Raw genomic sequence first — 113,289 nt, forward strand, 5'->3', positions numbered from 1 at the left:
CGTACTTCACGGGGCTGAGCCTCGACAGCAGGGCGCGCGCGCCGTTGTTCTCGAAGAACGGGTCCGTCGCGGCCTCCTTCTCCAGGCCGAGGGACAGGGCCCGGGAGAACTCCAGGATCCGTTCGGTGAACCGGGCGATGGTGTCCTGGGTGTGCTCGTAGGAGCCCAGCGCGACGATCTCCCGCATCTGGAAGCTCAGCAGCCGGCGCAGTCCGCCGTAGTGCTCCTCGTTGCGGAAGCACCGGTTGACCAGGGTGATCAAAGTCCCGTCGGGGACGTGGGTGTTCTCGTGGAACAGGTAGGCGCCGTAGCAGGTGGCGTGCGGGAGTCCGAGCCGCGCCCCGAGCAGGCTCTCGGGGGCGAACCCGCCGTCCGAGGGCTTGCCGGAGCCCGTGTCGAGGTCGAGGCCGGCCCCTACCAGGGCGAGGTGGGGGAAGTTCGTGTAGACATCGAACTTCTCCAGGTCCCGGACCGGGTAGACCGGTGGCGGGAGGATCTCACGGGCGCCCGCCGCGCGCCCCCAGCCGGAGAAGACGGCGTCCAGTTCCCTGAGGAGTTCCGTCTGGTCCGGCGGGAGGATGACCAGCGCGTCGCCGGTGCCCAGGTCGAACCGTGCGGTGGGCGGCATCAGAGGATTCCCGCCTTCTGGAGGAACTTGGTGGTCTTGCGGAAGACGCTCTGCTCGAACTTCTCCCGGGTCGGCGCCTGGAGCAGTTCCCGGCGCAGCTCCTGCGGCTTCTCCACGCCCGCGTCCCGGTACACCTGCGGGTTGAAGAGCGACTCGAAGCTGTACGTCATGTACCGCTTGATGTAGGCGGACACATCGGCCAGTTCCCGCTCGGTCGAGTTCTTCTTGACCTCGGTGAACAGGGCCGAGACCAGTTCCCGGCCGAAGGCGATGTGCCGGGACTCGTCCTGGTGGTGGATCCGGTTGATGGCCCGGATCGTCTCGTGCAGGCGGGTGTCCAGGGCCATCTTGGAGTTGAAGTGGTCGACCAGCTCCTCGAAGATGAGGATGCGGGCGAACACCAGCAGGCTCTCCACGTCCGAGCGGGGTATCTCCACGCTCGCGCCCGCGGGCTGGCGGTAGATCTTCTTGCCGTAGCGCAGGCAGAACTCGGCGAAGAACCACATGTGCTCGTTCTCCTCACCGATGAAGTGGTGGAAGAACTCGGACGGGGTCTCGAACCCCGAGGTGTGGATCCTCTTGGTCACTTCGATGAGAAGTTCACGGATTCCGTGGACGTTGAGGCTGTAGAAGTTGATGCTCTCGTAGCGGGACAGCGCGTAGAGCTGTTCCTGCGTCAGCCTTTCGGCCGCGGCCGTTCCGTACGTGGTGGTGAGCTCGGGGCTCATCCACCACATGTTCTCGGGAAGTTGGTCCGGCCACTCGAAGAGCTTGTACGGATTGTAGTAATCCTCGACCGACTTCGAGCTCAGCCGCTCCAGAATATCCAGGAAACGCTCATTCTGATCTATCAGAACGCTGACCACGCCGCTTGTCCTCCGAGTCCGTCCGAAGCAAGTGCCCGCTGACAGGAGACTTCTTGGCATGTACCGAATTTCCGGTGCCGCCCAAGACCATATGTACGATGCATGGCCCGTGCAATGACCGAAAGCGGACTGTCCTCTACCGGTCACCTCGACCCTGCCCGTCATCGGGGCGTAACCGCGCTCTTACCCGGCGTGCGCGGTCGCCACCGGCAGCCGGGACACTCGCAGGTGACCGGCCCCAGAGGACTGCTCGGGGCCCAGGGTACGGAGGCGATGACCAGAAGCTTCGGTGGATCCACACCCTGCGCGGCTACTGGGTGGGCATGGGCATCGCAGCGCCATGGACCGTACCCGAGGCGAGGCCGGCCGAGTGGGACATCGTGGCGCAGTTGAGCGGTCTTCCGGCCGAATGGCGCTGACGGCCACACCGCACTGGGCATGGACCGTGATCTGCCGGGCCGTCGGACCTCATCCCGTCGACGGCCCGGCAGATCCGGCGGCGCGGACGCTCGGCCGCCTACCAGCGCACCGCCGTGAAGTCGACCGGCCGGGGCCGCAGCAGGCGGGTGCGTCCGGCCAGGCCGTGCAGTCGGCGGGACATCTCCTCGGCCGGCAGCCGGCGCCGGTCCCCGTGCCCCGGCAGCACCCATTCGAACCGCAGCCGGTCCGCCGTCCTGGCCAGGGACGCGGCCAGTTCCTCGATGGAGTGCCAGGTCACGCTGTCGGCGACTTCCAGGTCCCCGGTCGTCCGCGACCAGTAGAAGCTGTCGCCGCTGAAGCAGTACCGGTCGTCGGCGAGGTACAGGACGCTGCCCCGGGTGTGTCCGGGCAGGGGGTGGACGGTGACGCCCTCGGCGATCTCCCGTGGTTGCAGTCCGCGGATCACCTGGTCCGCGTCCGGCGCCGCGTCCAGGTCGCCCTCGTGGATCCACAGCCGGGCACCGAAGTGGTCGGCGTAGCGACGGCCGTGCGCGGCGTGGTCGCGATGGGTGAGCAGCACATCGGTGACGGGGCCGCCGGCCGTGTAGCGCTCGGCGAGTTCACGGCTCCAGCGCGGGGTGTCGATCATCATCCGGGTGCCGGACGGCCGCAGCAGCAGGTACGAGTTGGCGCCGGCGGTGTGGGTCGAGTTGTGGCCGCAGATCAGCACGCCGTCGTCCAGGGCCAGCGGGAACGGGTCCAGTGAGGGGTCCACGCGGCCGGTCGCCGGCCGGATCGAGCGGGTGTGGCAGGCGAAGACCGCCGCGTGCAGGCGCCGGTTCTCCACCTCGTCGGCGGGCGGGCGCAGGATCCGCGACTTCCCGTCGGCCTCGCCGATCAGCTCGGGCGCGAACTGCCGGGCCACATCGCAGTTCGTGCAGCGGTCGTCCACATACCATCCGTCCACGGCTGGGCTCCTTCCTCGCGGGCGGCCCCGGCCGGGGCCGCCCCCTTCCAGGGGTATCCCGCCGGGCGCCGAAACCGGAACCCCGTGCCGATCTTGTACTTTCCGTGCCCGGGCGCTCTGGCGACCGGCCGCGACACGGCAGCGGCGGATGGTCTTACGGCCGGCTCAGGGGCGTACGTCGAAGCCGCCCCGGCCGTCGAACCGCACCTCGTACACCGCGTCGAACCCGTCCGCCACCGAGGGCCGGCGCAGTCGCTCGAGGGTGGCCAGGACGCCGACGTCGGGGACCCGGGCGCGGCCCTCGCGGGCGGCGTTGCGGCGCAGGGAGCCCGGCACGTCCGGCGGGAACCAGTAGGCCGTGACGGTGGCCCCGAGGGCCCGGGCCGCCGCCACCAGCGGGGCCCACTCCTGCGGCGACGGGTTGGTGTTGTCCACGGCCACGGGCCGGCCCGCCGCCAGGTGTTCCGCGACCAGCCGCATCTGCCGGGCCTGCTTGTTCCTCGCCCCGCGCGGGAACAGGTCCTTGCCGACCAGCTCGTACCGGTCCGACAGGCACCGCGCGTAGAACGTGGACTTCCCGGAGGCCTGCAGCCCGACCAGCACCGCCAGATCCGCCTGTGTCGCCAGGTCCGCCCGTGTCGCCATACCGCCACTGTGGCACGCCGCCGGCCCCGCGCCACCGCCTCCGGGACGCGCCTCAGTTCTGCCCGCTGCCTTCCAGCAGGCCGGTGACCTGTGGGCGGACGGCCTCCCACGCGGTGGCCGGCAGGTCACCGAGGGCCGTGTCGCGCAGGGCGTCGAGGGCGTCCTCGGCACCGGTGTCGCACCGGGTGGTGCCGGTCAGTACGTCGTAGCCGTCCCGTACGGCGACGCGCAGGCGGCGCCGCTCACCGTCCTCGGTGTGCAGGGCCGAGGCCACGACGAGGGGCGGCTGTCCGCCGGGCTCGGCGGGCAGCTTGCGGTAGGCCGAGGCGAGGGGCGTGCGCCAGCGCAGACCGAGCAGCACGGGACGTTTGGCGACCACCTCCGCCAGGTCCGCCTCGCGGACGCCGTCGGGCTCCAGGACCGTGGCCCGGGCGTCCAGGGCGAGGGCGGGCGGCAGCAGACAGCGCAGCGTGCTGCCGACGATGTTGCCGCCGACCGTCGCGGTCCGCCGCACGGCGCCGGTGCCGATCGTGGCGGCGGCCAGCCGCAGGACGTCCGGCACGGTCGCGTCGATCCGGTGCAGCAGCACGGCGCCGCCCAGGGTCTCCCGCCCGGCGGCGTTCGCCTCGGGCACCTCCCGCAGCGACACCGCGAGTGCGGGGAATCCGTCGCGCTGCCAGGTCGCCCAGACGAGCGTCGCCCCGCCGATCGGCACGGCCCCGTCGGCGAGGCACTGCTGGGCTTCCGGTACGGACGTGGGCAGACGCAACAGCACAGCGGCCGACCTGCCTTTCTGGGCTCGGGACGCGGGACGTCCTGGGGCTCGGGACGGGGGGCGTACGGCGGGCGGCCACCTGCCCGCCGACAGCGCAGTCTTCTCGCGCGGCGGGGGGCGCGTACAGGGCTCACACGAGCATGTGGCACGCGTTCACGCGGCACCGGCCGGCCGCCGGAACGGAGGGAGCAGGCGTCCGTCGGGGAGCGTGGAATGGCCGGTGACCGGCGGGTGTTGGGGAGGCGGGAGGCGACCGCCGCCCTCGTACCGCGTGCGGCGTACCCCTCTGTGCCGGGGCGGCCGTGCCCGACGGAAGGAAGCCCCATCCATGGCCCGCGACGTGCGCACCATCACCAACCCGGCCACCCTGCACGATCCGACCCCGTTCGGCTACAGCCACGCCGTCTCGGCGCCCGGTGCGCTCGTCTTCATCGCGGGCCAGTACGCCTCCGACGCCACCGGCGCCCCGGTGCCCGGTGACTTCGCCACACAGGTCGAGCTGGCCTTCGACCGGTTGCGGCTGGCCCTGGAGGCGGAGGGGCTCGGGTACGAACACGTCGTCCGGCTCGGCACGTTCGTCGTCGACCACGACGCCGCGAAGCTGGAGGTCCTCGGCAAGGCCCTGCCCGCGCGCTTCGGGGACCGGCTGCCGGCCCAGACACTGAGCGGCGTGGCCTCCCTCGCGCTGCCCGGCATGCTGTTCGAGGTCGACGCGATCGCCGTCCGGCCGACCGCGGCGGGGGTGTGACGGGCGCCCGCCCGCATCACTTCGTTCCGCTCGTCGCCGTAGGCCCCCGGGCGGACCGTAGGCCCCCGCGCCGGTGGGACGAGCCGTGGCCGACGGCTACGACCCGAGCGGCGACCCGCGACGCCCGGAACCGGGTCCGAGGGCACCTCCGTACGGGCCGTCAGGGCACGGCCCGCCGAAACCGCCGCACCCGAACGCCCCGCCCCGGCCTGCCCGCCTCGCCCTACCGCGCCCCCGCCACCGTCACTCCCCGGCCGCCGCCGTCACCGGTGACCGGTCGGGCGGCAGCATGCACGCGGCATGAAAAAAGTCCTGCCGGGCCAAGCGGCCCGGCAGGACTCGTCTCTCGTCGCGGTTGCCGCTAGCCGCGGCGGCCCGCCGGATCGTGGGCGGTGGTGTCCCGGTCCTCGGCGTGCCGGACCGTGCCGGAACCGGCGGCCCCGGCACCCGGCGTCTTGGCCCGGTCCCCGTGGCCCGGCCACCACGCGGCATGGCCGATCAGGGCCGTGAGGCTCGGGGTGAAGAACATCGCCATGACGAACGCGGCCACCACGATGCCGAAGGAGACCGCGAAGCCCATCTCCGACAGCAGCGAGTTGCCCGCCAGCATCATCGTGGCGAAGGTCGCCGCCAGGATGAAGCCCGCCGCGGCCACGGTCGGCCCGGCGTGCCGGAGGGCCATGCCGGCCGCCTCGCGCGGATTCCGGCCCTCGCGGGCCTCCTCACGCAGCCGGGCGATCATGAGGATGTTGTAGTCGGTGCCGATCGCGACCACGAAGAGGTACATGATCACCGGCAGCATGAACATCAGACCCGAGTGACCCTGTGCGTCCTGGAAGATCCACACGGTGGCGCCGAGGGTGGCGCCGAAGCCGAGGCCCACGGAGGCGATCAGGTACCAGGGGGCGACCACACTGCGCAGCAGCAGCCCCAGGATGATCATGATGAGGAGTGCGGCGACCGGGAAGACCGTCCGGTAGTCGTGGTTGACCGCCGCGTCGATGTCCTTGTAGATCGAGGACATGCCTCCGACGACCGCCTCGGTGCCGTCGGGCGCCGCCGAGTGGGCGACGTCGCGGACCCGGCCCACGGCGTCGATCGCCTTGTCCGTCGACGCCTCGTACTTCAGCGTGACGGTGAAGTCGGCGGTGGTGCCCTCCTTGTTGAGCTGGGTCATACGGGCGCTGGCGACGCCGTCCACCTCGCCCAGCTTCCGCGCGTACTCCTTGAACCGGGACCCGTCCAGCTGCTTGCCGTCGGTGCTGGACAGATAGACGTCGGTGGGGGCCGCGGCGCCCGCCGAGTACGCCTTCTGCATCTCGTCCTGGACGACCATGGACTCCTTGGTCTTGGGCATGGAGCCCGAGGCCAGGTCGAAGGTGGCCTTGTAGCCGAGGGTGCCGATGGACAGGACCAGCAGGACGAGCCCGGAGACGATGGCGGTCAGCGCCGGGCGGCGCTGGACACCGCGGCCGAGGGCGGCGAAGCGGGCGTTCTGCGGCTCCTTCTGCCAGGACTTCGACGGCCAGAAGACCTTGGGCCCGATCAGCGAGACCACGGCGGGGATCAGGGTCAGGCCGGCGACCAGGGTGGCGCCGACCGCGATGGCGAGCGCCGGGCCCATCTGCTTCAGGAAGCCCAGCGTGGACAGCACCAGGGCGAGGAAGGCGATGATGACCGCTCCGGCCGCCGAGGCGATGGCCTCGCCGACCCGGTCCACCGCGTTGATCATGGCCTGTTTGGGTTCGTCCCCGGCGCGCAGACTCTCGCGGTAGCGGAAGATCAGGAACAGGAAGTAGTCGGTGCCGACGCCGAACAGCACGACGATGAGGATCGAGGAGATCGAGCTGTTGGCCTGGAGGCCGAACAGCTTGGTGGCGTAGGCGATCAGGCCGTTGGCGACGGCGGACACCAGGCCGATCAGCACCAGGGGCAGTACGGCGAGAATCGGCGCCCGGAAGATGATCAGCAGGGTCACCAGGATGATGACGAAGGTGCCGATACCGATCAGCGCCTCACCGCGCTTGGACGAGTCCTGCTGGTCGAGTGCCTGCGCCGCGGAACCGCCGAGCTTGACGTCGAGATGCGTGCCCTTGGCCAGTTCCTTGGCCTGTTCGCGCAACTCCTTCGCCGCGTCGGCCTGTTTGGGCTGACCGGCGTTCTTGCTGTCCATCTGCACCAGGGTCATGGTGTACTTGCCGTCCTTCGACGGCGGGCCGGGGACGACCTTCTGGACCTGGTCGATGTGCTTCTTGCCCAGCTCGGTGGTGATCCGGGCGACATCCTTCTGGTCGGCGGCGGTGAGCTTGCCGCCGTCGGTGCGCTGGTAGAGCGCGATCGCGGACGGGGTGAAGGCGCTGGGGAACGCCTTCTGCTGGAGATCCGCCGCTTTGATGGACTCGTAACTCTTGGGTAGGAAACTGCTCTCGTCACTGTTCGAGGGCAGGCTCGGGGCGGTGGCGACTATCGCCACCGCGGCGATCAGCCACGCCACGATCGTCCAAATGGGATGACGGACGACGGCGTTGCCTATTCGTCGGAACATGCGGAGGGTCCTCCTGGGAAGGAAGATCACCGCAGCCCGGGGAGCGGTCCCTGGCATCGGCGACCCCGACCGGCACGCATGGAACGGGCCGGTCGCATGGTTGTCTTGGTGACACATCCTAGTGACCGGCCGCACAGATCCCCTCATCGGACGGCCCCGGCCCGGGGCAGAACGGTCGAAGTGCCGGTATATGCCCCTGACATACGGTGCCGTGGCCGGGATGAACGGCCGGGGCGCGGTCGTTGAAGCGGACGCGGGACTCGACCGGCAACACCGACGTGAGGGAGTGGACATGACCGTCCAGGACATCGACCGGTTGGCCTTCGTCAAGGAGTGGGAGGAGTGGCACCGGGCCAAGGAGGAGGTGCTGGCCGGACCGCACGGCTTCCTCGCCATCACCGGCCTGCACTGGCTGGGCCCGGAACCGGCCCGGTTCGACGACGCCCCCGGCGTATGGTCGGCGACCGGGGACGGAGTGGTGGTCGAACTGGCCGAGGGCGAGGAGCTGACCGTGAACGGCACGGTGGTGCGCGGCCGGTACGCGTTCGGGGCCGTCCCCGAGCGGGAGAGCCGGTACGCCGACTGGGGTGAGGCCCGGCTCGAAGTCGCCCGGCGCGGCGGCCACGACATCCTGCGGCCCCGCCACCCCGGCAACCCGCTGCGCACCGCGTTCCGTCACACCCCCGTCTACGCCCCGGACCCGCGCTGGGTCGTCACCGGCCGTTTCCTGCCCTACGACGAACCGCGGCCGGTCACCGTCGGCGCCGCCGTGGAGGGGCTGGAGCACGTCTACGACTCCCCCGGCGAGGTCGAGTTCGAGCTGGCCGGCGCGCGGCACCGGCTCACCGCGTTCAACGGCAGCGGTCCCGGCGGTCTCATGGTGCTCTTCACGGACGCCACCTCGGGCGTGACGACGTACGCGGCGAACCGCTCGCTGTACATCGATGCGCCGGGCCCCGACGGTACGGTCACGCTCGACTTCAACCGCGCCGGGAACCTGCCGTGCGCCTACACCGACCTGGCGACCTGCCCGCTCCCGCCCGCCGAGAACCGGCTGCCGGTGGCGGTGGAGGCCGGCGAGCGCATCCCGCTGGAACGCGGCGGACAGCCGTGAAGCGGGCGGACACCTGGTGAGGGACCGGCTGGGACAGGGGGTCCCGCCGCCGGGCCGGAGGTGACGAGCGGAGGGACCCACCACCCAGTCGGGACTGCCGAACGGGGCCCGCCGCTTGGCCGGGGCTGACGCACCGGGCGTCCCACCGCCCGGCCGGGCCGGGCGAAGGGGAGACCCTGCGCCCGGCCCGGAGCGACGAGCGGAAGGCCCCACTGCCCGGCCCGCACTGACCGGCGCCCCACCGCCCGGCCGGAGACCGACCAACCCAGAACCTGCCGCCCGGCCGGAGCCACCAACCCACAACCCACCGCCAGACCGGAGCCACCAACCCGAAACTCACCGCCCGGCCGGAGACCGACCGGCCCGGACCCCACCGCCATGCCCGAGTGACAAGCAGGGCCGGCCGGCGGGTCGGAGTGGTGAACGGCGGTGTGGAAGGAGCCTGTTGTGGAGTGGGCGGAGCGGGTGGTGGTCCGGGGCGGGGTCCGGCTGGTCTGCCGGGACGTGGGCGGTCCGGGGCCCGCCGTGGTGCTGTTGCACGGGCTGGCCGGCCACGCCGGTGAATGGGACGCCCTGGCGGAGAGGCTGTCGGGACGGCACCGGGTGGTGGCGGTCGACCAGCGCGGGCACGGCGCGAGCGAGCGGCGCCCCGGCGATGTCTCGCGCGCGGCCTTCGTGGCGGACGTGGTGGCGGTCGCCGCGCGGCTGGGGCTGGACCGGCCCGTGCTGGTCGGGCAGTCGCTGGGCGGTCACACGGCGCTGCTGACCGCCGCCGCCCACCCCGGGCTGGTCCGCGCGCTCGTCCTGGTCGAGGCCGCACCCCGCGACCCCGACCCCCGCGCCCCCCTGACCATCGGTGCGTGGCTGGACTCGTGGCCGGTGCCGTTCCCCTCCCGCGCGGCGGCGGTCTCCTTCTTCGGCGGTGGCCCGGTGGGCGAGGGCTGGGCGGCCGGCCTGGAGCGCCACGCGGACGGCTGGCGCCCCCGGTTCGACCGGGACGTGATGGTCGCCGCGCTGGCGCAGACCGCCCGGCGTTCCGCCCTGCCCGCGTGGCGGCGGGTCGGCTGTCCCACCCTGGCCGTATTCGCCCGGTCGAGCCTGATCCCGGGGGCGGACATCGACGCGATGCTCGCGCGGCGGCCGCCGACCGTGGCGGTGAGCGTCCCCGGCACCGGGCACGATCTGCACATGGAACGGCCGGAGATCCTGCACGAGCTGCTGGAGGGGTTCCTCGCCGGCCTCGGGTGACGGGTGTGCCGAGCCGGGCCCCGGAACAAACCATCCATATGGTTTGCCAGGCGGGGCGCGCGGCTGGGTCAGCAGGCGATGCCCGCCAGGTCCCCGGACCGCCGCCGGGCCTCGGCGATCACCCGGGCGCCGCGGTCGGGCGCGGTGTCCAGCCGGGTGAGGACGGGCGGGGCCGCGATCGCGGCGAGGAGGTGGCTGTACAGCGCGGCCGTGCGGTCGTCCAGGTCCGCCCAGTCGGCCATGGTCTGCGAGACGAACTGCGCGCCCACCCAGGCGCCGAGGAACACCTGGGCGGTTTCCTCGGGCACCACGTGCGGCAGCACCTCGCCCCGCTTCTTGGCCTCGGTGAGCACGTGCGAGGTCAGCCGTGCCCAGGCCGGCCAGGCGCTGCCGAGCACGTCACGGCCGGGCCGGTCGGCGGAGATCCGGACGCCGGCGAGCAGGAAGGGTTCCCGGGGCAGCCGCCTGGCCAGGGTCATGCCCGCGTCCACCCACTCCTGTAACTTCAGCTCGCGCGGCAGGTGGTACTGGGGCGTCAGCTGTTCCTGTAACACCCCTTGGGCGAGGGCCGCCTTGGAGTCGAAGTGGAAGTACAGGGCGCCCTTGGTCACTCCGGCCCGCTTGAGGATCTCGGAGATGGTGGCGGCCGCGTAGCCGCGCTCGGCGAAGACCGCTGCCGCGGCCCGCAGCACGGCGCCCCGGGTCCGGACAGCTCGGTCCTGCTGAGCCACACACCCTCCCCGGTCGGAAACCAAACCAAACAGTACGTACTGTACCGCACGGTGGGTCAACACCACGGCGGCCGACGGCCGTTGGGGGCGGGCCCGGGGCCGGCGAATCCGGTTGCGGCGGGGCGGGTGGGCCGGGTGGGGTACCGCCATGGAACGTGTCACCCGACAGGCGCGGCGGGCCGGGGCGGAGGCGGCGCGCGGGGTCACGGCGCGGCCGGCGCCCTGGCGCCGGGCGGCCGTGCTCGCGGCCCTGATGCTGGCCGCCTTCACCCTCAACACGGTGGAGAGCCTGCCGGTCGGCCTGCTGGAGCCCGTCGCCACGGGCCTGGGGGTGTCCGTACCGGCGGCCGGTCTCCTGGTCACCGGATACGGCATGACGGTGGCCGTCGCCTCCGTGCCGCTCGCCCATGCCCTGCGGTCGGTGCCCCGGCGCCATGTGCTCGCGGGGCTGCTGACCGCGCTGGTCGTCTCCAGCGTGGTCTCGGCGCTGGCGCCCTCCTCCGGCGTCCTGCTCGCCGGGCGGCTTACGGCCGCCCTCGCGCAGGCACTCTTCTGGGCCGTGATGGGGCCGGTCGCGGTAGGCCTGTTCGCCCCGGAGGTGCGCGGGCGGGTGGTCGGGGCGCTGTCCGTGGCCGGCTCGCTCGCCCTGGTGCTCGGCGTTCCGGCGGCGGCCTGGCTGGGCCGGCTGGGCGGCTGGCGGCTGCCGTTCGCGCTGCCGGCCGTGCCGGGGCTGGTCTGCCTGCTGACGATCGCCGCCCTGCTGCCGGTCTCGCGCCCGGAGGAGGAGCCCGCCGCCTACGGGGCCGGGCCCGACGCCCGCCGGTTCAAGGCCGTCCTGGCCGCGGGGTTCCTCTCCGCCACCGGCGCGTTCGCGGGATACACGTACCTCGTGGCGTTCCTGGACCGGGTGAGCGGTTTCGCCCCGGCCGCGGTCGGTGTGCTGCTCTCGGTCTTCGGTGCCGCGTGCCTGGCCGGGGTGGGCATCACCGCCGTGGCGCTGGACCGCTTCCCACGCCCGGCGCTCACCGCCGCCGTGACCGTGCAGACGGTGGGCATGCTCGGCCTGTACGCGGCCGGTGACCGGCCCGCGGCGGCGGTGCTGTTCCTGGTGCTGACCGGCGGGGCGCTCGGCCCGGTGTTCATGGCCGCCCAGCACGCGATGCTGGACTGTGCCCCGGGCCGTACGGACCTCGCGCTCGCGGCGAACTCCGGCTGCTACAACGCCGGGATCGCGGCCGGGGCCGCGCTGGGGGCGCTGATCCTGTCGCACGCCGGCCCGCGGGGCGTCTTCCTCGCCGGCGGGCTGCTGACCGCGAGTGCCGGTGTGGTGCTGCTCGGCGGGCAGGTGTCGGGGCGGAACGCGGGGGCACCGGCGGTGTATGGACGTACTACGCTCTTCGGCCCGGGCCGCGGACAGCAGACCCATGGCCGTGGCGGCCCGGGCCGGTTTCGCGGCGCGTGGCCTGCTCTACGTACTGGTCGCGGTGATCGCACTGCGCATCGCTCTGGGGGGTGCCGGCGGCGAGCGGCAGGCCGACCGGGGCGGCGCGCTCGGTGAGCTGGCCGGGCGGCCGTTCGGGGTGGCACTGCTGTGGATCGTGGGCATCGCACTGGCCGGGCTGGCCGTGTGGCGGCTGTCGGAGGCGGTGTTCGGCGCCTCGGGCCCCGACGGTTCCAAGGTCCGCCGGCGGGTGGCGGCCCTGTTCCGTTGCCTGTTCTACGGTTTCGTCTCGTACTCGGTGCTCGCCTACGCGGCCGGGGACCGGGGCAGCGGCAGCGGCTCGTCCGACCGGCAGACCGACGATGTGACCGCCCGGGTGCTGGAGTGGCCCGCCGGGCAGTGGCTCCTCGGTCTCGCCGGGGCCGGCGTGGTGGTCGCCGGGGTGTGGATCTCGGTGCGGGCCATCCGCCGGAAGTTCCTGAAGGAGCTGCGGACCGAGGCGCTGTCCGCGCGGGCCCGGCCGGCGGTGGAGGCCCTCGGGGTGACCGGGGGCACGGCTCGTGGCGTCGTGTTCGCCGCGGCCGGTGTGTTCGCCGTCGTCGCGGCGGTACGGCATCAGCCGGGCCGGGCGAAGGGCATGGACGACACCCTGCGCGCGTTCCGGGACCTGCCGGCCGGGCCGTGGCTGCTCGCGCTGGTCGCGCTGGGTCTGGCCGCGTTCGGCCTCTTCTGCTGGTGCGACGCCCGCTGGCGCAGGGTCGGGCTCGCCGCCCGGCCGGCCGAGCCGGTCAGCCGTCGGAGTCGGACCTGACGTCGGAGTCGGGCCTGCCACGGGCCGCGGTGTACGCCTGGGCCGGGGTCATGGCGACGCCGTCGAGTGTGACCGTCTTGTAGGGGCTCACCTTGGCGCAGGTCTTGCCCTGGTCGGCGGTGGAGGCGTGGGCGCCGCCGACGGCGGCCTTGGGGCCGGCGGGCGCCGGGGCGGCGGTGGCCGTCCCCGGGTAGTGGTTCCCGCTGGGCCAGTCACTGCCGACGACCAGCGTCAGGCCGGTTCCGGTGCCCTGCTCCAGGCGGGCGGACGGCAGGCCGAGCGCGCGGGCGACGGTCCGGGCGGCGGCCTCGTGGCCGGGGCCGTAGGTGAGGGTGGTGGTGGTCGCGGGGCCGGACGCGTTGCCGGTGGTGGCGGAGCGGAAGCCCTGGTCGGTGAGGGCGTCGGCGAGGGCCCGGGCGCGGCCGGTGATGCCGGTGCCGTTCCGCACGGTCACCGCGATCCGCCCGGCGGGCTCGGCGCTCGCGGCGGCCCGGGCGGTGGACCCGGGGTGCGCGCCGTTGCCGGTGGTCAGCGGCCGGTCGTCGGCGATGGCGGCGAAGAGGGACGCGGCCCCGGGAGCGGCCACCACCCGGTCGTGGTCGGCCGGGTCGGGGGCGGTCTGCATGGTCGCGAAGGTGATCCGCCGGGCGGGCACCTTGTTGACGTCGGCCGCGAGCCCGATCAGCTTCTTGACGCTGCCCAGGCCGTCGTCCACGGTCAGCGCCTTGGTGGCGGCGTCGGCGAGCCGGTAGACCGCGGTGGGGTCGGTGAGCGTGCCCGCGCTCTTGAACTTGCGGATCATCGCGCTGAGGAAGATGTGCTGAGCGACGGTGCGGCCGAGGTCGCTGCCGTCGCCGAAGCCGTGCCGGGAGCGCACGAACTCCAGCGCGGCGACGCCCTTGAGGGTGTGGGTGCCCCGGGACAGTTTCAGATGGGAGTAGGTGTCGTAGACATCGTCGCTGACGCATACGGAGACGCCGCCGACCGCGTCGGACATCTTGACCACGCCGGAGAAGTCGAGTTCGACGAAGTGGTCGACGGGGATGCCGGTGAGCCGGTGGACGGTGGCCACCTGGCAGCCGGGCCCGTACCGCAGGGCGCTGTTGACCTGGCCGTAGTAGCCGGTCGTGGCCCGGCCGGTCGCGCCGTCCCGGCAGGCCGGCACCCGGGTCATGGTGTCGCGGGGGATGCTCAGCACGGTGGCGTTGGAGCGGTCGGCGGAGATGTGCAGCACCATCTGCACATCGGCGTTGGCGCCGGTCTGCACGCCGGTGCGTGAGCAGCCGCCGCCGAGCCGGCAGTCCGTCGTGCTGGTCCGTCCGTCGGAGCCCATGACCAGGATGTTCAGGGGGGTGCGGCCGAAGGCGTCGGCCTTCTCGGTGCCGCCCTTGCCGTCCAGTGAGACGCTGTGCAGGTTGCCGTCCAGGTGCCGGTAGAACAGCCAGCCCGCCCCGGCGGTGAGCACGACGATCAGGGACAGGGTGATCGCGGCGGTCCGCAGCAGCCGCCTGCCGCGGCCAGCCGGACGCGCCTCGCCGGGCCGCCGGCCGGCGCGTGCGCCCACCGCGCCCCGGCCGCCCGGGGAACCCGCCCGGTCCGGCCCGGCCGTGCGCGGGCGGGGCACCCGGGCGCCCCGGCTGCGGGTGCCCCGGCCGGCCGGTCCGTCCCACGGGTCGGTCATCTTCCACTCCCCCGAACGGTCGGGCCTGCGCGATCTTGATTGCGTGGTTGCGCAATGTAGCAAAACCACGCCCGGGACCGTACGGGCCCGTACACGACGCACCGCCCGGACGGCACATCGCGGTGCCCGGTCCGGCTGGGCAGCGGGGAGTCTACGGGCCCGGGCCGGGCGCCCGGCGCCGCCGCTCCGGCGGCCTACGCGGTCCGTGCCGGCGCGCCGGGCCGCTGCGGGCGTGCCTCGTCCGGGGCGGGGGTCCGGCCGGTCGGCCGGGGGAAGGAGCGGGCGGCGGCCAGGAAGCAGAGGGTCGTCAGCACGAACGGCCAGGTGAACGGCCGGCCGCCGGAGGGGGCGAGCAGATGGGCGACGGCCGGGGTCACGGCGGTCGCCGTGGCGGCGCCGAGCAGCGCGTACAGCAGGGTGACCGGGGCCGCCGCGAGGAACACGCCGCCCAGGGCGACGGCGACGAGCACCGCGTTGCAGCCCATGGTGCCGTCGGCGATACGGGCCGCCGGTGCGCCGAGCGCCCACGCGGTCAGGATGCCGGTGGCGCTGCCGGCGCAGGCCAGCAGGCCCGCCACCCGGTGGGCCAGGAACAGGCCCACGAGCAGCAGTGCCCCGGCGTACCACTGCTCCAGGAAGAAGACCTGGGAGATGTTGCGGAAGAAGGCCCGCCACAGGTCGTCCGGGTGCGGCCCGGTGGGTCCGGTGGCCGGCCCGGGGAGCGCGGCGAGGCCGGCACCGTGCGGCCGGACGCGCCGGAAGGCGGGCGCGGCGAGGGTGACGGCGCTCGCCAGCAGGCAGTACGGCAGGGTGAGCGGCGGCAGCCGCCACCCGTGCAGCAGCCGGACCACGGCGGCGGTGGCGACCGCGGTCACAGCGGAGCACGCGGCGGCGAGCAGCGCCGTGGACAGCCGGCCCGCGCCGAGGAACACCGCGCACCACAGGGCGACGAGGCAGGAGTTGTATCCCTCCAGCCCTTGCTCCACCCGGTCCCGGGCGACGTGCAGCAACCGCGCCGTGCCGGTGCCCAGGGCGGCCCCGCCGAGGGCGTAGCCGGCGTAACGCCAGTCGGCCGTGGCCAGGGCCAGGCAGAAGACGGCGCCGGTCCGCGCGTCGGCGAGGAACATCACCTGGGCCGGACCCCGCAGCAGCCACCTCCCGAAGCCCCCGCCCCGCTCCCGGCCCCACCACCGGACACCGTCCGTCCGCCGCACGATCCGCCCCCTCACCCATTCCCCCCACGATTCCGTAGTGCGGTAGGCAGTTTCCGGCATACGGTATCGACTTGTCGAGATGTCCTGCCTGGGCGGGGCGCGTTCAAGGGGGCGCGGCCGAGGGAGCCTCCTGGCCGCCCGCTCGCCCTCCCGGCGCCCGGTGACGTACGGCCGCGAGCACCAGGGCGTCGCGGGGCGCGAGGTCGCGTGGGAAAAGGGGCAACTCACGGCCGGGCCGCCGGATGCGCGCCGGAGCGGGACACGATGGGAGGCATCTTCCGCACGATCCGGGGCAGCCGCCCGCTGAAGCATGCGCGGGGCAAGGCCCGGCAGGCCCGTCGAGGGATGCCCGGGAGCGGGCCCGGCGAGGAGTGCGCGGGCCCAGGCCCCGGACCGGCGAGCGGAGACGAGGAAACACGTGGTGGACACGGCGGAGATGAACGAGCAGGCGGGACCGGAGCGGCTGTCCGTCTTCCGGTCCACCGTCGACGGGGTCACCGTTGTCACGGTGACCGGTGAGATCGACCACCAGACCTCGGGAGCGCTCCGGGACGCCCTCACCCCGGCGGACCCCGCGCCCGGGACCCGCACGGTCGCGGATCTCAGCGGTGTGCCGTTCATGGACTCCAGCGGCATCAACGTCCTCATCGCGGGACACCAGGCCCATCAGCCGACGGGCTGGCTACGGCTGGCGGGCGTCCGCCGGCCCGTTCTGCGCACCCTGGAGATCGTCGGTCTCACCCCGTTGATCGCCTGCTACCCGAGCGTCCATGACGCCCTGGAGGACTGAGGGGCCGCCGGGGTCGTCAGGACTGCGGGCGCCGCCCGTGGTTGGCGGGGTGGTTGCGGCGCGACTTCTTCTTGCGGCGTCGCTTCGAGGACATGGGAGCACCTCCCTCCGCGCCTTCCGCGGGCCGGTACCGGCCCGGAGATCGGAACAGCAGCACACTAACCCGGTATGTCCCTTCGTACACTCTGGGAGTGATTGATCCGCTTATGATGCGGGACGCCGGACTCTTCCTTCCGGTTACCCGTCCCGCCAAGGAGCAGACGTCATGACCGGTGATCCGGAGCCGATCAGCGCCCAGGCCCGCCGTGCGCTGGAGCAGGAGCTGGCCGATCTGCGGGACGAACGCTGGCTGGTCGCCGGAACGCTCCGGGAGTCCTCCGCGTCGGCCGGCGACCAGGCCGACCAGGCCGACCAGTTGCGGCGCGCCGACCAACTGGGGCGCCTGGACCGGCGGATCGAGGACATCACCGAGCGGCTGCGCGAAGCCGCGTCGGCCGGTCCCGCCCCGACCGACGTGGTGGGTGTGGGCAGCACGGTGACCGTCCGCTTCCCGGACGGCGAGACGGAGACGCTGCGGATCGGTGAGGTGGCCGAGGCGCTGGACCAGACGCTGGTCACCGCCGACAGCCCGCTCGGCCGGGCCCTGCTCGGCCGCCGGCCCGGGGACACCGTGCGCTACGACACCCCGGACGGGCCGGCGGCGGCGGTGCTGGTCTCGATCGGCGAGCCGCCTGCCTCCTGACGGGTCCCCGGCCGTCACCCGGCCGGTGCGGGGGCGGAGCCGGCGGCTGCCTCGGCCGTGCCGTGGCGCACCGAGCAGTGCAGTGAGTCGTTCCGCACGTCGGCGACGATGGTGTCCCCGGGTCCGGCCTCGCCGCCGAGCAGGAGGGTGGCGATGCGGTTGTCCAGTTCCGCCTGGATGGTGCGGCGCAGCGGGCGGGCCCCGAACTCCGGCTGGTGGCCGTGGGCGATGAGCAGCTTCTTGGCGCTCTCGGTGACCTCCAGGTCCAGGCCCTGGGCGCGCACCTTGTGCTTGCTCTGGTCGAGCAGGTGGTCCACGATCCGGCCCAGGTCGTCCTCGGTGAGGCCGTGGAAGATGATGATGTCGTCGATCCGGTTGAGGAACTCCGGCAGGAACCGGGCGCGCAGATCGTCCATCAACTCGCCCTTGAGGTCGGACACCTCGCCCTTGTGCTCCAGGATGCGGTGCGCGCCGATGTTGGACGTCATGATGACGACGCAGTGCCGGAAGTCGACGGTGCGGCCCTGGGCGTCGGTCAGCCGCCCGTCGTCCAGGATCTGGAGCAGGGTGTTGAAGACGTCGGGGTGCGCCTTCTCCACCTCGTCGAAGAGCACCACGCTGTAGGGCCGGCGGCGGACCTTCTCGGTGAGCTGGCCCGCCTCCTCGTAACCGACGTATCCGGGAGGCGCGCCGACCAGCCGGGCGACGGTGTGCTTCTCCTGGAACTCGCTCATGTCGAAACGGATCATGCGGTCGGCGCTGCCGAACAGCAGGGCCGCGAGGGTCTTGGCGAGTTCGGTCTTGCCGACACCGGTCGGGCCGAGGAAGAGGAACGAACCCACGGGGCGGTTCGGGTCGCCCATGCCGGCGCGGTTGCGGCGTACGGCCTGGGAGACGGCGGTGACGGCCTCGTCCTGGCCGACGATCCGCTCGTGCATCTCCTCTTCGAGCCGCAGCAGTTTCTCCTTCTCGCCGGCGGTGAGCTGGGAGACCGGGATGCCGGTGCGGCGGGAGACTACGTCGGCGATGTCGGAGGCCGTGACGGAGACGACGCCCTCGCGGCGCTCCTCGATGCCGGCCAGTTCGCCCTCCACCTCGGCGATCTGCCGCTTGATCTCCGACGCCTTCTCGAAGTCCTCGGCGGACACGGCCTGGTCGAGTTCCCGGCGCAGCTTGGCGATGTGGTCCTCGCGGCCGACGATCTCGGTGGAGCGCCCGGTGCCGCGCAGCCGTACCCGGGCGCCTGCCTGGTCCATCACGTCGATGGCCTTGTCGGGCAGGAAGCGGTCGCTGACGTACCGGTCGGAGAGTTCGGCCGCGGCGGCCAACGCTCCGTCCTCGAAGCGGACTTGGTGGTGTGCCTCGTAGGCGTCGCGCAGTCCTTCGAGGATCTGCACCGTCTCCTCGACGGTGGGTTCCGGGACCAGTACCGGCTGGAAGCGGCGTTCCAGGGCGGCGTCCTTCTCGATGTACCTGCGGTACTCGTCGATGGTGGTGGCGCCCACCACGTGCAGTTCGCCGCGGGCGAGGGCGGGCTTGAGCATGTTGCCCGCGTCCATGGCGCCCTCGCCGGTGGCTCCGGCGCCGACGACCGTGTGCAGTTCGTCGATGAACAGGATGATGTCGCCGCCGGCCGTCTGGACGTCCTCGATGACCTTCTTCAGCCGCTCCTCGAACTGCCCCCGGTACTGGGCGCCCGCGACCATGCCCGACAGGTCCAGGACGACGACCCGCTTGTCCTTCAGGGTGTCGGGGACCTCGCCGGCGACGATGCGCTGGGCGAGTCCCTCCACGATCGCGGTCTTGCCGACGCCCGGTTCGCCGATCAGCACGGGGTTGTTCTTGGAACGCCGCGAGAGGATCTCCACCGTCTGCTCGATCTCCTCGGCCCGCCCCACGACCGGGTCCAGCTTGCCGGCCTTGGCCTCTTCGGTGAGGTCTCGGCCGAACTCGTCCAGGGTGGTGGCCGGCCGGCCGCGCTCGGCGGGGGCCGCCTCGGAGCGCGGTGCCGTCTGTTCGGTGAGGCCGGCCAGCCGCCCCGCGTCCAGGCCCTCGGCCCGCAGCAGCCGGGTGGCACCGGTGTCGCCGTCGCCGATCAGGGCGCCGAGGATGTGCTCGGGGCCGATGTAGGACACGCCGGCGGCCTGCGACCGGACGTAGGCGGCGCGCAGCGTGCGCTTCGCCGCGGGCGTCAGGCCCGGTTGCGCGGAGGGCGTGCCGGACTCGCGGGGCAGCACCTTGGCCAGCTCGGCGGCGAGCGTGTCGGGCTCGACGCCCGCCTGGGAGAGCAGCCGGCGCGACGGTTCCACCCGGGTGGCCGCCCACAGCAGGTGTTCGGTGTCCAGGTCGGAGGTGCCGTCGGCGGCGGCCCGCTGCGCGGCCAGATTGAGCAGTTCCTGCGAGGATTCGGTCAGCAGCCGCCCGACGGGCACGCGCTGCACCGCTGGGGGCGATGACGCCGGCGACATACCGAAGAAACGGTTCAGTAGCTCGCTGAAGGGGTCCGACGAACCGAACGGTGCACCGAACGACATCGACATGACAGCTCCTGTCGCGCGTGGGGGCCGGCCCGTCCGCGGCGCATCTCCGCGAGCGGCGTCCGCGAGGGGAATCCGCGCTGTCGGCAACGCGAGGGACCCACGAGGGGTCCCTACATCACTGAAACCCCCGCCGGACGGCACCGCAAGTGGAGGGAGGGGGCGGGGCCGGCGCGGGCGGACGGGCATGACCGCCGGGGCGTTGCGCGACGGCCGCTGGACGGCGGGGGGCGTGCCGGCGCCGGGTCGCCGGGGGTCGTGCCGTAACCGACTTGCCGAGGTCGTGCCGTCGCCGGGCCGCCGGGCGGTCGTGTTGTAGCCGGCTTGCCGGGCGGTCGCGTGCCGTCGCACACCTGCCGGGACCGGCCGGAGCGGCGGGGGTCAGCACCGGGGTGGCTGTCACCACCGGGGCGTTCGTGACCGCGGGGTGGCTCGGCCGCCGGGGAGGGTTGATGGCTCAGGAGGCTTTGGTCGCAGGGCCGTTGGGCCGTGGCCGGAGGGCCGGGCAGCGGTTGCCGGAGGGCCGTTCAGTCGGGCGGCCGTGGCCGGAGGACCATGGGGCCGTGACCGGACAGCCCGGGTGACCGTGGTCGGAGGGCCGTTGGGCAGTGACCGGATAGCCGGGCGGCCTTGGTCAGAGGGCCGTGGGCCCGTGGCCGGAGGGCCGGGCCGCCGTGGTAGGAGGGCCGTTGGGCCGTGACCGGACAGCCCGGGTGGCCCTGGCCAGAGGGCCGTTGGGCCGTGACCGGACAGCCCGGGTGGCCCTGGCCAGAGGGCCGTTGGGCCGTGACCGGACAGCCCGGGTGGCGTGACCGGACAGCCCGGGCGACCGTGGTCGGAGGCCCGTGGGTTCAGATGGGGGGCGTGTGGCCCTCGAGGTAGTGGCGTACGGGGGCCGGCAGCGGGGTGTCGGCGGTCTCCTCCACCGATGCCCAGCGCAGGTGGTCCGGGGTGAGGCTGCCGCCGTCGGTCGGGGACTCGGTCAGCAGGCGGCACAGGATGGTCGTCCCGCCGTCGTCGTCCCCCGGGTCCAGTGCCTCGGTGCCGTCGACCAGGTAGCCGGTGAGCTCATAGACGACCCGCGCGGCGGTGGCCTGGGGTGTCTCGGCCGGCTGGGGGATGCCCGAGGGCAGCCCCCAGCCGGCCGGCTCCGGGACCAGCAGCAGCCGCCCGTCGGTCACCACGACCGCCCGCACCACGCCCTCGGCCCGCTCCGCTGTCATCCGGCCCACCACCCCTCCCCAGGCACCTTCCGCCTACCCGGGGACGGGCGGGTGATGCTCCGTGAACCCCGGGGAAACACAGCCGAGTTGACAGGGCGGGGTCAGTACAGGACCGGCAGGTCGGCGGGGCGGACCCGCAGGGTGACCGGCAGGGTGGCCTCCACCTCGCCGTCGGCGCCGTAGGGGACGGGCCGGCCGGCCTCGATGCGCAGCTCCCGGCCGCGCAGCACCCGCACCTCGGGGCGGCGGACGTGGGCGCCGGTCCGCAACTCGTTCATCAGGGTGAAGAACAGCCGGCGCGGGGCCTCGCGGATCAGCACGATGTCGAGCAGCCCGTCGTCCACCCGCGCACCGGGGGCGATCAGCCGGCCCGAGCCGTAATAAGGGGAGTTGGCGGCGACGACGGTGTAGCCGCGGTGGGTGTGCTCCGTCCCGTCGACGGTGACGCGGTAGTCGGCGGGCCGCCAGGAGGTGACGGCGCGCAGTCCGCCCGCGTAGTAGGAGGCGGCGCCGCGCAGCAGCCGGGCGTTGTTGGCGTGCCGGTTGGCCTCCGCGTCGACACCGGCGTACACGCTGCCCAGCACCACCGCGCGCGGGTGGACGGCCGACTCCACCTCGATGGTGTCGACGGGCCGGGGCTCGGCGTGCAGCAGGATGTCCGCCAGCGCCTCGGGCTCGGCCGGCAGACCCAGCGCGCGGGCGAAGTCGTTGCCGCGTCCGGCGGGTACGAGGCCCAGGACGGTCCCGGTTCCGCTGAGCGCCCCGCCGATGCCGCCGACGATGCCGTCGCCGCCCACGGCCAGCACGATCCGGCCGCGCTCACCGGCCGTACGGGCGATGTCCTGGGCGTGGGCGAGGCTGTGGCTGTACTCCGTCTCCAGCCCGGCCCCCGCTTCGCGGAGCAGCCGGGCCAGCCGGAGCAGGGTCGCCGCCCCGGTGGAGCCGCCCGCGGTGGGGTTGACGACGGCGGTGAACTGGCGCATCGGTGGGCCTCCGAGGCAGGCGGTCGGATCGGGCGGGGTCAGTCGGTGGGCAGCAGGACGCCGGGGTTGAGCAGGCCGTCCGGGTCCAGGCGGCACTTGACGGCGCGCAGCGCCGAGACGCCGAGCGGGCCGGCCTCGCGGACGTACCAGTCGCGGTGGTCGGTGCCCACCCCGTGGTGGTGGGAGATGGTGCCGCCGGCGGCGAGTACGGCTTCGTTGGCCGCGTGCTTGGCGGGCGCCCAGTGGGCCACCGGGTCCTCGCCCTGGGCGCTGACGACGGTGAAGTACAGCGAGGCGCCGTTCTCGTACACGTGGGAGATGTGGCACATCACCAGCGGCGGGGTGCCGGCCCGGGTGAGGGTGTCGGTCAGGGCGGTGCGGACCGCCGTGTACAGCTCGGGGATCCGGGACCAGAACGCGGCGGTCTCCAGGGTCTCGGCGAAGGCACCGACGTCGAGCAGGGCGTCGCGCAGATAGGGCGCGGAGTAGCGGCCGTGGGCCCAGCGTTCGCCGGGTTCGGTGCCGGTCGGGGTGCCGCCGCAGGCCGTCAGGACGTCCGCGGCGCGGGCCCGCCGGTACGCGGTGTCCTCCGCCGTGCCTTCGTAGCCGGTGATCGCCAGGCATCCGGCGCCGCCCTCCTCCGGGCCGGCACCGCCCTCCTCCGGGCCGGCGCCGATCGCGTCGGGCTGGGCGAGCCCGATGAGCGTCTCGATCTCGTCGGACAGGCGCAGCACGGTGGGCCGGGGCCCGTCCTGGGCGAGCCGGCGCAGCGCGGCGGTGCCCTCCTGGAAGGAGCCGAACCGCCAGCCCTCGTACACGCGGGTCTCGGGCAGCGGGCGGATCCGTACGGTGACGGAGGTGATGACGCCGAAGGCGCCCTCCGAGCCGAGGATAAGCTGGCGCAGGTCGGGTCCGGCGGCGGAGCGCGGGGCGCGGCCGGTGTCGAGGGTGCCCTGGGGGGTGGCGAGGGTGAGGGCGAGCACCATCTCGTCGAAGCGGCCGTATCCGGCGGACGCCTGTCCGCTGGAGCGGGCGGCGGCGAAGCCGCCGATGGTGGCCCACTCGAAGGACTGCGGGAAGTGGCCGAGGGTGTAGCCGTGTTCGTTGAGCCGCCGTTCGGCCTCGGGGGCGCGCAGGCCGGGCTGGAGGACGGCGGTGCGCGAGACGGGGTCCAGGTCGAGCAGGCCGTTCATGCGGCGCAGGTCGAGGGCGACGAACATGCCGCGTCGGGGGGCGAGTCCGCCCACCACGGAGGTGCCGCCGCCGAAGGGGACGACGGCCAGGCCGTGCGCGGCGCAGGCGCGCAGCACGGCGAGGACCTCGTCGTGACCGGCGGGCAGGACGACGGCCTGGGGTATGTCGGCGACGTCTCCGGCGCGGATGCGCAGCAGGTCGGGGGTGGACTTGCCGCGGGTGTGCCGGATGCGGCTCTCGGCGTCCGTGCGGACGTGCTCCTCGCCGCCGACGGCCTCGGCGAGGGCCTTCAGGGCGGCGGGCCGGGCCGTGACGGCGGGCGGGCGGAGGTCCGCCAGGCCGAGGGCGGGCGTGCTGCGCGGCTTGACGCCGAGCAGGTCGCGCAGCAGCCCGGTCACCGTGTCGGGCAGCGGTGCCGCCTTGGCCGGGTCGCCCCAGCCGTTCCACAGCATGTCCATTGAACGGTCGTCCTCACAGGGTTGGTGGGCTGGTCTTCACGCGGGTCGGTGCGGTGTGGCCGGGGGCTTGGTGCGTCGGCTACAGGGGGTGTGCGAGGGTCCGGACGGTGCTCGGTTCGCGCCGCTGGGCGCCGTGTGCGGGTGGGGCGGTCCCGCGGTCCCCTTCCGTCCCGCCCCCAGGGCGTTACACTGTGACACATGACGCCTATTCGTCACAACGGTCCGGACGGCGATCCCGTGCTCGACGCGCTACGCGACTGTGTGCTGGCCGTCGGGGTGCGGCGCACCACGCTCGCCGATGTCGCCCGCCGCGCCGGGGTCTCCCGGATGACGCTCTACCGGCGCTGGCCGGACCTGCGGACGCTGGTGGGCGACCTGATGACCCGGGAGTGGATCGACGTGGCCACCCGGGCGATCCCGCGGCCCGAGCCCGGCGTCGCCACACGCACCCGGATCGTGGACGGGCTGGTGGCCGGGGTCGAGGCGTTCCGGGCGCACCCCCTCTTCCGCAAGATCGTCGACGTCGATCCGGAACTGCTGCTGCCGTACGTCCTCGACCGGCGCGGCGCGAGCCAGGAGGCGCTGCTGGCGCTGCTGGGCGACGCGCTGCGCGAGGGCCACGCGGACGGCTCCGTACGGCCCGGCCATACCGAACGGCAGGCCCGTGCCCTGCTGTTGACCGTGCAGTCCTTCACCTTGTCCCTGCGCACGATGACCGACGAGGACGATCCGGAGCTGGACTCCGCCGCGTTCCTCGGTGAGCTGCGCGCCCTTCTGGAGAGGACCCTGACGCCATGAGCCACACCGAGGCCGCGCCCGGCTCGTCCCTGAGCGCACACCGGCGCGACCGGGAACTGGCGGAGGCCGCCGACGGCCGGGTGGCCGACGTCCTGGTGGTCGGACTCGGCGCGACGGGCGCCGGGGCGGCCCTGGACGCGGCGGCCCGCGGGCTGGACGTCGTCGCGGTGGACGCCCACGACCTGGCCTTCGGCACCTCCCGCTGGAGCTCGAAGCTGATCCACGGCGGGCTGCGCTATCTGGCCTCGGCGCAGTTCGACGTCGCCCATGAGAGCGCGGTGGAGCGCGGGGTGCTGATGACCCGTACGGCGCCGCACCTGGTGGCCGCCCAGCCGTTCGTGCTGCCGCTGACCCCGCTGGTGTCCCGGGCCCAGGCCGCGCTGGCGTGGGCCGGCTTCCGGGCCGGGGACGTGCTGCGGGTGGCCGCCCGTACGCCGCGGCAGGTGCTGCCCGCGCCGCGCCGGCTGCCGGCGACCGAGGCACGGCACCTGGCGCCGTCGGTCCGCGCGGCCGGGCTGCGCGGCGGGCTGCTGTCCTGGGACGGCCGGGTGGCCGACGACGCCCGTCTGGTGACCGCCCTGGCCCGGACGGCCGCCGCGCGCGGCGCCCGGGTGCTGACCCGGGTACGCGCACTGGAGCTGACCGGGACGGGCGCCCGGATCCGGGACGAACTCACCGGCGAGGAGGGCGAGATCAGGGCGCGGGCCGTGATCAACGCGGCCGGGGTGTGGGCGGGCGCCCTCGGCGAGGGCATCCGGATCCGCCCGTCGCGCGGCACCCATCTGGTCCTGCGCTCGGAGCGGCTCGGCGCCCTGCCGGCCGGGCTGCACATCCCGATCCCCGGGGAGACCAACCGCTTCGTGCTGGTGCTGCCGCAGGGGGACGGCCGGGTCTACGTCGGACTGACCGACGAGCCGGTGGACGGCGGGGTCCCGGACGTGCCCGAGGTGCCCGAGAGCGACATCGGTTTCCTGCTGGACGTGCTCGGCTCCGTCCTGGACGCCCCGGTGGCCAGGGAGGAGGTGGTCGGCGCCTTCGCCGGGCTGCGCCCCCTGCTCGACGCCTCGCCCGGCGCCGGTGACCCGGCCCGCACCTCGGACATCTCCCGCCGGCACGCGGTGCTCACCTCGCCCGACGGTGTCACCACCGTGGTCGGCGGCAAGCTGACCACGTACCGGCGGATGGCGCAGGACGCCGTGGACGCCGCCGCCGAGGCGCGGGGTCTGCGCGCGGCCCCCTCCCCCACCGCCGCCCTGCCGCTGATCGGCGCCGCCGCCCCCGAGCGGCTGCGCGCGCTGCCCGCTCCCCGCCGTCTGGTCCACCGCTACGGCACCGAGGCCATGGCCGTCCACGCCCTCACCGCCGAGGATCCCGGCCTGGCCGAGCCCGTGCTCCCCGGCCATCCCGTCACCCGCGCCGAGCTCCTCTGGGCGATCCGCCACGAGGGCGCCCTGGACGAGTCCGACCTCCTGGACCGCCGCACCCGGATCGGCCTGGTCCCCCGGGACCGCGCCGAGGCACTGCCCGTGGCACGGCGGATGCTGGACGGGGCGCGCACCGTCCGCCCCTGACCCGGACCGACCGGTCGCCCCTCCACCGGCTCCCCCTCGCGCCGCGCCCGGCAGGGAGGTCCAGGTCCCACCACGGCCCCGGACGGGCGGGCCTGGGCCGAGGAGTGGCCCGGCCCGGTACCGCCGCCGGATGCCGTTCCGTGCTGCCGGTACGGTCGCGGGGGCCTGGGGCAGGCGGGATCAGAGGAGGCGGCGGATGTCGCCGCGCACCCGGTAGAACCCGCCCGACGCGGGGTGCAGGGCGTCCACGACGTAGCGGGCGCCGACTTCGCGTATCGCGCGGGGGAACTGGACGTTCCAGGAGTGGTCGTAGCCTTCGCTGACGACGTGCACCCGGACCCGGCCGGCCTCCTGGACGCATTCGACCACGACCGCTCCGGCGGGTGCCCGGTCGACCGTGGAGACCGCGGTCACGGCCAGGGCCGGGGCGTACGTCGGTGTGGCGGCGGCGAGCTTGACGTCCCGCACCACCGGGACCGTGCCCCGCTCGGCCGCGGCGATCGCCGCCTCGCTCGCGTCGACGCACACCAGGGAGCCGTCGGTGGTGACCAGGTACAGCCGCTCGTCGCGGTACTGCATGGACAGCGCCGAGCCGCCGCCCGTGCCCAGCTTCCACAGCCGCCTGCCGTCCTGGTCGAAGCAGTAGACCGAGGAGGCCGCGTCCCCGGCGAAGACGAACCGGCCGCCGGGTGAGGTGGCGCACGAGTACACCGCGCTGTCGCAGGCGTACGTCGCCTCGATCGCGCCGGTGGCCTTCGACAGCCGCTGGACCACGCGGTGCGCCGTGCCCGCGTACACCGCGTCCCGCTCCTGCCAGCCGAAGAGCACGCCGCCCTTGGTGGGGGTGTGCCACAACTCGCCGCCGCCGTCCGGCGCGTAGGCGGTGACACCCCGATGGTGGCCGTGGTAGACGGCCCGGTCGTCGGCGCGGACCATCCAGGCGTGCTCGCCCTGGCTGCGGCGGGACCACTGGTGTTCGTCCTCGTGGTCGATGACGGTGAGCCTGCCGTCGCGGTCCGAGACGTCCAGGACGCCCTCGTGGATGTCCAGCCAGAAGATGTCGACGTCGGCGGCGATGTCGTAGGCGGCGAAGGGCAGTTTGGAGGACAGGTCGTACACCGTGCCGTCGTCGCAGCCGGCGTAGATCCAGAAGTCGTCGGCGACCAGGCACTTCACGCCGTCCGGCAGGCTGAAGCGGGCCAGCACGGCGCCCTCGTGGTCCAGGGTGTAGACGTCGCCGGCCTGGTTGCCCACCCAGCAGCGCTCGTCGTCCACGTGGATGCCGAACGCGGCCGAGCCGGTGCGGAACCGCCACAGCACCGGTGCCACGGCCCGCGCCGTGGAGGGTGCCGAGCTGACCTGACGGCGGGTCACCGCGCGGGGTGCGCGCTGCCCTCGCACGGCCGGCGCGTATCCCTTGCGAATCTTCTCGCCGGCCTTCTTGGCGGCGGCGGCCCGCGCCTTCTCCTCGGTCGGGAACGTCGTCGTCTGCGTCTGCCCGGCGGCGCCGATCCTGCCGTAGCGCACCGTCACCACCCGGCCGTCGACGGTCACCTCGTAGAACTTGTGGGCGCCGCCGCCCTCCTGCGACAGCTCCAGGTACGTCGTCGACACCGCGGACCCCGTGGACATGGCAGACCCCTCCCCAAGACGGACCCGCGGCCGTTCCGGCGGGCCCCCGACTGCTGTTCACCGTAGGGGCACCCACTGACAACGGCCCCGTGCCGGGACCGGGGCCGGCCGTCCTACCGGTCGCGGTCGGCAGACAACTCCCCCATTCCGCCGAGGAGTTGTCGCAGGCACCGGAGTGCGAGCGCGGCCGGTGAGCCCTCTCCCGCGACGCCCGCCTCCGTGGCGGCCCAGGTCTCCAGGGCGATGCGGATCGCGTCCGTGGCCGCCGCCGCGACCAGGCGCACCTGCAGGGCCTCCAGGCGCCCGTCCGCCAGCCGGGCGACGACCGGGACGAGCCGTTCCTCCGACTCCTGGTTCACCCGGTACCACACCGCGCGCAGCGCGGGATCGTCCGCGGCGGCCCGCAGCAGTCCCCGGGTCCGCTCCAGCGCCGCGGCGGCCTCCTCGTCGGGTGCCGCCAGCGATTCCTCGACCGCCGCACCCAGCGCCCGGAGCAGGCCGGTCCCGGGTTCGGCCGCCTCCAGCAGCGCCCGCCACCGGTCGGCGCCGGCCGCGAGCAGGGGGCTCACCGCGTCCTGCTTGGAGCGGAAGTAGCGGTAGAAGGTGCGCAGCGCGACGCCCGCGTGCAGGGCGATCTCCTCGGCGGTGGTCGCGTGCGGCCCCCGCGCGGCGAACAGCTCCGCCGCCGCGTGGGCGATGTCCAGCTGGGTCGCGGCCTTGCGGCGCTCGGTGAGGGAGGTGGGCGGCTTGGTGCTCATTCCAGAAGAGTACGGTCCGAGGAGCCTGGATGGCACGGAATGACGAAATGGCAAAACGTGCCACCTAGGCGTAACGTGAAGCCTATCGGGGCGTCGGACGGCAAGAGAACCGGCGTCGCACAGGGCCCGCCGCACCCCGGCGGGACGGGCAGGAGAAACACATGAACCGCTACGAAGGCCGCCGCGTGCTGATCACCGGGGGCGGCTCCGGCATCGGCCAGGCCACCGTGCTGCGCGTCCTCGCCGAGGGCGGCAGCGTGGTCGCCGCGGACGTGAGCGAGCGGGGTCTGCGGGACACCGAGGAGAAGGCGGCCGGGTACGCGGACCGGCTCACCACCCTCGTCGTCGACGTAGCCGACGAGGCCTCCGTACGCGCCGGGGTCGCCGCCGCGACGGCCGCGCTCGGCGGACTGGACGTGCTGGTCAACGCCGCAGGGATCCTGCGCTCCTCGCACTCGCACCGGACGAGCCTGGAGGAGTTCACCCGCGTCCTCCAGGTGAACCTGGTCGGCACGTTCCTGGTGATCCGCGAGGCGATCCCGGCCCTGCTGGCGGGCCGGGACGCGGCGGTCGTCAACTTCAGCTCCACCTCGGCCGTCTTCGCCCACCCCTATATGGCGGCGTACGCGGCGAGCAAGGGCGGCATCCAGTCGATGACGCACGCGCTCGCCTCCGAGTACGCGAGCCGGGGCATCCGCTTCACCGCCGTGCAGCCCGGTTCGATCTCCAGCGGGATGACCGACGGCAGCGGCGCCAGCGGGCGGAGCAGCGGGCCCGGGCTGCCCGCCGACGCCGACATGGGCCTGTTCGCGAAGCTCTCCCCGGCGCTCGGCCAGGGGTTCGCCGGCCCGGAGACGGTGGCCTCCGTGGTGGCGATGCTCGGCTCGCGGGACGGCGCGTTCATCACCGGCACCGAGATCCGCGTCGACGGCGGCACGCATTTCTGACCGCCGTACGGACCCGTGCCTGTGAACGCCCGGGACGTGCTCCGGGCCGGGAGAGGCCGGCGGGCCCCTGTGCCCCGGCCCGGAGTGCGCCCCGGGTCAGGCGAGGGCGATCAGGTCGCGGTAGTCCTCGCTCCACAGGTCCTCGTCCGCGTCCGGCAGCAGCAGGACCCGGTCAGGGCGCAGGGCGTCGATGGCGCCCTCGTCGTGGGTGACCATCACGATCGCGCCGGGATACGAGCCGACCGCGGCCAGCACTTCGGCGCGGGAGGCGGGGTCCAGGTTGTTGGTCGGCTCGTCCAGGAGCAGCACGTTCGCCCCGGAGTGGACCAGGCCGGCCAGCGCCAGCCGGGTCTTCTCGCCGCCCGACAGCACGCCGGCGGGCTTGCCGGCGTCGTCCCCGGTGAACAGGAAGGCGCCCAGGACGCTCCGGGCCTCGCCCGGGGTCAGGTGCGGTGCGGCCAGGGCCAGGTTCTCCGGGACCGTGCGCCGGGGGTCGAGCGTGTCGTGCTCCTGCGCGAAGTAGCCCAGCCGCAGCCCGTGCCCGTGCACCACCCGCCCGGTGTCGGGGCGCTCGGCGCCGGCCAGGATCCGCAGCAGGGTGGTCTTGCCGGCGCCGTTCAGGCCGAGCACCACCAGCCGGCTGCCCCGGTCCACGGCCAGGTCCACCCCGGCGAGGACGCGGTGGCCGCCGTAGGACTTGGCGAGGCTGACGGCGCCGAGCGGTGTCCGGCCGCAGGGAGCGGGTTCGGGCAGCCGGATGCGCGCGGTCTTCTCGGCGCGCCGCCGCGGCTCCAGCCCGGCCAGCATCCGGTCCGCGCGCCGGGCCATGCTCCGGGCCATGGTGGCGGTGGCGGAGCGGGCCTTCATCCGGTCGGCCTGCGCGTGCAGCGCGGCGGCCTTGCGTTCGGCGCTCGCCCGCTCCCGGGTGCGGCGCCGCTCGTCCGCCTCGCGCCGGGTGAGGTACGTCCGCCAGCCCGTGTTGTGGATGTCGACCGTCGCCCGGGCCGGGTCCAGGTGGAAGACGCGGTTGACGACGTCGGCGAGCAGGGCCGTGTCGTGGCTGATCACCACCAGACCGCCCTGGTGGGTCTGGAGGAAGGCGCGCAGCCAGGCGAGCGAGTCGGCGTCGAGGTGGTTGGTCGGCTCGTCCAGCAGCAGGGTGCGGTCGGTTCCGGCGAACAGGATGCGGGCCAGCTCCACCCGGCGCTTCTGCCCGCCGGACAGGGTGCCGACGGGCGCACCCAGCACCCGTTCGGGCAGACCGAGTCCGGCCGCGATCCGGGCCGCCTCGGCCTCGGCGGCGTAGCCCCCGCCGGCCTGGAAGGCGGCCTCGGCGCGGGCGTAGGCGCGCATCGCCCGGTCCAGTTCCGGCGTGCCGGCGGCGGTGGCCAGCGCCGCCTCGGCCGCGCGCAGGGCGCGCAGGGCGGTGTCGAGGCCGCGGGCGGACAGGATGCGGTCGGTGACGGTCACGGCCGGGTCGGCGGCGCGCGAGTCCTGCGCGAGGAAGCCGACCGGGCCGGTGCGGACGATGTCGCCGGCGGTGGGCCCGGAGTGTCCGGCGAGGGCGGTCATCAGGGTGGTCTTGCCCGCGCCGTTGCGGCCGACGAGGCCGATCCGGTCGCCGGGCGAGACGGTGAAGGAGACGCCGGTCAGCAGGAGGCGGGCACCGGCGCGCAGCTCGACATCACGAGCGGTGATCATGGGGTAACGCTCCGAAAAAGCGAGAGGACACACTTCTGGCGTGGAAGCGGGTTCTCGGCTAGGAGATTCGGGGCGTAGACATGCGGTCACGGTAACGCGGGTGAGGTCGTCGGCGCACACGTTTTTCGGCGGGTGCTGCTTTGTGTGAGCGCTGTCTCGCGGTGGGGTCTGCCTCGGCGGTGAACCCCGGTTCATCCGTGAACGCTGTTCGCGGGGGCGACCGACGGGGCGGGGAACGGCCCGAGCGCAATGGATTCACCGTTCCCCGCCCCTGCCGGGCGGCCCGCCGACGCCTGGGCGGCCGAGACGGCGTGCCGGCCCGAGGGGGACGGCCGGCGGACGTGCCCGCACCGCCGGTCCTGTTCCGACTCTCCGTCCCCGGTGGCGCGTGTGCCACCTGACGGGAGCCGGCCGGGTGAGACCCTCGGGCGATCCCGCCGACGTCGGAGGCCGTAGGCGCGGCTGAGGAGGTGGAGGTACGGCCGGAGGGCGGAGGTACGACTCGGGGCGGAAGTACGACTGTAGAACGGGCTCCCTCTGCCCCGCGGCCTGCGGGAACTCCCGTGCCCCTCCCTGAAGTTCCTATGGGAGGCTGTGCCCGGCCGTCGCGGACCGAGGCCGGGCCGGCCGCCGAGAGGAGCACAGCGTGACAGAGAACGGCTACGAGGCCGTCACCATCGACACCAGCAAGCCGCACCCCGCGCGGATCTACGACTATCTGCTGGGCGGCAAGGACAACTACGAGGTGGACCAGCAGGCGGGCGACGCGCTGGCCGCCGCGGCCCCCGAGGCACGCATCGGCGTCCGGGCGAACCGCGCCTTTTTGGAACGTGCCGTCCGATACGTGGTGGGCAGCGGTGTCCGGCAGATCCTGGACATCGGCACCGGGCTGCCCACGTCCCCGAACGTGCACGAGGTCGCCCAGACGGTGGCGCCCGACGTCCGCGTGGCCTACGTCGACAACGACCCGATCGTCGCCGCGCACGGCAACGCCCTGCTCAGCCGCTCCGGTACGACCCGTATCATCCTCGGCGACCTGCGCGACCCGCGCGCCGTGCTGAACCACCCCGATGTCCGCCAGCTCATCGACTTCGACCAGCCGGTGGCCCTGCTCCTCGTCGCCATCCTGCACTTTCTGGCCGACGCGGACCGGCCCGCCGAGGTCGTCGCCACGCTGCGCGACGCGCTGCCCGCCGGAAGCTTCCTGGTGCTGTCGCACGCCACGGGAGACTTCGCCGACCGCACCGACGCCCAGGCCGTCTACACCAACGCCACCGCGTCCCTGAACCTGCGCGGCCGGGCCGAGGTGGAGCGGTTCTTCGACGGTTTCGAACTGGTGGAACCGGGCCTGGCCCAGGTCCCGTTCTGGCGCCCGGACGCCCCGCCACCGCCCCGGTCCGAGGACATAGGCTTCTACGGCGGCGTGGCCCGCAAGAAGTCCTGACCACCGCACACCCCCGTTCCCGCTTCCCCTGCCGGCGGCACCCGGCCGCCGACAGGGCCGGAGGCGTGGACCGGCACCCACCACGGTCCGGCCGCCAGGAGTACGGCAGCCGCCGGTCACTCGCCATGACCGCGCAACCGGCCACCGGCCCCTCCCTTCTCTTCTCTCTCCCCTCCCCCGGCCTGCATGGTGCCCCGGTCCCCCCGGTGCGACGCTGGAGAAGAAGCTGTCCGACGAGGGGACCTGGAGGGCCGATGGGACGGGATGTCCCGGCGCTCGTCTTCACCCGCGAGGACCGCCGCCGGTACCGGATCAAGATGCAGGCGTGTCTGGAGGCGTTCGCGCACATGCTGCGCGAGGCGCGTTTCGAGGCGGAACGTCCTCAGGTCGGCCTGGAGATAGAGCTGAACCTGGTGGACGACGCCGGCGAGCCGGCGATGCGCAACGCCGATGTGCTGGCGGCGATCTCCGACCCCGCGTGGTCCACCGAGCTGGGCCGCTTCAACCTGGAGATCAACGTTCCGCCCCGGCGGCTGACCGCGGGCGGTCCGGACGCCTGGGAGGCGGAGATCCGGACCGCGCTGAACCACGCCGACGAGCGGGCCCGGTCGGCCGGCGCCCGGCTGATCATGATCGGGATCCTGCCCACCCTGCGGCAGGAGGAGATCGGCGAGGACGCGTTGTCGGAGAACCCCCGCTACCGGTTGCTCAACGACCAGGTCTTCGCGGCCCGCGGCGAGGACCTGCGCATCGAGATCGACGGGACGGACCGGCTGCGGACCTACGCCGACACGATCACCCCGGAGGCCGCGTGCACCAGCACGCAGTTCCATCTCCAGGTGTCGCCGGAGGAGTTCGCCGGCTACTGGAACGCGGCACAGGCGATCGCCGGGGTGCAGGTCGCGCTCGCGGCCAACTCGCCGTTCCTGTTCGGCAAGGAGCTGTGGCACGAGACCCGGATCCCGCTGTTCGAGCAGGCCACCGACACCCGCCCGGAGGAGATCAAGGTGCAGGGGGTGCGGCCCCGGGTGTGGTTCGGGGAACGGTGGATCAACAGTGTCTTCGACCTGTTCGAGGAGAACCTGCGCTATTTCCCGGCCCTCCTTCCGCTGTGCGACGCGCAGGACCCGGTGGAGACACTGGACCGCGGCGACGTCCCCGAACTGGCCGAACTCACCCTGCACAACGGCACGATCTACCGCTGGAACCGGCCGGTGTACGCCGTCGCCCACGACCGGCCGCACATCCGGGTGGAGAACCGGGTGCTGCCCGCCGGCCCGACCGTCGCCGACATCCTCGCCAACGGGGCCTTCTACTACGGACTGACCCGGGCGCTGGTGGAGGAGGACCGGCCGGTGTGGTCGCGGATGTCCTTCGCCGCCGCCGAGGAGAATCTGCACACCGCCGCCCGGCTGGGCATCGAGGCGCCGCTGTACTGGCCCGGGATGGGCGAGGTACCGGCGCCGGAGCTGGTGCTGCGCCGGCTGCTGCCGCTCGCGCACCGGGGCCTGGAGTACTCCGGCATGGACGCGGCCTGGCGGGAGCCGCTGCTCGGGGTGATCGAGCAGCGGTGTGTGACGGCGCGCAACGGAGCGGTGTGGCAGAAGGAGATGCTCCACCACATCGAGGCCACCACGCACACCGGCCGGCACGAGGCCCTGCGCCGGATGACCGAGGTGTACATCGACTACATGCACCTCAACGCCCCGGTGCACACCTGGCCGGTCGACTGAACCCGGCCGGCCCGGGCACGCGCGCCGGCGCCCGCCCACCGGCTCACGGCCGTGAGGAACTATTCGATTGCGCACGTAGCCGATGGCTTGGCACCGTTCAGGGCACAGTGCGCGTCCGAACCCTGATCCGAGGAGGCACCCTCGTGGCCGTCATGCCGGAACGTCGTCTGGCTCTCCTCGGAGGCGGCTTCTCCACCGACGACGACGGCCTGCTGGACGACTGGGTGCTCGACCAAGTGCCCGGTCCGCGCCCCAAGGTGTGCTTCCTCCCGACAGCCAGTGGTGACGCGCCCGCCTACATCGAGCAGTTCTTCAGCGCGTACGGGTCTCGTTCCTGCGAGCCCACCGTCCTGCCTCTGTTCCGGCGGGAGCTCGATGACGACGCCCTGCGCGCGTTCCTGCTCTCTCAGGACGTCATCTACGCGGGTGGCGGCAACACGGCGAACATGCTGGCGGTCTGGCGCGTGCACGGCGTGGACCGGCTGCTGCGCGAGGCCTTCGACCGGGGGACCTTGCTGTGCGGCATCAGTGCCGGCGCCAACTGCTGGGCGGAAGGCTCCCACACCGACTCGTTCGGGCCACTGACTCACCTCTCGGACGGGTTGGGCCTGCTGCCCGGCTCGGTGTGCCCGCACTACGACAGTGAGCCCGGCCGGCGACCTTCGTACCAGGCGGCCGTGGCACATCGCGCGCTTCCACCCGGCTGGGCAGTCGAGGACGGCGTCGGCGCTCTCTTCACAAACGGTCAGCTGACGGACTCCGTGACACGTATCCCGCAGGCCTGCCTGTACCGGGTAGAGCCCGACGAGGACGCCGGAGCCAAGGAGCAGGCCGTGCCCTGCCGCCTCCTCGCCGCACCACAGCGGCCCACTACAGCACCATGAACGGGTGAGAGACAGCTCGCCAGTTGGGGGGCCGGCAGCCGTGTGGGGCGTCAAGTCTAGGCAGGCAGCTGTTCGATCCACGGGGCAGCCGTCCCCCGTCCTCGAACCGGTCGTCCGCGGCCAGAAGTGTCAGGCCGATGCTCGTCGTGGTCGGTCCAGGGCGGACTCGGTGCATGCCGGGACGTCCGGGAGGTGGACCTTCGCCCACTGGGCCAGTTCGCGCAGGGCGGGCTCCAGGGCTGCGCCGGCCTCGGTCAGCCGGTAGGAGACGCGCAGCGGGGGGCCCTCGTCGACCTCGCGCAGGACGAGGCCGGCGGCGCCGAGTTCGGCGAGGCGGTCGGAGAGCATGCGTTCGCTGATGCCGGGGACGGCCCGCCGCAGGTCGGTGAAGTAGGCGGGCTGACCCACCAGGACGGCCACGATCGGCCCGCTCCAGCGCTTGCCGAGGAGCTGGAAGACGCGGGTGATGCCGTCATCCACCCGCTTGCAGGCGGCGCTGTCGTGGTTCTCGTCCATGTCGCCAGCGTACTACCTCTCCGTAGGGTGCTGAAGAAAAGTAAGTTCATGTGATAAAAGTAGTCGAGTATGAGACAGCAGCCCGCGCTTCCGGCGTCCGGCTGTTCCCGCCCTTTTCTGGAGACGTCCATGGCCACCCTGCTCCACATCGATTCGTCCGTGTTCCCGGCCGAGGCGTCGGCCTCGCGCGTCGTGACGGAGGCCTTCCGCAAGCACTGGCAGGAGGAGCACCCGCAGGGCACGGTCATCTACCGCGACCTGGCGGCACAGCCCGTTCCGCACATCACCGCCGACACCCACCTCGCCGGCTTCACCGACCCGGCCACCCACACCCCCGAGCAGGCCGCCGCGTTCGCCGAGCGCGTCAAGCTGATCGAGGAGCTGGAGCAGGCCGACGCGGTGCTGATCGGCGCACCGATGTACAACTACACGATTCCCTCCACCCTCAAGGCGTGGCTGGACAACGTGATCCTGATGGGCCGCACCGCGGGCGAGACCCAGTCCGCCAAGGGCACCCCGGTGACCGTCGTCGCCAGCCGGGGCGGCTCCTACGCGCCGGGCACCCCGCGCGAGAGCTTCGAGTACGTGCAGAACTACCTCGACGCCGCGCTCGGCGGGGGCCTCGGCCTGGAGGTGCACTTCATCGTCCCGGAGCTGACCATGGCGACCGTCAACCCGGCCATGGCCGACCTGGTCCCGCTGTACGAGGCCTCCCGTGACCGCGCCCTGGAGGACGCCGCCACCAAGGCGCGGGAGCTGGCCAAGCGCGTCGCCGCCTGAGCACGCCCCGCCGACGCACGCCCCCGGCCCGCCCACGAGGTGGTCCGGGGGCGTACGTGCGCCGCGGGCCCGTGGCCGGCAGCAGACGCCGAACGACACGCCTACAGAGCACGCCGACAGGGAAAAAGGGCAGGCATGAAAACCGGGTTCACATCACGTCCGGCGCGGACGCTGCGCGCCGCCTACGGGGCCGCCTCCGCGGTCGTCACCGGCCTCGGCGACGAGGAGTCGTGGCAGCCGACCGGGTGCACGGGCTGGGCGGTCCGCGATCTGCTCTTCCATTGCCTGGGGGACGCCCAGCGCGCCCTGGTGGCCCTGCACACCCCTACTGAGGCACCCGCCGACCGGGACTGGGTGACGTACTGGCAACACTGGCTGCCGGACACCGTCGGGGCGGCGAACGGCCGGCGCTGGGCACGCGTGAACGGCAGCATGTTCCTGGACTTCGAGCAGCTCAAGGGCCTGTATCTGGAGACGCTGGCAGCGGCCGTGCACGCGGCCGGGGACGCCGACCCCGCGCGCCGGGTGGTCACGCAGGGACATGTGCTGACCGCCGGCGATCTGATCACCACGCTCGCGGTGGAGGCGACCGTCCACCATCTCGACCTGACCGTGGCCCTGCCGCACGCGCCGGGGCCCTCACCCGAGGGACTGACCGCGGTACGCGCCACCCTCGACGGGCTGCTCGGCCGGCCCGGCCTGCCGGAGTGGAGCGACGCCCACTACGCGCGCGTGGGCACCGGTCGCGCCGCGCTCACCGAAGCCGAGCGCGCCGCCCTGGGTCCGGCCGCCGACCGCTTCCCGCTGTTCGGCTGAGCCCCACCACCAGAGCTGAGTCCCACCACCAGAGCTGAGCACCGCCACCACCGCCGAGCACCGCCGCGCAGGCGAGGTGAGCGCCCGGCCCGTACGGCGGGCCCGCGCCTCCTTCCGTAGGCTGAAGGCGTCCGATGCCGGGAGGTCTGCCGCAGGCGGGAGAGAGCCGTGATCGAACTCGCCGCGGTGTTCGCCGTCGCGGGAGCGGCGAGCAACGCCGTGGGCACCGCGTTCCAGCGCAAGGCGGCCTCGACCAGCACCCGCGGCGGGGTGCGGCTGCTCGCGGAGCTGGTGCACCGGCCCATCTGGATGATCGGCATGGCCGGTGTGGCCTGCGCCGCGCTGTTCCAGAGCCTCGCCCTGGTCAACGGCCCGCTGGCCCTGGTGCAGCCGCTGTTCATCCTGGAGCTGCCCTTCGCGCTGCTCGTCGCCGCCCCGCTGATGCACCGGCGGCTGCCGCGCTCGGGCTGGTGGGGGGTCGGCGGCTGTGTCGCGGGCCTCGCCGTCCTGCTGCTCGCGGCGGCCCCGCACGGCGCGACCGACCAGGCGCCGCTCGCGCGGTGGCTGCCGACCCTGCTGCTGTGCGCCGGCGTGATGGCCGCGCTGGTGGGACTGGCCGGCCCGGGCCGCCCGCCGGCCCGGCGCGCCGCGCTGCTGGCGGCCGCCTCCGCGACGGGCAACGCCCTGACCGCCGCCCTGCTGAAGTCGGCGAGCGGCACCTTCGCCGACCACGGCCTCGTCGCGTTCCTGCGGTCCTGGCAGACGTACGGTTTCGCGCTCACCGGTGTCGCCGCCGTGCTGCTGCTGGAGAACGCGTTGCAGGCCGGTCCGCTGGCCGCGGCGCAGCCCGCGCTCACCATCGGCGACGCGGTGGTGAGCCTGACCCTCGGCATCACCCTCTTCGGCGAACGCGTCCGCACCGGGTGGTGGCTGGTGCCCGAGTCGTGCGGGGCGCTGCTGATCGTCGTGGGCGTGCTGGTGCTCAGCCGGGCCGTGCAGCGCATCGAGGTGGTCCCGGTCCCCGCCGCGGAGCGGAACGCGGCCTCCTGAGCCCGCTCAGGGGGCCGCGACCAGCGGGGGTGCGCCCCAGTCGGAGCGCAGTGCGCCGTCCAGGGCGCGCGCCGCGTCCGGTCCGATGCGCTCCACCAGCACCGACTCGATCACCCCGATCGTGGCTTGCGCGCGCTCGTGCACGCGCCGCCCCTCGGCGGTCATCCGGATCAGCCGCCGCCGGGCGGAGCCGGGGTCGGGTTCCTGTTCCAGCAGGCCCATGCCGATGAGTCCGTGCACCGCCTGATGGGCCGTCTGCCGGGTGACGCCCATCCGGCGGGCGAGCTCGGAGACGGTGGTGCCCTCGGCGTCGAGCATCGCGAAGACGGACGCCTGCGCCGTGGTCACCGGCTGCTCGCCGGCCGCCTCCATGCTGGCGAACAGGGCGTCCTCGAACCAGCGGCGGGCCTCGGACAGGAGCTGGGGCAGGTTGGCGGCGCGATGACTCATGGCTCCTCGGATGATCGGATACCCAGCGGATTATCCTCCTATCTTTCGGTTTCCCCGAGACGGTGCCGTGCCCATCCTCCGGTTTCCCCGACGCGGTGCCGTGCCTATGCTTCGGCTTCCCGGCCGCCGTCCTGGGTGGCTTCCCGGCCGCTGTGGTGTGTGACGAACCCGGCCGTCCGTACGAAGACCCGCTCGACCTCCTCCTCCGCGAGCCCCAGCCACAGGTGGTTCGCGCCGGGCACGCGTACCTGCTCGACCTGCACCCCGGCCGCCCGCAGCGCCGTCGCGAGGCGGTCGCTCTGCGCGCAGGGCACGAGCTCGTCCTCGGTGCCGTGCAGCAGCAGGAACGGCGGCGCCGCCGGCGTCACCCGCAGGGCGGGGCTGGCGTCCCGCGCCGGGCCGGGGGCGGCGGCCGGGGCGGCCCCGAGCAGCAGCGCCTCGCGCGTGGCGGGGTCGTGCGGGTCGAAGCGGCCCGGCGGGTGGTCCTCGGCGAGGCGGGTGAGGTCGGTGGGCGCGTACCAGGTGACGCAGCCCCGCACGGTCACCGCCGGCCCGCCGGCACAGGCCACGCCGGAGGTGAGCGCGGTCAGCGCGGCCAGGTGACCGCCCGCGGACTCGCCCCACAGGACCACCCGGTCCGGGTCCAGGCCCAGCTCCCCGGCCCGGTCGCGCAGCCAGACCAGCAGCGCGCGCAGGTCCTCCAGCTGGGCCGGGTGCCGGGCCTCGCCGCTGAGCCGGTAGTCGGGGCAGACCACGGCCACCCCGGAGGCGGCCAGCCGGGCGAACGGCCCCGGCCGCCAGTGCCGGAACCGCGGGCCGGGGTCGTCGCGCAGTCCGGTGCGCCAGCCGCCGCCGTGCACGAAGACGACCACGGGCAGCGGGCCGTCCGCCGGTTCGGGCAGCCACAGGTCGGTCTCCAGCGGCCGACTGCCGTCGGGCACGGCGTAGACGGCGCCGCGCAGCAGCCGCAGGCCGGGCGCGGGCCGGGCGGGCGGCGGCAGGGGCAGCCGGGCCGGGTCCGGGGGTGCCGGCAGGTGCGCGGGGAAGGACGGAGCGTCCTGGGACACGGCTTCTTCCTGCATGGGGTCCTCAGGGGGCATGGGTTTCCTCAGTGGGCGAGGCGGGGGAACAGGGCCCGGGCGTTGGCGGTGGTCAGGGAGCGCCAGTCGGTGCCCGGTACCGGGACGGGCGCGGTGTCGAAAGACGCGGCGTGCGAGCGGGCCGCTTCGGCCGGTGTCCAGCAGTAGTCGCTGCCGTACAGCAGCCGGGCCGGGTCGGCCAGGCCGAGCAGGGCGGGCAGCCGGCGTGGGAAGGCCGGGCCGGCGAGGTCGTAGTGGAGGCGGCGCAGCTGGGTCGTGGCGTCCGGGGCCGGCTCCTCGCCCGGCATGAACAGCCGCGAGAAGGCGTCGATCCGGTCGGCCAGGACCGGCAGCGCGCCACCGCAGTGCGGTACGACGATCTTGAGGTCCGGGTGGCGTTCGATAGTGCCGGCGAAGATCAGGTCGGTGAGGGAGCGGGCGGTGTCGAAGACGAACTCCACCATGGGGCGGGGCCGGCCGAGCGCCGACCGCTCCCCGCACACCGGGGAGGTGGGGTGGACGAAGACGACGGCCCCGCGCCGGCCCAGCTCGGCGAAGACCGGTTCCAGGCGGGGGTCGCCGAGGTAGACGCCCTGGCTGTGGGTCTGCACCACGACGCCGTCGGCGTGCAGCTCGTCACAGGCGTACGCGATCTCGGCGAGCGCGCCGTCCACGTCGGGCAGCGGCAGCGAGGCGAACAGCCCGAACCGCCCGGGGTGGTCCCGTACGGTTCCGGCCCCGTCCTCGTTGACCTCGCGGGCCAGGGCGCGGGCCGCGGCCGGGTCGCCGAAGTGCGTGCCCGGGGACGACACCGACAGTACGGCGGTGTCGATGCCGCAGCGGTCCATCAGCTCCAGGTGCGCGCGGGCCGACCACCGCGGCCAGGCGGGCATGCCGTCGGGCCGTTCGTGTCCGGCCGCCCTGGCCCGGCGGACGTAGGAGTCGGTGACGAAGTGGGCATGGACGTCGATAAATCCTGGACGGTCACCGGGCCCGGTCACCGGCACGCTCCTCGCGCGGTGTCACGGTCACCGGCACGCTCCTCGCACGGCGCCACGGCCGTCAGCTCTCGGTGCGCCATTGGTGGTCGGGGCGGAACCGGACGTCGTACTGCTCGGGCACGGTCCGGAACTTCTCCCGCTCGGGGACGAACGGGCGGGCCGGCAGGCCCAGTTCCTCGGCCGGGGTGCCGAGGGACTCGAAGAACCGCTCGAAGGTGCCGCCCGGTCCGGCGGCCACGCCCACGACCTGCGAGTGGTGGCGTTCCATGCGGTAGGCGTGCACACAGTTCTTCGGCACGAAGCCGAAGTCGCCGGGCGTGAGCAGCTTCTCGTGCTGCTCGCCTTCGAGGTCCTCGACGAAGAGCCGTACGGCGCCCTGAGTGATGTAGAAGACCTCGTAGGTGTCCGCGTGCGAGTGGGCGGGGATCACCTCGCCCTTGGGGCCCTCGCAGGTGAAGAAGTTGAAGGTGTTCTCGGTCTGCTCGCCGCCCGCGTAGATCGTGATCAGGTCGCCGAACAGGTGCGCCCGGTCGCCCAGGCCCTTCTCTATGAAGTAGGGCTTGCCCGGCTCCGGGGGGATGAAGGAGCGGGCCCGGTAGCGGGTGGCGTATTCGATGGTCATGCGAAGCCTCCGGTTCATGCGCTTGCTATGTCAGGTTACCTGACATAGCGGCTGTGGCCAACGGTCCGGGGCTCGGTTTCCGGCGCGCACCCCTCGCTTCGCTGCGGTGCGGCGGCCGTCAGCGCGGCCGGGTCAGCCACGATGACGGCGCTGCCAGAGGGGGCGGACACCCGGCGGTCCGCCTCCCAGGCCCCGGTGGTGCCGGCTCGATCGCCGCCTGCGCTCACCTCGCCTCAGGGCGACGGGCGTCGACCTCGATCTCTATCTTCATGCGGGGGTCGGCGAGGCCGCACTCCAGCATGGTGGCGGCCGGCCGGACGTCGCCGAAGTGGCGGCGCAGCACCGGCCAGCAGGGCTCGAAGTCGGCGCGGTCCGGGAGCAGGTAGCGCACCCGGACCACGTCGGCGAAGCCGCACCCCGCCTCGGCCAGCGCGACGCCGATGTTGCGCAGACACTGCTCGGCCTGCTCCACGACGTCGTCGGAGATCGTCATGGTGGTGTAGTCGAACCCGGTGGTTCCGGAGACGTGGACCCGGTCCCCGTCGACCACGGCGCGGGCGTAACCGATCTGCTCCTCGAAGGTGGATCCGCTGAGGATCGCACGTCGTTGCGTCATGCGCCGAAGGTTAGGTGATCAACCCGGCTGCTTCAGGAAGTGGGCCGGGGGCAGCCGACGTCCGTCGCCGGCAGGCGGCCGGTCGCGAGGTAGGCGTTGACCGTGGCGTCGACGCACCGGCTGCCGTAGGCACCGTAGACCGCGTGCTGGTCGGCGTCGCGCAGGGTGACCAGGCGGGAACTGGGCCAGTCGCGGCGCACCGCCCGGGCGCCGGGGTAGGTGGTGCGGGGGTCGCCGGTGGCGTTGACGAGCAGGGCGGGCAGGTCGGCGCGGATGGCGGTGGGGCGTTCGCGCGGCGGGTCCCAGAAAGCGCAGGCGTTGATGTTGCGGGTGACCGGCGCGAACAGCCGGTCCCCGGCGCGGCGCAGGTCGCGCCAGTAGGTCTCCGGGTCGCGGGGCGCGGGCACGTCCCCGCACAGGATGGACGTCTGCGCGCTGCCGTAGCCGGACCCGTGCTCCGTCAGCGCGAACTCCAACACCGAGGCCAGCCACGGGGACGGGGCGACGGTCCGGCCCTCGGCGGCGCGCCGCAGGTCCCGCACGCCCTCGGCGAAGTCGCCGTAGGCCGTGGGGTTGTCCTGCGAGAGGCCGTTGAAGACGATGACGGGCAGGTCGTGGTCGTCCACCCGGTAGTCACCGACGCGCAGGGGTGTGCGGGCGGCGGCCGACCGGGCCGCTTCCACGGTCGCCAGCACGGCGGCGCGGGTGCGGCCGAGACCGTAGGCCGTGTGGTGGGCGGCCGTCCAGTCGGCCCAGTCGCGCAGGGCGTGCCGGTTGGCGTCCTCGGCGCCGCGCAGCAGGCGGGGGCCGTAGCGGGCGGGGTCGATCACGCCGTCCAGGACGACCCGGTCGACGCGCCCCGGGAACATCGTCGCGTAGACCTGGCCGAGGTAACTGCCGTAGGAGTAGCCCAGGTAGGAGATCCGGCGCTCGCCCAGCGCGGCCCGGATCACGTCCATGTCGCGCGCGGTGTTCCGGGTGCTGGAGTGCGGCAGCAGGTCACCGGCGTGGGTGCGGCAGCGGCGGGCCAGGCCGGCGGCGAAGCGGACTTCGTGCGCGAAGCCGGCGCGGTCGGTGCCGGCGCCGCGGATCATGCTGCCGGTGGGCCAGTGGCAGTCCAGCGGGGTGCTGCGGCCGACGAAGCGGGGGTCGACGCCGACCACGTCGTAGCGCGCGGCCACCTGACCCATCGCGCGGCGCACGAAGGGCGGGTCGCCGAGGGTCGGGCCGCCGGGGCCACCGCTGTTGAGGAGCAGGGCGCCCACGCGGTGCGCGGTGTCGGTGCCCCGGATGCGGGAGATGGCGACGGTGAGGGTGCGGCCGTCGGGGCGGGCGTAGTCCAACGGGACGGTGACGTCGGCGCATTGGGCGCCGGCCTGTTCGAGTTCCTTGCCGGTGGTGTCGTCCGGGCCGAGCAGGCAGCTCTTCCAGTGCAGTGGCTGGTGGTGGTAGCGGGCGAGGGGGTCGGCGGCGGGACGGGCCGGGGCGGCCGCGGCCGGGGCCGGGGCCGCGCCCAGGGAGAGCGCGCCCGCCAGGGCCAGGGCGGCGGCGGACGCGGCCCGGGCGGCGCGGTGGCGCGGGCGGTGACGGCCCGGGGAGGTGATGCCGGTCATGCCGGGGTCCTTTCGGTGGGCGTGCCCTCGCAGAGGGCCTTGTCGACGATGTCGAGGAAGTCCAGTTCGGCCTGGAGCGTGGCGGGCACCTCGTTCAGGGCGACGGCGACGGTACGGCCGCCGGGGCCGGTGGCGACCAGGGCGCGGTGGCCGCCGGGCACGGTGCCGGCGTGGCCCCACCAGGTGGAGCCGCAGGACAGCGGGGAGGAGATCAGGCCGAGTCCGTAGCGGGCGCCGGGCCACAGCCGGTCGGGGTCGGCGTCCACCGTCCGCCGCATCTCGGCGAGTTGGGGCGCGGGCAGCAGCCGGCCGGTGAAGAGCGCGCCGGCGAACCGGGTCAGGTCGGCCGGGGTGGACACCAGGGCGCCGCCGACACCGCCGAAGGTCGTGTTCCAGGCGGTGCCGTCCTCGCGGTGGCCGTCGGCCGCGGTGAAGTAGCTGTGCGAGTGCGGGCCTTGGACGCGGGTGTCGTCGCCGGGCCAGTACGTGTCGCGCAGGCCCAGTGGCGCGATGATCCGGCGGGTGATCTCCGTCTCCGGGCTGTGGCCGGTGACCTCCCGGATGATCAGCCCGGCGACGAGGTAGTTGGTGGTCGCGTAGTGCCACGTCCGGTCCGGGGGCGGCAGCCGCAGGGCGCGGGCGATCAGCTCGCGCGGCTCGAAGTGGCGGTAGCGCACCCGCTCGGGGTGCTGCCACTCGGGCGCGTCGAGGTAGTCGGGCAGCCCGCTGGTGTGCCGCAGCAGCTGTCGTACGGTGATCCGGCGGCCGTCGTAGCCGCCGTCGCGGATCAGGCCGGGCAGATAGTGCTCGACGGTCGCGTCCAGGGAGAGCCGTCCCTCGGCGGCGAGTCGCAGCACGACGGTCGCGGTGAAGGTCTTGGTGACGCTGCCGGCGCGGAGCCGGTCGGTGGTGTTCATGGGGCGGGCGGTGCGCAGGTCCGCCGTGCCGTCGGTCACCGTCCACCGGGCGCAGGGCGCGGCCGGGCCGGGGTCGGTGACCAGGACGGCGGCGCCGGCGATCCGGTCGTGCGTCACCAGGTGCCGCACGGACCGGCTCAGCTCCGGGTGCGGGCCGCAGGCGCGGGGCGCGTCCCGGGCCGGGTGCGCCACGGCGGCGGGAGCAGCGGTCAGCACACAGGTCACGGCCAGGGCCACCAGGCCGGTGCGCCGGCGAACCACCCGGCGCGGTAAGGGAATCGTCATGTGACAACACGCTAGGCACGGCTCGCCGTGTACTCATTCCGGCGGGCAGGCGGATTCGCCGGGGGGCCGCCCCCAGCACGGCACCGGAGGACAACCCCCGGTCCCGCCCGGGTTCGCCGGGCAGGACCGGCGTGCGCGCCGGGGCCCAAACAGCTGTGCCAAGGGTGAACCGTGACCGTTGCCCCGCCGTCCATGGCGGGCGGCTGGCAGTCTGCGGGGGACGATCCGGCCCGCGGTCCGACGGGGCCGGGCAGCGGCGCGGGTCCGCCCGGTGCCGCCGGGGGCAGGAGTGACGGTGGAGGAAGTCGTGGGCGGTGCCGCCTCCGGCCCGGTCCCGGAACGGGCGCGCCGGGGGGTGCCCCGGCACGTGGCCTGCGTGATGGACGGCAACGGCCGCTGGGCGGCACGGCGGTCGCTGCCCCGTACGTCGGGTCACCGCGCGGCCGAGACCACGGTGATCGACGTCATCGAGGCGGCCCGGTCGGCCGGGGTCAAGTGGCTGAGCCTGTACGCGTTCTCCACGGAGAACTGGCAACGGCCCGGCGCGGAGATCGACTTCCTGATGCGGCTGGTGCGCCGTGTGGTGCGCAAGCACGCCCCGTTGCTGCACGCGCGCGGGATCCGCTGCCGGTTCCTCGGGGTGACGGATCCGCGCATCCCGCCGCCGCTGGCCCGGGACTTCGCCGATCTGACCACCCTGACCGCCGGGAACCGGGGCATGACGCTGACCGTGGCCTTCGATCACGGCGGGCGCCGGGACATCGTGGCGGCGGCACGATCACTGATCCGCAGCGGGGTGCCGGCCGAGGCCGTGGACGAGCGGTGCTTCGCCGCGCATCTGCCCTTCCCCGACACCCCGGACGTGGACCTCGTCATCCGGACCTCCGGGGAGCAGCGCATCTCCAACTTCATGCTCTGGCAGGTCGCGTACGCGGAGCTGATCTTCTCCCCGGTCCTGTGGCCCGACTTCCGCGCCCCGCACTTCCTGGAGTGCCTGCACACCTATCAGCGGCGCGAGCGCCGTTTCGGCGGCGTACGGCCGAACGAGAACGGAGAACGACGACCGTGACCGAGACGGACGCCGACGAGCCCCAGCCCACCACCGACACCAGCACCAGCACCACCACTGGCACCAGCACCGCCGGCACCGGCACCGATCAACTTTTCGGCCTGGGCAGCCGGTTCCGCGGCTTCTTCAACGATCCGCGCTGGGCCCTGGCCATCATCCGGGCGACCGTACTGGAGGCGGCGCACCCGCAGATCGGTGCGGCCCTCGCCGACAACTCGACCTTCGTGACCCACCCGTGGCGGCGGCTGCGCAACACCGTCACGAGCCTCCAGCGCATGTCCGGCTCCGACGAGGAGGCGCGGCGCAAGGAGGCGGCCCGGCTCAACCGGCTGCACTCCCGGATCAGCGGCGCCGACGCGCGGGACCGGCCCTACGACGCGATGGACCCGGCGGTGCGCGCCTGGGTGGTGGCCACCCTCTTCGAGAGCAGCGTCGCGATGTGCCGGTTCAGCGGGCAGCCGCTGGAGCAGGACGCCATCGAGGAGCTGTACGGCGAATTCCGGGGCTATCTGGCCGCCTTGGACGGCGATGCCCGGCATCTTCCGCCCACGGTCCACGAGTTCTGGCCGTACTACGAGCGGGTCGTGGCGGAGGAGCTGGAGCACACGGAGGCGATGCGCATCATCCTCTACCGGCTCTTCGACCATCTGCCCGCACCGCCGCTGCTGCACGGTCTGCCCACGCTGTGGGCGGCCGGCCGCGCGCTCGTCGGACCGGTCATCGGCGCGATCACGGTGGCGTCCCTGCCGGAGCCGTTCCGCTGCCGGGCGGGGCTGCCCGAACTGCCCGGCGCCCGGACGCTGATGCAGAGCGCCTATCTGGGTGTCGGTCTCGCCCGCTTCCTGCCGGAGGGCTGGCTGAGCACGGAGACCGTGATGGACCTGCTCGCCCTCTCCCCCGACAGCGACGACCCCCGGTCCCAAACGCTGCGGGCGCTGCGGGACCGGATGCGGCGGGCCGGGGCCCTGGTCCGGCTGCTCGCACCGCTGCCGCCGGAGCCGGACCCCGGTGCGACCGGTGGTCGGCGCGGCGCGGAGGAGTTCTTCGGCACGGTGCTGGACCAGACCGGGGACGGCTATGTGGACTGGCCGGACCTCGCCGCGATGGCCCGGGAACTCGCCGGCCGTCTCGACCTGGACGAGCCGGCGGAGACCCGGCTGTACGACGCCTTCGCCGACTGGTGGCGGGAGTTGCAGACGGCTCTGGACACCGACGGCGACGGCCGCGTCAGCTGTCGGGAGTACGCCGAGGCCGTGCCGTCGCTCGCCGGGCCCGCTCTGATCCGGGTCGCCGAGGTCCTCTTCGACGTCACCGACACCAACGGCGACCAGCGCATCGACGCCGCCGAGTACCGGGCGCTGTTCCGCCGGGGCTTCCGCCGTGACCTGACCGGCGGCGACGATGTCTATCCGCGCGGCGCGTTCGTCCGGGACTTCCTGTCCTTCATGTCGGGCCGGTCCCGCTCGACCCCGTACGACCCGCTGCTCGCCGACGCCTGACCCGCGGCCCCGGACGGGGGGCCGCCGGGCGGCGCCGGGTCAGCCGAGGCCGAGGACGCTCAGGGTGTGGTCGGCCATGCGCCGCTCACCCAGGGCGTTGGGGTGGACCGGGACGACGCTCCGGCCGAACAGCAGCGGCTCGATCCACCGGGTGCCGGCCGGCTGGCAGGCGTCGTGCCCGGCGGAGACCTCGGCGAAGTCCACGTACACGGCCCCGGTCTCCTCGGCGGCCCGCCGCACCACGGCGTTGAGGTGGGCCTGGAGGGAGTGCAGGTAGGGCACGTCACCCGTGGCGAGGGGCAGCTTGACGAAGCAGGACGGGTCGGCCTTGGCCGGCGTGATCCACGGGTAGCCGAGCACGGCCACCCGGGCGTGCGGCGCCTTGGCCCGGACGGCGCCGAGCGCGGCCTTCAGCGCCGGATAGGTGCCGGCGTCGATCTGGTCGTCGAAGGACGTGCCGTACTTGTCCTTGCACGGGCTGCCCTGGCCGCCGTGGAGAACACCGGCGGTGCCGCAGGCGGTCACGGCGTTGATGAAGGTGCCGTTGTCGTTGCCGCCGATGGTCAGCGTCACCAGGTCGGTGTCCGCGGTGACCACGTCGGCCTGCGGGGCGACGCCGGGGTACTGGGACTCGGTGAAGTGCTTGGTCTGGGCGGCGCCGCAGGTGACGTCCGTCAGCCGGGCGCCGGTGCGGTCGGCGATGACGTGGGGGTAGTTCGCGGTGGACCGCAGGCAGAGCGGGCTGGTGAGGTCGATGGGCAGCACACCGGACGCGGCGCTGTAGCTGTCGCCGAGGGCCGCGTAGTCGAGGGACGTGGCGGCCTGGGCGGGGGCCGCGCCGAGACCGAGGGCCAGGGTGCCGAGGGCCGCGGACGCCGCGGTGAGGACACGGCGTAGCATTGGCAGGGGCATGACATTCTCCCTTCCGGGGAGGACGCGGGACGCACGGGCATGCCGGTGCCACGGGCGTGCCGGAACGCGGGCACGAGGCGGCTCGCACCGGCGCGGGGCGTGCGGAGGCGGCGTACGTGGGGCGTACGTCGGGCGTGGGATTACCGAAGAGTTCTACCGATAAGTAATGTGAGGGTGCCGCAACAAGAAATCAACATTGCGGACCGAACTTTTGAAACACGGACGACCTCGGTCCGCTTGTTGCCGCCGAATATGCACCAAGCGTCCCGTCATGCGAATTTTTTACCGCGCAGGATGCGATTTCCGCCGCGTTCGGGGCACCCGGCGAACAGGAGCACCACTACCCGCTGGAGGCACGCCATGATCGCCCTCGGCATCATCCTGCTCATCATCGGCTTCGTCACGGGCATCTCGATCCTGTGGACTATCGGCATCATCCTGCTGGTGGTGGGAGCCATCCTGTGGATCCTGGGGTCCATGGGCCACGCGGTCGGCGGCCGTCGCCACTTCTGGTAACCGCGGTCCAACCCGGTCTCCGCGTTCCGGTGCCCCCGCCTGAAGCGGGGGCACCGCGATGACGCCGGTCAGGCGCAGGTGCCGCTGGGGCGGGCCCGGGTCACCACCTCGCTGGTGCCGGTGGTCGCGTCCAGCCAGACCACCCGGGTGCCGTCGGCCGCCGCGGCGGAGAGCTGCTCGCCCCGGTTGCACGAGACCCGGGCGCGGCGGGTGCCGTCGCCCTTGTGGTCCGGGGTGAACTGCCAGAGCTTGGACAGCGCCGCGTTGGAGATGCCGTCCGCGGGCGTGCGGGCGACCATCGTCACCGCGTCCGCGCCGGCCGTCACCTCGGAGACGTTCAGGGCGTCGGGTCCGGTCTCCGGGCTGAGGTCGGTGACGTCCGAGCCGTCGAGCGCGGCGCGGCGCAGGGTGGTGGTGCCGTTCTGGCCGACGGCGTCGAGCAGCCAGTAGACGTGGTCGGCGGTGATCGCCGTCGGGCCGAGCGTGGTCTCCGGGCCGGCCTTCTGGAGCACCGTCTCCACGCCGGTGGCCACGTCGATCAGGCGGGTGGTGGACTCGTACACGGCGCGGACGCGCTGCCGGTCCTGGTAGACGATCCTGCCGTGACTCACGGCCGGGTAGGTAGCCCGGTGGTAGGTGCCGCCGCCGATGGTGACGACGTTCGCCGGGTCCTTCAGGCTCAGATAGGCCACGCCGGCCCGGCCGCCGTGGTTGTAGTAGGCGAAGGTGACGGTGTCGCCGTCGACCCCGAGGGCCGAGCCGGCGCCGCGGCCGTGCCACAGGGTGCGCACCGGTCCGCCCGCGAGGGGCCGGGCGAGGATGTCCACGCCGGTGGGTCCGTGGGCCTGCCACACCACCGTCCTGCCGTCGGTGGCCGGGTTGACGTGGTAGCGGCCGTCGTTGGGGCTCATCAGCTTCAGCTGCCCCTTGCCGTCGGTGCGGCCCGCCCACACCGAGTACGGCTCGGAGCCGGACTCGTCCGACCGGGCGGCGGCCCACCAGCCGCCGCCCGCGCCGAGGTGGGAGTCGTAGGTGTTGACGCGGGAGAGCAGCACGTCGGAGTCGATGCCGAGCGCCTGCTCCCAGTGCGGCACGATGCCGTGCGCGGTGAACGCCTTCCGGACGGCCGTGAGCGCGCGCCCGCCGGCCCCCAGCTGCTTGGCGGCGGCGAGGACCGCGTCCCGGCCCTGGGTGAAGCCGTCGAGTGGGGTGAGGTACTCGGTGAGCGCCTTGTAGACGACCGCGTCGGCGAGCTCGGGGCCGATCTCCTCGCGGATGTCCCAGAGCGCGCCGGCGAAGATGGTCGAGTTCAGGTGCACGCCGCCGTTGTCGGTGCCGAAGCCGACGCCGAGGAAGGAACCGGCTGTCGTACGGCCGTCGTTGAGGTCGCGGAAGGCGCAGCCGCGCGGGTCCTTGGTGCGGCACAGGGTCTCGCCCACGAGCCCGGAGTCGGGGTCGTCCATGGGCAGCCGGCGGACGTCGGCCTCGATGGCGTTGCCGAAGTAGTCGGCGACGGCCTCGTTCATGGCGCCGGACTGGCCCGCGTACACCAGGTCGGCGGAGGCCGAGACGACCGCGTGGGTCATCTCGTGGCCGACCACGTCCAGGGCGGCGGACAGCGGCCGGTACTCCTCGTCGCCGGAGCCGTAGACCATCTTCTGGCCGTCCCAGAAGGCATTGACGTACGGCTGCCCGTAATCGGTCGCGCCGACCACGGAGTTGACGGTCATGCCGTGTCCGTCCAGGCTGTCCCGGCCGAACTTGGCGCGGTAGTAGTCGTGGACCTGCCCCGCGGCCCAGTGCGCGTCGACCGCGCCGGACAGGGTGGCGTCGGCGCCGAACTCCGGGGTGGGTGAGGCGACTTCCCGCAGGTCGTCGGGCCAGGCACCGGACAGGTCGCTCACCCAGTGGCCGCCCGCGTCCCAGGTGGCGAGCACGTGGTCGGGGTCGCTCTGGATGCGGGTGCGGTCGCGCAGCACATAGGCGTCGCGGGTGTCGTCACGGGTGACGGCGAGCGGGACGGTGGTGCCGTCCAACCGGACGCCGCTGCCGGTGGTGCCGTCGGGTGCGGGTTCGCCGGCGCGGACGGCGCGGGCCGCGTGCCCCGGGGCGGTGGCGGGCGCGGTGAAGGTGCGGATCCCGCTGTACTGGAGGACGGGATAGCCGGCCCGGGCGTCGATGTACACCTCGCGCAGCACCGGTTCGCCGCCGGCCGTGCCGGTGCCGCGCACGGTGATGTGCCGGGTCAGGACGCCGGATCCGTTGGGTAGGACGACCAGGCCGTGGGCGGTTCCGGTGAGCGCGGTGTCCGCGTCCTCGTCGTCGGGGCCCGCGGTGAAGTCGCGGGCGGCGAGGTCGCGTCGTACGGCGTCGACCGCCCGCTCCACGGCCAGGGTGTCGTCGATGCCGGCGGCCGTGCCGGTGCGCAGCCCGGTGAAGTACCGGCCGGAGGTGCCGGTGACGATCCGCCGGCCGTCGCGCCGCTCCATGCGGACGAGGTACTGCCCGCCGAGCACCGGGACCCCGTGGTGGGTCTGCTGGAGGCGTACGGTCTCCCGGCCGCCGGAGGTGAGGGTGCCGGCGGGCCTGAGGTCGCGTTCGGGGTCGGCGATCCGGTAGCGGTCCTTGCGGGCGGCGAGGTGGGCGCGGGCGGCGTCCGCCGCCGTGCGGGCCGCCGGTGCCTGTTCCCGGATGCCGTCCACCAGCGCGGGCGGCGCCGGGTCCGCCCCGCTTCGGGGCGTCGCGGAGTCCCCCGCCGAAGTCGTGGCGCGTGCCGTGGCCGTCGCGGGTGCCGCCGGTGCGGCGGCTGCCGCCGAGACGACGAGTGCGGCGGCGCCCACGAGCGCCGCCGCACCGGATATGCCGTTCAGCCGGGTTTCCGGTCCTGTCACCGGTCGCCCGGCGCGTTTTCTGGAATGACGCACTGTCTCCCCAACCCCCCACACGCGTACGTCGGTCACCGGTGGCGGACCGCCGCCGGGCACGGCCATTGGACGCGGTGGCACGCCCGCGCATCAACAGTCGCGACGCGACGACGGGCGATTTTCGGCCCCGGCCGGCGGCGACTGTCGCCAAAGCGCCTCGGAATTGTCCGTGATCCGTAACAGACGGATCCCGTGATCTTTCCCGCCCGTCTCGCCAGGTGCACGGAAACCGAACGGGACAACGGACACACCAGGGGGCGGGGCGGACATGGCACGGCATGGCGGACGGGGTTGGTACGGCCGGGTGATCGCGGCGGCGGTCGGGGTGACGGCGGTGGCCGCCGTCACGTCGGTGTGGTCGGCGCAGGCCGGTCAGAGCGGCGGCGGGCCGGCCGCGCCGGGTGTCTCCGCCCGGCCCGCCACGCCGAAGGCCGCGCCCGTGTCCCCGTCGATAGTCCACGCCTCCGACGGGGGCGCGCACGCGGTCAACATCACCATCGACGACGGTCCGGACCCGGTCTGGACCCCGCAGGTCCTCGAACTGCTGCGGGACAACGGCGTGAAGGCGACGTTCTGCATGGTCGGCCCGCAGGCGGAGGCACACCCGGATCTGGTCCGGCAGGTGGTGGCCGCCGGTCACCGGCTGTGCGACCACACGGTCTCGCACGACACCGGCATGGACCACAAGTCCGAGTCCTACCAGGCCCGGCAGATCCTCGAAGCGGAGCGGCAGATCACCAAGGCGTCGGGCGGGGTGCGGCCGATGTACTACCGGGCCCCGGGCGGCGCCTTCACCCCCTACAGCCGCAAGCTGGCGGCCTCGCACGGGATGCGGCCCCTGGGCTGGAACGTCGACTCCAAGGACTTCGAACGGCCGGGCAGCGAGGCGATCATCGCCACGGTCAAGGGCGAGCTGGCCAACGGCCCCACGATCCTCTTCCACGACGCGGGCGGTGACCGCGCGCAGACGGTGGCGGCGCTGCGCACCCTGCTCCCGTGGCTGAAGCAGCAGGGGTACTCCTTCGGTTTCCCGGTGCGCTGACGCACCTTCGGGGCGCTTTGTCCGCTTGGGCGTTGCACGGTGTGCGTCGGGTGGTCACAGAGTGGTGGAGACCTCTTGTGGGCGTGTGAACGCAGCCTTTAGCCTCCGAGGCGTTGTGCACAGCGAAACCATCATTGCGCATGTTGCAACGCCTCATCGGAGGAGCAGTCCATGAAGCTGTCCGTCCGTCTTGCCGGGTTCACCGCGCTCGCCGCCGTCCTGGCCACCGCCTGCGCGCCCCAGACCTCCGGCACCTCCTCCTCCGGCAAGGACGAGAAGACCGGTACCCTGCGCGTCTGGCTCTTCCAGGAGGTCGACAACCAGCCCAAGCAGCGCGTCGTCGACGCCGTCCTCGCCGACTTCGAGAAGGCGCACCGGGGCGCCGGTGTCACCGTGGAGTACATCCCGGTGGAGACCCGCGCCCAGCGGGTCAAGGCCGCCTTCAACGACCCGAAGTCCGCGCCGGACGTCATCGAATACGGCAACACCGACACCGCCGGCTATGTGAAGGACGGCGGACTCGCCGACGTCACCCGGGAGTTCGACGCCTGGAGCGAGGCCCGGGACACCGACCCCACCGCCCGGCGCTCGGTCACCGTGGACGGCAAGGTCTACGGAGCGCCCTACTTCGTCGGCATCCGGGCGCTGTACTACCGCACCGACGTCTTCCGCCGACTCGGGCTGCGGGTACCGAGAACGCAGGCCGAGCTGATCTCCACCGCGAAGCGGATCCGCGCCGCGCGCCCCGATCTGTACGGCCTGGCCGTCGGGGGCGCCTACACCTACGGCGCGCTGCCGTTCCTCTGGGCCAACGGCGGTGACCTGGCGACCGAGAAAGGCGGCGGATACGCCTCCGCCCTCGGCAGCCCCGCCGCCCGCAAGGGCATCGAGGCATACACGTCCCTGTTCGGCGACGACAACTGCCCCGCCGCCAAGTGCGCGAGCTGGACCGGCAACGACACGGTGACCGCGTTCGCCGCGGGCAAGGCCGCCATGGCGATCGGCGGGAACTTCAGCCACGCCGCCGTGGACGCCGGGAAGGCCAAGGGGAAGTACGCGGTGGTCCCGCTGCCCGGGGTGGCCGCAGGCTCGATCGCGCCGGCCTTCGCGGGCGGCAACAACATCGGGGTGCTCAAGAGCACATCCCACCGCACGCTCGCCGTGGACCTGATGAAGCGGCTCGCCTCGAAGCAGGCACAGGGGCGGCTCTTCGAGGCGATGGGCTTCCTGCCGACCTTCACGGACGTACGGGAACAGGCCGCCGCCGAGGAGCCGTTCGTGAAGCCGTTCGTCGACACCCTCGCCGCCGGTACCAGGTTCGTGCCGGTCACGCCCGCCTGGGCGCAGATCGACTCCTCGCTGGTGCTGCCGACCATGTTCCAGCAGATCGTCAGCGGCCGGAAGGACGTGGCGGACGCCTCGGCCGACGCGGCGAAGAAGATGGACGACGCGTTCGGGTCCGCCGGATGAGGCGGACGACGGACGTGGCGCCTGCGGCGAAGCGGAGCGCCCCGGCGACCGCCGCCCGGCGGCCCCCTGCGACGACGCCCTCCCGCCGCGGTGCCCCGCGCCCGCGCGGCGGCTGGACCCCCTGGCTGTATCTCGCGCCCGCCCTCGCCGTCCTCGGCGCCCTGCTGGTCTACCCGGTCTACCAGTTGGGGCTGATCTCCTTCCTGGAGTACACCCAGGCGCAGGTCAGTGGCGGGGAACCGACCCGCTTCCGGGGGCTGGGCAACTACACCGACCTGTTCGCCGACGACCAGTTCGGGCAGGTGCTGCTGGCGACGGTCGGCTTCGCGGCGGCCTGTGTGCTCGGCACGCTGGCGGTGGGCTGCGCGCTCGCCGTCCTGCTCACCCGGGTCCGCGCGCTCCCCCGGCTCGCGCTGCTGCTGGCCGCGCTGGGTGCGTGGGCGACACCGACGATCACCGGCTCCACCGTCTGGCTGTTCCTCTTCGACCCCGACTTCGGCCCGGTGAACCGCCTCCTCGGGCTCGGCGACTTCTCCTGGACGTACGGCCGTTACAGCGCGTTCCTGCTGGTGCTGCTCGAAGTGGTGTGGTGTTCCTTCCCGTTCGTGATGATCACGGTCTACGCCGGGATCCGTGCCGTACCCGGTGAGGTGCTGGAGGCCGCCGCGCTGGACGGCGCCTCGCAGTGGCGGATCTGGCGCTCGGTGCTGGCGCCGATGCTGCGGCCGATCCTGGGCATCGTCACCGTCCAGTCGGTGATCTGGGACTTCAAGGTGTTCACCCAGATCTACGTGATGACGGGCGGCGGCGGCATCGCCGGGCAGAACCTGGTGCTGAACGTGTACGCCTACCAGAAGGCGTTCGCCTCCTCGCAGTACAGCCTCGGTTCGGCGATCGGCGTCGTCATGCTGCTGCTCCTGCTGGCCGTCACGCTCGGGTATCTGCGGCTGCTGCGCCGCCAAGGGGAGGACCTGTGAGTCGCGTACGCCTTGCGGTACGGCGGCCCTGGCGGCTGGCCGCCGAGGTGACCGCGCTGCTGGTCGCCGCGGTCGTCGCCTTCCCGCTGTACTGGATGGTGCTCGGCGCCCTGCGGCCGGCCGGGGAGATCGAGTCGACCGAGCCACGGCCGTGGACGGCCTCCCCCACCCTGGACTCCTTCCGGCGCGTGTTCGAACAGCACGACTTCGGCCGGTACTTCGTCAACAGCCTCGTCGTCGCCGGGAGCGTCGTCCTCGCCTCCGCGCTGATCGCGTTCCTCGCCGCGACCGCCGTGACGCGCTTCCGGTTCCGTTTCCGGACCACCCTGCTGATCATGTTCCTGGTGGCCCAGATGGTGCCGGTGGAGGCGCTCACCATCCCGTTGTTCTTCCTGATGCGGGACTTCGGGCTGCTGAACACGCTGGGTTCGCTGATCCTGCCGCACATCGCCTTCTCGCTGCCGTTCGCGGTCTGGATGCTGCGGGGGTTCGTACGGGCCGTCCCGGAGTCCCTGGAGGAGGCCGCGTACCTCGACGGAGCGAGCCGCGCCCGGTTCCTGTGGCGGATCCTGCTCCCGCTGGTCCTGCCGGGCCTGGTGGCCACGAGCGTGTTCTCCTTCATCTCCGCCTGGAACGACTTCCTGTTCGCCAAGTCCTTCATCATCAGCGACACTTCGCAGTCGACGCTGCCGATGGCCCTGCTGGTCTTCTACAAGCCCGACGAACCGGACTGGGGCGGTGTCATGGCGGCGTCCACCGTGATGACGGTCCCGGTGCTGGTCTTCTTCGTGCTGGTCCAGCGGCGCCTGGTGTCGGGCCTGGGCGGGGCGGTGAAGGACTGACGCGCCCGCACTCCACCCGGGAAAATCGCTGGCCACGCCCTCGCGGGCGCTGCTGGGATGGGGCGATGCACGACGAACACACAGCGATGGTGGACCGGGGAGCGTTTCCGGACGCCGTGACTCCGTGGGAGACGAAGTCCTGGCGGGCGGCGGCGCTGGACTGGGTGGGCGGGCACCTCACCGAGCGGGGACTCGGCGTGGACGGCCCGCTGCGGGTACGGCTGCGGCCCTGGTCGGTGCTCGTCCGGGTGCCCGTCCCCGGACAGGACGCCGTCTGGTTCAAGGCGACTCCGCCGAGCGCCGCGTTCGAAGGCCCGCTGACCGCCGCGCTGGCCCGCTGGGTGCCGGAGCATGTGCTCCGGCCGCTGGCCGTCGACGCCGGGCGCGGCTGGGCGCTGCTCCCGGACGGCGGACAGCTGTTCCGGGCCGTGCTGGACCGGGAGCAGGTGGAGCCGCGCGAGTGGGAGTCGCTGCTGGGCCAGTACGCCGGGATGCAGCGCGACCTGGTGGCGCACGTCGCCGAGATGGAGCGGCTCGGGGTGCCCTCCGCACGGACCGCCGACCTGCCCGGGCTGTTCGACCGGCTGCTCGACGCGAACACCGCGCTGGGCCCGGACGAGCGCGCCCGGCTGACGGCCCTGCGGCCCCGGCTCGTCGACTGGTCTGCCGAACTGGCCGCCGCCGGCATCCCGGACACCCTGGACCACGCCGATCTGCACGACGGCCAGCTGCTGCGGCCGGCACCCGGCCGGTTCACCTTCTTCGACTGGGGCGACGCCGCCGTCACCCACCCGTTCTGCAGCCTGCGCGTCCCCGCCGAGCGGGCCCGCGACCGCTACGGGCCCGAGGTGCTGCCCCGGCTGCTCGACGCCTATCTGGAGCCGTGGACCGGCGACGGCCGCACGACGGCCGGGCTGCGGCGCGCGGCGGGGCTGGCCTGGCGGCTGAGCGCGCTGGGCCGGGCCGCCTCCTGGGGCCGGATGTTCCCCGCCGCCCCCGGCACCGCGCCGGGGGCCGAGGAGAGCGCCGAGTGGCTGCGGGAGCTCCTGAGCGAACCGCCCTTCCCGGGCTGACCGCCCGCCGGTCAGGGCAGCGGGGTGCCGCCGGTCGCGTTGAGGATCTCGCCGGTGATGTAGCTCGCCTGGGGCGAGGCGAGATAGACGTAGGCCGGCGCGAGTTCGGCGGGCTGGGCCGGGCGGCCGAGCGGGCTCTGCTTGCCGAACTCGGCGGTGTCGGGCAGGGTCGCGGGGATCAGCGGGGTCCACACCGGGCCCGGCGCCACGGCGTTGACCCGGATGCCGCGCTCGGCGACCATCTGGGCCAGCCCGTGGGTGAACGTGACGATGGCGCCCTTGGTCATCGCGTAGTCCAGCAGGGGCGGGCTCGGCTGGTAGGCCTGCACGGACGTGGTGTTGAGGACGCAGCCGCCGGCCGGGATGTGCGGCAGGGCGAACTTGGTCAGCCAGAACATGCCGTACAGGTTCGTCCGCAGCACCCGGTCGAACTGCTCGGTGCTGATGGCCTCGATGCCGTCCGGCTGGGCCATCTGGTAGGCGGCGTTGTTGACGAGGACGTCGATGCGGCCGAACTCGTCGACCGCCCGCGCGATCAGGGCGCGGCAGTTGTCCTCCTCCCTGATGTCGCAGGACACGGCGACCGCCTTGCGGCCCGCGTCCTCGACCAGACGGGCGGTCTCGCGCGCCTCGTCCTCCTCCTCGTCGAGGTGGGTGAACAGCACGTCGGCGCCCTCGCGGGCGAAGGCGAGCGCCACCGCCCGTCCGATGCCGGAGTCCCCTCCCGTGATCACGGTGCGGAGCCCGTCGAGCCGGCCGGCTCCGCGGTAGGACTCCTCGCCGTGGTCGGGCGGCGGGTCCATGGGGCCGGTCCAGCCCGGGTGGGGCTGGTCCTGGGAGGGGAAGTCGGGGCGGGCGTGCCGGGTGACCGGATCGGTCCGGTCACCGTGCTGGTCCGTCACGGTGGCCTCCTGTGTCTCTCGGGGACGGGACAGGCGGCCGGGTTCCCGCATCGCGGCGGGTGAAAAGCGTTCCGTGCGGTCAGGCGGTCGGCGCGTCCGGACCGGCGGCCCGCATCGCGTCCCGGCGGGCGAGGTTGTACAGGCGCAGCAGATGCTTGGCCACGGCGCAGGGCGCGGCGTCGGCATGGCACTGGCGGCACGTGTTCATGTGCTGTTCGTAGGTGAAGCGCGCGTTTTCCAACGCGTCATTGACAGATGACATGGACTTCTCCGGGCAGGGCGCCGTCCGGGGACGGCACCTAGTTGACTGACTGGTACACCCGGAACAAGGTGATCATGTTACTGCCGGTACTGGGAAACTCGTACAGCCGTTGCCCTTCTCACCTGGGAGTCTTCACCCCGGGCGGACCGAAGCCGATGTTCCGCTTCGTCGTTGTCCCCGGTGATCCCGTACCGCTCCCCGCTCGGGGCGCCGCTCTCCTACGTACCGCGCGCCCTGGCGCCGCGCCTCGCGCACGTCCGCAACGGCGGCCGGCGCCACGAGGTGACCGTCACCGTCCGGGACAGCCGCTCCGAGCCCGGGGCCGCCCGGCGGGCGGTGCGGGACCTGGCGGCGGAGGACGGCCCGCACATCGTGCTGCCCATGGCCGGGACCCGGGTGCTGCCCGACGTCGCCGACGCCGCGCTGTCCGGGCGCGACCACACGCTGGCCGACCTATCCGCACACCCACACCGCGCCCGCCCCCGACGTGCACGCCGAACTCGGTGATGCGCGGGTGGCCACGCTCGGCTGCTGGAGCCCCGTCCACCCCTACCGCTCCAGCCTGGACGGCGGCACGTGCGTCGAGCCGGCCCGCGCCTACGAGGAGGACACCGGCGCGGCCTGGCTCCAGCCGCTGGGGCTCGCGCACGTCCTGCTGGAGACCGCGCACCACGCCCTGGCCACGGCCGCCGACCCAGCCGACCGCGCCTCGGTCGCCGACGCCGTGGCCCGCACCCGGCTCGACACCATCACGGGCCCGCTGGACCGGACGGCCGGCCCCACCCCGAACATCGCGCTGCTGCCCCTGGTGGGCGGCCAGTGGCACCCTGAGCCGGCCGGCCCCCGCCTGGCCGTGGTGGACAACACGGGCCGGCCGGAGGTACCGCTGACCGGGGACCTGGTCCCGGCCCGCTGAACGGGCACGGCGGGCGGTGGCCCACGGGACGGCCCCGTCCCGCGCCGAGGCGTGGGACGGGGCCGGGTGGTACGAGCGAGCGACGGGCCGACGCCCGGGATCAGGCGAGGTCGCTGGAGAACCAGTTCCAGCTGCCGAAGCCGGCGGCGCTGTCCCAGGACATGACCGGGGCGTTGAAACCGGTGCCGGTGCTGGAGAACTTCCACAGACCCGTACGGTTCGTGCCGTCGTCCTGACGACCGTACCCGTACAGCACCCCCACATCGGTCCTGCCGTCACCGTCGAAGTCACCGGCGGTCACCTTGCTCGCGTCGGCGTTCCAGCTGCCCGTGCCCGACTCCCACTTGCGGGAGGGGTTGGCGAAGTCGGAACCCGTGCTGGTGAAGGTCCACAGCGCCGACTTGTTGCGAGGACCGCGATGTCGTCCCTGGCGTCCCCGTTGTAGTCACCGGTGGTCACCTTGGAGCGGTCCCAGTTCCAGGAGCCGACGTTCGCGGAGACGTTGTCCCAGACCCTGACCGGCTGGTCGAAGCCGGTGCCGGTGGCGGCGAACCGCCACAGCGCGGTCTTGCTGGTGCCGTCGGCGGCCTGGCCGTTGTTGTAGAGGACCGCGATGTCGTCCTTCCCGTCGCCGCTGAAGTCACCGGCGACCACCTTGGAGCGGTCCCAGTTCCAGGAGTCGGCCGTCGTGGTGCTGTCCCACTTCTTCGACGGGTTGCCGAAGCCGCTGCCCGTGCTGGTGAACGTCCACAGCGCGGTCCCGTAACCGCCGGTCTGGGAGACTCCGTTGTTGTACAGGACGCCGACGTCGTCCTTGCCGTCGCCGTTGAAGTCACCGGCCACGAGCTTGGAACGGTCCCAGTTCCAGGAACCGGCGTTCGCCGAGACGTTGTCCCACTTCTTCACGGGCTGGCCGAAGCCCGAACCGGTGGAGGTGAACGTCCACAGGGCCGTACGGTAACCGCCCTCGGCGGCCTGGCCGTTGTTGTAGAGGACCGCGATGTCGTCCTTGCCGTCGCCGTTGAAGTCACCGGTGGTGCGGGCGGTCTGGGCCCGGTTGGCGGTGAGGAAGGAGACCCCGTCCGAGGCCGGACCCGTCTGTCCGGCGTCGTTGACGGCTCGTACGGTCACCGTGTGCGCGCCGTCGGCGAGCGTCGCCGTGTCGAGCGTGACGCTGTACGCGGGACCCGCGCCGGTGTCCGTGCCGACGGCGTCGCCGTCGACGTAGAAGGTGGCCTGGGTGGGGGTGCCGACGGCGTCGGTCACGGACGCGGTGAGGGTGACCGTGCCGGTGAGCACCGAGCCGGCGGCCGGACCGGTGACCTTGGAGGTGGGCGGTACCGGGTCGGGGTACGGGTCGGTGTGGTCGGCGCCCAGGTTCGCGGCCGGGCCGCAGACCGGCCAGGCGCCCTCGCCCTGTCTGGCGAGGACCTTCTCCCCGATGAGGATCTGCTCCTTCTTGGTGGCGAGGTCGGCGCGCCCGGCGTAGGCCAGGCCGCCGTAGGCCTCCCAGGTCGACTGGGAGAACTGCAGGCCGCCGTAGTAGCCGTTGCCCGTGTTGATGGACCAGTTGCCGCCCGATTCGCACGCGGCGACCTTGTCCCAGGTGGTGACGGAGGCCGCGGCGGCCGTTCCGGCGGTGAGCAGGGTGCCGGCGATTCCGGCGGAGGCGGCGAGCGCGGTGGCGGTGAGCAGACGGGAGCGGCGGGACATGAGGGTCTCTCCTGGGGCGGGCGGGGCCGGTGAGGGCGGTGGTGGGTGCGCGTGGGGCGCGGGCGGGCACGGTGCCCGTGGGTGTGGCGAGAGGCGGTGTGGCCGCGGTGCGGTGGGCGCGGAACGCCCGGCCGGCCGGGGTTTCCGGTGGCGGCCGGGCGTCGCCGACTCACCGCCTCAGCGCGTCATGCGTCATGCGTCATGCGTCATGCGTCATGCGTCAGCCGAGCTTGCTGGCCTTCCAGTTCCAGCTGCCGAAGCCGGCGGCGCTGTCCCAGGACATGACCGGGGCGTTGAAGCCGGTGCCGGTGCTGGAGAACTTCCACAGACCCGTACGGTTCGTGCCGTCGTCCTGGCGGCCGTACCCGTACAGCACCCCGACGTCGGTCCTGCCGTCGCCGTCGAAGTCACCGGCGGTGAGCTTGCTGGTGTCGGCGTTCCAGCTGCCCGTGCCCGACTCCCACTTGCGGGAGGGGTTGGCGAAGTCGGAACCCGTGCTGGTGAAGGTCCACAGCGCCGACTTGTTGCGGGTCCCAGTTCCAGGAACCGAAGTTCGCCGAGACGTTGTCCCACTTCTTCGACGGGTTGGCGAAGTCGGTGCCGGTGCTGGTGAGGGTCCACAGGGCGGTCTTGTAACTCCCGTCGGACTGCTCACCGTTGTTGTACAGAATGCCGACGTCGTCCTTGCCGTCACCGGTCTTGTAACTCCCGTCGGACTGCTCACCGTTGTTGTACAGAATGCCGACGTCGTCCTTGCCGTCACCGCCTCCTGCCCGTAGTCGTACAGGACGGCGATGTCCCCCTTGCCGTCGCCGTTGAAGTCCGCGTGGAAGGTGGAGGTGGCCTCGCCGTTGGAGGTGATGATCTGGCTGCGGGAGGCCCCGGTGTTGCCGTTGACGTCGGTGACCTCGGCGGACACGATGTGCTTGCCGTCGGGGAAGGCGCTGGTGTCGAGGTCGTAGGCGTACGGGGCCTTGGTGAGCTTGCCGCTGACCGCCTCGCCGTCGACGTAGTACTGCACGGAGGCGACGTCGTAGGTGCCGGCCGAGGTGGTCGCCGTCAGGTTCGCGACGCCGGAGACCGTGCCGGTGGCGCCGGAGAGGGTGACGCGGGGCGGGGTGGCCTGCTGGAGCTTGGGCGAGATGTAGCCGCTGATCCGCTGGCCCCAGGGCGCGTCACCGACCCGGTAGGACGTGGTCGAGTTCGTCGAGACCATGCCCTCGGGGTTCACCGAGTGGCCCTGGTTGCCGCCCGTGATGGTGACGACGCCGTCGCTGACGCCGGTCACGAGGGCGACGTGCTGCGCCCAGCCGTTGGTGTAGCCGTAGACGACGGCGTCGCCGACGTGCGGGGTGCTGGAGAGGGTGCCGTACTTCTGGCCGTACTGGTAGAAGCTGGCCGCGGCGTCGGTGAGCACGCTCTGGCCCTGCACGTTGTAGTGGGACCAGACCCATCCCACGAAGTCCGCGCACCAGGCGTGGGACTGGCCGCCGTGCCCGTCGCAGCTGTTGTTCTGGTTGAGTCCGTTGTCGTAACCCCCGCCCGCGCAGGGGCCGTTGCCGTTCTGGCTCTTGGCGAGGGTCGCCATGTCCGTGAACTCGTTCGCCTGGGCGGGGAGGGTGGCGAGGCCCGTCAGCGCGGCGGCGACGACGAGGGAGGCGAGGCCGGTCCTGACGGTGCGGGGCAGGGCGGTGGTGGGCATGAGGGTACTCCTGACGACGGGCATGGCGGTGCCCTGGGAAGGGATGGGGAAGAAGTCGGGTGCGCCGGATCAGCCGGCGGCGGGCGGGTGGCCCCGGGCGGCGGCGTGCCGGGCGCTGTAGAGGCGCGGACGCGTCAGCGTGAGGGCGGGTACGCCGGCGGTGGCGCGTACGAAGAGACGGACGTCGGTGCCGCGCTCGGGGGGCGGGGGCGCTGTGCGCCCTCGGGCCCTGTGGTCAGCTTGCGACGGCGCCGGTCAGCGAGGCCGGCACCACGCGCATCGTGGTCAGCCCCAGCCGATGACGGGCTCGGCGGCGGCGCGGAGGCTGGTGATGCGCGACATGGTGTTCCTTCGTTTCTCGGGTCGGCTCGACGTGCGGGCAAGGGCAGCGGGGTCCTGGTGCGTCCTGGCCCCGGGCCCGCCGCCGTCCTTGTGATCACTACCTTGCCGTCCCGTGCGTGCCGCCGGAAGGACTTCGGCCTGGCACCGAGCTGTCTGGCAGCTTCAGGTCAGGAGCCCTTGTTACCGCCCCTCCCGCAGGGCGCGCGCGTGGTTCAGGAAGGCCGTGAGCCCCACTTCGAAGGCGCGGTCGGCGCGGCCGTCGCCCGCCGCCGCGAGGGCCTCGGCCAGGCGCGGGGTCGGCGTGCCGCCCGCCAGCTCCCACATCGCCTCGGGGGCCGCCAGGTCGAGAGCCGAGCCCAGCACCAGGTTCTCCAGGGCGACGATCAGCGGCATGATCGTGGCCGGTTCGAAGCCGGCCGCGAGCAGGACGCCCACCGCGCGTTCGTACTGGGCGAGGACCCGGGGCGCGCGGACGGGCGAGGTCATCAGCAGCGGGATCACCCGGGGGTGGGCGGCGAACGCGGCCCGGTAGGACCGTGCCCAGGCCTCCATGGCCGCGTCCCACGGGGTCAGTTCCAGGGTGGCGGGGTCGATGGCGGCGCAGACGCGCTCGCGCAGCAGCTCCACGATGCCGTCCCGGCCGTCCACGTGGTGGTACACCGAGCCGGTCTGCACACCGAGCCCGCGGGCTATCCGCGGCACGGTGAAGTCACCGGTCTCGTCGATGAGTTGCAGCGCCGTGGTGGTGATGCGCTCGCGGTCGAGGAGCGGTGTGCGCGGCCGTCCCATGGTCAGCGGTCCCCCTGAGGTCTTCCCGGATGCCCGACGGCAGGTTACATTGCGGAAACCGAAAGCCTTTAGGTTTACGGCTCCGGGCGCCCGCCATCCCCTCGTGCACCCGCAACACGCCGGCTCGGACGGCCCACCCCGGCCGCGCCCGACGGCGCCCCGCGAACCCCGCTGCCCCACCACCGGGACCCCCTCCCCTCCGCTGTCAGAAGGGCCCCCGCATGTCCGTGAGCACCGCCGAACTCCCGGAGGAGGAGGCGCCTTCCGACGCGCCCGGCCTCCGGTCCGGCACCCTCGGCACCGCCGACATCGCCTTCTTCGTCGTCTCCGCCGCCGCGCCGCTGACCGTGATGGCCGGGGTCGCCCCGCTCGCCCTCCTGCTGGGCGGTGTCGGCGCGCCCGTCGGCTATCTGCTGGCCGGGCTGACCCTGGCCGTCTTCGCCGTCGGTTTCACCACCATGAGCCGCCATGTCACCAGCGGCGGCGCGTTCTACGCGTACATCACCCGGGGCCTCGGCCGGCCGGCCGGGATCGGCGCCGCCCTGCTCGCCCTGGTCGGCTACAACGGCATGGAGATCGGTGTCTACGGCCTCCTCGCCACCACCACCCGCGACACCGCGCACGCCCTCTTCGGCGCCGACGTGCCCTGGCTGCCGGTGTCGCTGGCCGGTCTGGTGCTGATCGGCTACGGCGGCTACCGCTCGATCGATTTCGGCGCCAAGCTCCTCGGGGTCCTGCTGGTCGCCGAGACCGGGATACTCGTGCTGCTCGCGGGCGGGGTGCTGGTGCGGGGCGGCGCGCACGGCCTCTCCCTGTCCTCGCTCGCCCCGGCCCATGTGTTCGTGCCGGGCACGGCGGCCGTCCTCGCCTTCGCGTTCGCCGCGTTCACCGGCTTCGAGTCGACGGTCATCTACCGCCGCGAGGCGCGCGACCCCGCGCGTACTGTCCCGCGCGCCACCTACGCGGCCGTCGGTTTCCTCGGCCTGTTCTACGCGTTCACCGTCTGGATCGCCGTCCAGGCGTTCGGTGACGACCGGGCCGTCCAGGCCGCCGGGAAGGATCCGGCCGGGCTCTTCTTCACGGCGATCACCACCTATGTGGGCGGCTGGGCCGCCGACTTGATGCACGTCTTCATCGTCACCAGCGTCATCGCCTCGCTGCTCGCCTTCCACAACGCCATCAACCGCTACGCGCTGGCACTGGCCGAGGAGGGTGTGCTGCCCCGCCGGCTGGGCCGCGTCCACCCCCGCCACCGCTCCCCTTACCTGGCCGGCGTGGCGCAGACCGCGCTCGGCGCCGTGGTCGTCCTCGCCTTCCGGGCGGCCGACGCCGATCCGTACCAGCAGTTGCTGCTGTGGGTGAACACCCCGGGGATGATCGGCCTGTTGCTGCTCCAGTTGCTGGCCGCGCTCGCCGTGTTCCGCTACTTCCGGCGGGTACGGCACAGCGAGGGCCGGGTGCGCACGGTGCTGGCCCCCGCCCTCGCCGCGGTGCTGCTGGCGACCGCGATCGTGCTGGTGGTCTCCCACATCGACCTGTTCACCGGTGCGCCACGTGCCGTGAACGTCGTGCTCGTCGTCGCCGCACCCGCCGTCTTCGTCCTCGGCCTGCCGCTGGCGTGGTGGCTGCGCCGCCACCGGCCGGGCGTCTACGCCACCTTCGGCACCGAACCGACCGAACAGCCCTCTTCCCGTTAGGAGTTCACGGCATGCCCGCTGCCGATCTCGTCCTCACCGGCGCCCGGATCCGCACCCTGGACCCCGCCCGCCCCACCGCCACGGCCGTCGCCCTGCGCGACGGGCTGATCACCGCCGTCGGCACGGCGGACGACGTCCGCAACTGGCGCGGCCCCGGCACCGGGATCGTCGATCTGCGCGGCGCGCACCTGGTGCCGGGCCTGACCGACGCGCACAGCCACCCGGTGTGGGGGCTCGACATGGCGACCGGCACCGATCTGTCCGGCGTGACGGACCTGGCCGGGCTGCGCGCGGCGCTCGCCCGCGCCGAGCGGACCGGGGGCTGGGTGGTCGGCTACGGGCTGGACCACAACGCGTTCCAGGGCCGCCCGGTCCACCATGAGCTGGTGGCGGACGTGCTGGGCGACACCCCGGCGTTCCTGCGCCTGTACGACGGCCACTCCGCCCTCGTCAACGGCCCCGCGCTGGCCGCCGCCGGGGTGACCGGGCCGCGCGCCTTCGACCAGCGCGCCCAGGTGGTGTGCGACGCCTCGGGGCGGCCCACCGGGCATCTGGTCGAGCACGCGGCGATGGACCTGGTCACCGGTGTCGTGCCCCGGCCCTCGTACGGTGAACGGCGGGCGCGGCTGCTGGAGTTGCTGTCCGCTATGGCGGCGACCGGGCTGACCGGCGCCCATGTGATGGACGGCGGGGACCTGGAGCTGGTGGAGGCGGTGGCGCGGGAGACGGTGCTGCCGGTACGGCTGCGGTTCGCGCCCTGGTGCATGCCGGGCGCGGACGCCGACGCGCTGCGCGAGCTGATCGAGGCGCAGGGCCGGGGCGGGCGGCACTGGGTGGTCGGCGGGGTCAAGTTCTTCATGGACGGCACCGTGGAGGGCGGCACGGCCTGGCTGGAGCACCCCGACTGCCACGGGCAGGGCACCGACGCGTTCTGGCCGGACCCGCGCGCGTACGCCGAGGCCGTCCGCACCCTGCACGCGGCCGGGGTGCGCACCGCCACGCACGCCATCGGGGACGCCGCCGTCCGGCACGTCCTGGACACGGTGGCCTCGCTGGGTCCGGGCGGGCACGGTGCGCACCGGATCGAGCACATCGAGACCGCGCCCGACGAACTGCTGCCCCGATTTGCCGAGTTGGGCGTGGCGGCCTCCCTGCAACCGCCGCACACGGGTTACACCCGTGACGACGGCACCGATGAGTGGTCGCGCCGGCTGGGCGGTGACCGGGCCGCCCGCGCCTGGCGGCTGCGGGATCTGCGGGAGGCCGGGGCCACGGTCGCCCTCGGCTCGGACTGGCCGATCGCGCACTACGACGTGCGGGCGGTGCTGGCGACGGCCCGCCGCCCCAAGGGCGCCGCGGCGCACCGGCCGGGGCTCACCGCGCAGCAGGCGCTGGAGGGCTGCACCACGCACGCCGCGGCGGCCGCCGGGGAGGCCGCCGCGGCCGGCCGGATCGCGCCCGGCTTCCGGGCCGACCTGACCGCACTGGCCATCGACCCCGTACACGCGCCCACCGACGAACTCACCGACGCTCCCGTGGTGTTGACGGTGACCGGAGGACATGTGGCGCACCGGGGGCCGGCCGGACCGGTCCGATAGGATCGGCGTACGGCATCGCGTGTCGGTCACCGTCCGGGTGAGGCATGGAGGTGCCCGTGAGATTGCCCTCGGAGGCATTCCACTCATGTCAGTCGAGTTGAACCACACCATCGTCCACGCCCGGGACAACCGGGAGTCCGCCGAGTTCCTGGCCCACATCCTGGATCTGCGGATCGGGACCGAGTGGGGCCCGTTCATCCCCGTCGCCACCGGCAACGGGGTGACCCTGGACTTCGCCACGATCCCGGCGGAGTCGATCGTCACGCAGCATTACGCCTTCCTCGTCTCCGAGGAGGAGTTCGACGCGGCCTTCGCCCGCATCCGGGCGGCCGGGATCACCTACTGGGCCGATCCGCACGGCAAGCAGCCGGGCGAGATCAACCATCACCATGGCGGCCGGGGGGTGTACTTCATGGACCCCGCCGGACACGGCATGGAGATCATCACGCGCCCGTACGGCAGCCACGTGTAACCGGCGCGGTCCCGGGGCGAGGGCGGGCCGGGGCGTCGGCCCCCGGCCCGCCTGCGGCACACTGGGCAGGTGAACGACTTCTCCCTGGTCGACCAGGCCCCCGCCCCCGAGTGGTACGGACGGCTGCGGGTACGGGCCGCCGACCTCTCCCCCGCCGACTGGCTCACCGCAGGCGGGCCCGGGCAGGGGGCGTTCGGCGCGGTGGCGGGTGTCGCCGCGGCGGGCTTCGCGGCGTACGCGCGCATCCTGCACCCGGCCCGGCTCGACGAGCGGCCGGTGCGCTGGTCGGCGGTGGCCGCCGCCCACGGGACGCGGGTGACGCCCGTCAGCCGCTGGCACGAGATCGTCGGGGTGGGCGAGGACTACCTCAACGCATCCGAACCCGGCCTGCCCGGCGTGTGGGACGAACACCCCGCCGAGGGGCCGACCCCGCCCGAGGTCGCCGAGGCGCTGCTGCCCGTGCTGGCCCGGCACACCGGCACGCCCGAGCGGTGCTGGTTCGGGCTCTGGCACGGGTACGGCCGCTGGGCCTGGGACCGGTTCCCGACGTTCGGGACGCCGGGCCGGGACGAGGTCCTGCTGGCCGGCCGGCTCGCCGACGCCGTCTCCCCGGTGACGCTGGACGAGTTCGCCGAACTGCCGGACCTGTGGTGGCCGCAGGACCGGGCCTGGGTGCTGGGCGGTGACGTGGATCTGGTCAGCACCTACGTCGGCGGCTCGGCGGAACTGATCGCGGAGCTGCTGGCCGCGGCGGACCTGGAGGCGCTTCCCGTGTCCCCGGGTGATCCGGTCGGCTGACCCTCTTTCGAAACATTTCGCTGCCAACCTCGAATGATGCGAGGGGTGTTGACGACACCGTAACCCCTCTTATCATCACGGACATCCAGAGCACCGATCACTGTTCGTGATATCGAACAGATTGGCGCCCTTGACTGACAGGCTCATGACACGACCGCCCGCAACGATCGTCGTACGAGGAGAACCATGAAACGTCCCCCGTGGTCAGGCAGGCGCCTGGTCGCCCTGGTGGGCGCGTTCGCCGCCGCCACCCTCGCGGTGGCCGGAACGGCCGACGCCCGGCCCGCCCCCGCGCAGGCGGACACCCTCGGCGCCCAAGCCGCCCAGTCCGGGCGGTACTTCGGCACCGCGGTGGCCGCCGGCCGGCTCGGCGACGGCGCCTACAGCACGATCCTGGACCGGGAGTTCAACGCGGTCACCCCCGAGAACGAGATGAAGTGGGACGCCACCGAACGCACCCGGGGCTCCTTCACCTTCACCGCCGCCGACCAGATCGTCGGCCATGCCGTCGCACACGGGCAGCGGGTACGCGGCCACACCCTGGTCTGGCACTCCCAACTTCCGGGCTGGGTCGGCTCGATCACCGACGCCGCCACCCTGCGTTCCGTGATGCGGCAGCACATCACCACCGAGGCGTCCCACTTCAAGGGCAAGATCTACGCCTGGGACGTGGTGAACGAGGCGTTCGCCGACGGCGGCAGCGGGGCGCGCCGGGCCTCCGTCTTCCAGAACGTCCTCGGTGACGGCTATATCGAGGACGCCTTCCGCACCGCCCGCGCCGCCGACCCCGCGGCCAAGCTCTGCTACAACGACTACAACATCGAGAACTGGTCGGACGCCAAGACCCAGGCCGTCTACCGCATGGTGCGCGACTTCAAGTCCCGTGGCGTGCCCGTCGACTGCGTCGGCTTCCAGAGCCACTTCGGCACCTCCGGCCCGCCGGCGAGCTTCCGGAGCACGCTGGCGAACTTCGCCGCCCTCGGCGTGGACGTGCAGATCACCGAGCTGGACATCGCCCAGGCACCGGCCACCGCGTACGCGGACACGGTCAAGGCGTGCAGAAGCGTCGCCCGCTGTACCGGCATCACCGTGTGGGGCATCCGCGACAGCGACTCCTGGCGCAGCGGCGAGAACCCGCTGCTGTTCGACGGCGCGGGCAACAAGAAGGCCGCGTACGGCGCGGTGCTGTCCGCGCTCGGCGGCACGGGCGCGGCACCGGCCCCGCACAAGGGGCTGCCGTCGAGCTTCAGCTGGTCCTCCAGCAAGCAGCTGATCGCCCCCAAGTCCGACGCGACGCACGAGATCGCCGGGATCAAGGACCCGTCCGTCGTCCGCTACAAGGGCAAGTACCACGTGTTCGCGAGCGTGGCCAGCGCCTCCGGCTACAACCTCGTCTACCTGAGCTTCAAGGACTGGTCGCAGGCGGGTTCGGCCACCCACCACTACCTGGACCGCACGGCCATCGGCAGCGGCTACCGGGCGGCGCCCCAGGTGTTCTACTACGCGCCGCAGAAGCTGTGGTACCTGGTCTACCAGACGGGCAACGCGTCGTACTCCACCAACAAGGACATCTCCAACCCCGACGGCTGGAGCGCGCCGCGCGACTTCTACCCCGAGATGCCGGACATCATCAAGCAGAACATCGGCAACGGCTACTGGGTCGACATGTGGGTGATCTGCGACAGCGCCCACTGCTACCTGTTCTCCTCCGACGACAACGGGCACCTCTACCGCTCGCAGACCACCGTCGGCCAGTTCCCGAACGGCTTCACCAACACCGTCATCGCCGCCCAGGACCCCGACAGGTACGCGCTGTTCGAGGCGAGCAACATCTACAAGGTGAAGGGCAGCAAGCAGTACCTGATGCTGGTGGAGGCGATCGGCTCCGACGGCCGGCGCTACTTCCGCTCCTGGACCTCCTCCGACCTGGCCGGGTCCTGGTCCCCGCTGGCCGATTCCGAGAGCAATCCGTTCGCCCGGGCGAACAACGTCACCTTCCCGTCGGGCGCCTGGACGAAGGACATCAGTCACGGCGAGATGATCCGCGCCGGATACGACCAGACGCTGACCATCCCCGCATGCAAGCTCCAGTACCTGTACCAGGGCATGGACCCGAACGCGAGCGGTGACTACAACAGCCTGCCGTGGCGGCTCGGCCTGCTCACCCAGACCGGCTCCCACTGCTGAGACCGGCGAGAGCGGGACGCCGTCCGGTACGGCGTCCCGCTCTTCCCGAACCGCCCTACGCCGGTTACGGGTTGACCACACTGCCGCCGAAGGTCACCGCGAGGCGACCGTCGGAGGCGAAGGACCAGCCGAGGGCGCCCGCGTACGAGGAGCAGCGGGAGCCGTTGGAGCCGGTCCAGAACTGGTTGGAGCTGTCGGCGCTGCCGACCGTCTTGTCGTTGGAGCCGCTGCCGGTGAAGCGGCAGGAGGTGTTGTTGCGGAACACCGACGTGCCCTTGTCGAACGAGAAGTTGCGCTCGGCGTTGTCGACACCGAGGTTGTTGGAGATCGTCATGGTGCCCGGGTTGCTGTTGTAGGTGAACCCGTGGTGGCCGTTCTTGTAGGCGATGCTGTGCTGGACGACGTGGTTGACGGGGATGTCGTCGCCGCCGAGCTTGTAGCCGTTGCGGTCGCCGTTGGTGTTGACGGTGCCGTCGCTCAGCGTGCCGTTGTTGTAGGAGAGGGAGTACTCGATGGTCACCGGGCCGATGGCGCCGGTGTCCGTCTTGGTGTACAGGTCCCAGCCGTCGTCGATGTTGTGGTGGGAGACGTCGTAGCGGAAGACGTTCCCGGTGCCGGTGGTCAGCTTGGCGGCGAAGCCGTCGGCGTCCTCGCCGTCGGAGTCGGCGTTGTCATGCGACTCGGAGCTGACGATCAGGTTGTTCGCCGGCCACTGGGAGCTGGGGGTGCTGGAGGCGATCCGGCCGAGCTGGAGCCCGGTGTCGCGGTTGTAGGCCGTCACCACCCGCTCGACGACGTTGTTGCTGCCGCCGACGTAGATGCCGTTGTCACCGGCGTGCTGGACCGTGAGGCCGTACAGCCGCCAGTAGTCGGCGAACAGCTGGACGCCCCGGTTGGACGGGCTCTCCGTCTGCGCCGAGAAGTCCAGGACCGGCTTCTCGCCCGGGTAGGCGGACAGGGTGGTGCGGGCGGCGGAGGTGCCGTCGCTGCCGGCCGGGATGGTGACCGTGGCGGACTGGCGGTAGGTCCCGCCGCGCAGGTAGATCGTGCCGCCGGGGGTGATCCGGCTGATGGCGGAGGTGAGCGTGGTCGGGGCCGACTCGGTGCCGGCCGCGCCGTCGGTGCCGGTCGGTGACACGTAGAGCACGCTGCCGGCCGCCGCCGTCGCCACGTCGGCTTCCAGGTGGTCGAGGTTGGGCAGGCCGTCGGAGGTGGTCGGGGTGAGGCGTACGGTGTTGCCGCCCGCCTTGACCGGCACGGTGAGCGTCTTGGTCGTCCAGCCGTCCCAGGTGCCGGTGGTCTCGAAGCTGGCGGTGGCGGCCGTGGTGCCGTTGACGGCGACGGTCGCGGGCCGTGCGGTGGCCGAGCCGTTGGCGAAGCGGATGTTCAGGGTCGCGGTGCCGGCGCTCGCCGCGTTCACGGTGAACTGGGCGTAGGCGCCGGAGGCGTTGGTGGCGTTGCAGAATCCGCTGCCGGAGTAGCCGGTCCAGTCGGAGTCGATGGTCCCGGTGCAGACGGCGGGTACGTTCTCGGCCTCGTACCGGGTGGTCACGGCCTGGGCCGTGGTGCCGGTCAGCGCGACGAGCGCGCCGGTCAGCAGCCCGGCGCACGCGATGGCTGGTCTCATGTGCATCGGCTTGTCTCCCTGCGGGTCGACTCGGCAGTGCGGGTGCGAGTGGTCCAGAGGGGTGAACACGGCGGCCGGTCGTGGCATGGTGAACCGTGACCGGAAAGCGCTTTCCCTCTGGACCTTCCCGACAGTAAGGAGCAGTCATGCACACGTCAACTGCCGCGTACATGATTTCTATTCAGAATGGTGAATGACAGTCCGTCGGCTACTCGCCGGGGGCGAGGGTACGGGCGACGACGGCCGCCGCCTCGGCGATCAGCGCCTGGTCCACCGGGGCGTCCTTGGCGCTCTTGTCCGACAGCACGGCCAGCACCACGGGTGTCCCCCGGGTCGTCCAGGCCACCCCGATGTCGTTGGCGGTCGCGTAGTCCCCGGTCCCGGTCTTGTCCGCCACCACCCAGGCGGGCGGCAGTCCCTTGCGGAACCGCTCCTCGCTGGTGGTGTTGCCCTTCAGCCAGCCGGTGAACCGCTGCCGGTCGGCCCTGCGCAGCGCCCGGCCCAGGGTGAGACGCTCCAGGCTCCCGGCGATCGCCTCGGGCGTCGTGGTGTCCCGCACGTCCCCGGGGATCGCGGTGTTCAGCTCCGGCTCCCAGCGGTCGAGCCGGCTCACCGTGTCGCCGAGCGACCGGAGGAAACGGGTGAGCCCGGCCGGGCCGCCGAGCTCCCGGAGCAGCAGATTGCCGGCCGCGTTGTCGCTGTACTGGATCGCCGCCGCGCACAGCCCGGCCACGGTCATGCCGGTTTCCAGATTCTCCTGGGTGCGCGGGGAGTTCGGCAGGATGTCACGCGGCGGGTAGTGCACCACCCGGTCCAGCGGAGCGCGGTCGCCGTGGTCGCGCAGCACCGCCGCCGCGGCGAACGCCTTGAACGTCGAGCACATCGCGAACCGCTCCCCCGCCCGGTGGGCCACGGTCCGCCCGGTGCGGACGTTGCGCGCGTACACGCCGAGCCGGGCGCCGTAGCGCCGTTCCAGCTCGGCCAGTTCGGCCGACTCGGCGGGTTCGGCCCGGCCGGAGCGTGGTGCGGCGGACGCGGTGGGCGCGGAGAGCGCCGTGGCGGCCATCGCGGCGCCGGTGAGGCCGAGGCCGGTCCGCAGCAGACGGCGGCGCGGCAGCGGGGCGGGGCCGTCGGCGGCGGACGCGGTCGCGCCGGATGTGACCGTACGGGTCAAGTGCGTACTGGACGTGGTCGTACTGAACAGGGGCGTGCTGGACATGGGCGTACTCCTCCCGGGACGTACGTCGTCGGTGCCGGTCTTCGACGGGTACAGCGAAACAGCGCGAGGGCACCCATGTCCAAGAGGAAACTTTGAAGTTCCCATGCCTTATTGATATGAGTGCCGGGTGGATCTACTGGCACACCTGGAGGCGTATGTGGCGACGGCCGAGGAGGCGGGCTTCTCCCGGGCCGCCGACCGGCTCGGCATCGCCCAGCCGCTGCTCAGCCGCCGCGTGAAGACGCTGGAGGAGTACTTCGGCGGCCCGCTGTTCGACCGGTCCCGGCGGCAGATCGAGACCACGGAGCTGGGGGTGCTGCTGCTCCCCTACGCCCGGGACGTGCTGGACCGGGCGCAGCGGCTGCGACAGGTCGCCCGCTCGGCCCGGCGCTCGCCGGTGCGCGCCCTCGGCGTCCCCGCGGACTGCGCCCCGGCCGCGCTGGCCCGGGCCCTGCGCGCCGGCACCGAGCGCGGGCTCACCCTCGGCATACGGGAACTGCCGCCGCTGGAGCGGGCGTCGGGGCTGGCGGACGGTTCGCTCGGCTACGCGCTGGTGCGCACCGCGCCGGAACAGGCGGCGTTCCAGGTGCCGTTGGGGCTGGCGTCCGCGCCGGTCGCGGACGGCGGGGCCGCCCGGCGCACGCTGCACCTGGAGGAGCTGCGGCCCCGCCGCGGCCGGGGCGCCGCACGTGCCGCCCGCCCACCCCTGTTGCTGCTGACGGAGGACCAAGTGCCGTACTTCGAGGACCGGTTGGCGCGGGCCGCCGCGCGCGCCGGGCTGCCCGAGGAGCGGATCCGGCCGGCCGGACCGGCGGCCGGCGCGCTCGCCGAGACCCTGGCCGGGCACGCGCTGCTGCTGTGCGCCGAACCGTTCGCCCGGCAGCACGGCGCCCACTGGGCACCGCTGGCCGACCGCACCCTGCACCGGGGCTACGACGTGCGCGCCGCCCCGGGCCGGGACGGCGCGGCGGCCGTACCGGACTGGCTGGCCGCGCTGCTCGCCTCGGCGGTGGGTGCCGCGGCCCACCGGGGCGGGCCGGAGCCGGCGGCCGGGCGCGAGGACACCGCCGCGCGACTGGCGGCACGCGGATGAGCGCGGCGGCACACCGCCCGGTGTACACCGGCGGCGACGCGGCCCTGTCGGCCGTCGCCGAGGCCATCGCCGAGGACTGGGCCGCGCTGGGGGTGCGCGGCTCCTTCCTCGCCCGCAACCTCGACACCGGGGAGCAGCTCGGTTTCGACACGGACGAACCGGTGCCGCTGGCGTCGGTGGCCAAGGTCCCGCTCGCCCTGGTCGTGCTGGACCGGATCGCGGCCGGGGAGCTGGATACGGCCCGCCCGGTGACGGTGGATCCCCGTACCAGCAGCGTCGGCCCCACGGGGCTCGCCGCCTTCCGGCACCCGGCCACGGTGGCCGTCGGCGATCTGCTCCTGCTGATGCTGTCGGTGAGCGACAACGCCGCCGCGGACGCCCTGTTCGACCTGGTGCCGGCGGCGCAGGCCGACGCGCGGCTGCGCGCCTGGGGGTGCGACGGGATCCGGGTGCGGCACCGGATGAACCACCTGTACGAGTGCGCGGCCGGCGCCGCCGGGAACGACTTCTCCCTCGCCCTGGAGCTGGCCGTCCGGGACGAGGGAACGGGCCGGCACACCATCGAGACCCTGGACCCGGCGCACGCCAACGCGGGCACGGCCGCGGCGCTGGTCGGCCTGCTCCAGCGGGTGTGGCGCGACGAGATCGCCTCTCCTCCCGCGACGGCCGAGCTGCGGCGGCTGATGGGGCACCAGGTCTTCACCCAGCGGCTGGCGGGCGAACTGCGCGCGGACACGCTGCGGTGGAGCGGCAAGACCGGCACGTTCCTGCATCTGCGGCACGAGATCGGGGTCGTCGAGGCGGACTCCGGGGACCGGGTGGCGATGGCGGCCCTCACCCGCGCGACCCGCCGCGCGGGACTGGCACCGGACATCGACCTGGCGATCGGGGCGGCGGGCCGGGACGCGTTCGAGGCCCTGCGGAGCTGAGTCCGGGGTGGACGGCCGGGATTCGACGGACAGGTCCCGGCCGGTCCCGGTCGCTCGCCACAGCTCGGTGGCTCGGCACAGCTCGGTCGCTCAGGACAGCAGGCGCTGTTCCTTCGCCACCGCCACCGCGCCCGCCCGGGTGTCGACGCCGAGCTTGTCGTAGACGCGCCGCAGATGGGTCTTGACGGTGGCCTCGCTGATGTAGAGGGCGCGGGCGATGGCGTGGTTGGACAGGCCCCGGGAGAGGTGGGTGAGGATGTCCCGCTCCCGGGGGGTGAGGGCGGGGCGCGGGTTGCGCAGCCGGGACATCACGCGGTCGGCGACCGGGGGCGAGAGCGCCGGGCGGCCCTGGGCCGCCGCGTGGATCGCCGTGAACAGGTCCTCCGCGCGCTCGGCCTTCAGCAGATAGCCGGTGGCGCCGGCCGCGACGGCACGGGTGACGTCGGCGTCGGTGTCGTACGTGGTGAGGATCAGGACGTGCGGGGCGGCCGGCTCGGCGCGCAGCCGGCGGGTGGTCTCCACGCCGTCGATGCCCTCGCCCAGTTGCAGGTCCATCAGGACGACGTCGGGAGCGGTCCTGCGGGCGAGGGCGAGCGCCTCCTCGCCGCTGCCGGCCTCGCCGACGACCTCGATGTCCGGCGCGCTGTGCAGCAGCGCCAGCAGTCCGGCGCGGACGACGGCGTGATCGTCGCAGACGAGGATGCGCACCGGTGTCCGGGCGTCCGGGGCGGGGGTGTGGGTCATCTCGGCTCCAACGGGATCGCCGCCGACAGGGCCGTGCCCTCGCCCGGTGCCGACTCGATGGTGAGGGTGCCGCCCAGCTGGCGCAGCCGGGCACGGATGGCGGGCAGGCCGTGGCCGCGCTCCCCGGCGGCGGTCCCGGATCCGGCAGCGGCGGTGGTGCGCGGGTCGAAGCCGCGCCCGTCGTCGGTGACGTCCAGCACGATCTGGTCGTCCAGGCAGGTCAGGGTGAGGGTGGCGGTGGTGGCCGCCGCGTGTTCGCGGACGTTGGCGAGGGCGCCCTGGGCGATGCGCAGCAGGGCGGACTCCACGGGTGCGGGCAGCGGGGCGGGCGGGCTGCCCTCGGTGTGCACGCGGACGGTGAGGTCCGGTGTCGTCTCGCGCTCGGCGACGGCGTTGAGGGCCCGCAGCAGGCCGCCGCCCTCGGCGAGGTCGGCCGGGGTCAGGTCGTGGACGAAGCGGCGGGCCTCGGCGAGGCTGCGCTCGGCGCTGGCCGCCGCCGTGCGGACGTGGTCGCGGGCCGTGCCGGGGGCGCTGTCCCACAGGCGGTCGGCCGCCTGGAGCAGCATGCGCTGGCTGGACAGGCCCTGGGCGAGGGTGTCGTGGATCTCCCGGGCGAGCCGTTCGCGTTCGGCGAGGGTGCCCTCGCGGCGCTCGGTGGCGGCCAGTTCGCGCCGGGTGCGGACCAGGTCGGCGATCAGGGCGTCCCGGCGGGCCGCCTGGCGCTGCATGACGACGAACACGGTGGTGGCCACGGCGGCGACCGCGGGCGGGGCCAGCAGCACGTTCGGGTCGGCCCAGCCCGCCAGGCTCAGCTGGGCGGCCACCGCGAGCGCGGTCAGCAGCGCCACCAGAGGGATCGCGGCGCGCGGCGGGAGCGTGCGCAGGCCGGTGTAGAAGAGCGGGACCGCGCACCAGGCGAAGCTCGGGGCGAGGACGACGAGCAGCGCCCAGGCCGCCACGACCAGCCCGAGCCAGCCCAGCCGGCGCGGTGTGGGGCGGGTGCCGAGGGCGGGGCCGAGGACGTAGAGCACCGCCAGCAGCACGGACAGGGCGATCACCCAGGGGGTGTGCGGCCCCTCGGCGTGCCGGGCCAGGTAGCGGGCGACGGACGCGGACAGCAGCACGAAGAACGCCGTGTGCATGACGACGGTGAGGGCGCGGGTGTCGTCGCGCTCGGGTGCGGCCACCCCCGGCACCTCCCTCGGCTCCGCGCTGAACTGGGCAAACACCCTCCATTGTGCCCGGGCACGGGGGCCGCGGGGTCATCCGATCGGATGACCCCCCAGGCCACCGGTCCACCGACGGGACACGGCCCCGGCCGGCGGCAGGATCGGTTCCGGGAAGCGGTTCCGCCTCCCGCCCAGGCTCTACCGGAAGGTCCCCAGCATGCCCAGTCGCAAGAAGCCGTCCCGTCGTACCCGCGTCCTGACGGGCGGTGCCGCCCTGGCCGTCGTCGGGGCCGGTGTCGTCGGCACGGTCGCCGCCAACGCCGCCGACTCCGCCGACGCCGCGCCCGCCGCCGCGCCGGTGGCGGCCCGGGGCGGCGAGCTGACGCAGAGCACGCACCTGTCCGTGGACGCGGCCGTCAAGGCGGCGCGCGCCGCGCTGGAGGCGGCCGAGAAGGACGGCCGGCAGGTGTCGGTGGCCGTCGTCGACCGCAACGGCAACACCGTGGTCACCCTGCGCGGGGACGGCGCGGGCCCGCAGTCGTACGAGTCCGCGGAGCGCAAGGCGTACACCGCGGTCTCCTGGAACGCGCCGACCTCGGAGCTGGCCAAGCGGCTGGCGCAGGCGCCGAACCTGAAGGACATCCCGGGCACGCTGTTCCTCGCGGGCGGCGCGCCGGTGACCGCCAAGGGCGCGCCGGTCGCGGGCATCGGTGTCGCGGGCGCCCCGTCGGGCGACCTGGACGAGCGGTACGCGCAGGCGGGCGCGGCGGTCCTCGGCCGCTGACCCCGCCCGCGCACGGCGGCGCGTCCGGGTCCGCCCCCGCGGGGGTGGACCCGGACGCGCCGTTTCAGCGGGCCGGACCGGTCAGACGAGGTCGAAGCGGTCCGCGTTCATGACATTGTTCCACGCGGCGACGAAGTCCTTCACGAACTTCTCCTTGGCGTCGTCGCTCGCGTACACCTCGGCGAGGGCGCGCAGCTCGGAGTTGGAGCCGAAGACGAGGTCGGCCCGGCTGCCGGCCCACTTCACCTCGCCGGTGCTCGCGTCCCGGCCCTCGAAGGTGGTCTGGTCCTCCGAGGTCGCCTTCCACTGCGTGCCCATGTCGAGCAGGTTGACGAAGAAGTCGTTGGTGAGGACGCCGGGCGTCTTGGTGAGCACGCCGAGCTGCGACTGCTGGTAGGTGGCGCCGAGGACGCGCAGACCGCCGACGAGCGCGGTCATCTCGGGGGCACTCAGGCTCAGCAGGTTGGCCCGGTCGAGCAGCAGGTACTCGGCGGGCAGGCGGTTGCCCTTGCCGAGGTAGTTGCGGAAGCCGTCCGCGGTCGGCTCCAGCGCCTCGAAGGACTCGGCGTCGGTGTGCTCCTCGCCGGCGTCCACCCGGCCCGGGGTGAAGGGCACCTCGATCGCGAAGCCGCCCTCCTTGGCGGCCTTCTCCACGGCGGCGGCACCGCCGAGGACGATGAGGTCGGCCAGGGAGACCTTCTTGGCGCCGGAGGAGGCGTTGAACTCCTGCTGGATGCCCTCCAGGGTGCGCAGCACCTGGGCGAGCTGGTCGGGCTCGTTGACCTCCCAGCCGCGCTGCGGGGCGAGGCGGATGCGGGCGCCGTTGGCGCCGCCGCGCTTGTCGCTGGCGCGGAACGTGGACGCGGACGCCCACGCGGTGGTGACCAGCTGGGACACGGACAGACCCGAGTCGAGCAGCTTGGTCTTCAGGGCGGCGATGTCGGCGTCGTCGATCAGCTCGCCCTCGCGCTCGGGCAGCGGGTCCTGCCAGAGCAGCGTCTCCTCCGGGACCTCGGGGCCGAGGTACAGCGACTTCGGGCCCATGTCGCGGTGGGTGAGCTTGTACCAGGCGCGGGCGAAGGCGTCCGCGAATTCCTCCGGGTTCTCGTAGAACCGGCGGGAGATGGGCTCGTAGATCGGGTCGAAGCGCAGCGCCAGGTCGGTGGTGAGCATCCGCGGGCGGTGCTTCTTCTCCGGGTCGTGCGCGTCGGGGACGATCTCCGGGGCGTTCTTGGCGACCCACTGGTGGGCGCCGGCCGGGCTCTGCTCCAGCTCGTACTCGTACTCGAACAGGTTCTTGAAGAACCCGTTGCTCCACTGGGTCGGCGTGGTCGTCCAGGTGACCTCCAGGCCGGAGGTGATGGCGTCCCCGCCCTTGCCGGTGCCGTAGGTGTTGCGCCAGCCGAGGCCCTGCTCCTCCAGGCCGGCGGCCTCCGGGTCCGGGCCGACGTTGTCGGCGGGACCGGCGCCGTGGGTCTTGCCGAAGGTGTGGCCGCCGGCGATCAGCGCGACGGTCTCCTCGTCGTTCATCGCCATGCGGCGGAACGTCTCACGGATGTCGCGGGCCGCGGCGACCGGGTCGGGGTTGCCGTTCGGGCCCTCGGGGTTGACGTAGATCAGGCCCATCTGGACGGCGCCGAGCGGGTTCTCCAGCTCGCGGTCGCCGGTGTAGCGCTTGTCGTCCAGCCAGGTGGTCTCGGGACCCCAGTAGACGTCCTCCTCCGGCTCCCAGACGTCCTCGCGGCCGCCGCCGAAGCCGAAGGTCTTGAAGCCCATCGTCTCCAGGGCGACATTGCCGGTGAGGATCAGCAGGTCGGCCCAGGAGATGCTCTGGCCGTACTTCTTCTTGACCGGCCACAGCAGGCGGCGGGCCTTGTCCAGGTTGCCGTTGTCCGGCCAGCTGTTGAGCGGGGCGAAGCGCTGCTGGCCGGCGCCGGCGCCACCGCGGCCGTCGCTGATGCGGTAGGTGCCCGCGCTGTGCCAGGCCATACGGATCATCAGGGGGCCGTAGTTGCCGAAGTCGGCGGGCCACCAGTCCTGCGACGTGGTGAGCACCTCGGCGATGTCCCGCTTCACGGCGGCGAGGTCCAGGGCCTGGAAGGCCTGCGCGTAGTCGAAGTCCTCGTCGAGGGGGTTGGCCACGTCGGGGTTCTTGGCGAGGATCTTCACATTGAGCCGCTCCGGCCACCACTGACGGTTGCCACCGCCCTGGGTCGGGTGCAGGGCCCGGTCGTGCGCGACGGGGCAGCCGCCGCTCCCCTCCTCCGACTTCGCGTCTGTGACGATCGCGTCGTGGTTCTCAGTCATGGCAATCCTTCCGAACTGTGCGGAACTCGGTGCTCAGGAACTGCGGCCGGTGGAACAGCCGGGGCACAGGCCCCAGTACACGACCTCGGCCTCGTCGATGGCGAAACCGTGGTCGTCGGAGGCGGTCAGGCAGGGCGCGTCGCCGACGGCACAGTCGACGTCCGCGACGGCCCCGCAGGACCGGCACACGATGTGGTGGTGGTTGTCGCCCACGCGTCCCTCGTACCGGGCCGGGTGGCCGGCCGGCTCGATACGGCGCACCAGACCCGCCTCGGTCAGCGCGTGCAGGGCCTCGTAGACGGCTTGCAGGGAGATGTGGCCCACGCGATCACGGACACCGGAGGCGATCGCCTCGGCGCCGAGATGGTCACCGTCCCGGACGGTCTCCAGCAGCGCGACGCGGGCTGCCGTCACGCGCAGGCCGGCACCGCGCAGCTCCTCGGCGGTGGTCGGTCTCGGGGAGGCGGACATGGGCAGAACCTACCGTCATAAACACGAGGGGTTCAAGAAAACGAAGGATGCAATTCTGGTCGCTTACGAGCGACGTCCGGCCGTCTTCGAAGCCCCCGCGCACCGGTCGGAACGGGTCCACGGGGCGGGGTCGCGCGCATGCCCGCATCATGCGGTCCGCGGCCCGCGAGGCCGGTGAGCGGGCCCGCGCCCAGCAGGCGACACGACGGAACGTGCCCATGCCAGGACAGCACTCCATGCCAGGACAGCAGAAGCCGACCGGGGAGAAGGAGCCGACGGGAGGCCCTGTCCCGGGCCCGGGACCCGCAGCCTGACCATGCGTGCGGGCTCGGCCGGCCGTGCGTGGACCGCGGGCCGGGGCCCTCACTCGTGCGGGTGCACACCGTCCCGCCGTCCGTGGCGTCCCCGGCGACGCGTCGTTCGGCAGCAGTGTGAAGTTTCCCGGGCTACGTGATGGACCGGGGGCGGACGGGCAACGAACCCCTTCATGCCCCACGCGATTCTCCTGCGGCAGGTGATGCGATGACCACGGCGACGACCCGGGCGCTCCGGACGCCGCCCGCCAGGGCCGGCCAGACGGCGGCCGGGTCCCCCGCACCGCCCGCGCCGCCCTCCCTGCCGTCGCTCACCGGACTGCGCTGGATGGCGGCGCTGCTGGTGTTCGGACTGCACGTGCACAACTTCGGCTGGTTCGGCGGCACGGGTGGCCGCCTGATGTCCTGGGGCTTCGGCGCCGGCGCCACCGGAGTGTCGTTCTTCTTCATCCTGTCGGGGTTCGTGCTGACCTGGTCGGCGCGGCCCCGTGACCGCGCGCTCGCCTTCTGGCGGCGGCGGATCGCCCGGGTCTACCCGGTGCACCTGGTCACCCTCGTCATGGCCCTGGTCATGGCGGGCACGCTGACGCACCGGGCGCTGCCGGCGCCGGACCAGGCCCTGGCGAACGCCCTGCTGGTGCACTCCTGGTGGCACCCGTGGTGGCAGACGCTGAACCCGGTGAGCTGGTCCCTGGCCTGCGAGGCGTTCTTCTACGCCGCCTTCCCCCTGCTGATCGGGCTGCTGCGCCGGCTCGGGGCGCGCGCCACGACCGCGCTGGGCGCCCTGTCGGTGGCCGCGGTCGTCCTGCTGGCCTGGACGGACGCCCACCACTGGTGGACGCACTCGGTCTACCCGTTCCCCGCCGCCCGGCTGCCCGAGTTCGTGCTCGGCGCGGTCACCGCGCGACTGGTGCTGCTCGGCCGCTGGCGCGGGCCGGGGCTGGAGGCGTCGCTCGCGCTGGCCGTCATCGGCTACTTCCTGGTCCCGCAGGTCACGCCCGGCTACTCGGCCACCGTCTGCACCCTCGCCGGGTTCGCGCTGCTCATCCCCGCGGCGGCGGTCGCCGACCTGCGCGGGCTGCCGTCCCTGTGGCGGAGCGGGCGGATGGTGCGGCTCGGGGAGCTGTCGTTCGCCTTCTACATGGTCCATCTGCTGGTGCTGCGCGCCGCGACGACCGTGCTGGGCACGAAGCCGCGCTTCGGCCCGTGCGCGGGGCTGGCGGTCGGCGCGACCGCGTTCGCCGTCTCGCTCGGCCTGTCCTGGGTGCTGTACGAGGCGGTGGAGCGCCCGGCCCGGCGGCTGCTGCTGCGCCGCCGTCCGGCCGCGCGACCGGATCAGGTACCGGCCCGGCGGGAGCCCCCGGCACCGGCACCGGCCCGCGACTGACTTCCCCTCCTTTTCCAGCCGATCCCTCTCCTTTTCCAGCCGATTCCCCTGGCTTCTTCCGGCCGTCTGTTCCCCCGTTCCCCGGCCGTCCGTTCCGGTGCCGTCCGCCCCGCCCGTCCGGCCCCGGGTCGCACGCACGGGTGACGTCGGCGAAACCGAGGAGAGCCTGCGGGTTTCGGGGGTAGGCGGCTCACCGACGCCGGTCCGGGGGACGCGCTCCGCGGGGCCGGCGACAGCCGCACGCACCGAAGGAGCCGAGCCGTCGTATCCGGACAACCAGCGGACAGCCGACAGGAGTCCCGCCCGCTCGTCCGCCCGCGCCGCCGGGCCCACCCTCCCCGGCCCGGGCCATGGTCGGCCTGGTCACAGAGCCGGGAGCGGGTTTGGCCTGGCCGGACACCGGTCGCTACGGTGGGCGGTCGGCAATGATCGGCTTCGGAGAGCCGGCCCACCGGCGCACCTGGGTGTGCGAGAGGAGAGGATGACAGTGCCCGAGCAGGACGCGGCCGTATCGGCACCGCAAGTGGTGAGTTCCTTCCTGGAACAGCGCAAGGAGCAGATCGCCCAGCGCTGGGCCGACACGCCCTTGTTCCGCTCGGTCTTCACCGTCTCCCGCGACGAGGCGGTGGAGGCGTGCAAGGCCGTGGTGGAAGCGCTGTCCGAGGTGGCCGCCAGCGGACGGCTGGAGGACGTGGGCTCGCCGGGCTTCGTGCCGGTGCGCGACCAGTTGGGGCGGATGACGCAGACCCGGGCCCGCTCCGGGCACACCGCGTCCCAGATCGCCAACGAGGTGGCCGGGCTGCGCGTGCCGGTGATGGAGCTGCTGCGCGAGGAGTTCGCCGACCCCACGGTCCCGCGGGCCCAGGAGGCCGTACTGGCGCTGACCCTGCTGCTGGGCACGCTGCGGCTGGTGGTCATGGAGACGGCGCTGGACGCGAACGCGGAGCTGATCGAGCGGCAGCGGCAGCAGCTGCTGGAAGTGGCCACCCCGGTGATCAAGCTGTGGGAGGGCACGGTCGCCGTGCCGCTGATCGGCACCCTGGACAGCGCGCGCAGCCAGGTCGTGATGGAGTCGCTGCTGGAGGCGATCGTCGACCAGCGGGCCCGGTACGCCATCCTCGACATCACCGGTGTGCCGACCGTCGACTCGCTCGTGGCCCAGCACCTGATGAAGACGGTCGCCGCCGCCCGGCTGATGGGTGCAGAGTGCATCGTCTCCGGCATCCGCCCGGCCATCGCGCAGACCATCGTGCAGCTCGGCATCGACCTCGGCTCGGTTCTCACCCGGTCCTCGCTGGCCGACGCGCTGGCCTACGCGCTCGGCAAGCAGGGCATCGAGGTGTCCCGGGCGCACGCGAATGAGAGCGTCCGGTGAGCCAGCCCCTTCCCGCCCATTCGGCCCAGGTGCCGGTGCTCGCCCTGGGCGACGTGCTGCTGGTCTCCCTGCAGGGCGAGCTGCACGACGGTATGGCCGAGCAGTTGCAGCAGGACATCACCCAGCGCATCTCCACCGACCGGATGACCGGAGTGGTGATCGACATCTCCGGGGTGGACATGGTCGACTCCTTCCTCGGCCGGGTGCTCGCGGAGATCGCCTCCACGGCCCGGCTGCTGGCGGCGCGTACGGTCCTGGCCGGGATGCGGCCCGCCGTGGCGATCACCCTGGTGGAGCTGGGGCTCACGCTGCCCGGGCTGGTCACCGCGCTGGACGTCGACCGTGCCATGGAACTGCTGAACCAGAGGGGGAGCTGATGCAGCGGTCCGGCCAGGTGTCCGCGACGAGCCTGCCCATCGGCTCGGACGCGGATCTGGCCTGGGTGCGGCAGGAGGTGCGGCAGTGCGCGGCGGGGCTCGGCTTCGGCCTGGTGCAGCAGACCAAGCTGGTCACGGCGGCGAGCGAGCTGGCCCGCAACACGCTGGTGCACGGCGGTGGCGGGCGGGTGGAGATCACCCCGCTGGACAACGGGCGCAGCCGCGGCCTGCGGATGAGTTTCATCGACGACGGTCCGGGCATCCGCGATCTGGAACTGGCCATGACCGACGGGTACACCACCGGCGGCGGCCTCGGGCTGGGACTGAGCGGAGCGAAACGGCTGGTGCACGAGTTCAGTGTCGACACCGAGCCCGGCCGGGGGACGACCGTCACGGCCGTGGCCTGGGTGACCCAGGTGCCCGCGTCCCGCCCGGGGCTGTGATGGGCCGGGTGTGGGAGGTCCCGGTGCACGACTCCACCCGGGTGCGGGACGCCCGGATGGCGGCCCGGGAGGCGTGCGACGACTCGGGGCTGGCCCCCGCGCGTACGGCGGCGGCGGAGCTGGTCGCAACCGAGCTGGCCACCAATCTGCTCAAGCACGCGGGCGGCGGCCTGATGGTGGTGAACCTGGTGGATCCGCCGGCCGGCGGCACGGGCGCGTCGGTCCAGCTGTACTCGCTGGACCACGGGCCGGGCATCGCCGACGTGGACGCCGCCCTGCGCGACGGCTACTCCACCGCCGACGGTTCGCTCGGCGCGGGGCTGGGCAGCTGCCGGCGCAGCGCCAACGCCTTCCACCTGTACAGCCGGCCCGGCCGGGGGACGGTCGCGGCGGCCCGGATCGACGCCGAGGCCGGCGAGCGCGGGGCGCCCCCGGCGCGGCTGCCCGCGGGCGGGATCACGGTCTCCCTCGGCCAGGACGCGCACTGCGGTGACGCCTGGGGCTGGGTGCGTTCCGGGCGGCTGCTGACGCTGCTGCTCGCGGACGGTCTCGGGCACGGGCCGAAGGCCGCGCACGCCTCCACCGCGGCGGTGGCGGAGCTGCGCCGCACCGGGCATCTGCCGCCCGCGGACATCCTGCGCCGGCTGCACACGGCGCTGCGGCCCACCCGGGGCGCGGCGGTGACGGTGGCGCAGGTGGACACCGAGCGGGCGGAGCTCAGCTTCGCCGGGGTCGGCAACGTGAGCGCCCGGCTGCGCCGCGGGGAGTCCTGGACGTCCTTGGTGACCCATCCCGGGATCGTCGGGGCGTACTTCCCGGCGCAGGTCCCGGTGCGCCGGCTGCCGTGGCACCAGGACAGCCTGCTCGTGGTGCACAGCGACGGGCTGCCCAGCCGGTGGACCCCGCCGGAGGACCCCGGGCTGCTCGCCCACGACCCGTCGGTGGTGGCCGCGGCGATCCTGCGCGACGCAGGCAGCCCCGCCCGCCCCGTTCGCGACGACACCAGCGTGGCCGTACTGGCCCCCGACCGCCGGACCACCACCCCATGACAGCCGCCCGCGACACTTGGACCATCGCCTCCGCCGCCGACGCGGCCCGTGCCCGTGCCGGGCTGGCGCGGCTCGTCGCGGACACCGGGGCGCCCGCGCTCGACCGCGCCCGTTTCCTCAGCGCGCTCGGGGTGCGGCTGCGGCACGCCGTGGACGCGGGCGGCGCCGAACTGACCGTGACCGCCGGCCCGGACGGCCGGCTGGGGATCGCCCTGGGCGGACCGGAACCCTGGCGGCACACGCTCGTCCGCCCCGGCGCGCTGCCGGGCCCGCAGGACGAGCCGCACTCCGAGGCGATGCCCGACCCGCAGGCCGCCCCGCTCGCCGACGAATTGCCCGACCCGCAGGACGAACCGCACGCCGAGGCACTGCCCGACCCGCTCGCCGAGGCGCTGCCCGCCCCCCAGGAGGCCCCGCTCGCCGAGGCGCTGCTGAGCGCCGACGAGGACGCCGCCGCCGTGCTGACCAGCCTCGCCGAGACGGAGGAGCTGCTGCGCCTGCACCGGGAGGAGCTGCACCAGACCAACCAGGGCGTGCTGGCGCTGCACGCCGAGCTGGAGGCGGCGGCGCTGGCCCAGCGGGACCTCCTGGACGCCGAGCGGGCGGCCCGCGCCGAAGCCGAGAACGCCCGCCGGCTGCTGACGTTCCTGGCCAACGCGAGCGCGGTGCTGCACGCCTCCCTGGACCACGAGGACATCCTGCGCCGGCTGCCCGAGCTGCTGGTCCCGGAGTACGCCCGGCATGTCGACGTCTGGCTGGTGGACGACGAGCGGACCCCGCCGGGCGACCGGGCGGCGGCCACGGTGACGGCGGCGCGCACCGGCCGTCCCCAGCACGCGGGCCCGCATCCCGGGCAGCTGCCCGGCGTGGACGACCTGCCGGCCTCGGCGCTCTTCCCCGACCGGCCGCTGCTGTGCCTGCCGCTGGGCGGGCGCACCGTGCAGGGGGTGCTGACGCTGGCCGCGCCGGGTGAGCGTTTCGACCCGGACACCACCGTGATGCTGCTGGAACTGGCCCGGCGGGCGGGCATCGCGCTGGAGAACGCCCGCCAGTACGAGCAGCACCGGGATGTCGCCGAGGCACTGCAACGCGCGCAGCTGACGGACCTGCCCGCCGTGCCGGGCCTGGACCTGGCCGCGCGCTATCTGCCGGCGACGCACGGGCTGAACATCGGCGGCGACTGGTACGACGCGTTCTCGCAGCCGGACGGCAGTGTGCTGACGGTGATAGGCGACGTCACCGGGCACGGGTTGCGCGCGGCGGTCATCATGGGCCAGTTGCGCACCGCGCTGCGCGCCTACGCCGTCGAGGGCAACGGCCCGGCCCGGATCCTCACGCTGCTGCACCGGATGCTCCGCCACCAGCAGCCGGAGCTGTACGCGACTTGTGCCATCGCCCGGTTCACGCCCGGGGAGCCGGAGGTGGTGTGGGCCGCCGCGGGACACCCGCCGGCCGTCGCCCGCGGCCCCCGGGGGGAGGTGCGGGTGCTGGACGCCAAGCCGGGAATCATGCTCGGGGTCCCGCTGCCGTACGAGTACGAGGAGCACACCGTCGAACTGCCGGCCGGGTCCGTCCTCGCGCTGTACACGGACGGTCTGGTGGAGCGCCGGGCCGCCGGGATCGACGTGGGCATCGACCGGCTCGCCCGGGCCATGCAGGTGCTCGGCGCGGCGGAGCTGGCCAAGCTGGACGCGGCGGCGGACGCGCTGCTCAGACCGATGCTGCACGACTCCGAACACGACGATGACATCTGTCTGCTGCTGTGCCGCACCACCATCGGGTGAACGGCCGTGCGCCGGCCCCCGGTCGCGGGGGCCGGCGCACGGCTGGGGTCACTTGTTGACGCAGACGTTGCCCACGGCCGGGTTCAGCAGGCCGATGATGTTGATGGTGTTGCCGCAGACGTTGGCCTGGATGCCGATCGGCACCTGGATGACGTTGCCGGACAGGACACCCGGGCTGTTGGTGGCGACACCGACGGCTGAGGCGCCGCCGCCACCGCCGTCGGAGGCGACGGCGGTGGCCGTGCCGGCCAGGGCGAGGGCTGCGGTGATGACGGTCGTGGTGGCCAAGGAGCGAAGACGCATGTTCTGCCTCACTGGTTGACGTCGGGTCGTCTCCATCACACCCGGGCGGCGTGCCGTTCGCCTCCGCTGCTACGCCGTCCGGGCAGCCCCGCCGCGATATTTCCCCCGTCCGGCCGGTCAGGCGGCGGACGGGAAGCGTTCCCAGACCCGGTGCGCGCCGAGCAGCCGGGTGAGCTCCGAGAGGACACCGGTGGCGGTGTCCCCGGCGATCACGCCGGGCGCGTCCAGCGGGATGCCGGCCGCCTCCAGGGCCGCCTCACCGCCCTTGGCCGCGCCGATGGCCTTGCCGTGCCGGAACGCCTCACCCAGCAGCAGCCCCACCCGCGGGTCGGGGGTGGCCGCCCCGGCGGTGGGCTGGCCGGCCTTGGCGTCCCGGGCCCCGAAGGCGTCGGCGCCCACTCCGGGGGTGCCCGCCACCAGCACCGCGTCGAACTCCACGGAGCGCGCGGTGGCGTAGGTGCGCTGGACGGTCAGGGCGCCGTCGCCGTCGCCGAGGGTGCCGCCGACCGGTGCCACGATCAGCGGGACCATGCCGCCGTCGAGGACGGCCTGGCGGACGGCCCGTACGCCGTCGAGGTCGCCGTCGGGTCCGGTGAGGATGCCGATGATCCGGCCGTCGGTGGGCCAGGTGCGCCCGACCTGGGAGAGGGCGGGGCTGGGCTGGACGTCGGCGAGGGGCACGGTGGGTTCCGGCGCGGGCAGGCCGAGGCCCGCCGCGACGCCCGCGCACAGCTCCGGGTCGATGTTGGCCAGGACCTGCAACGCCCGCTCCCGGATGGCCACTTCGTAGCACTTGCCGAGTTCGAAGGTGTAGGCGCCGATGATGTGCTCGCGCTCGGGCGGGCTCATGCTCAGCCAGAACCGGCGCGGCTGGCTGAAGTGGTCGTTGAAGGATTCGGGCGCCTCGCGGACCTTGGTCGCCTCGGGGACGCGTACGGGTGTCTCGATGTACGCGCCGAGGTCCGCGCCGGCGGTGAACGGGCAGCCGCCGTCGAGGGAGTTGGGCCGGTAGGGGGCCGTGCCCCGGTGGACGGCCGTCTGGTGGAAGCCGTCGCGGAGCATGTCGTTGACCGGGGCGTGCGGCCGGTTGATCGGGATCTGCGCGAAGTTGGGACCGGCCAGGCGGGTGATCTGGGTGTCCAGGTAGGAGAAGAGCCGGCCGGCGAGCAGCGGGTCGTCGGTGATGTCGATGCCGGGGACGAGGTGGCCCACGTGGAAGGCGACCTGCTCGGTCTCGGCGAAGAAGTTGGACGGGTTGCGGTCGAGGGTGAGCAGCCCGATCGGCTGCACGGGGGCCAGTTCCTCGGGGACGATGTTGGTGGGGTCCAGCAGGTCGATGCCCTCGAAGGTCTGGTCGGGGGTGTCGGGGAAGGTCTGGATGCCGAACTCCCACTGGGGGTAGGCGCCCGCCTCGATGGCGTCGGCGAGGTCCCGGCGGTGGAAGTCGGGGTCGACGCCGTTGATGATCTGCGCCTCCTCCCACACCAGGGAGTGCACGCCCAGCTTCGGCTTCCAGTGGAACTTCACCAGCGTGGTCTCGCCGGCCGCGTTGACCAGGCGGAAGGTGTGGACGCCGAAGCCCTCCATGGTGCGGTACGAGCGCGGGATGCCCCGGTCGGACATGTTCCACAGGGTGTGGTGGGCGGCCTCGGTGTGCAGGGTGACGAAGTCCCAGAAGGTGTCGTGGGCACTCTGCGCCTGCGGGATCTCCCGGTCGGGGTGCGGTTTGCCGGCGTGGATGACGTCGGGGAACTTGATGGCGTCCTGGATGAAGAACACCGGGATGTTGTTGCCGACCAGGTCGAAGACGCCTTCGCTGGTGTAGAACTTGGTCGCGAAGCCGCGGGTGTCGCGGACGGTGTCGGAGGAGCCCCGGGAGCCGAGCACGGTGGAGAAGCGGACGAACACCGGTGTCTCGACGTCCTCGGCGAGGAAGGCCGCCTTCGTCACGTTGGCCGCGGTGCCGTAGCTGCGGAACACGCCGTGCGCCCCGGCGCCGCGGGCGTGGACCACGCGCTCGGGGATGCGCTCGTGGTCGAAGTGCATGACCTTCTCCCGCAGGTGGTGGTCCTGCAGGAGCACCGGGCCGCGGGGTCCGGCCTTGAGGGAGTGGTCGGTGTCGTACAGCCGGGTGCCCTGGGCGTTGGTCAGATAGCTGCCGCTCTGCGCCATCCGGGCCTGGTCGGCGCCGGTGGGCTGCCCGGTCGGGGAGACGGTGTCGGGGCCGGTCTGGTCGGGTTTGGGCGGGAAGGGCTCGTGGGGGTCGGTCGGCTCGGCGACCGGCGGCGTCTTCGGGCCCGGCTTGCCCGGGATGCCGTCCTCGGGGCCCGCGGGTCCTCCCTGGAGGGCGTCCGCCACCTTGTCCGCGGCTCGCTTCAGGGGGTTCGTCTCGCTCATCAGTGGCAATTCCTTCGCTGGTCACGGGGGCGGGCCCGGCAGGGACGAAGCGTGTCCGCCGCTCGGTGGCCCCGCCGGGGGCGTGCGGCCGGCGCCATGGCTCGCGTCGGGTGGGTCCCGGGCGCAGGGGGCCGGTGGTGGCCTCGTACCGAGGTCCCCGGGCCGGGGCGTCCGAAACCGGGAACTTCGGTGAGTTCCCGGTCGGGGTGAAGTCGGGCCGTCTCGTATCGAGTTGCCGGGACGGCGGGCCCGCCGGACGCGCTGGTCCGGCCCGGGGACCGTCGGCAGGGCCACAGCCGGCTGCCGCGGACGGGTCCGTCAGCAGGGCCGGCTTCTTGACCCGGGGCAGGCCGCCGGTACCCGGCCGCCCGCACCGCCACCCTAGGCGCTGGCCCGGCGCGGCGCAGTTCGAACGGTGTGCGGATCCGCCCGGTCAGGGACGGGCGACGACGCGGAAGGTGTCCAGGGAGGAGTCCGCCGCGTCCGACACGAGGAAGCCGTGGGCGATGCCGCTGCGCAGATAGTCGACGATCTCCGCGGTGATCACCTCGCCGGGTGCCACGACCGGCACGCCCGGCGGGTAGGGGCTGATCGTCTCCGCGGCGATGCGGCCGACGGCTCGTTCGGCGGGCACCTGTTCGGTGGCGCCGAAGAAGGCGTCGCGGGGCAGCATCGCCTGTTCCAGTTCCAGGGCGTGCGGCTCGGGCAGGTGCACGGCCGGTTGCCGCTCGATGGTGTCCGCCCGCTCCACCAGCGCACGCACGGACTCCACCAGCAGCTTCTCGGTCTGCTCGTCGTCGGAGTGGGTGATGGAGGCGCTGATCCGGCAGGTGTCCGAGCCGCCCATGTCGATGTGGCAGTTGGCGCGCAGCCATTCGGTGGCCTGCATGCCGCTGATGCCGAGGCCCCGTACGTCGACGACGATCTTCAGCGGGTCGAACTCGGCGGCCAGCCCCTCGTCGATGATCTCGCCGCCCATCACCCGCAGCCCGGGCAGTTCCCGCAGCTGGGCGCGGACGCGTTCGGCGCGGTGCAGGGCCGCGTCCAGCAGGTCGTGCCCCTGCTCGACCATCTGCCGCCGCCAGCCGTCGAGCGCGGCGTAGACCAGGCTGGAGGCGCTGGTGGTGCCGAGCAGGTCCTCGCGCTGCTTGAGCACGACGGGCGAGACGCGGTCGCCCTGGAGGTGGAAGACCGAGCTCTGCTCGATGGCGCCGCCCATCTTGTGGACGCTGGTGACGACGAGGTCGGCGCCCGCGTCCATGCCCCACACGGGCAGGCCGGGGTGGAAGGGCAGGTGGGCGCCCCATGCCTCGTCCACGATGAGGGGGACGTCGGCGCCGTGGCAGACGTCGGCGACGGCGCGCACGTCGGCGCAGGTGCCCCAGTCGGTGGGGGTGATCAGCAGCATGCCCTTGGCGTCGGGGTGCTCGCGCAGCCGGTCGCGGACGTCGTCGGCCTCCGGCGGGTGGGCCAGGTGCCGTTCGCCGTCGAACTTGGGGTGCACCCAGATGGGCTCCACCCCGTTGATGATCACCGCGGCGATGACCGACTTGTGGGCGTTGCGGGACAGCAGCAGCTTCTCCCCCGGTCCGGCGATCGCGAGCATCGCGGTCTTGACGGACAGGGAGCTGCCGCAGGTGGAGAAGAACGCCTGGTCGGCGCCGACCGCGTCGGCCATCAGTTCCTGCGCCTGCTCCAGCACGCCCTGGGACTGGCGGCGGTCGTCCAGCCCGTTGAGGCTGAGCACGTCCGAGCGGAACACGTCCAGCCCGAGGACGGCGGCCACTCGCGGGTCGGTGCCCCGGCCCTGTTTGTGCCCGGGCGGCCCGAACACCACGTCCCCTCGTCGCCGGAACTCCTGAAGAGCCTCCAGCACGGGTACGCGGGAGTGGTCCATGGCTGCCTCCTGAGCTGTTCGGTTCCGCACCCACCGTGTTGCACCGGCGGGGCACCCCAAACCCGGCGGCCCCGTGTCAGGACCCGTCCGGGTGGAACCCGGCCCGGCACGGAGCACACCCGCCGCACCGAGGAGGTCCCGTGTCGCTGTACCGCCGGATCGGGGAGGAGGTCGCGCGGCGTGCCGACGCGCTGTGGTCCGTGGCGTCGGCGCTGCACGCGGACCCGGAGACCGCGTTCGCCGAGCACCGGGCGGCCGCGCTGCTCTCCGGGGAGCTGGAGGGCGCGGGGTTCGAGGTGCGGCGCGGGGTGGCGGGGCTGCCGACGGCGTTCACGGCCCGTGCGGGGCGGGGCCGGCCGGTGGTGGCGTTCCCGCTGGAGTACGACGCGCTGCCCGGGCTCGGCCATGCCTGCGGGCACAATCTGATCGCGGCGGCCGGTCTCGGGGCGGCCCTGGTCCTGGACGCCGTGCGCGAGGGTGCCGAGGGTACGGTCCTCGCGGTGGGCACACCGGCCGAGGAGGGCGGCGGCGGCAAGGCGCTGGAGGTGGAGGCGGGCGTCTTCGACGGGGTGGACGCGGCCCTGATGTTCCACCCGGGGGTGTACGACTGGATGCGGGCCCCGCTGACCGCGCAGGAGCAGTACCGGGTGTCCTTCCGGGGCCGGGCCGCGCATCCGACGGGCAGTCCGACCGAGGGCATCGACGCGCTGGCGGCGCTGATCGAGCTGTTCAACGTGTTGTCGGCACTCGGCCGGCGGCTGCCCGAGGGCTCCCATGTGCAGGGCATCATCACGCAGGGCGGCACGGCCACGAACATCGTCCCGGAGTACGCGGAGGGACGGTTCGGGCTGCGGGCGCTGACGACGGCCGCCCTGGACGAGCTGGCCGGGCAGCTGAGCACGGCCGCCGAGGGGGTGGCCCTGGCGACCGGCACGGTGGTGTCGGTGGAGCGGGCGAGCGTGCGCTATGAGCACTTCCGGGACAGCCCGGCGCTGTCCGAGCGGTTCGCCGGGCATCTGGACCGGGCCGGGATCACCCTCACCGCGCCCGCGCCCGGCGTCTATCTGGGCTCCTCCGACATCGGCAACGTCAGCGGCCGGGTGCCGGCCATCCATCCCTTCGTCGCGATCATGGGCGCCGGGGGTTCGGACCACACGCCGGAGTTCGCCGAGGCCGCGGCCTCGCAGCGGGCGCGGCAGGTGCTCCTCGCCGTGGTGGAGGCGCTGGCCTGCACGGCGGCGGACGTCCTGGGCGACGCGGGCCTGCGCGGCCGGGCCTGGGAGGGGCTGCGCCAGGCCGGGGGTTGAGGCCTGGCGCAGCCCGCGGGCGGTGTCGTACGGGGTTTACGGGAAGGACGTCACCTTGGAGGGGACGGTGTCGGTGCCCGAGGTGGGGGCGCCGGTGCTGTTGACGACGTGGGCGTACTGGCCCTTGCCGCCGAGGGAGATCACCATCAGGTCGTGCATCTTGATGCCCGAGGTGACGGGCACCTGGAAGCCGTGGGTCTGGACGATCGACGGATCGGCCGTGAAGTTGCAGTAGCTGCCCAGGCCCCAGGCCTCGTGGGTGGTGACGGAGTCGGCGACCTTGTAGGCCGCGTAGCCGACGATGCCGTCATGGGTGACGGCGGCGGCGTTCGGGACGTCGTACGCCTTCTCGTTCTGGAAGAAGATCGTCCGGCCGCGTTCTCCGCTCCAGTAGACGTCGTACTTGTTGAAGTGCTCCACGAACAGGCCGGTGGCCAGGACGTCGTCGCCGTTCACGCGCAGTCCGTAGTCGGCGCGGTTGGTGTCCCAGCCGACACCGCTGCCGTGGTCGGCGCGCCAGATCCAGGTGTGGTCGACGATGACGTCGTCGCTGTTCACCACCACGGAGTTGGTGGCGAGTCCGGGTCCGGCGCCGCCGATGCGGATGAACACGTCCTGCATGGTGGTGGGGTTGGCGGAGTGGTCGGCGCCGGCGCCGGGGGTGCCGATGCGCAGCAGGGTGTCGGAGTTGACCGGGCCCGCGTCGATGAGGAATCCGGCGAGCCGTACGCCGTCGACGTCGGCGACGTGCATCGCGTCGACGCCGTTGTCCGGGACCAGGGTGGCCAGGCCCAGGCCGAGGACGACGGTGTCGGGCCGGGTGACGTCGAGGGTCTGGTCGAGGTGGTAGACGCCCGGGGTGAACAGGAGGTTGAGGCCCTGGGCGAGGGCGGCGTTGATGGTGGCGGCGGTGGCACCGGGCTTGACCACGTAGAACCGGTCGAGCGGGAGCGAGGTGCCGGCGTTCGCGGGCCAGGACACGCCCCGGGCGTTGGTGCGCTTGGCCGGGACGAACACCTTGTAGGTGGAGCCGTCCAGGTAGAGGAAGGGCTTCTCGCGGGAGACGGGGGTGGTGTCCAGGGTGGTGTACGGGCCGCTGTCGAAGTTGGTGGCGGGGGCGCCCTGGACGCCGGAGAAGGTCATGTTCCACACGCCGTTGGTCCAGCCGCCGACCGAGCTGTCGCGGGTGTACCACTGCTGCTGGGAGTACGGGCCCACGGTGCCGTCGATCTTCGAGTCGGCGATGTAGCCGCCGGAGGCCCAGCCGTAGCCGTTGGGGGCGAGGTTGAGGCCGCCCTTGACGTGGATACGGCGGAAGGGCGCGGCCTGGGCGACCGCCCAGCGGTCGGTGCCGTTCGACGGGGTGATCGCGAAGTTCTCCGCCGAACGCCAGAAGTTCTGCGTGGCGTTGCCGTTGAACCAGCCGGCGTCGACCGTGACATCACCGTTGATCTGCGTGTCGTCGGGGTTCAGCCCGAGGCCGGAGATCGAGGTGTAGAAGCCGAGTTGGGCGTTGATGCCGTTGTACGTGCCGGGCTTGAGCAGGAACTGGTAGCGGCCGGTGCCGAACTGGGCGGACTCCTGCCGGGCGAAGACGTCGTCGAACTTCTGCTGGAGGTTCGGGGTGGAGGGGTCGACGACGATGACGTTCGGGCCGAGGTCGCCGCCGCCCTGGACCGGCGGCAGACCGCTGGTGCCGGTGTGCACGCCGGCCTCCCACAGCGAGTAGCCGTAGCCGGTGCCGCGCGCGGTGCCGTAGATCCGTACGTACCGGCCGGAGCCGCTGACGTCGTACGAGGCCGTGCCGCCGGTCGCGCCGGTGACGGACTTGAGGGTGCTCCAGTTCTGCCCGTCGGCGGAGGCCTGGATCTGGAAGTCCTTGGCGTAGGCGGCCTCCCAGTTCAGGTCGACCTTGCAGATGTCCTTGACGGCGCCGAGGTCGACCTGGAGCCACTGCGGGTCGGCGGCCTGGCTGGACCAGCGGGTGGCGGTGTCGCCGTCGAAGGCGGCGGAGGCGGGGGTGCCGGCGTTCTCGGTGGAGGAGGCGGTGGCGGGCCGGCCCTTGGCCGCGTTGCCGCTGTCGCAGCCCGCCTGGCCGGCGTCCGTGCCGCCGAACACCCGGAACTCCCACAGGGAGTAGCCGTACGGGGTGGCCCGGTGCACGCCGAGCATCCGGACGTAGCGGCCCCGGCCGGAGACGTCGAGGGAGTCGGCGCCTCCGTCGGAGCCGGTGACGGACTTCAGGTCGGTCCAGGTCGTGCCGTCCCCGGATATCTGGACCTTGTAGTCCTTGGCGTAGGCGGCCTCCCAGGCGAGTTCCACGCGGGTGACCGAGGCGGTGGCGCCCAGGTCGACCTGGAGCCACTGGTCGTCGCCGGCGGCCGAGGACCACCGGGTGCCGGTGTCCCCGTCGACGGCCTTGCCGGCCGCGGTGCCGGCGTTCTCCACGGACGACGCGGTGGCCGTCCTCCCCTGGGACAAGGGGAGTTCGGCCGCGCCGGCCGAGGGGTGGGCGGCGGGCAGGGCGGTCAGCGCGGCCGTTGCGGCCAGCGCGACACCCAGGGGTCTCCATCTCATACGGCGGCTCCAGACATGGCGGGGCCGGCTCACCGGCCCCACGGCTTAGTTCAGGTTTTGATTTAAGGGATGAACCAAGCCGGCCACAAGCCTTCGGACACCACCTCCTTTTCGGCCGGGACTCCCGGGTGGCGGTGCGTCAGGTCCGGGACGGGGTGAACGTCAGGGTTTGTTCGCCTGCGGTGCGGCCGGCGCCGAGGGAGTCGGCGGGGGCCGTCCAGGTGCGCGGCGCGGTGGTCTCGGCGAGCCGGCCCGGGGTCGCGGACAGGCCGAGGACGAGCCCGCTGTAGCGGTTGACCAGGCGGTGGGTGCCGGGGGCGGAGGAGTTCGCGATCAGGAACCACTGCTGTCCGACGGCCGGCCCGCCGGCCGGGGCCGCGGTCACCGTGGGCCGTGCTCCCCAGGCCCGGCCCGCCGGCCGCGCGGAATCCACGCCCAGCAGGCGGCCGGTCGCCGCGTTGGCGACGGTGAAGGCGCCGTCTCCCGTCGGGGTGAAGGTCCACGACTCGCGGGCGGAGCCGGTGGGCCGGGCCAGGGAGGTGACGGCGGAGCCGCCGGACTCCTGGGCGAGGATCCGGCCGGTGCCGGCGGCGATGCGGTAGCGGCGTCCGGTGTCCACCGGCGGCGCGGCGGGCGTGGCGGAGTCCACGGTGACGTCGGCGTACTCGCCCGAGGAGCCGTGGGAGCAGCCGAAGGAGCAGTAGGCGCGGAAGGTCCGGCCGAGCACGGCGGATCCGGTGCGGTTCACGGGATCCAGGAACCAGCGATACCAGGAGGCGGTGGTGTAGTCGCCGGTGTCGCCGATGAGCTGCCACTTCTGGGTGGCCAGGTCGTCGGTGGCGTACAGGTACTGCGGCGCGCCGCCGCTCTGGTCGACGGCCTGCGGGGTGCCGATGTACCGGCCGAGGTGGGCGTCGTAGGCGATGTTCATCACGAACAGCGGTGAGGTCGGGGGCATCTTCCCGGCCGCGATCTGCTCGGCGGCGGTGCCGGTGTTGGCCGGGTCGTACTCGGCGCCGGCGGGGGTGTAGCCGGTGGGGTGCCCGGCGTCCACGGGGACGATGTTGCTCTCCCGGCCGCCGGTGCCGGGCTGGGACCAGGTGCCGTCGTACCACTTGCGCCAGGAGCCGGGCGCCATCTTCGCGGCGATCGGGGCGCGGGCCACGTGTTCGTGGAAGGCCTTCCAGCCGCCGCTCTTGTCGACGATCCGCGAGCCGTAATACACGTAGAAGTAGCCGGAGGAGGTGTCGACGAACAGGCGCTGGTCGCCGTCACCGTAGGAGTACGTCTGGTGCGGGAAGGCCGTGGTGTCGCCGCGCCTGGTGCTGTACGGCGAGGTGAGCACATGGTCCTTGATGGTCCAGGTGCGGCCCCGGTCGGTGGAGACGGCGTAGTCGATGGCGTCGTAGTGCAGCCCGTCGCCGAAGGGGCGCGGGGTGAACTCGTTGTGCACCGGGCCGTACCAGTCGCCGGTGTCGGGGTCGATCCACACCCCGGACAGGTCGCAGTAGTTCTTGCGCGCGTATCCGGAGCCGGCCGGCGCGTAGGTCGCCTCGCGCCCGGTGGGGCTGTTGTCGCAGCGCCAGGTGGTGTCGTCGTTGCGGTCGGCGGGGTTGGCCGGGTCGGCCGCCTCGCTCAGGGTCCGGTCGAAGACGGCGGTGTCGAAGTCCTTGCCGGTGTAGAAGTCCCAGACCCGGGGGTCGTCGGCGCCGTACAGCGCGGCGGACTGCTGGTAGTGGAAGGTGCCGTCGCGGTCGGTGAACGCGGTGGCGGGGGTGTCGGTGGGATGCGGGAACGGTACCGGGGTGCCCACGGTCACGGTGTAGCGGGCGTCGGCGGGGGACGCGGTGCCGCTGCCCAGGACCAGGGCGACGGCGGCGGCCACGGCGCCGCCCGCTCGGATCGACAGTCGCACGGTAGCTCCTAGTTGCCTGAGGGCCGGTCGCACGGAACGATCCGGCTCCGGCCCCGCCGCGGCAATGGACTCCCGTCGCCCGCCTCTTGCACTTTCGCGCGCCGGCGGCCCCGTTCACGCACCCGGCTCGGGCGGGACGGCGGACAGCGGGGTGTCCCAGGCGAGTTGGGCGAGGAGGCGCTCGTCGGGGACGGCCGGGCGCGGGGTGGCGGGACCCGCGGTGTTCCGGGACAGGGCGCCGCTGACGGTGATGTTGCGTTCCGCCCGGGGCCGGCGGTGCCGCTCGTACGCGGCGTACGCGGTGGCCGGATCGGGCAGGTCCCGCAGCGCCTTGGCCAGGACCACGGCGTCCTCCAGCGCCATCGAGGCGCCCTGGCCGGTCGCCGGGGAGGCCGCGTGCGCGGCGTCGCCGACGAGCACGGCCCGTCCGGTGTGCCAGGCCGTGCCGGGCGGCAGTTCGGTGGCGTTGGTGACCAGGACGGTGTCGCCGGCCGCCTCGACCAGACCGGCGGCGGGCGTGGCGTCCGCACGCAGCAGCGTCAGCAGCCGCTCGCGCGCGCCGGCCGTGGGCGCGGCGGGCGCCCCGGCGGGCAGCGGGCCGCCGCCCTCGCGGGCGAACCAGTACGTCTCCCCCGCCGGGGACACCGCGTACCCGAAGGCGGTCGCGCCGCCCCGGATCATGGTGATGGAGCCGTCCGGGCCGGGGGCGGGCGCGGTGCGGGTGTAGCCGTAGTAGACCCGCTGCCCGGCGTATCCGGGCCGCACCCCGGGCAGCAGCAGCCGGCGGACGGTGGAGCGCAGTCCGTCGGCGCCGACGAGCAGGTCCCCGGTGGCCGTGGTGCCGTCGGCGAAACGGGCGGTGACGCCGTCCGGGCCGCCCGCCACGGACACCAGCCGGATCCCGTGGCGCACCCGGATGCCCCGCCGCACCGCCTCGCCCTGCAGGGCCGCGTTCAGCTCGCCCCGGCGCAGACAGCGGTAGCGCAGGGCGGGGTCGGCCGCCTCGCCGAGCGGGGCGTGCGACACCTCCGTGCCCCGGCCGTCGAGCAGCCGCAGCGAAGTCAGCGGAAAACCGACGGCCGTGACGGCGCTCGTGGCGTCCAGTTGGGCCAGTGCGCGCATGCCGTTGCTCGCCAGGGTCAGGAACGCGCCGAGGTCCTCGGCCGTGTCCGGGTGGGCCTCGAACACGGTGACGTCCAGCCCGGCCCTGTGCAGTCCCAGGGCGGTCGCGGTTCCCGCGATCCCGCCGCCGATCACCAGTACCCTCATCGCATCCGCTCCGGTCGCCCGCCGGCCTGACGGGGCGGCGGTGGTGGCCCGTCCATCCAAGGGCAGCGGTGGCCGGACGGGGGCGGTATCCGGACAGGGCCGGCGGGAGGGGGATGCCGCGTGGAGGAGCCGGATTTCCGGGTGCTGCTCACCGGCTGGGCCGGGGACGACAGGCGTGAGGTGATCGGGGTCCTGCGTGCCCTCACCGGTCTGAGTGCCTGGCGGAGCGCGCTGTTGCTGTCCGACGCGCCGGCGCCGGTCGTCGAGGAGGTTCCGTTCGAGACCGCCGTACGGGCCGCCGCGTCCCTGCGGGCGGCGGGGGCCGGGGCGGACGTGGTGTGCGGCTGGTGTGCGCGGACCCTGCCGCCGGACGGGCGCCCGCTCGCCCCCGGCCCGTGCGCCTCGCGCTACTGGTCCGCGTCGGACTGCCGCGCGAGCCGTCCCGAAGGCACGGCCCGGCCGGACCGTGCTCCGGAACGCCCCTCGTGCGAGGGGTGATCGCGGCGGTGGAGTGGGTACGTCCCGGCCATGCGGGTGAGCGTGGTGGACGCGGGGTCGAACACGGTGCGACTGGTGATCGCGGACGTCGAGGGGGGCGTGCCGCTGCCGGTGCACACGGTCAAGTGGAAGTTACGCCTGTCCGAACACCTGGGTCCGGACGGCACGATCGCCGAGGAGGCGGTGCGGCGGCTGGTCGAGGCGGTGGGCGCGGCGAGCGCCACGGCCCGCGGCTGGCAGGCGGCGGGCCCGCTGGCCTTCGCGACCACGGTGGTCCGCGCCGCCCCGAACCGGCACGAGGTGCTGCACCGGGTGGCGTCCGGGACCGGGGTGCGCATGTGCACGCTGCCCGGGGAGACGGAGGCCGAGCTGACCTTCCTGGCGGCCCGCCGCTGGCTGGGCTGGAAGGCGGGCCCGCTGGCGCTGCTCGACATCGGCGGCGGCTCGCTGGAGGTGGCCTTCGGGCGGGGCCGGATGCCCGGCTTCGTGGCGTCCCTGCCGCTCGGCGCGGGCCGGCTGACCAGGGAGTACCTGGCCGCCCAGGACCCGCCCGGGCCGAAGGAGCTGAAGGAGCTGCGCCGCCGGGTCCGCCATGAACTGCGGGACGTGGCCGCGCGGATCCGCTGGGAACGTCCGCGCACCGTCGCCGTCACCTCCCGTACGTTCCAGCAGCTGGCCCGGCTGTGCGGGGCGCCGCCGGGGCGCCACGGTCCGTTCGTGGAGCGGGAGTTGGCCTGTGCGGACCTGCGTGAGGCGGTGCGCGCGCTGGCCGCGCTGCCCGCCGCCGAGCGGGCCCGGCTGCCGGGGATCTCCGCGCCGCGTGCCGCACAGAGCCTGGCCGGGGCGGTGGTGGGGCACACCGCGCTGAAGCTGATGGGCCTGCCCCGGGCCGTGGTCTGCCCCTGGGCGATCCGCGAGGGCGTGCTGCTGCGCTGGGCCGAGGACGGCGCCGACTGGTGGACGGACGTCACCACCACCGCCGGCACCGTCACCTCCGCCGCCGGCGCGCCGCCCGCGGCGGCGGTGCTGCGCGTCGCGGGCCCTTCGGCCTGACCGGCCCGGGCCCGGGAGGCCGCGGGTCAGGAGACGTGCTTCAGCCGGGGCAGGCAGCCGAACCAGTTCACCGTGTCCTTGTCGGTGGTGTAGCCCAGGCACCTGATGCTCCGGTCGTGCAGGGTGGCGGTCCGCTCGACGCCTCCGTCCACGTAGTCGTTCTTCTGGTGCGGCTGTACGAGGGTGTCGAACTCGACGGTGTACCAGCGGTGGTCCTGGTCCGGTACGTCGCAGTGGCGGGCGGTCACGTTACGGCTGGGCCCTTCACTCCATATGGGCCGTTCGGCGCGGTCGCAGTGGGCGCGGCCGGCGGCCTCGGCGGTGCCGGCGCCGGTGCCGAGCAGCGCGGTGGCGCCCGTGGCCACCGCCGCGCCGACGCCGAGCAGGCGCTTGAGAGCGGAGTTCATCGTGTGGTCCTCCTACCGGCCGCGGTGACGGCCGGGATCGCTGTGTCACCTTGCTGTGATCGTCACACCGGCCCGGGGGTCCGGCCCGTCGGCCGGGGGCCCACTCCCCCGACCCGGTGATCCGGGTCCCGCCAATGCAGCAGACGGCGGCCCGGTACGGCGCCCCGCCGCCCGGCACCCCGCCCCGGTATTGACATGTACCTGCGTCTACCCCGAGGCTTCGTGCGTGAAGTTGCTCGATTGACGCTTGTTTCAAGCGCTTCCGAGCAACTCCGCCAGGACAGTCAATCCGCGAAGGTGCGAGGGGAGCTGTTCCGCCGTGCGAAGACTCCGACAACGTGTGCCATGGCCCGCCTGGGTTCCGCTGGGGCTGGCGACCGCCCTGGCCGCGACCGTGCTGTCCGGTCCGGCACCCGCCGAGGCCGCCCCCACCGCCTCCGGCGCCGTACTGGACCCCGTCCACGCCGACGCCGGCTGGCACAGCCCGGTCTACGCCAAGGGCACCGGCGGCGGCCCCGAGAAGTGCCCCGCCGAGGCCGCCGACCCCGACGGCACGGTCTGCCACCGCTTCGACCTCACCGTCTCGGTGCCGGACGGCTACTGGAACGACAACCCCGAGGGCGGCGTCCCGCTGTCCATCACCTGGGAGCGCCCCTCGGACGACTTCGACCTGTACGTCTACGACGACCACGGCAAGCAGGTGGCCTCCAGCGCGGGCACCGCCGACCCCGAGGCCACGGTGATCCCGCGCGCGTCGGGGACCTACCACGTGCTCGTGGTGCCGTACGACGTGCACGACAACTCCTTCACCGGCACCGCCTATCTGCCCGCTACCACGGACGCCGGCGACCTCACCTCCTTCTCCGGCGGCGACGGCGGCTACACCATCGGGGCGGGCCGGCTGACGGCGCGCGCCGACTTTCTCAAGAACGGTCAACTCCGGCTCCAGGCCGATCCGTCCGGCGCCCTGAGCGATCCGGCCGGCACCGCCATCGTGCGGGAACGGCCCGCCCTCCAGCGCGGCACCTCGTCCTTCGACGCGGGCGACTACTACGGCATCCGCTCCCCCCAGGCCGTCTTGCGCGTGTACAAGAAGCCGCTGCGGTTCGGGCTGTACCGGCCCGACAACCGCACCCGGATCTGGCAGGAGGACAAGCCGCTGCGCTGGTCGACCGGCGGGATGCGGCAGAGCCTCCTGCGCGGCGCGGACGAGCAGTTCTTCGGCGGCGGCGAGCAGAACGGCGGCTTCTCGCACCGCGACCGGACGATGTACGTGGCCAACAGCTTCGACTGGAACGAGGGCGGCTACAACAACTCCCAGCCGTTCTACCTCTCCAGCGCGGGCTACGGCGTCTTCCGCAACACCTTCGCGCCGGGCGTGTACACCTTCGGCTCGCCGGTGACGACCGGCCAGCAGGAACGCCGGTTCGACGCCTACTACTTCCTCGGTGACGCCAAGCAAGTCATCGGCAAGTACACGGCGTTGGTGGGCCGTCCCTTCATGCCGCCGGTGTACGGCCTGGAACCGGGCGACTCCGACTGCTACCTGCACAACGCCAACCGGGGCGAGCGGCACACCCTGGACGCGCTGAAGACCGCCGACGGCTACACCGAGCACGGGATGCCGCTCGGCTGGATGCTGGTCAACGACGGGTACGGCTGCGGGTACGAGAACCTGGAGCAGACCGCCAAGGGCCTTCAGGACCACCACGCCCAGCTCGGCCTGTGGACCGAGAACGGCATCGACAAGCTCGCCGAGCAGGTGAAGGCGGGCCAGCGGGTGGCCAAGCTGGACGTCGCCTGGGTCGGCAACGGCTACAAGTTCGCGCTGGACGCCTGTGACGCCGCCAAGAAGGGGATCGAGGACCACAGCGACGCCCGCGGCTTCGTCTGGCTGCCGGTGTCCTGGGCGGGCGCCCAGCGCTGCGGGGTGCTGTGGAGCGGCGACCAGAAGCTGTCCTGGGACTACATCCGCTGGCAGATCCCGACGTACGCCGGCGCGACGATGTCCGGCATCGCCTACAACACCGGTGACGTCGGCAGCATCTACCGCCACGACGCCGAGATGTACACCCGTGACCTGCAGTGGAAGGCGTTCCTGCCGGCCATCATGACGATGGACGGCTGGGCCAGCGACCTGACCACCGGCAAGCCCGCCGACCAGCAGCCGTGGCGGGACGGCGAGCCGTACACCTCGGTCAACCGCACGTACCTCCAGCTGAAGGAGCGGCTGCTGCCGTACATGTACACGCTGTCCGCCGAGGCGGCGAAGACCGGCGTGGGGGCGGTGCGCCCGCTGTGGCTGGAGTACCCCGACGACCCGGCCACCCTGGGCGAGCGGGCGAAGTACGAGTTCCTGTCCGGCCCGGACTTCCTGGTCGCGCCCGTCTACGAGGACTCCGACACCCGTGACGGCATCTATCTGCCGAAGGGCACCTGGACCGACTACCGGACCGGGCGCACCTACCGGGGTCCGACCACGCTCGACGGCTACCACGCCCCGCTGGACACCCTGCCGCTGTTCGTGCGCGAGGGCGCGATCGTCCCCATGTGGCCGAAGGGCACGACCAGTTGGCAGACCCGCGACCGGCACGAGCTGGACTGGGACCTGTATCCGGCAGCGCACGGCACCAGCCACTACACGCTGTACGAGGACGACGGCGTGACCCGGGACTTCGCCCGGGGCGCGGCGGCCACGCAGAAGGTGTCGGTGCGCGCCGACGGCCGGGGCACGACCGTGACCGTCGGCGCGAGCCGGGGCGCCTACGCGGGCAAGGTGGACGCCCGGGCGTACCGGTTCACGGTGCACGGCGGCACCGCGCCCGCGCGGGTCCTGCTGGACGGCCGCCGGCTCCCGCGCTCCGCCTGGTCCTACGATCCCGCCACCCGTGTCACGACCGTCGCCACGGCCCGCCTGCCGCTCGACCGCGGTTTCTCCCTGCGCCTGGCGGACGCGCGGTGACCCGCCCGGATCACGCTGGGTGACGCCACCACGACAGTTCCGAAGGGCGGTACCCCGCACCGGGGCACCGCCCTTCCGGGACTCCCCGGCACCCCTCCGGGACATCCCCGGCATACCGCCCGACCTGCGCGACTGGTGCGAACGGCGGGACGGTCGTAGCGTCGGGGGCACGCGTTCGGACCAAGCACGACGGGCGGGAGCGGCGATGCGCGCATCAGTGGTGGGAACGACAATCACCCTGGCGGCGGGAGCCCTGCTGACAGCGGCCATGACGACGGCCTCGGCCAGTCCGCCGGACTCCGCGGCGCCACACCACCCCCGAGCGGACCGGCCCGTCCTGGTCGACTGCCTGTGGCAGCGCACCGTACGCCCCATCGACTTCATCCTGGCCTGCGGCGACGGGAACAGCCGGCTCACCGGGCTGCGCTGGTCCGAGTGGAGCCCGGGCGAGGCGACCGCGGTGGGCGTGAACGTCGTCAACGACTGCGAGCCGTACTGCGCGGCCGGCACCTTCCACGCCTACCCGGTGACCGTGCGGCTCGGCGGCGCGAAGCCCTGGAAGGAGCACCCGGGCGTCGAGCGCTACACCGAGATCAGCCTCACCTACCCGGGCGACCGTCCGGAGGGCTACCAGCGGGTCATGACCTACCCGCTCTGGGACTGACCACCCGCCCGAGGGCGACGGTCCGGGCGTCCCGCCGGGCGTCCCCCGGGCCGCCACCGGCCGGATGCCGCCCGGGGGTGCCTCGTACGGTGCGCCCGGGTGGTCCGCGCGGGCGAACCCGCGGCCCCGGCTCCCGCGGGCGGCGGTCCGTCCCCCGTCATGTTGGTGTGGCCCCGCACGCCGGCGCCCCGCGCGCCGACCGAAAAGAGGTCACATGCCCCGACGCCCCCGACTGACCGGTGCCGCCACGGCCGCGCTCGCACTCGGTCTGGTCGCCGCCGCGCCCGCCCCCGGGACCGAGCCGCCCGTCGGCGACGCGCGTGTCGTCGCCCGCTTCGACCCGGCCGCCGGGCAGCGGCCCGAGAACATCGCGCTGGAACCCGACGGCTCCGCCGACCTCACCTTCGCCTTCGCCCGTACGGTCGTCCGGGTGGCCCCCGACGGGACCCGCACCACCCGCGCCGAGCTGCCCGCGGTCGCCGCACCGGACACCCCGCTCGTGGGCCGCGCCGCCGTCACCGGGATCGTCCGCGCCCACGACGGCACCCTGTACGTCAACTACGCCACCGGCACCCGGGCGACCGGCGTCTGGCGGATCTCCCCCGGCGGCGCACCGGTGCAGATCGCCGCGCTGCCGCCGGACGGGTTCCCCAACGGCCTGGCCCTCGACGGGCACCGGGGCGTGTTCTACGCCGCCGACTCGGTGCGCGGCACCGTCTGGCGCGTGCCCGCGGCGGGTGGCCCGGCCACCGCCTGGGCCCACCGGACGGAGCTGCGGCCGTCCCGCGCCGGGAGCTTCGGCGCCAACGGCATCAAGGTGCACCGCGGTTCCGTGTGGGTGTCGAACACCGACCGGGGAACCCTGCTGCGCATTCCCGTGGGCGAGGACGGCTCCGCCGGGGCGCCGGAGACCCGGGCGCGCGGGCTCGGCGGCATCGACGACTTCGCCTTCCCCGGCGCCGGCCGCACCGTCCTCGCCGCGCTGAACGGCGGCGACCGGGTGGTGCTGGTCCGGCGCGACGGCGGCCACACCGTCGTCCTCACCGAGGCGGACGGGCTGGCCGGCCCGACCTCCGTCGCCGTGCGCGGCCGTACGGTCTACGTCCCCGGCGCCGCCTACCGGACCGAGCGGGATCCGAACCTGCTGCTGGCCCGGCTGCGGTACCACTTCGGCCGCCTGTAGCCGGGCCGGGCCCGGCCGCGACGGGCACGGAGGCCGGCGGCGGACGCGCGGGCGCAGGGGCACACGGGCGCGGACGCATGGGCGCGGGCACGGACGCGGGCGCGAGCCCATGCCCGCGCCCGTGCCCAGTCCCGTGCCCGTCGCGTCAGACGATCTCCACCAGCAGGTCGCCGCCCTCTACCTGCTGCACGCGGTTGATGGCCGGCCGGGAGACCCGGCCCGCCCTCGGGGCGGTGATCGCGGCCTCCATCTTCATCGCCTCGATGGTGGCGACCGTGGCTCCGGCCTCGACCGCGTCGCCCTCGGCGACGGCCAGGGTCACCACACCGGCGAAGGGCGCGGCGACGTGGCCCGGGTTGTTCCGGTCGGCCTTCTCCGTCACCGGGAGGTCGGAGGCGGCGGCCCGGTCCCGGACCTGGATGGGGCGCAGCTGGCCGTTGAGCGTGGACATCACGGTGCGCATGCCGCGCTCGTCGGCCTCGCCGATGGCCTGGAGCTCGATCAGCAGCCGGACACCGGGCTCCAGGTCGACGGCGTACTCCTTGCCGGGGCGCAGGCCGTAGAAGAACGCCTTGCTGTCCAGCACGCTGGTGTCACCGAAGGACTGGCGGTGCGTGTCGAACTCGCGCGTGGGGCCGGGGAAGAGCAGCCGGTTGAGGGTCGGCCGGCGGTCCTTGGCCAGCCCCTCGCGGTCCTCGGCGGACAGGTCGGGGGCGGGCCGGGGCGCGGCGCGGCCCTGGAGCGCCTTGGTGCGGAACGGCTCCGGCCAGCCGCCGGGCGGGGTGCCCAGCTCGCCGCGCAGGAAGCCGATCACCGAGTCCGGGATGTCGAACGTGCCGGGGTCCGCCTCGAATGCCTCCGGTGCGACCCCGGCGCCCACCAGGTGCAGGGCGAGGTCGCCGACCACCTTGGAGGACGGGGTGACCTTGACCAGGCGGCCGAGGATGCGGTCGGCGGCGGCGTACATCGCCTCGATGTCCTCGAAGCGGTCGCCGAGGCCGAGGGCGACGGCCTGGGTGCGCAGGTTGGACAGCTGGCCGCCGGGGATCTCGTGGTGGTAGACGCGGCCGGTGGGCGAGGCGAGGCCCGCCTCGAACGGGGCGTAGATCCTGCGGACGCCCTCCCAGTACGGCTCCAGGTCGCCGACCGCCTGGAGATCGAGGCCGGTGGGCCGCTCGGAGTGGTCGGTGGCGGCGACGATCGCGGACAGCGACGGCTGGGAGGTGGTCCCGGCCATGGAGGCCACCGCGCCGTCGACCGCGTCCGCGCCCGCCTGGACCGCGGCGAGGTAGGTGGCGAGCTGGCCGCCCGCGGTGTCGTGGGTGTGCAGGTGCACGGGCAGGTCGAACTCGCGGCGCAGCGCCGAGACCAGCTTGGCGGCGGCCGGGGCGCGCAGCAGGCCGGCCATGTCCTTGATCGCGAGGACATGGGCGCCGGCCTCCACGATCCGCTCGGCGAGGCGCAGGTAGTAGTCGAGCGTGTAGAGGCGCTCCGACGGATCGTTGAGGTCGCCGGTGTAGCAGAGGGCCACCTCGGCGATCGCCGTGCCCGTCTCCCGTACGGCGTCGATGGCGGGGCGCATCTGGCCGACGTCGTTGAGGGCGTCGAAGATGCGGAAGATGTCGATGCCGGTGGCGGCGGCCTCCTGCACGAAGGCGTCGGTGACCTCGGTCGGGTACGGCGTGTAGCCGACGGTGTTGCGGCCGCGCAGCAGCATCTGGAGGCAGATGTTGGGGACGGCCTCGCGCAGGGCGGCCAGCCGCTCCCAGGGGTCCTCGGCGAGGAAGCGCAGCGCCACGTCGTAGGTGGCGCCGCCCCAGCACTCCAGGGAGAGCAGCTGCGGCAGGGTGCGGGCGACGACCGGGGCGACGGCGAGGAGGTCCTTGGTGCGGACCCGGGTGGCCAGCAGGGACTGGTGGGCGTCGCGGAAGGTGGTGTCGGTGACGCCGAGGAGCGGCGACTCGCGCAGGTGCCGGGCGAAGCCCTCGGGGCCGAGGTCCACGAGGAGCTGCCGGGATCCGGCGGGCGGCTCGCCGGCGGGCAGCGGCGGCAGCTTGGTCAGCGGGTCGGGCAGCTCGGGCCGTTCGCCGTGCGGCTTGTTGACGGTGACGTCGGCGAGGTAGGTGAGCAGCTTGGTGCCGCGGTCGGCGGAGTGCCGGGCGGTCAGCAGGTGCGGGCGCCGCTCGATGAAGGAGGTGGTGACCCGGCCCGCCTGGAAGTCGGGGTCGTCCAGGACGGCCTGGAGGAAGGGGATGTTGGTGGCCACGCCGCGGATGCGGAACTCGGCGACCGCGCGCCGGGCCCGGCCGATGGCGGCCTGGAAGTCGCGGCCCCGGCAGGTGAGCTTGACCAGCATCGAGTCGAAGTGCGCGCTGATCTCCGTACCGGCGTGGGTGGTGCCGCCGTCGAGCCGGATGCCGGAGCCGCCCGGGGAGCGGTAGGCGCTGATCCGGCCGGTGTCCGGGCGGAAGCCGTTGGCGGGGTCCTCGGTGGTGATCCGGCACTGGAGGGCGGCGCCGCGCAGGGTCACCGTGTCCTGGGAGAGGCCCAGGTCGGCGAGGGTCTCGCCGGCGGCGATGCGCAGCTGCGCCTGGACCAGGTCGACGTCGGTGACCTCCTCGGTCACGGTGTGCTCGACCTGGATGCGCGGGTTCATCTCGATGAACACGTGGTTGCCGTCACGGTCGAGGAGGAACTCCACGGTGCCGGCGTTGCGGTAGCCGATCTCGCGGGCGAAGCGGACGGCGTCGGCGCAGATCCGCTCGCGCAGCTCCGGGTCCAGGTTGGGCGCCGGGGCCAGCTCGATGACCTTCTGGTGGCGGCGCTGCACCGAGCAGTCGCGTTCGAAGAGATGGATGACGTTGCCCTCGCCGTCGGCGAGGATCTGCACCTCGATGTGGCGGGGCTCGACCACGGCCTTCTCCAGGAAGACGGTCGGGTCGCCGAAGGCGGAGGCGGCCTCGCGGGAGGCGGCCTCGATGGACTCGCGCAGCCGGTCCGGGTCCTCGACGCGGCGCATGCCGCGCCCGCCGCCGCCCGCGACCGCCTTGACGAAGACGGGGAAGCCGATGCCGTCGGCGGCGCGCACCAGTTCGTCCACGTCGGTGGAGGGCGGGCAGGAGCCGAGGACCGGCACGCCGGCCGCGCGGGCGGCGGCGACCGCGCGCGCCTTGTTGCCGGTCAGCTCCAGGGTGTCCGCGTCGGGGCCGACGAAGGTGATGCCGGCCTCGGCGCAGGCGCGGGCCAGTTCGGGGTTCTCGGACAGGAAGCCGTAGCCCGGGTAGACGGCGTCGGCGCCCGCCCGGCGGGCGGCGGCCACGATCTCCTCGACGGAGAGGTAGGCCCGCACCGGATGCCCCGGCTCCCCGATCTCGTACGCTTCGTCGGCCTTGAGCCGGTGCAGTGAGTTGCGGTCCTCGTGCGGGAAGACGGCGACGGTACGCGCGCCGAGTTCGTAGCCCGCCCGGAACGCGCGGATCGCGATCTCTCCACGGTTGGCGACCAGCACCTTGCGGAACATCCTGGATTCCCTTCAGCTGCCTGCCGGCGACGAACACCCTGGCCTCGGCCCGCCCTGCCGTCACTCGCGGGCAACCCTAGGGGCTGCCCGTACGGGCCGAGGTGCGAAAACCATCACACCGACGGCGTGGCCGGCGCCACAGGGACGCGCCGGGCCGGCCGGTCACCGGCGGTGGTGGTGCTGCCGGGCCGGACCGGCGGCGGAGCCGGGACCGTACGGCCGTGCGCAGCCGCTCGCCCCGGCCGTGCAGGAGCGCGAGGACGATGGCCGCGGCCACGGCGATCAGGTGTTCGCGGCCCGCCAGGTTGGGTACGGCGACGGACTCCCCCACCATCGAGCCGCCGGTCAGCGTGAACACCACGGGGGCCCGCCGGACCACCGCCAGATAGGTGAACAGGCCCACCACGGCCGCGGACGGGCCGGTGTCGAGCACATGCCCGGCCTCGGGCGGCAGCCCGAACCCCCACCAGCCGGGCCCGAGGGCGATCATCAGGCGGGCGGTGAGGGTGCCGGCCAGGGTCGTGGTGTAGGCGATGAGCAGGGTCCGGGCCCGGCCCAGGGTCAGTTCGGCGAGGGCGAAGGCGAGGAACAGCTGGGTGATGCCCGCCCACACCGGCAGGTCGAGCGCCGGGACGTACAGGGACACGGGGGTGCGCAGCAGGGACAGCCACAGCGGCAGGTCGGCCTGGACGCCGCCGAGCCGCCGTACCCACACCGCTCCGGCGGGGTGCTGGGCGATGTCGTGGAAGAAGACGACACCGGACGCGGCGACGAACGCGAGCAGCAGCCCGGACGGTCCGCGCCGCGCGAGCCGCCGTACCGGGTCGACGACGATGCCGCGCCACTCGGCGCCCAGCACGCGCCCGGCGCACCGGACGAGCCGGGCGAGCGTGGCGCGGGCCCGCCGGGTGGGTCCTTCATCGATCACCGGTCACAGTCCAGCGATCCGGAACAGGGGCGTCAAGATCCTTAAGGGGTGGCAAGTCCCACCATGGGAAGCAGGTACCGAGAGGCAACCTTCGCCCCCATTGATCCGTCCCCCGGTACCGGCATCTCGGGCCGGATGACCGTCGGAAACCATGAACCCATGGGGTTCTGTTCTTTTTTGATCACGAACTCTCGTATAGTGACCGCGAATTCACGACCTGTGCCATGTCTCCCAGCCGCACGAGGACCAGACGGGACCGATGACCGCGCCCACGCATTCCGGCGACCGACCCTCCCTCCGTACGTTCGTCTCCGCCCTCGCCGTCACCGGTGTGCTGTCGGCGCTCGCGGTCTGCGCGGCCGTGGCGGTGGCACCGGGCGCGGCACGCACCCCGCTCGCCGGCGGCGGAGCCGTGGCGGCGGTCGTCCTCAGCGCGGCGGTGGCCACGGCCGCGCACGCGCGGCGCACCGTGCGGGACACCCGGCAGCGGCTGGAGGGTGTCACCCAGGATGTCGGACGGCTGCTCCAGCAGCAGGCCCGTACGACCGAGGAGGCACGCCAGGAGCAGCAGCGGCTCGTGGACGAACTGGCCCGGCAGCGCGCCGAGCTGACGGAGTCGTTCACCGCCGAGCAGGACCGCCTGGTCGCCGAGGGCACCCGGGAGCTGGACCGGCTCCGGCAGGAGAACGCCCGGCTGGCGGACGAGTTGGAGCAGGCCCGGCGGGAGCGGTCGGCCGCGATCTCCGCGACCTCCAACGCCGCCGCCCGGATGCAGGCCCTGGCCACGGCCACGCTCGCCGACCTGCGGGCGATGGAGGAGCGGCACACCGACGAGGACGTGCTGCACGATCTGCTCCATCTCGACCACCGCACCGCCCAGGCCGGCCGGCTCGCGGACTCCATCGCCGTACTCACCGGGGCTCGTTCGGGGCGCCGGTGGGCGCGGCCGATCAGCATGGAGTCGATCCTGCGCGGCGCGATGGGCCGGATCGCCGGGTACCGGCGGGTGCGGGTGCACTCGACGAGCGAGGCCGCCGTCGCCGGGCACGCGGCCGAGGGCGTGATGCACGCGCTCGCCGAACTCCTGGACAACGCCGCCAACTTCTCACCGCCCACGGCCGAGGTCCACGTGTACGTGGAGGAGGTGCCGGCCGGGGTCATCGTGTCGGTCGAGGACAGCGGGCTGGTGATGGGCGACGTACAGCTGCGCCGCGCCGAGCGCGCGGTCGCCGGGGACGTCTCCGGGCTGGGCGGTCTGACCGGCACCCGGCTCGGGCTCGCGGTGGTCGGCCGGCTCGCCCGCAAGCACGGGCTCAAGGTGTCGTTCCGGCCCTCCGCGCGCGGCGGCACGGGCGTGCTGCTGCTCATCCCGCAGTCCATCCTGTCCGGGCCCGCACCGGCCGCCGCGGCCCCGCCCGCGCCGAGCGAGACACCCGCGCAGAGCGTGACGCCGGCCCCGGCGCCGCCCGCGCTGGAGGCCACCCCGGTCCACGAGTCGGCCGCGCCGGCCGAACCGGGCCCGGCCGGACTGCCCAAGCGGCGCCGGGGCCGTACGCTCGCCGAGGCCGAGCGCGGCCGGTCCGCGTCCGGCACCGGGCAGCGCGGCACGCCGACCCCGGAGGAGGGCAAGGCCCGCGCCGCCCGCTTCAGCAGCTTCCGCCAGGCCGTCCGCCCGTCGGCCCCGGCCGGCCCGCGGCCCGCGCCCGCGGCCGGCCCGTCGGAGGAGGCGACCCCGGCCCGCCCGACCGACCCGTCGACCGATCCGTACGGTCCGTCCGGTCCCGCTGTTCCCTCCGGTTCGCCCGGCGCAGCCGGCCCGCTCGGCGCAGCCGACGCGTCTCACGCGCCGACGCCGGACGGCGGCCCGTCCGCCGTGGCACCGCCGGCCCCGGACGACCGGACCACCGCGGCCGAGACGACCGACGACGACCGGACCGCCGTACCCCCGGCCACCGCCGCACCGGCCGGCCGTACCCCGTACGGGGACGACGAGCCCGGCTCGTACGGGGCCGGCGAGCCCGGCCCGCACGACACCGCTGAGCACGGCTCCCCCGCCCCCTCCCGCCCGCACACGCACACGCCCGCACACAGCCCCTCGTACCCGGAAGGCGACACCACTTCATGACCGGCCCGACCACCGCCGACGACAAGCTCACCTGGCTCCTGGAGGGCCTGCTGGAGAGGACTCCGGGTGCCCGGCACGCGCTCGTGCTGTCCCGGGACGGGCTGAAGCTGTGCCGGACGCCGGAGCTGAGCGTCGACCAGGCCGACCAGCTGGCCGCGATCGCCGCCGGCATCCAGTCGCTGTCGCACGGCGCGTCCGTGGAGTTCGGCGACGGCAGCGGCGGGGTGCGCTCGGCGATGACCGAGTTCTACGGCGGTGTGCTGTTCATCGTGGAGGCGGGCGCCGGCGCCCATCTGGCCGTGATCACCACCGAGGACGCGGACGCCGGTGTCGTCGGGCACAACATGAGCGAGCTGGTGGAGCAGCTCGGCACGTACCTGACCGCTCTGCCCCGTACGTCATGAGCGGACCCGGCAGGAACCGTCCGGGCCGCGACGACGCTCCCGACCGGCTGTACACCATCACCCAGGGACGCAGCCGGTCCGCCCCCGACAACCCCTTCGACCTGGTCACCCTCGTGGTGGCCGAGTCGGAGC

95 protein-coding genes and 1 pseudogene (2 of these 96 running past the window's edge) are annotated in these 113,289 nt (G+C 73.5%); 49 read left to right on the top strand and 47 right to left on the bottom strand.

Going from position 1 to position 113,289, the window contains the following annotated elements:
• The 5 genes from IH25_RS0118620 to IH25_RS0118640 all read right to left on the bottom strand — a co-directional run.
• A protein-coding gene (locus IH25_RS0118620; RefSeq protein ID WP_030611165.1) for a class-II aminoacyl-tRNA synthetase family protein crosses the window boundary here: on the bottom strand, window positions 1-628 show its 5' portion. It extends 221 nt beyond the left edge of the window; 628 of the gene's 849 nt are visible here — the first part of the coding sequence; the start codon lies at window positions 626-628; its stop codon lies beyond the left edge, outside the window.
• Window positions 628-1,494 (bottom strand): diiron oxygenase, encoded by an 867-nt coding sequence (locus tag IH25_RS0118625; protein WP_030611168.1) that lies wholly within the window; start codon window positions 1,492-1,494, stop codon window positions 628-630. Before IH25_RS0118625 ends, IH25_RS0118620 begins: the two co-directional genes overlap by 1 nt.
• Window positions 1,495-2,011: 517 nt before the next feature.
• Window positions 2,012-2,881, bottom strand: coding sequence for an MBL fold metallo-hydrolase (locus IH25_RS0118630; RefSeq protein ID WP_030611171.1), 870 nt, complete (start codon window positions 2,879-2,881; stop codon window positions 2,012-2,014).
• A 165-nt stretch (window positions 2,882-3,046) separates the two neighbouring features.
• The gene (locus IH25_RS0118635) at window positions 3,047-3,526 is read right to left on the bottom strand and encodes an ATP-binding protein (RefSeq protein ID WP_209445331.1); all 480 of its coding nucleotides are present in this window, start codon (window positions 3,524-3,526) and stop codon (window positions 3,047-3,049) included.
• A 52-nt stretch (window positions 3,527-3,578) separates the two neighbouring features.
• Window positions 3,579-4,301 (bottom strand): FAD binding domain-containing protein, encoded by a 723-nt coding sequence (locus tag IH25_RS0118640; RefSeq protein ID WP_030611186.1) that lies wholly within the window; start codon window positions 4,299-4,301, stop codon window positions 3,579-3,581.
• Window positions 4,302-4,629: 328 nt separating this feature from the next.
• Here IH25_RS0118640 and IH25_RS0118645 point away from each other — a divergent pair, with 328 nt between their 5' ends.
• Complete coding sequence (locus IH25_RS0118645; protein ID WP_030611187.1) at window positions 4,630-5,049, top strand: RidA family protein; 420 nt, start codon at window positions 4,630-4,632, stop codon at window positions 5,047-5,049.
• 361 nt (window positions 5,050-5,410) lie between these two features.
• Here the strand turns inward: IH25_RS0118645 and IH25_RS0118650 are convergent, their stop codons facing one another.
• Complete coding sequence (locus IH25_RS0118650; RefSeq protein ID WP_030611189.1) at window positions 5,411-7,594, bottom strand: MMPL family transporter; 2,184 nt, start codon at window positions 7,592-7,594, stop codon at window positions 5,411-5,413.
• 292 nt (window positions 7,595-7,886) lie between these two features.
• Here IH25_RS0118650 and IH25_RS0118655 point away from each other — a divergent pair, with 292 nt between their 5' ends.
• Complete coding sequence (locus tag IH25_RS0118655; protein WP_030611191.1) at window positions 7,887-8,708, top strand: DUF1684 domain-containing protein; 822 nt, start codon at window positions 7,887-7,889, stop codon at window positions 8,706-8,708.
• 447 nt (window positions 8,709-9,155) lie between these two features.
• On the top strand, window positions 9,156-9,956 hold the full coding sequence (locus IH25_RS0118660; protein WP_030611194.1) for an alpha/beta fold hydrolase: 801 nt from the start codon (window positions 9,156-9,158) through the stop codon (window positions 9,954-9,956).
• Between the two features lie 68 nt (window positions 9,957-10,024).
• On the opposite strand, the gene IH25_RS0118665 is transcribed toward IH25_RS0118660, so the two are convergent.
• Entirely contained in the window at window positions 10,025-10,687 is a 663-nt protein-coding gene (locus IH25_RS0118665) for a ScbR family autoregulator-binding transcription factor (RefSeq protein ID WP_030611197.1), read from the bottom strand.
• 148 nt (window positions 10,688-10,835) lie between these two features.
• Here IH25_RS0118665 and IH25_RS0118670 point away from each other — a divergent pair, with 148 nt between their 5' ends.
• Together IH25_RS0118670 and IH25_RS0118675 are read left to right on the top strand one after the other, a co-directional pair.
• Window positions 10,836-12,245, top strand: coding sequence for an MFS transporter (locus tag IH25_RS0118670; RefSeq protein ID WP_394298436.1), 1,410 nt, complete (start codon window positions 10,836-10,838; stop codon window positions 12,243-12,245).
• Window positions 12,172-12,939: a DUF1206 domain-containing protein gene (locus tag IH25_RS0118675; protein WP_209445332.1), complete on the top strand. Its 768-nt coding sequence runs from the start codon at window positions 12,172-12,174 to the stop codon at window positions 12,937-12,939. The genes IH25_RS0118670 and IH25_RS0118675 overlap by 74 nt, the downstream gene beginning before the upstream one ends.
• Here the strand turns inward: IH25_RS0118675 and IH25_RS0118680 are convergent.
• Together IH25_RS0118680 and IH25_RS0118685 are read right to left on the bottom strand one after the other, a co-directional pair.
• Window positions 12,917-14,620, bottom strand: a complete 1,704-nt coding sequence (locus IH25_RS0118680) for an LCP family protein (RefSeq protein ID WP_209445333.1) — start codon at window positions 14,618-14,620, stop codon at window positions 12,917-12,919. The genes IH25_RS0118675 and IH25_RS0118680 overlap by 23 nt on opposite strands.
• 194 nt (window positions 14,621-14,814) lie before the next feature.
• Window positions 14,815-15,834 (bottom strand): urea transporter, encoded by a 1,020-nt coding sequence (locus IH25_RS0118685; RefSeq protein WP_245172820.1) that lies wholly within the window; start codon window positions 15,832-15,834, stop codon window positions 14,815-14,817.
• A gap of 436 nt (window positions 15,835-16,270) precedes the next feature.
• Here IH25_RS0118685 and IH25_RS0118690 point away from each other — a divergent pair, with 436 nt between their 5' ends.
• Entirely contained in the window at window positions 16,271-16,624 is a 354-nt protein-coding gene (locus IH25_RS0118690; RefSeq protein WP_030611213.1) for an STAS domain-containing protein, read from the top strand.
• A 265-nt stretch (window positions 16,625-16,889) separates the two neighbouring features.
• On the top strand, window positions 16,890-17,366 hold the full coding sequence (locus tag IH25_RS0118695; RefSeq protein ID WP_030611216.1) for a GreA/GreB family elongation factor: 477 nt from the start codon (window positions 16,890-16,892) through the stop codon (window positions 17,364-17,366).
• A 14-nt stretch (window positions 17,367-17,380) separates the two neighbouring features.
• On the opposite strand, the gene IH25_RS0118700 is transcribed toward IH25_RS0118695, so the two are convergent.
• The 4 genes from IH25_RS0118700 to IH25_RS0118715 form a co-directional block, all read right to left on the bottom strand.
• Window positions 17,381-19,906, bottom strand: coding sequence for an ATP-dependent Clp protease ATP-binding subunit (locus IH25_RS0118700; protein ID WP_030611219.1), 2,526 nt, complete (start codon window positions 19,904-19,906; stop codon window positions 17,381-17,383).
• An 848-nt stretch (window positions 19,907-20,754) separates the two neighbouring features.
• The gene (locus IH25_RS0118705; RefSeq protein WP_030611222.1) at window positions 20,755-21,126 is read right to left on the bottom strand and encodes an NUDIX hydrolase; all 372 of its coding nucleotides are present in this window, start codon (window positions 21,124-21,126) and stop codon (window positions 20,755-20,757) included.
• Window positions 21,127-21,227: 101 nt separating this feature from the next.
• Complete coding sequence (locus tag IH25_RS0118710; protein WP_030611224.1) at window positions 21,228-22,109, bottom strand: diacylglycerol kinase family protein; 882 nt, start codon at window positions 22,107-22,109, stop codon at window positions 21,228-21,230.
• 38 nt (window positions 22,110-22,147) lie between these two features.
• Window positions 22,148-23,761, bottom strand: coding sequence for an FAD-binding oxidoreductase (locus IH25_RS0118715; RefSeq protein ID WP_030611228.1), 1,614 nt, complete (start codon window positions 23,759-23,761; stop codon window positions 22,148-22,150).
• 198 nt (window positions 23,762-23,959) lie between these two features.
• Between IH25_RS0118715 and IH25_RS0118720 the strand changes: the two genes are divergently transcribed.
• Both IH25_RS0118720 and IH25_RS0118725 read left to right on the top strand, forming a co-directional pair.
• Window positions 23,960-24,559, top strand: coding sequence for a TetR/AcrR family transcriptional regulator (locus IH25_RS0118720; protein ID WP_030611230.1), 600 nt, complete (start codon window positions 23,960-23,962; stop codon window positions 24,557-24,559).
• Entirely contained in the window at window positions 24,556-26,130 is a 1,575-nt protein-coding gene (locus IH25_RS0118725) for a glycerol-3-phosphate dehydrogenase/oxidase (protein ID WP_030611233.1), read from the top strand. The genes IH25_RS0118720 and IH25_RS0118725 overlap by 4 nt, the downstream gene beginning before the upstream one ends.
• 180 nt (window positions 26,131-26,310) lie before the next feature.
• Here the strand turns inward: IH25_RS0118725 and IH25_RS0118730 are convergent, their stop codons facing one another.
• Both IH25_RS0118730 and IH25_RS0118735 read right to left on the bottom strand, forming a co-directional pair.
• Complete coding sequence (locus IH25_RS0118730; RefSeq protein WP_030611235.1) at window positions 26,311-27,762, bottom strand: WGR domain-containing protein; 1,452 nt, start codon at window positions 27,760-27,762, stop codon at window positions 26,311-26,313.
• A 113-nt stretch (window positions 27,763-27,875) separates the two neighbouring features.
• Window positions 27,876-28,520, bottom strand: a complete 645-nt coding sequence (locus IH25_RS0118735; protein ID WP_030611239.1) for a TetR family transcriptional regulator — start codon at window positions 28,518-28,520, stop codon at window positions 27,876-27,878.
• 161 nt (window positions 28,521-28,681) lie between these two features.
• On the opposite strand from IH25_RS0118735, the gene IH25_RS0118740 reads away from it, so the two are divergent.
• Window positions 28,682-29,467 carry an SDR family NAD(P)-dependent oxidoreductase gene (locus IH25_RS0118740; RefSeq protein ID WP_030611242.1) on the top strand — a complete coding sequence of 262 codons (786 nt, stop codon included), beginning with the start codon at window positions 28,682-28,684 and terminating at the stop codon, window positions 29,465-29,467.
• A 96-nt stretch (window positions 29,468-29,563) separates the two neighbouring features.
• On the opposite strand, the gene IH25_RS0118745 is transcribed toward IH25_RS0118740, so the two are convergent.
• On the bottom strand, window positions 29,564-31,168 hold the full coding sequence (locus IH25_RS0118745; RefSeq protein ID WP_030611245.1) for an ABC-F family ATP-binding cassette domain-containing protein: 1,605 nt from the start codon (window positions 31,166-31,168) through the stop codon (window positions 29,564-29,566).
• Between the two features lie 646 nt (window positions 31,169-31,814).
• Here IH25_RS0118745 and IH25_RS0118750 point away from each other — a divergent pair.
• The 3 genes from IH25_RS0118750 (at window position 31,815) to IH25_RS0118760 (ending at window position 35,229) form a co-directional block, all read left to right on the top strand.
• Window positions 31,815-32,612: an SAM-dependent methyltransferase gene (locus tag IH25_RS0118750; protein WP_030611247.1), complete on the top strand. Its 798-nt coding sequence runs from the start codon at window positions 31,815-31,817 to the stop codon at window positions 32,610-32,612.
• Between the two features lie 254 nt (window positions 32,613-32,866).
• On the top strand, window positions 32,867-34,345 hold the full coding sequence (locus IH25_RS0118755) for a glutamate-cysteine ligase family protein (protein ID WP_030611250.1): 1,479 nt from the start codon (window positions 32,867-32,869) through the stop codon (window positions 34,343-34,345).
• 152 nt (window positions 34,346-34,497) lie between these two features.
• Window positions 34,498-35,229, top strand: coding sequence for a Type 1 glutamine amidotransferase-like domain-containing protein (locus IH25_RS0118760; RefSeq protein ID WP_030611251.1), 732 nt, complete (start codon window positions 34,498-34,500; stop codon window positions 35,227-35,229).
• 129 nt (window positions 35,230-35,358) lie between these two features.
• Here IH25_RS0118760 and IH25_RS0118765 read toward each other — a convergent pair whose 3' ends face one another.
• A complete protein-coding gene (locus tag IH25_RS0118765; protein WP_030611253.1) occupies window positions 35,359-35,745 on the bottom strand; it encodes a winged helix-turn-helix transcriptional regulator in 387 nt (128 codons plus the stop codon).
• A 129-nt stretch (window positions 35,746-35,874) separates the two neighbouring features.
• Between IH25_RS0118765 and IH25_RS0118770 the strand changes: the two genes are divergently transcribed.
• The 3 genes from IH25_RS0118770 (at window position 35,875) to IH25_RS0118780 (ending at window position 38,391) form a co-directional block, all read left to right on the top strand.
• Window positions 35,875-36,525: an FMN-dependent NADH-azoreductase gene (locus IH25_RS0118770; protein WP_030611255.1), complete on the top strand. Its 651-nt coding sequence runs from the start codon at window positions 35,875-35,877 to the stop codon at window positions 36,523-36,525.
• A 135-nt stretch (window positions 36,526-36,660) separates the two neighbouring features.
• Window positions 36,661-37,341, top strand: coding sequence for a maleylpyruvate isomerase N-terminal domain-containing protein (locus tag IH25_RS0118775; protein WP_051754013.1), 681 nt, complete (start codon window positions 36,661-36,663; stop codon window positions 37,339-37,341).
• A gap of 168 nt (window positions 37,342-37,509) precedes the next feature.
• On the top strand, window positions 37,510-38,391 hold the full coding sequence (locus IH25_RS0118780) for a DMT family transporter (RefSeq protein WP_030611260.1): 882 nt from the start codon (window positions 37,510-37,512) through the stop codon (window positions 38,389-38,391).
• A gap of 6 nt (window positions 38,392-38,397) precedes the next feature.
• On the opposite strand, the gene IH25_RS0118785 is transcribed toward IH25_RS0118780, so the two are convergent.
• The 7 genes from IH25_RS0118785 to IH25_RS0118815 all read right to left on the bottom strand — a co-directional run bounded on the left by IH25_RS0118785 (window position 38,398) and on the right by IH25_RS0118815 (window position 44,974).
• On the bottom strand, window positions 38,398-38,841 hold the full coding sequence (locus tag IH25_RS0118785; protein ID WP_030611263.1) for a MarR family winged helix-turn-helix transcriptional regulator: 444 nt from the start codon (window positions 38,839-38,841) through the stop codon (window positions 38,398-38,400).
• Window positions 38,842-38,945: 104 nt separating this feature from the next.
• Entirely contained in the window at window positions 38,946-39,941 is a 996-nt protein-coding gene (locus IH25_RS0118790) for an alpha/beta hydrolase (RefSeq protein ID WP_245172821.1), read from the bottom strand.
• Between the two features lie 8 nt (window positions 39,942-39,949).
• Window positions 39,950-40,921 carry an amidohydrolase family protein gene (locus tag IH25_RS0118795; RefSeq protein ID WP_030611269.1) on the bottom strand — a complete coding sequence of 324 codons (972 nt, stop codon included), beginning with the start codon at window positions 40,919-40,921 and terminating at the stop codon, window positions 39,950-39,952.
• A gap of 61 nt (window positions 40,922-40,982) precedes the next feature.
• Complete coding sequence (locus tag IH25_RS0118800; protein WP_030611272.1) at window positions 40,983-41,543, bottom strand: quercetin 2,3-dioxygenase; 561 nt, start codon at window positions 41,541-41,543, stop codon at window positions 40,983-40,985.
• A 223-nt stretch (window positions 41,544-41,766) separates the two neighbouring features.
• The gene (locus tag IH25_RS0118805; protein ID WP_030611275.1) at window positions 41,767-42,159 is read right to left on the bottom strand and encodes a RidA family protein; all 393 of its coding nucleotides are present in this window, start codon (window positions 42,157-42,159) and stop codon (window positions 41,767-41,769) included.
• 32 nt (window positions 42,160-42,191) lie between these two features.
• Window positions 42,192-43,772 (bottom strand): alpha/beta fold hydrolase, encoded by a 1,581-nt coding sequence (locus IH25_RS0118810; RefSeq protein WP_030611279.1) that lies wholly within the window; start codon window positions 43,770-43,772, stop codon window positions 42,192-42,194.
• The gene (locus IH25_RS0118815; RefSeq protein ID WP_030611282.1) at window positions 43,769-44,974 is read right to left on the bottom strand and encodes a serine hydrolase domain-containing protein; all 1,206 of its coding nucleotides are present in this window, start codon (window positions 44,972-44,974) and stop codon (window positions 43,769-43,771) included. Before IH25_RS0118815 ends, IH25_RS0118810 begins: the two co-directional genes overlap by 4 nt.
• Window positions 44,975-45,353: 379 nt before the next feature.
• Between IH25_RS0118815 and uppS the strand changes: the two genes are divergently transcribed.
• Window positions 45,354-46,043 (top strand): polyprenyl diphosphate synthase, encoded by a 690-nt coding sequence (gene uppS / locus IH25_RS0118820; RefSeq protein ID WP_030611285.1) that lies wholly within the window; start codon window positions 45,354-45,356, stop codon window positions 46,041-46,043.
• Window positions 46,044-46,144: 101 nt separating this feature from the next.
• A complete protein-coding gene (locus tag IH25_RS0118825; RefSeq protein ID WP_051754034.1) occupies window positions 46,145-47,542 on the top strand; it encodes an oxygenase MpaB family protein in 1,398 nt (465 codons plus the stop codon).
• 39 nt (window positions 47,543-47,581) lie between these two features.
• On the opposite strand, the gene IH25_RS0118830 is transcribed toward IH25_RS0118825, so the two are convergent.
• Complete coding sequence (locus IH25_RS0118830; RefSeq protein WP_030611291.1) at window positions 47,582-48,454, bottom strand: SGNH/GDSL hydrolase family protein; 873 nt, start codon at window positions 48,452-48,454, stop codon at window positions 47,582-47,584.
• A gap of 360 nt (window positions 48,455-48,814) precedes the next feature.
• Here IH25_RS0118830 and IH25_RS41690 point away from each other — a divergent pair, with 360 nt between their 5' ends.
• A complete protein-coding gene (locus tag IH25_RS41690) occupies window positions 48,815-48,970 on the top strand; it encodes a DUF6131 family protein (protein ID WP_167346034.1) in 156 nt (51 codons plus the stop codon).
• A 68-nt stretch (window positions 48,971-49,038) separates the two neighbouring features.
• Here the strand turns inward: IH25_RS41690 and IH25_RS0118840 are convergent, their stop codons facing one another.
• A complete protein-coding gene (locus IH25_RS0118840) occupies window positions 49,039-51,861 on the bottom strand; it encodes a M4 family metallopeptidase (protein WP_030611294.1) in 2,823 nt (940 codons plus the stop codon).
• 301 nt (window positions 51,862-52,162) lie between these two features.
• Here IH25_RS0118840 and IH25_RS0118845 point away from each other — a divergent pair, with 301 nt between their 5' ends.
• The 5 genes from IH25_RS0118845 to IH25_RS0118865 all read left to right on the top strand — a co-directional run bounded on the left by IH25_RS0118845 (window position 52,163) and on the right by IH25_RS0118865 (window position 57,298).
• Window positions 52,163-52,936, top strand: a complete 774-nt coding sequence (locus tag IH25_RS0118845; RefSeq protein ID WP_030611297.1) for a polysaccharide deacetylase family protein — start codon at window positions 52,163-52,165, stop codon at window positions 52,934-52,936.
• 171 nt (window positions 52,937-53,107) lie between these two features.
• Window positions 53,108-54,406 carry an extracellular solute-binding protein gene (locus IH25_RS0118850; protein WP_030611300.1) on the top strand — a complete coding sequence of 433 codons (1,299 nt, stop codon included), beginning with the start codon at window positions 53,108-53,110 and terminating at the stop codon, window positions 54,404-54,406.
• Complete coding sequence (locus IH25_RS0118855) at window positions 54,403-55,383, top strand: carbohydrate ABC transporter permease (protein ID WP_051754015.1); 981 nt, start codon at window positions 54,403-54,405, stop codon at window positions 55,381-55,383. Before IH25_RS0118850 ends, IH25_RS0118855 begins: the two co-directional genes overlap by 4 nt.
• Window positions 55,380-56,225, top strand: coding sequence for a carbohydrate ABC transporter permease (locus tag IH25_RS0118860; protein ID WP_030611306.1), 846 nt, complete (start codon window positions 55,380-55,382; stop codon window positions 56,223-56,225). Before IH25_RS0118855 ends, IH25_RS0118860 begins: the two co-directional genes overlap by 4 nt.
• 65 nt (window positions 56,226-56,290) lie before the next feature.
• Complete coding sequence (locus IH25_RS0118865; RefSeq protein WP_030611309.1) at window positions 56,291-57,298, top strand: phosphotransferase; 1,008 nt, start codon at window positions 56,291-56,293, stop codon at window positions 57,296-57,298.
• A gap of 11 nt (window positions 57,299-57,309) precedes the next feature.
• On the opposite strand, the gene IH25_RS0118870 is transcribed toward IH25_RS0118865, so the two are convergent.
• Window positions 57,310-58,200 carry an SDR family oxidoreductase gene (locus tag IH25_RS0118870; RefSeq protein ID WP_030611312.1) on the bottom strand — a complete coding sequence of 297 codons (891 nt, stop codon included), beginning with the start codon at window positions 58,198-58,200 and terminating at the stop codon, window positions 57,310-57,312.
• A gap of 79 nt (window positions 58,201-58,279) precedes the next feature.
• Window positions 58,280-58,462: a hypothetical protein gene (locus IH25_RS0118875; RefSeq protein ID WP_030611315.1), complete on the bottom strand. Its 183-nt coding sequence runs from the start codon at window positions 58,460-58,462 to the stop codon at window positions 58,280-58,282.
• 171 nt (window positions 58,463-58,633) lie between these two features.
• On the opposite strand from IH25_RS0118875, the gene IH25_RS42320 reads away from it, so the two are divergent.
• Together IH25_RS42320 and IH25_RS42325 are read left to right on the top strand one after the other, a co-directional pair.
• Window positions 58,634-58,969 (top strand): type 1 periplasmic-binding domain-containing protein, encoded by a 336-nt coding sequence (locus IH25_RS42320; protein ID WP_245172822.1) that lies wholly within the window; start codon window positions 58,634-58,636, stop codon window positions 58,967-58,969.
• Window positions 58,950-59,378, top strand: a complete 429-nt coding sequence (locus IH25_RS42325) for a type 1 periplasmic-binding domain-containing protein (RefSeq protein WP_245172823.1) — start codon at window positions 58,950-58,952, stop codon at window positions 59,376-59,378. Before IH25_RS42320 ends, IH25_RS42325 begins: the two co-directional genes overlap by 20 nt.
• A 100-nt stretch (window positions 59,379-59,478) precedes the next feature.
• Here IH25_RS42325 and IH25_RS43295 read toward each other — a convergent pair whose 3' ends face one another.
• The 4 genes from IH25_RS43295 to IH25_RS0118905 all read right to left on the bottom strand — a co-directional run bounded on the left by IH25_RS43295 (window position 59,479) and on the right by IH25_RS0118905 (window position 63,924).
• Window positions 59,479-59,679: a hypothetical protein gene (locus tag IH25_RS43295; RefSeq protein ID WP_157846986.1), complete on the bottom strand. Its 201-nt coding sequence runs from the start codon at window positions 59,677-59,679 to the stop codon at window positions 59,479-59,481.
• Window positions 59,676-61,091 carry a transglycosylase family protein gene (locus tag IH25_RS37605; RefSeq protein ID WP_157846987.1) on the bottom strand — a complete coding sequence of 472 codons (1,416 nt, stop codon included), beginning with the start codon at window positions 61,089-61,091 and terminating at the stop codon, window positions 59,676-59,678. Before IH25_RS37605 ends, IH25_RS43295 begins: the two co-directional genes overlap by 4 nt.
• Window positions 61,092-61,311: 220 nt before the next feature.
• Complete coding sequence (locus IH25_RS37610; RefSeq protein ID WP_245172824.1) at window positions 61,312-62,793, bottom strand: CHAP domain-containing protein; 1,482 nt, start codon at window positions 62,791-62,793, stop codon at window positions 61,312-61,314.
• A gap of 522 nt (window positions 62,794-63,315) precedes the next feature.
• Window positions 63,316-63,924, bottom strand: coding sequence for a TetR/AcrR family transcriptional regulator (locus IH25_RS0118905; RefSeq protein WP_030611324.1), 609 nt, complete (start codon window positions 63,922-63,924; stop codon window positions 63,316-63,318).
• 221 nt (window positions 63,925-64,145) lie between these two features.
• On the opposite strand from IH25_RS0118905, the gene IH25_RS0118910 reads away from it, so the two are divergent.
• The 5 genes from IH25_RS0118910 to IH25_RS0118930 all read left to right on the top strand — a co-directional run bounded on the left by IH25_RS0118910 (window position 64,146) and on the right by IH25_RS0118930 (window position 70,676).
• Window positions 64,146-65,621, top strand: coding sequence for an APC family permease (locus IH25_RS0118910; protein ID WP_030611326.1), 1,476 nt, complete (start codon window positions 64,146-64,148; stop codon window positions 65,619-65,621).
• Between the two features lie 11 nt (window positions 65,622-65,632).
• Window positions 65,633-67,219, top strand: coding sequence for an amidohydrolase (locus tag IH25_RS0118915; RefSeq protein ID WP_030611329.1), 1,587 nt, complete (start codon window positions 65,633-65,635; stop codon window positions 67,217-67,219).
• An 85-nt stretch (window positions 67,220-67,304) separates the two neighbouring features.
• The gene (locus tag IH25_RS0118920) at window positions 67,305-67,691 is read left to right on the top strand and encodes a VOC family protein (RefSeq protein WP_030611334.1); all 387 of its coding nucleotides are present in this window, start codon (window positions 67,305-67,307) and stop codon (window positions 67,689-67,691) included.
• Between the two features lie 69 nt (window positions 67,692-67,760).
• The gene (locus IH25_RS0118925; protein WP_030611337.1) at window positions 67,761-68,489 is read left to right on the top strand and encodes a hypothetical protein; all 729 of its coding nucleotides are present in this window, start codon (window positions 67,761-67,763) and stop codon (window positions 68,487-68,489) included.
• Window positions 68,490-68,675: 186 nt separating this feature from the next.
• A complete protein-coding gene (locus IH25_RS0118930; RefSeq protein ID WP_030611339.1) occupies window positions 68,676-70,676 on the top strand; it encodes a non-reducing end alpha-L-arabinofuranosidase family hydrolase in 2,001 nt (666 codons plus the stop codon).
• 64 nt (window positions 70,677-70,740) lie between these two features.
• Here the strand turns inward: IH25_RS0118930 and IH25_RS0118935 are convergent, their stop codons facing one another.
• Together IH25_RS0118935 and bla are read right to left on the bottom strand one after the other, a co-directional pair.
• Window positions 70,741-72,309 carry a carbohydrate-binding protein gene (locus IH25_RS0118935; protein WP_037655165.1) on the bottom strand — a complete coding sequence of 523 codons (1,569 nt, stop codon included), beginning with the start codon at window positions 72,307-72,309 and terminating at the stop codon, window positions 70,741-70,743.
• A 202-nt stretch (window positions 72,310-72,511) separates the two neighbouring features.
• A complete protein-coding gene (gene bla, locus IH25_RS0118940; protein WP_209445336.1) occupies window positions 72,512-73,369 on the bottom strand; it encodes a class A beta-lactamase in 858 nt (285 codons plus the stop codon).
• 280 nt (window positions 73,370-73,649) lie between these two features.
• Here bla and IH25_RS0118945 point away from each other — a divergent pair, with 280 nt between their 5' ends.
• Both IH25_RS0118945 and IH25_RS0118950 read left to right on the top strand, forming a co-directional pair.
• Entirely contained in the window at window positions 73,650-74,615 is a 966-nt protein-coding gene (locus tag IH25_RS0118945) for a LysR family transcriptional regulator (RefSeq protein WP_030611350.1), read from the top strand.
• Complete coding sequence (locus IH25_RS0118950) at window positions 74,612-75,544, top strand: serine hydrolase (RefSeq protein WP_030611353.1); 933 nt, start codon at window positions 74,612-74,614, stop codon at window positions 75,542-75,544. The genes IH25_RS0118945 and IH25_RS0118950 overlap by 4 nt, the downstream gene beginning before the upstream one ends.
• 90 nt (window positions 75,545-75,634) lie before the next feature.
• On the opposite strand, the gene IH25_RS0118955 is transcribed toward IH25_RS0118950, so the two are convergent.
• Together IH25_RS0118955 and IH25_RS0118960 are read right to left on the bottom strand one after the other, a co-directional pair.
• On the bottom strand, window positions 75,635-76,288 hold the full coding sequence (locus tag IH25_RS0118955; protein ID WP_030611362.1) for a response regulator: 654 nt from the start codon (window positions 76,286-76,288) through the stop codon (window positions 75,635-75,637).
• A complete protein-coding gene (locus tag IH25_RS0118960; RefSeq protein WP_030611365.1) occupies window positions 76,285-77,484 on the bottom strand; it encodes a sensor histidine kinase in 1,200 nt (399 codons plus the stop codon). The genes IH25_RS0118955 and IH25_RS0118960 overlap by 4 nt, the downstream gene beginning before the upstream one ends.
• A 190-nt stretch (window positions 77,485-77,674) precedes the next feature.
• Between IH25_RS0118960 and IH25_RS0118965 the strand changes: the two genes are divergently transcribed.
• Window positions 77,675-78,241, top strand: coding sequence for a GlcG/HbpS family heme-binding protein (locus IH25_RS0118965; RefSeq protein WP_030611368.1), 567 nt, complete (start codon window positions 77,675-77,677; stop codon window positions 78,239-78,241).
• Between the two features lie 81 nt (window positions 78,242-78,322).
• On the opposite strand, the gene katG is transcribed toward IH25_RS0118965, so the two are convergent.
• Window positions 78,323-80,548, bottom strand: coding sequence for a catalase/peroxidase HPI (katG, locus tag IH25_RS0118970; protein WP_030611371.1), 2,226 nt, complete (start codon window positions 80,546-80,548; stop codon window positions 78,323-78,325).
• 33 nt (window positions 80,549-80,581) lie between these two features.
• Window positions 80,582-81,019 carry a Fur family transcriptional regulator gene (locus IH25_RS0118975; protein ID WP_030611373.1) on the bottom strand — a complete coding sequence of 146 codons (438 nt, stop codon included), beginning with the start codon at window positions 81,017-81,019 and terminating at the stop codon, window positions 80,582-80,584.
• A gap of 522 nt (window positions 81,020-81,541) precedes the next feature.
• Between IH25_RS0118975 and IH25_RS0118980 the strand changes: the two genes are divergently transcribed.
• The 6 genes from IH25_RS0118980 (at window position 81,542) to IH25_RS0119005 (ending at window position 87,748) form a co-directional block, all read left to right on the top strand.
• Entirely contained in the window at window positions 81,542-82,720 is a 1,179-nt protein-coding gene (locus IH25_RS0118980; protein ID WP_030611377.1) for an acyltransferase family protein, read from the top strand.
• Between the two features lie 481 nt (window positions 82,721-83,201).
• Entirely contained in the window at window positions 83,202-84,095 is an 894-nt protein-coding gene (locus IH25_RS0118985) for an STAS domain-containing protein (RefSeq protein ID WP_030611380.1), read from the top strand.
• Window positions 84,092-84,472, top strand: coding sequence for an STAS domain-containing protein (locus IH25_RS0118990; RefSeq protein WP_030611383.1), 381 nt, complete (start codon window positions 84,092-84,094; stop codon window positions 84,470-84,472). The genes IH25_RS0118985 and IH25_RS0118990 overlap by 4 nt, the downstream gene beginning before the upstream one ends.
• Window positions 84,472-84,915: an ATP-binding protein gene (locus IH25_RS0118995; protein ID WP_030611386.1), complete on the top strand. Its 444-nt coding sequence runs from the start codon at window positions 84,472-84,474 to the stop codon at window positions 84,913-84,915. The genes IH25_RS0118990 and IH25_RS0118995 overlap by 1 nt, the downstream gene beginning before the upstream one ends.
• Window positions 84,915-85,964, top strand: coding sequence for an ATP-binding SpoIIE family protein phosphatase (locus IH25_RS0119000; RefSeq protein ID WP_030611389.1), 1,050 nt, complete (start codon window positions 84,915-84,917; stop codon window positions 85,962-85,964). Before IH25_RS0118995 ends, IH25_RS0119000 begins: the two co-directional genes overlap by 1 nt.
• Window positions 85,961-87,748 (top strand): SpoIIE family protein phosphatase, encoded by a 1,788-nt coding sequence (locus IH25_RS0119005; RefSeq protein WP_030611392.1) that lies wholly within the window; start codon window positions 85,961-85,963, stop codon window positions 87,746-87,748. Before IH25_RS0119000 ends, IH25_RS0119005 begins: the two co-directional genes overlap by 4 nt.
• Window positions 87,749-87,796: 48 nt before the next feature.
• Here the strand turns inward: IH25_RS0119005 and IH25_RS0119010 are convergent, their stop codons facing one another.
• From IH25_RS0119010 to IH25_RS0119020, 3 genes are all read right to left on the bottom strand, one after another.
• Window positions 87,797-88,051 (bottom strand): chaplin, encoded by a 255-nt coding sequence (locus IH25_RS0119010; protein ID WP_030611395.1) that lies wholly within the window; start codon window positions 88,049-88,051, stop codon window positions 87,797-87,799.
• Between the two features lie 117 nt (window positions 88,052-88,168).
• Window positions 88,169-90,448 (bottom strand): catalase, encoded by a 2,280-nt coding sequence (locus tag IH25_RS0119015; protein WP_030611398.1) that lies wholly within the window; start codon window positions 90,446-90,448, stop codon window positions 88,169-88,171.
• Between the two features lie 433 nt (window positions 90,449-90,881).
• Complete coding sequence (locus IH25_RS0119020) at window positions 90,882-92,345, bottom strand: aminotransferase class I/II-fold pyridoxal phosphate-dependent enzyme (protein WP_030611399.1); 1,464 nt, start codon at window positions 92,343-92,345, stop codon at window positions 90,882-90,884.
• A 140-nt stretch (window positions 92,346-92,485) separates the two neighbouring features.
• On the opposite strand from IH25_RS0119020, the gene IH25_RS0119025 reads away from it, so the two are divergent.
• Entirely contained in the window at window positions 92,486-93,652 is a 1,167-nt protein-coding gene (locus IH25_RS0119025; RefSeq protein WP_030611402.1) for an amidohydrolase, read from the top strand.
• A gap of 36 nt (window positions 93,653-93,688) precedes the next feature.
• Here IH25_RS0119025 and IH25_RS0119030 read toward each other — a convergent pair whose 3' ends face one another.
• The 3 genes from IH25_RS0119030 to IH25_RS0119040 form a co-directional block, all read right to left on the bottom strand.
• Window positions 93,689-96,229 (bottom strand): discoidin domain-containing protein, encoded by a 2,541-nt coding sequence (locus tag IH25_RS0119030; protein WP_030611405.1) that lies wholly within the window; start codon window positions 96,227-96,229, stop codon window positions 93,689-93,691.
• Window positions 96,230-96,368: 139 nt separating this feature from the next.
• Window positions 96,369-98,144: an RICIN domain-containing protein gene (locus tag IH25_RS0119035; protein ID WP_051754017.1), complete on the bottom strand. Its 1,776-nt coding sequence runs from the start codon at window positions 98,142-98,144 to the stop codon at window positions 96,369-96,371.
• Window positions 98,145-98,258: 114 nt separating this feature from the next.
• Complete coding sequence (locus IH25_RS0119040; protein WP_030611409.1) at window positions 98,259-99,413, bottom strand: FAD-dependent oxidoreductase; 1,155 nt, start codon at window positions 99,411-99,413, stop codon at window positions 98,259-98,261.
• 120 nt (window positions 99,414-99,533) lie between these two features.
• Between IH25_RS0119040 and IH25_RS38595 the strand changes: the two genes are divergently transcribed.
• Together IH25_RS38595 and IH25_RS0119050 are read left to right on the top strand one after the other, a co-directional pair.
• Window positions 99,534-99,911 carry a ribosomal protein L7/L12 gene (locus IH25_RS38595; RefSeq protein ID WP_051754018.1) on the top strand — a complete coding sequence of 126 codons (378 nt, stop codon included), beginning with the start codon at window positions 99,534-99,536 and terminating at the stop codon, window positions 99,909-99,911.
• 30 nt (window positions 99,912-99,941) lie between these two features.
• Window positions 99,942-100,964, top strand: a complete 1,023-nt coding sequence (locus IH25_RS0119050; RefSeq protein WP_030611413.1) for a Ppx/GppA family phosphatase — start codon at window positions 99,942-99,944, stop codon at window positions 100,962-100,964.
• Window positions 100,965-100,990: 26 nt separating this feature from the next.
• Here the strand turns inward: IH25_RS0119050 and IH25_RS0119055 are convergent, their stop codons facing one another.
• Entirely contained in the window at window positions 100,991-101,371 is a 381-nt protein-coding gene (locus IH25_RS0119055; protein WP_030611415.1) for a hypothetical protein, read from the bottom strand.
• A gap of 790 nt (window positions 101,372-102,161) precedes the next feature.
• Between IH25_RS0119055 and IH25_RS0119060 the strand changes: the two are divergent.
• The 3 genes and pseudogenes from IH25_RS0119060 to IH25_RS0119070 form a co-directional block, all read left to right on the top strand.
• Window positions 102,162-104,318: pseudogene (locus IH25_RS0119060) on the top strand (TIM-barrel domain-containing protein); the annotation flags it as partial.
• Window positions 104,319-104,538: 220 nt separating this feature from the next.
• The gene (locus IH25_RS0119065; protein ID WP_030611420.1) at window positions 104,539-104,997 is read left to right on the top strand and encodes a hypothetical protein; all 459 of its coding nucleotides are present in this window, start codon (window positions 104,539-104,541) and stop codon (window positions 104,995-104,997) included.
• Between the two features lie 214 nt (window positions 104,998-105,211).
• Entirely contained in the window at window positions 105,212-106,180 is a 969-nt protein-coding gene (locus tag IH25_RS0119070) for an SMP-30/gluconolactonase/LRE family protein (protein ID WP_030611422.1), read from the top strand.
• A gap of 145 nt (window positions 106,181-106,325) precedes the next feature.
• On the opposite strand, the gene IH25_RS0119075 is transcribed toward IH25_RS0119070, so the two are convergent.
• Together IH25_RS0119075 and IH25_RS0119080 are read right to left on the bottom strand one after the other, a co-directional pair.
• Window positions 106,326-109,700, bottom strand: coding sequence for a pyruvate carboxylase (locus tag IH25_RS0119075; RefSeq protein ID WP_030611427.1), 3,375 nt, complete (start codon window positions 109,698-109,700; stop codon window positions 106,326-106,328).
• A gap of 76 nt (window positions 109,701-109,776) precedes the next feature.
• Entirely contained in the window at window positions 109,777-110,628 is an 852-nt protein-coding gene (locus IH25_RS0119080) for a hypothetical protein (RefSeq protein ID WP_063755153.1), read from the bottom strand.
• A 259-nt stretch (window positions 110,629-110,887) separates the two neighbouring features.
• Here IH25_RS0119080 and IH25_RS0119085 point away from each other — a divergent pair, with 259 nt between their 5' ends.
• The 3 genes in view from IH25_RS0119085 to IH25_RS0119095 are tightly spaced (each overlapping or abutting the next) and all read left to right on the top strand, a layout consistent with a single transcriptional unit that may run on beyond the window.
• Window positions 110,888-112,753 carry a sensor histidine kinase gene (locus IH25_RS0119085; protein ID WP_030611433.1) on the top strand — a complete coding sequence of 622 codons (1,866 nt, stop codon included), beginning with the start codon at window positions 110,888-110,890 and terminating at the stop codon, window positions 112,751-112,753.
• Complete coding sequence (locus IH25_RS0119090) at window positions 112,750-113,157, top strand: roadblock/LC7 domain-containing protein (RefSeq protein ID WP_030611435.1); 408 nt, start codon at window positions 112,750-112,752, stop codon at window positions 113,155-113,157. Before IH25_RS0119085 ends, IH25_RS0119090 begins: the two co-directional genes overlap by 4 nt.
• Window positions 113,154-113,289: the beginning of a DUF742 domain-containing protein gene (locus IH25_RS0119095; protein ID WP_030611437.1), read on the top strand. The gene runs 227 nt beyond the window's last position; only the first 136 of its 363 coding nucleotides appear in the window; its start codon is at window positions 113,154-113,156; its stop codon lies off the right edge, out of view. The genes IH25_RS0119090 and IH25_RS0119095 overlap by 4 nt, the downstream gene beginning before the upstream one ends.

Origin of the sequence: Streptomyces achromogenes subsp. achromogenes, from assembly GCF_000720835.1 — a bacterium.
Lineage (GTDB): Bacteria > Actinomycetota > Actinomycetes > Streptomycetales > Streptomycetaceae > Streptomyces > Streptomyces achromogenes.

What these genes read in the sequence shown, in the direction of transcription:
- IH25_RS0118670 (WP_394298436.1), top strand. Translation starts at nt 10,836, where the DNA reads ATGGAACGTGTCACCCGACAGGCGCGGCGGGCCGGGGCGGAGGCGGCG.
- IH25_RS0118845 (WP_030611297.1), top strand. Translation starts at nt 52,163, where the DNA reads ATGGCACGGCATGGCGGACGGGGTTGGTACGGCCGGGTGATCGCGGCG.
- IH25_RS0118855 (WP_051754015.1), top strand. Translation starts at nt 54,403, where the DNA reads ATGAGGCGGACGACGGACGTGGCGCCTGCGGCGAAGCGGAGCGCCCCG.
- IH25_RS37605 (WP_157846987.1), bottom strand. Translation starts at nt 61,091, where the DNA reads ATGTCCCGCCGCTCCCGTCTGCTCACCGCCACCGCGCTCGCCGCCTCC.
- IH25_RS0118805 (WP_030611275.1), bottom strand. Translation starts at nt 42,159, where the DNA reads ATGACGCAACGACGTGCGATCCTCAGCGGATCCACCTTCGAGGAGCAG.
- IH25_RS0118915 (WP_030611329.1), top strand. Translation starts at nt 65,633, where the DNA reads ATGCCCGCTGCCGATCTCGTCCTCACCGGCGCCCGGATCCGCACCCTG.
- IH25_RS0118875 (WP_030611315.1), bottom strand. Translation starts at nt 58,462, where the DNA reads ATGTCATCTGTCAATGACGCGTTGGAAAACGCGCGCTTCACCTACGAA.
- IH25_RS0118790 (WP_245172821.1), bottom strand. Translation starts at nt 39,941, where the DNA reads ATGCCCCCTGAGGACCCCATGCAGGAAGAAGCCGTGTCCCAGGACGCT.
- IH25_RS0118765 (WP_030611253.1), bottom strand. Translation starts at nt 35,745, where the DNA reads ATGGACGAGAACCACGACAGCGCCGCCTGCAAGCGGGTGGATGACGGC.
- IH25_RS0118830 (WP_030611291.1), bottom strand. Translation starts at nt 48,454, where the DNA reads ATGCCCCTGCCAATGCTACGCCGTGTCCTCACCGCGGCGTCCGCGGCC.
- IH25_RS0118815 (WP_030611282.1), bottom strand. Translation starts at nt 44,974, where the DNA reads ATGACGATTCCCTTACCGCGCCGGGTGGTTCGCCGGCGCACCGGCCTG.
- IH25_RS0118950 (WP_030611353.1), top strand. Translation starts at nt 74,612, where the DNA reads ATGAGCGCGGCGGCACACCGCCCGGTGTACACCGGCGGCGACGCGGCC.
- IH25_RS0119040 (WP_030611409.1), bottom strand. Translation starts at nt 99,413, where the DNA reads ATGAGGGTACTGGTGATCGGCGGCGGGATCGCGGGAACCGCGACCGCC.
- IH25_RS0119000 (WP_030611389.1), top strand. Translation starts at nt 84,915, where the DNA reads ATGGGCCGGGTGTGGGAGGTCCCGGTGCACGACTCCACCCGGGTGCGG.
- IH25_RS0118770 (WP_030611255.1), top strand. Translation starts at nt 35,875, where the DNA reads ATGGCCACCCTGCTCCACATCGATTCGTCCGTGTTCCCGGCCGAGGCG.
- IH25_RS0118955 (WP_030611362.1), bottom strand. Translation starts at nt 76,288, where the DNA reads ATGACCCACACCCCCGCCCCGGACGCCCGGACACCGGTGCGCATCCTC.
- IH25_RS0118865 (WP_030611309.1), top strand. Translation starts at nt 56,291, where the DNA reads ATGCACGACGAACACACAGCGATGGTGGACCGGGGAGCGTTTCCGGAC.
- IH25_RS0118935 (WP_037655165.1), bottom strand. Translation starts at nt 72,309, where the DNA reads ATGCACATGAGACCAGCCATCGCGTGCGCCGGGCTGCTGACCGGCGCG.
- IH25_RS0119015 (WP_030611398.1), bottom strand. Translation starts at nt 90,448, where the DNA reads ATGAGCGAGACGAACCCCCTGAAGCGAGCCGCGGACAAGGTGGCGGAC.
- IH25_RS0119030 (WP_030611405.1), bottom strand. Translation starts at nt 96,229, where the DNA reads ATGAGATGGAGACCCCTGGGTGTCGCGCTGGCCGCAACGGCCGCGCTG.
- IH25_RS0118720 (WP_030611230.1), top strand. Translation starts at nt 23,960, where the DNA reads ATGACGCCTATTCGTCACAACGGTCCGGACGGCGATCCCGTGCTCGAC.
- IH25_RS0118735 (WP_030611239.1), bottom strand. Translation starts at nt 28,520, where the DNA reads ATGAGCACCAAGCCGCCCACCTCCCTCACCGAGCGCCGCAAGGCCGCG.
- IH25_RS0118905 (WP_030611324.1), bottom strand. Translation starts at nt 63,924, where the DNA reads ATGGGACGGCCGCGCACACCGCTCCTCGACCGCGAGCGCATCACCACC.
- IH25_RS0119020 (WP_030611399.1), bottom strand. Translation starts at nt 92,345, where the DNA reads ATGGACCACTCCCGCGTACCCGTGCTGGAGGCTCTTCAGGAGTTCCGG.
- IH25_RS0119075 (WP_030611427.1), bottom strand. Translation starts at nt 109,700, where the DNA reads ATGTTCCGCAAGGTGCTGGTCGCCAACCGTGGAGAGATCGCGATCCGC.
- IH25_RS0118700 (WP_030611219.1), bottom strand. Translation starts at nt 19,906, where the DNA reads ATGTCGATGTCGTTCGGTGCACCGTTCGGTTCGTCGGACCCCTTCAGC.
- IH25_RS0118920 (WP_030611334.1), top strand. Translation starts at nt 67,305, where the DNA reads ATGTCAGTCGAGTTGAACCACACCATCGTCCACGCCCGGGACAACCGG.
- IH25_RS0118715 (WP_030611228.1), bottom strand. Translation starts at nt 23,761, where the DNA reads ATGGACATGCTGTGGAACGGCTGGGGCGACCCGGCCAAGGCGGCACCG.
- IH25_RS0119005 (WP_030611392.1), top strand. Translation starts at nt 85,961, where the DNA reads ATGACAGCCGCCCGCGACACTTGGACCATCGCCTCCGCCGCCGACGCG.
- IH25_RS0118965 (WP_030611368.1), top strand. Translation starts at nt 77,675, where the DNA reads ATGCCCAGTCGCAAGAAGCCGTCCCGTCGTACCCGCGTCCTGACGGGC.
- IH25_RS0118910 (WP_030611326.1), top strand. Translation starts at nt 64,146, where the DNA reads ATGTCCGTGAGCACCGCCGAACTCCCGGAGGAGGAGGCGCCTTCCGAC.
- IH25_RS0118980 (WP_030611377.1), top strand. Translation starts at nt 81,542, where the DNA reads ATGACCACGGCGACGACCCGGGCGCTCCGGACGCCGCCCGCCAGGGCC.
- IH25_RS0118760 (WP_030611251.1), top strand. Translation starts at nt 34,498, where the DNA reads ATGCCGGAACGTCGTCTGGCTCTCCTCGGAGGCGGCTTCTCCACCGAC.
- IH25_RS0118800 (WP_030611272.1), bottom strand. Translation starts at nt 41,543, where the DNA reads ATGACCATCGAATACGCCACCCGCTACCGGGCCCGCTCCTTCATCCCC.
- IH25_RS0118655 (WP_030611191.1), top strand. Translation starts at nt 7,887, where the DNA reads ATGACCGTCCAGGACATCGACCGGTTGGCCTTCGTCAAGGAGTGGGAG.
- IH25_RS0118995 (WP_030611386.1), top strand. Translation starts at nt 84,472, where the DNA reads ATGCAGCGGTCCGGCCAGGTGTCCGCGACGAGCCTGCCCATCGGCTCG.
- IH25_RS0118985 (WP_030611380.1), top strand. Translation starts at nt 83,202, where the DNA reads ATGACAGTGCCCGAGCAGGACGCGGCCGTATCGGCACCGCAAGTGGTG.
- IH25_RS0118975 (WP_030611373.1), bottom strand. Translation starts at nt 81,019, where the DNA reads ATGTCCGCCTCCCCGAGACCGACCACCGCCGAGGAGCTGCGCGGTGCC.
- uppS (WP_030611285.1), top strand. Translation starts at nt 45,354, where the DNA reads ATGGACGGCAACGGCCGCTGGGCGGCACGGCGGTCGCTGCCCCGTACG.
- IH25_RS0119090 (WP_030611435.1), top strand. Translation starts at nt 112,750, where the DNA reads ATGACCGGCCCGACCACCGCCGACGACAAGCTCACCTGGCTCCTGGAG.
- IH25_RS0118690 (WP_030611213.1), top strand. Translation starts at nt 16,271, where the DNA reads ATGAACGAGCAGGCGGGACCGGAGCGGCTGTCCGTCTTCCGGTCCACC.
- IH25_RS0119055 (WP_030611415.1), bottom strand. Translation starts at nt 101,371, where the DNA reads ATGAACTCCGCTCTCAAGCGCCTGCTCGGCGTCGGCGCGGCGGTGGCC.
- IH25_RS0118930 (WP_030611339.1), top strand. Translation starts at nt 68,676, where the DNA reads ATGAAACGTCCCCCGTGGTCAGGCAGGCGCCTGGTCGCCCTGGTGGGC.
- IH25_RS0119085 (WP_030611433.1), top strand. Translation starts at nt 110,888, where the DNA reads ATGACCGCGCCCACGCATTCCGGCGACCGACCCTCCCTCCGTACGTTC.
- IH25_RS0118740 (WP_030611242.1), top strand. Translation starts at nt 28,682, where the DNA reads ATGAACCGCTACGAAGGCCGCCGCGTGCTGATCACCGGGGGCGGCTCC.
- IH25_RS0119070 (WP_030611422.1), top strand. Translation starts at nt 105,212, where the DNA reads ATGCCCCGACGCCCCCGACTGACCGGTGCCGCCACGGCCGCGCTCGCA.
- IH25_RS0118755 (WP_030611250.1), top strand. Translation starts at nt 32,867, where the DNA reads ATGGGACGGGATGTCCCGGCGCTCGTCTTCACCCGCGAGGACCGCCGC.
- IH25_RS0118730 (WP_030611235.1), bottom strand. Translation starts at nt 27,762, where the DNA reads ATGTCCACGGGGTCCGCGGTGTCGACGACGTACCTGGAGCTGTCGCAG.
- IH25_RS0119050 (WP_030611413.1), top strand. Translation starts at nt 99,942, where the DNA reads ATGCGGGTGAGCGTGGTGGACGCGGGGTCGAACACGGTGCGACTGGTG.
- IH25_RS0119065 (WP_030611420.1), top strand. Translation starts at nt 104,539, where the DNA reads ATGCGCGCATCAGTGGTGGGAACGACAATCACCCTGGCGGCGGGAGCC.
- IH25_RS0118650 (WP_030611189.1), bottom strand. Translation starts at nt 7,594, where the DNA reads ATGTTCCGACGAATAGGCAACGCCGTCGTCCGTCATCCCATTTGGACG.
- IH25_RS0118725 (WP_030611233.1), top strand. Translation starts at nt 24,556, where the DNA reads ATGAGCCACACCGAGGCCGCGCCCGGCTCGTCCCTGAGCGCACACCGG.
- IH25_RS0118695 (WP_030611216.1), top strand. Translation starts at nt 16,890, where the DNA reads ATGACCGGTGATCCGGAGCCGATCAGCGCCCAGGCCCGCCGTGCGCTG.
- IH25_RS0118705 (WP_030611222.1), bottom strand. Translation starts at nt 21,126, where the DNA reads ATGACAGCGGAGCGGGCCGAGGGCGTGGTGCGGGCGGTCGTGGTGACC.
- IH25_RS0118785 (WP_030611263.1), bottom strand. Translation starts at nt 38,841, where the DNA reads ATGAGTCATCGCGCCGCCAACCTGCCCCAGCTCCTGTCCGAGGCCCGC.
- IH25_RS0118680 (WP_209445333.1), bottom strand. Translation starts at nt 14,620, where the DNA reads ATGACCGACCCGTGGGACGGACCGGCCGGCCGGGGCACCCGCAGCCGG.
- IH25_RS0118710 (WP_030611224.1), bottom strand. Translation starts at nt 22,109, where the DNA reads ATGCGCCAGTTCACCGCCGTCGTCAACCCCACCGCGGGCGGCTCCACC.
- katG (WP_030611371.1), bottom strand. Translation starts at nt 80,548, where the DNA reads ATGACTGAGAACCACGACGCGATCGTCACAGACGCGAAGTCGGAGGAG.
- bla (WP_209445336.1), bottom strand. Translation starts at nt 73,369, where the DNA reads ATGGCCGCCACGGCGCTCTCCGCGCCCACCGCGTCCGCCGCACCACGC.
- IH25_RS0118745 (WP_030611245.1), bottom strand. Translation starts at nt 31,168, where the DNA reads ATGATCACCGCTCGTGATGTCGAGCTGCGCGCCGGTGCCCGCCTCCTG.
- IH25_RS0118635 (WP_209445331.1), bottom strand. Translation starts at nt 3,526, where the DNA reads ATGGCGACACGGGCGGACCTGGCGACACAGGCGGATCTGGCGGTGCTG.
- IH25_RS0118775 (WP_051754013.1), top strand. Translation starts at nt 36,661, where the DNA reads ATGAAAACCGGGTTCACATCACGTCCGGCGCGGACGCTGCGCGCCGCC.
- IH25_RS37610 (WP_245172824.1), bottom strand. Translation starts at nt 62,793, where the DNA reads ATGCCCACCACCGCCCTGCCCCGCACCGTCAGGACCGGCCTCGCCTCC.
- IH25_RS0118850 (WP_030611300.1), top strand. Translation starts at nt 53,108, where the DNA reads ATGAAGCTGTCCGTCCGTCTTGCCGGGTTCACCGCGCTCGCCGCCGTC.
- IH25_RS0118810 (WP_030611279.1), bottom strand. Translation starts at nt 43,772, where the DNA reads ATGACCGGCATCACCTCCCCGGGCCGTCACCGCCCGCGCCACCGCGCC.
- IH25_RS41690 (WP_167346034.1), top strand. Translation starts at nt 48,815, where the DNA reads ATGATCGCCCTCGGCATCATCCTGCTCATCATCGGCTTCGTCACGGGC.
- IH25_RS0118645 (WP_030611187.1), top strand. Translation starts at nt 4,630, where the DNA reads ATGGCCCGCGACGTGCGCACCATCACCAACCCGGCCACCCTGCACGAT.
- IH25_RS0119010 (WP_030611395.1), bottom strand. Translation starts at nt 88,051, where the DNA reads ATGCGTCTTCGCTCCTTGGCCACCACGACCGTCATCACCGCAGCCCTC.